This window comes from Alphaproteobacteria bacterium (assembly GCA_019635875.1).
Classification (GTDB): Bacteria; Pseudomonadota; Alphaproteobacteria; order Reyranellales; family Reyranellaceae; genus JAFAZJ01.
Genome location: JAHBYP010000002.1, coordinates 1 through 111,365, shown reverse-complemented (window position 1 = coordinate 111,365; position 111,365 = coordinate 1). Strand labels below are relative to the sequence as shown.

The 111,365-nt window shown below is 68.4% G+C and carries 116 protein-coding genes and 1 tRNA gene (1 of these 117 running past the window's edge); 66 read left to right on the top strand and 51 right to left on the bottom strand.

The window, feature by feature from the left end:
* The 9 genes from KF889_06605 to KF889_06565 form a co-directional block, all read right to left on the bottom strand.
* A protein-coding gene (locus KF889_06605) for an ABC transporter ATP-binding protein (protein MBX3499098.1) crosses the window boundary here: on the bottom strand, window positions 1-906 show its 5' portion. The gene continues 96 nt to the left of window position 1, outside the view; 906 of the gene's 1,002 nt are visible here — the first part of the coding sequence; its start codon is at window positions 904-906; its stop codon lies off the left edge, out of view.
* Window positions 903-1,793 carry an ABC transporter permease gene (locus KF889_06600; protein MBX3499097.1) on the bottom strand — a complete coding sequence of 297 codons (891 nt, stop codon included), beginning with the start codon at window positions 1,791-1,793 and terminating at the stop codon, window positions 903-905. The genes KF889_06605 and KF889_06600 overlap by 4 nt, the downstream gene beginning before the upstream one ends.
* Before the next feature lie 2 nt (window positions 1,794-1,795).
* The gene (locus KF889_06595) at window positions 1,796-2,737 is read right to left on the bottom strand and encodes an ABC transporter permease (GenBank protein ID MBX3499096.1); all 942 of its coding nucleotides are present in this window, start codon (window positions 2,735-2,737) and stop codon (window positions 1,796-1,798) included.
* 68 nt (window positions 2,738-2,805) lie between these two features.
* Window positions 2,806-4,413 (bottom strand): ABC transporter substrate-binding protein, encoded by a 1,608-nt coding sequence (locus KF889_06590; GenBank protein MBX3499095.1) that lies wholly within the window; start codon window positions 4,411-4,413, stop codon window positions 2,806-2,808.
* 130 nt (window positions 4,414-4,543) lie between these two features.
* Window positions 4,544-5,677 carry a glutamate 5-kinase gene (locus KF889_06585; GenBank protein MBX3499094.1) on the bottom strand — a complete coding sequence of 378 codons (1,134 nt, stop codon included), beginning with the start codon at window positions 5,675-5,677 and terminating at the stop codon, window positions 4,544-4,546.
* A gap of 121 nt (window positions 5,678-5,798) precedes the next feature.
* Window positions 5,799-6,806, bottom strand: a complete 1,008-nt coding sequence (gene obgE / locus KF889_06580; GenBank protein MBX3499093.1) for a GTPase ObgE — start codon at window positions 6,804-6,806, stop codon at window positions 5,799-5,801.
* Between the two features lie 114 nt (window positions 6,807-6,920).
* Window positions 6,921-7,190 (bottom strand): 50S ribosomal protein L27, encoded by a 270-nt coding sequence (gene rpmA, locus KF889_06575; GenBank protein MBX3499092.1) that lies wholly within the window; start codon window positions 7,188-7,190, stop codon window positions 6,921-6,923.
* A 21-nt stretch (window positions 7,191-7,211) separates the two neighbouring features.
* A complete protein-coding gene (gene rplU, locus KF889_06570) occupies window positions 7,212-7,523 on the bottom strand; it encodes a 50S ribosomal protein L21 (GenBank protein MBX3499091.1) in 312 nt (103 codons plus the stop codon).
* A 168-nt stretch (window positions 7,524-7,691) separates the two neighbouring features.
* The gene (locus KF889_06565) at window positions 7,692-8,159 is read right to left on the bottom strand and encodes a hypothetical protein (GenBank protein ID MBX3499090.1); all 468 of its coding nucleotides are present in this window, start codon (window positions 8,157-8,159) and stop codon (window positions 7,692-7,694) included.
* 195 nt (window positions 8,160-8,354) lie between these two features.
* Here KF889_06565 and KF889_06560 point away from each other — a divergent pair.
* Window positions 8,355-8,444: transfer RNA gene (locus KF889_06560), tRNA-Ser, on the top strand.
* Between the two features lie 138 nt (window positions 8,445-8,582).
* Here KF889_06560 and KF889_06555 read toward each other — a convergent pair.
* The 5 genes from KF889_06555 to KF889_06535 all read right to left on the bottom strand — a co-directional run bounded on the left by KF889_06555 (window position 8,583) and on the right by KF889_06535 (window position 12,484).
* A complete protein-coding gene (locus KF889_06555; GenBank protein ID MBX3499089.1) occupies window positions 8,583-9,164 on the bottom strand; it encodes an HPF/RaiA family ribosome-associated protein in 582 nt (193 codons plus the stop codon).
* 273 nt (window positions 9,165-9,437) lie between these two features.
* Window positions 9,438-10,127, bottom strand: a complete 690-nt coding sequence (locus KF889_06550) for a helix-turn-helix domain-containing protein (protein ID MBX3499088.1) — start codon at window positions 10,125-10,127, stop codon at window positions 9,438-9,440.
* A 124-nt stretch (window positions 10,128-10,251) separates the two neighbouring features.
* Window positions 10,252-10,623 carry a response regulator gene (locus tag KF889_06545; GenBank protein ID MBX3499087.1) on the bottom strand — a complete coding sequence of 124 codons (372 nt, stop codon included), beginning with the start codon at window positions 10,621-10,623 and terminating at the stop codon, window positions 10,252-10,254.
* A gap of 96 nt (window positions 10,624-10,719) precedes the next feature.
* Window positions 10,720-11,334, bottom strand: a complete 615-nt coding sequence (locus KF889_06540; protein MBX3499086.1) for a response regulator — start codon at window positions 11,332-11,334, stop codon at window positions 10,720-10,722.
* Window positions 11,324-12,484 carry a PAS domain S-box protein gene (locus KF889_06535; protein ID MBX3499085.1) on the bottom strand — a complete coding sequence of 387 codons (1,161 nt, stop codon included), beginning with the start codon at window positions 12,482-12,484 and terminating at the stop codon, window positions 11,324-11,326. The genes KF889_06540 and KF889_06535 overlap by 11 nt, the downstream gene beginning before the upstream one ends.
* A gap of 130 nt (window positions 12,485-12,614) precedes the next feature.
* Here KF889_06535 and KF889_06530 point away from each other — a divergent pair, with 130 nt between their 5' ends.
* Window positions 12,615-12,980, top strand: a complete 366-nt coding sequence (locus tag KF889_06530; GenBank protein ID MBX3499084.1) for a hypothetical protein — start codon at window positions 12,615-12,617, stop codon at window positions 12,978-12,980.
* An 18-nt stretch (window positions 12,981-12,998) separates the two neighbouring features.
* Here KF889_06530 and KF889_06525 read toward each other — a convergent pair whose 3' ends face one another.
* Complete coding sequence (locus KF889_06525) at window positions 12,999-15,692, bottom strand: bifunctional acetate--CoA ligase family protein/GNAT family N-acetyltransferase (protein MBX3499083.1); 2,694 nt, start codon at window positions 15,690-15,692, stop codon at window positions 12,999-13,001.
* Between the two features lie 267 nt (window positions 15,693-15,959).
* On the opposite strand from KF889_06525, the gene KF889_06520 reads away from it, so the two are divergent.
* Complete coding sequence (locus KF889_06520; GenBank protein ID MBX3499082.1) at window positions 15,960-16,148, top strand: hypothetical protein; 189 nt, start codon at window positions 15,960-15,962, stop codon at window positions 16,146-16,148.
* A 68-nt stretch (window positions 16,149-16,216) separates the two neighbouring features.
* Here the strand turns inward: KF889_06520 and KF889_06515 are convergent, their stop codons facing one another.
* From KF889_06515 to ftsH, 3 genes are all read right to left on the bottom strand, one after another.
* A complete protein-coding gene (locus tag KF889_06515) occupies window positions 16,217-17,038 on the bottom strand; it encodes a universal stress protein (GenBank protein MBX3499081.1) in 822 nt (273 codons plus the stop codon).
* A gap of 86 nt (window positions 17,039-17,124) precedes the next feature.
* Entirely contained in the window at window positions 17,125-18,108 is a 984-nt protein-coding gene (locus KF889_06510; protein MBX3499080.1) for a zinc-dependent alcohol dehydrogenase family protein, read from the bottom strand.
* Between the two features lie 2 nt (window positions 18,109-18,110).
* Window positions 18,111-19,928 carry an ATP-dependent zinc metalloprotease FtsH gene (gene ftsH, locus KF889_06505; protein MBX3499079.1) on the bottom strand — a complete coding sequence of 606 codons (1,818 nt, stop codon included), beginning with the start codon at window positions 19,926-19,928 and terminating at the stop codon, window positions 18,111-18,113.
* Window positions 19,929-20,089: 161 nt separating this feature from the next.
* Between ftsH and KF889_06500 the strand changes: the two genes are divergently transcribed.
* The 4 genes from KF889_06500 (at window position 20,090) to KF889_06485 (ending at window position 23,477) form a co-directional block, all read left to right on the top strand.
* Window positions 20,090-21,670 (top strand): AAA family ATPase, encoded by a 1,581-nt coding sequence (locus KF889_06500; protein MBX3499078.1) that lies wholly within the window; start codon window positions 20,090-20,092, stop codon window positions 21,668-21,670.
* Window positions 21,671-21,739: 69 nt separating this feature from the next.
* Window positions 21,740-22,159, top strand: coding sequence for a hypothetical protein (locus tag KF889_06495; protein ID MBX3499077.1), 420 nt, complete (start codon window positions 21,740-21,742; stop codon window positions 22,157-22,159).
* A 2-nt stretch (window positions 22,160-22,161) separates the two neighbouring features.
* Complete coding sequence (locus tag KF889_06490; protein ID MBX3499076.1) at window positions 22,162-23,034, top strand: Crp/Fnr family transcriptional regulator; 873 nt, start codon at window positions 22,162-22,164, stop codon at window positions 23,032-23,034.
* A 101-nt stretch (window positions 23,035-23,135) separates the two neighbouring features.
* A complete protein-coding gene (locus KF889_06485) occupies window positions 23,136-23,477 on the top strand; it encodes a hypothetical protein (GenBank protein MBX3499075.1) in 342 nt (113 codons plus the stop codon).
* Between the two features lie 22 nt (window positions 23,478-23,499).
* Here KF889_06485 and KF889_06480 read toward each other — a convergent pair whose 3' ends face one another.
* Complete coding sequence (locus KF889_06480; GenBank protein ID MBX3499074.1) at window positions 23,500-23,889, bottom strand: translational machinery protein; 390 nt, start codon at window positions 23,887-23,889, stop codon at window positions 23,500-23,502.
* A 144-nt stretch (window positions 23,890-24,033) separates the two neighbouring features.
* Here KF889_06480 and KF889_06475 point away from each other — a divergent pair, with 144 nt between their 5' ends.
* Together KF889_06475 and KF889_06470 are read left to right on the top strand one after the other, a co-directional pair.
* The gene (locus tag KF889_06475; protein MBX3499073.1) at window positions 24,034-24,522 is read left to right on the top strand and encodes an Hsp20/alpha crystallin family protein; all 489 of its coding nucleotides are present in this window, start codon (window positions 24,034-24,036) and stop codon (window positions 24,520-24,522) included.
* Window positions 24,523-24,589: 67 nt separating this feature from the next.
* Entirely contained in the window at window positions 24,590-25,957 is a 1,368-nt protein-coding gene (locus KF889_06470; GenBank protein ID MBX3499072.1) for an MBL fold metallo-hydrolase, read from the top strand.
* A gap of 17 nt (window positions 25,958-25,974) precedes the next feature.
* Here KF889_06470 and KF889_06465 read toward each other — a convergent pair whose 3' ends face one another.
* The gene (locus tag KF889_06465) at window positions 25,975-26,265 is read right to left on the bottom strand and encodes a hypothetical protein (protein ID MBX3499071.1); all 291 of its coding nucleotides are present in this window, start codon (window positions 26,263-26,265) and stop codon (window positions 25,975-25,977) included.
* A gap of 142 nt (window positions 26,266-26,407) precedes the next feature.
* Here KF889_06465 and KF889_06460 point away from each other — a divergent pair, with 142 nt between their 5' ends.
* The 3 genes from KF889_06460 to KF889_06450 are packed head-to-tail and all read left to right on the top strand — an operon-like array spanning window position 26,408 to window position 29,013.
* Window positions 26,408-27,130, top strand: a complete 723-nt coding sequence (locus tag KF889_06460) for a sulfite exporter TauE/SafE family protein (protein MBX3499070.1) — start codon at window positions 26,408-26,410, stop codon at window positions 27,128-27,130.
* Between the two features lie 35 nt (window positions 27,131-27,165).
* On the top strand, window positions 27,166-27,924 hold the full coding sequence (locus KF889_06455) for a CPBP family intramembrane metalloprotease (protein MBX3499069.1): 759 nt from the start codon (window positions 27,166-27,168) through the stop codon (window positions 27,922-27,924).
* A 33-nt stretch (window positions 27,925-27,957) separates the two neighbouring features.
* The gene (locus KF889_06450) at window positions 27,958-29,013 is read left to right on the top strand and encodes an EamA family transporter (protein MBX3499068.1); all 1,056 of its coding nucleotides are present in this window, start codon (window positions 27,958-27,960) and stop codon (window positions 29,011-29,013) included.
* Here the strand turns inward: KF889_06450 and KF889_06445 are convergent, their stop codons facing one another.
* Entirely contained in the window at window positions 29,014-29,811 is a 798-nt protein-coding gene (locus KF889_06445; GenBank protein MBX3499067.1) for a DUF2189 domain-containing protein, read from the bottom strand.
* 125 nt (window positions 29,812-29,936) lie between these two features.
* Between KF889_06445 and ccoN the strand changes: the two genes are divergently transcribed.
* The 10 genes from ccoN (at window position 29,937) to KF889_06395 (ending at window position 38,232) form a co-directional block, all read left to right on the top strand.
* Entirely contained in the window at window positions 29,937-31,457 is a 1,521-nt protein-coding gene (gene ccoN / locus KF889_06440) for a cytochrome-c oxidase, cbb3-type subunit I (GenBank protein MBX3499066.1), read from the top strand.
* A gap of 14 nt (window positions 31,458-31,471) precedes the next feature.
* Complete coding sequence (gene ccoO, locus KF889_06435) at window positions 31,472-32,194, top strand: cytochrome-c oxidase, cbb3-type subunit II (GenBank protein ID MBX3499065.1); 723 nt, start codon at window positions 31,472-31,474, stop codon at window positions 32,192-32,194.
* A gap of 11 nt (window positions 32,195-32,205) precedes the next feature.
* A complete protein-coding gene (locus KF889_06430) occupies window positions 32,206-32,382 on the top strand; it encodes a cbb3-type cytochrome c oxidase subunit 3 (protein MBX3499064.1) in 177 nt (58 codons plus the stop codon).
* A complete protein-coding gene (gene ccoP / locus KF889_06425; GenBank protein MBX3499063.1) occupies window positions 32,372-33,229 on the top strand; it encodes a cytochrome-c oxidase, cbb3-type subunit III in 858 nt (285 codons plus the stop codon). Before KF889_06430 ends, ccoP begins: the two co-directional genes overlap by 11 nt.
* Before the next feature lie 15 nt (window positions 33,230-33,244).
* Complete coding sequence (gene ccoG, locus KF889_06420) at window positions 33,245-34,708, top strand: cytochrome c oxidase accessory protein CcoG (GenBank protein ID MBX3499062.1); 1,464 nt, start codon at window positions 33,245-33,247, stop codon at window positions 34,706-34,708.
* A gap of 196 nt (window positions 34,709-34,904) precedes the next feature.
* Window positions 34,905-35,333, top strand: a complete 429-nt coding sequence (locus tag KF889_06415) for a FixH family protein (protein ID MBX3499061.1) — start codon at window positions 34,905-34,907, stop codon at window positions 35,331-35,333.
* Window positions 35,330-37,678, top strand: coding sequence for a cadmium-translocating P-type ATPase (cadA, locus tag KF889_06410; GenBank protein MBX3499060.1), 2,349 nt, complete (start codon window positions 35,330-35,332; stop codon window positions 37,676-37,678). The genes KF889_06415 and cadA overlap by 4 nt, the downstream gene beginning before the upstream one ends.
* A complete protein-coding gene (ccoS, locus tag KF889_06405) occupies window positions 37,678-37,845 on the top strand; it encodes a cbb3-type cytochrome oxidase assembly protein CcoS (protein MBX3499059.1) in 168 nt (55 codons plus the stop codon). The genes cadA and ccoS overlap by 1 nt, the downstream gene beginning before the upstream one ends.
* Window positions 37,829-38,017, top strand: coding sequence for a hypothetical protein (locus KF889_06400; protein MBX3499058.1), 189 nt, complete (start codon window positions 37,829-37,831; stop codon window positions 38,015-38,017). The genes ccoS and KF889_06400 overlap by 17 nt, the downstream gene beginning before the upstream one ends.
* Window positions 38,014-38,232 (top strand): hypothetical protein, encoded by a 219-nt coding sequence (locus tag KF889_06395; GenBank protein MBX3499057.1) that lies wholly within the window; start codon window positions 38,014-38,016, stop codon window positions 38,230-38,232. Before KF889_06400 ends, KF889_06395 begins: the two co-directional genes overlap by 4 nt.
* 158 nt (window positions 38,233-38,390) lie before the next feature.
* Here KF889_06395 and KF889_06390 read toward each other — a convergent pair whose 3' ends face one another.
* Window positions 38,391-38,543 carry a hypothetical protein gene (locus KF889_06390; GenBank protein MBX3499056.1) on the bottom strand — a complete coding sequence of 51 codons (153 nt, stop codon included), beginning with the start codon at window positions 38,541-38,543 and terminating at the stop codon, window positions 38,391-38,393.
* Between the two features lie 161 nt (window positions 38,544-38,704).
* Here KF889_06390 and KF889_06385 point away from each other — a divergent pair, with 161 nt between their 5' ends.
* Window positions 38,705-39,127, top strand: a complete 423-nt coding sequence (locus tag KF889_06385) for a hypothetical protein (GenBank protein MBX3499055.1) — start codon at window positions 38,705-38,707, stop codon at window positions 39,125-39,127.
* A 378-nt stretch (window positions 39,128-39,505) separates the two neighbouring features.
* On the opposite strand, the gene KF889_06380 is transcribed toward KF889_06385, so the two are convergent.
* Both KF889_06380 and KF889_06375 read right to left on the bottom strand, forming a co-directional pair.
* Complete coding sequence (locus tag KF889_06380; protein MBX3499054.1) at window positions 39,506-41,110, bottom strand: GMC family oxidoreductase; 1,605 nt, start codon at window positions 41,108-41,110, stop codon at window positions 39,506-39,508.
* Window positions 41,111-41,276: 166 nt separating this feature from the next.
* A complete protein-coding gene (locus KF889_06375) occupies window positions 41,277-41,732 on the bottom strand; it encodes a hypothetical protein (GenBank protein ID MBX3499053.1) in 456 nt (151 codons plus the stop codon).
* A gap of 175 nt (window positions 41,733-41,907) precedes the next feature.
* Between KF889_06375 and KF889_06370 the strand changes: the two genes are divergently transcribed.
* From KF889_06370 to KF889_06345, 6 genes are all read left to right on the top strand, one after another.
* Window positions 41,908-42,609: a substrate-binding domain-containing protein gene (locus tag KF889_06370; GenBank protein ID MBX3499052.1), complete on the top strand. Its 702-nt coding sequence runs from the start codon at window positions 41,908-41,910 to the stop codon at window positions 42,607-42,609.
* A gap of 90 nt (window positions 42,610-42,699) precedes the next feature.
* Window positions 42,700-43,575 (top strand): glutathione-dependent disulfide-bond oxidoreductase, encoded by an 876-nt coding sequence (gene yghU, locus KF889_06365; protein ID MBX3499051.1) that lies wholly within the window; start codon window positions 42,700-42,702, stop codon window positions 43,573-43,575.
* 210 nt (window positions 43,576-43,785) lie between these two features.
* On the top strand, window positions 43,786-44,874 hold the full coding sequence (locus tag KF889_06360; GenBank protein MBX3499050.1) for a tricarboxylate transporter: 1,089 nt from the start codon (window positions 43,786-43,788) through the stop codon (window positions 44,872-44,874).
* A gap of 153 nt (window positions 44,875-45,027) precedes the next feature.
* Entirely contained in the window at window positions 45,028-47,031 is a 2,004-nt protein-coding gene (locus tag KF889_06355) for a tripartite tricarboxylate transporter permease (protein ID MBX3499049.1), read from the top strand.
* A gap of 309 nt (window positions 47,032-47,340) precedes the next feature.
* On the top strand, window positions 47,341-48,318 hold the full coding sequence (locus tag KF889_06350; GenBank protein ID MBX3499048.1) for an isopenicillin N synthase family oxygenase: 978 nt from the start codon (window positions 47,341-47,343) through the stop codon (window positions 48,316-48,318).
* A gap of 11 nt (window positions 48,319-48,329) precedes the next feature.
* The gene (locus tag KF889_06345) at window positions 48,330-48,710 is read left to right on the top strand and encodes a rhodanese-like domain-containing protein (protein ID MBX3499047.1); all 381 of its coding nucleotides are present in this window, start codon (window positions 48,330-48,332) and stop codon (window positions 48,708-48,710) included.
* 3 nt (window positions 48,711-48,713) lie between these two features.
* On the opposite strand, the gene KF889_06340 is transcribed toward KF889_06345, so the two are convergent.
* On the bottom strand, window positions 48,714-49,160 hold the full coding sequence (locus KF889_06340) for a MarR family transcriptional regulator (protein ID MBX3499046.1): 447 nt from the start codon (window positions 49,158-49,160) through the stop codon (window positions 48,714-48,716).
* Window positions 49,161-49,215: 55 nt separating this feature from the next.
* Here KF889_06340 and KF889_06335 point away from each other — a divergent pair, with 55 nt between their 5' ends.
* Together KF889_06335 and KF889_06330 are read left to right on the top strand one after the other, a co-directional pair.
* Window positions 49,216-49,893, top strand: a complete 678-nt coding sequence (locus KF889_06335; protein MBX3499045.1) for a glutathione S-transferase family protein — start codon at window positions 49,216-49,218, stop codon at window positions 49,891-49,893.
* An 18-nt stretch (window positions 49,894-49,911) separates the two neighbouring features.
* Window positions 49,912-50,625 carry a DUF1428 domain-containing protein gene (locus tag KF889_06330; protein ID MBX3499044.1) on the top strand — a complete coding sequence of 238 codons (714 nt, stop codon included), beginning with the start codon at window positions 49,912-49,914 and terminating at the stop codon, window positions 50,623-50,625.
* Here KF889_06330 and KF889_06325 read toward each other — a convergent pair.
* The 5 genes from KF889_06325 to KF889_06305 form a co-directional block, all read right to left on the bottom strand.
* On the bottom strand, window positions 50,622-51,173 hold the full coding sequence (locus tag KF889_06325; GenBank protein MBX3499043.1) for a TetR/AcrR family transcriptional regulator: 552 nt from the start codon (window positions 51,171-51,173) through the stop codon (window positions 50,622-50,624). The two genes, KF889_06330 and KF889_06325, sit on opposite strands and share 4 nt — an antisense overlap.
* Window positions 51,174-51,210: 37 nt before the next feature.
* Window positions 51,211-52,380: an aromatic ring-hydroxylating dioxygenase subunit alpha gene (locus KF889_06320; GenBank protein MBX3499042.1), complete on the bottom strand. Its 1,170-nt coding sequence runs from the start codon at window positions 52,378-52,380 to the stop codon at window positions 51,211-51,213.
* Between the two features lie 80 nt (window positions 52,381-52,460).
* Window positions 52,461-53,234 (bottom strand): ABC transporter ATP-binding protein, encoded by a 774-nt coding sequence (locus KF889_06315; GenBank protein ID MBX3499041.1) that lies wholly within the window; start codon window positions 53,232-53,234, stop codon window positions 52,461-52,463.
* Between the two features lie 196 nt (window positions 53,235-53,430).
* On the bottom strand, window positions 53,431-54,417 hold the full coding sequence (locus tag KF889_06310; GenBank protein ID MBX3499040.1) for an ABC transporter substrate-binding protein: 987 nt from the start codon (window positions 54,415-54,417) through the stop codon (window positions 53,431-53,433).
* 25 nt (window positions 54,418-54,442) lie between these two features.
* Window positions 54,443-55,207 carry an ABC transporter permease gene (locus KF889_06305; GenBank protein ID MBX3499039.1) on the bottom strand — a complete coding sequence of 255 codons (765 nt, stop codon included), beginning with the start codon at window positions 55,205-55,207 and terminating at the stop codon, window positions 54,443-54,445.
* A 54-nt stretch (window positions 55,208-55,261) separates the two neighbouring features.
* Between KF889_06305 and KF889_06300 the strand changes: the two genes are divergently transcribed.
* From KF889_06300 to KF889_06280, 5 genes are all read left to right on the top strand, one after another.
* A complete protein-coding gene (locus tag KF889_06300; protein MBX3499038.1) occupies window positions 55,262-56,080 on the top strand; it encodes a sugar phosphate isomerase/epimerase in 819 nt (272 codons plus the stop codon).
* Entirely contained in the window at window positions 56,077-57,507 is a 1,431-nt protein-coding gene (locus tag KF889_06295; GenBank protein ID MBX3499037.1) for a mandelate racemase, read from the top strand. Before KF889_06300 ends, KF889_06295 begins: the two co-directional genes overlap by 4 nt.
* Window positions 57,504-58,532 (top strand): NAD(P)-dependent oxidoreductase, encoded by a 1,029-nt coding sequence (locus tag KF889_06290; protein ID MBX3499036.1) that lies wholly within the window; start codon window positions 57,504-57,506, stop codon window positions 58,530-58,532. The genes KF889_06295 and KF889_06290 overlap by 4 nt, the downstream gene beginning before the upstream one ends.
* Window positions 58,519-59,388: a hypothetical protein gene (locus tag KF889_06285; GenBank protein MBX3499035.1), complete on the top strand. Its 870-nt coding sequence runs from the start codon at window positions 58,519-58,521 to the stop codon at window positions 59,386-59,388. Before KF889_06290 ends, KF889_06285 begins: the two co-directional genes overlap by 14 nt.
* 131 nt (window positions 59,389-59,519) lie before the next feature.
* The gene (locus KF889_06280) at window positions 59,520-60,596 is read left to right on the top strand and encodes a dihydrodipicolinate synthase family protein (protein MBX3499034.1); all 1,077 of its coding nucleotides are present in this window, start codon (window positions 59,520-59,522) and stop codon (window positions 60,594-60,596) included.
* 140 nt (window positions 60,597-60,736) lie between these two features.
* On the opposite strand, the gene KF889_06275 is transcribed toward KF889_06280, so the two are convergent.
* Window positions 60,737-61,885, bottom strand: coding sequence for an amidohydrolase family protein (locus KF889_06275; GenBank protein ID MBX3499033.1), 1,149 nt, complete (start codon window positions 61,883-61,885; stop codon window positions 60,737-60,739).
* Between the two features lie 121 nt (window positions 61,886-62,006).
* Here KF889_06275 and KF889_06270 point away from each other — a divergent pair, with 121 nt between their 5' ends.
* On the top strand, window positions 62,007-62,666 hold the full coding sequence (locus tag KF889_06270; GenBank protein MBX3499032.1) for a hypothetical protein: 660 nt from the start codon (window positions 62,007-62,009) through the stop codon (window positions 62,664-62,666).
* Here the strand turns inward: KF889_06270 and clpS are convergent.
* Window positions 62,644-62,949: an ATP-dependent Clp protease adapter ClpS gene (gene clpS / locus KF889_06265; protein MBX3499031.1), complete on the bottom strand. Its 306-nt coding sequence runs from the start codon at window positions 62,947-62,949 to the stop codon at window positions 62,644-62,646. The two genes, KF889_06270 and clpS, sit on opposite strands and share 23 nt — an antisense overlap.
* 185 nt (window positions 62,950-63,134) lie before the next feature.
* Here clpS and KF889_06260 point away from each other — a divergent pair, with 185 nt between their 5' ends.
* Together KF889_06260 and KF889_06255 are read left to right on the top strand one after the other, a co-directional pair.
* Window positions 63,135-63,986, top strand: coding sequence for a phytanoyl-CoA dioxygenase family protein (locus KF889_06260; GenBank protein ID MBX3499030.1), 852 nt, complete (start codon window positions 63,135-63,137; stop codon window positions 63,984-63,986).
* 4 nt (window positions 63,987-63,990) lie between these two features.
* A complete protein-coding gene (locus tag KF889_06255; GenBank protein MBX3499029.1) occupies window positions 63,991-64,644 on the top strand; it encodes a glutathione S-transferase family protein in 654 nt (217 codons plus the stop codon).
* Between the two features lie 76 nt (window positions 64,645-64,720).
* Here KF889_06255 and KF889_06250 read toward each other — a convergent pair whose 3' ends face one another.
* The 4 genes from KF889_06250 to KF889_06235 all read right to left on the bottom strand — a co-directional run bounded on the left by KF889_06250 (window position 64,721) and on the right by KF889_06235 (window position 67,540).
* Window positions 64,721-65,215 carry a BON domain-containing protein gene (locus KF889_06250; protein MBX3499028.1) on the bottom strand — a complete coding sequence of 165 codons (495 nt, stop codon included), beginning with the start codon at window positions 65,213-65,215 and terminating at the stop codon, window positions 64,721-64,723.
* Between the two features lie 62 nt (window positions 65,216-65,277).
* Window positions 65,278-66,351, bottom strand: coding sequence for an LLM class flavin-dependent oxidoreductase (locus KF889_06245; protein MBX3499027.1), 1,074 nt, complete (start codon window positions 66,349-66,351; stop codon window positions 65,278-65,280).
* Between the two features lie 152 nt (window positions 66,352-66,503).
* Window positions 66,504-67,085, bottom strand: a complete 582-nt coding sequence (locus tag KF889_06240) for a VOC family protein (GenBank protein MBX3499026.1) — start codon at window positions 67,083-67,085, stop codon at window positions 66,504-66,506.
* 47 nt (window positions 67,086-67,132) lie between these two features.
* Complete coding sequence (locus KF889_06235; GenBank protein MBX3499025.1) at window positions 67,133-67,540, bottom strand: DoxX family protein; 408 nt, start codon at window positions 67,538-67,540, stop codon at window positions 67,133-67,135.
* Window positions 67,541-67,728: 188 nt separating this feature from the next.
* On the opposite strand from KF889_06235, the gene KF889_06230 reads away from it, so the two are divergent.
* Entirely contained in the window at window positions 67,729-68,448 is a 720-nt protein-coding gene (locus tag KF889_06230; GenBank protein ID MBX3499024.1) for a ribonuclease activity regulator RraA, read from the top strand.
* A gap of 72 nt (window positions 68,449-68,520) precedes the next feature.
* Here KF889_06230 and KF889_06225 read toward each other — a convergent pair whose 3' ends face one another.
* The 3 genes from KF889_06225 to KF889_06215 all read right to left on the bottom strand — a co-directional run bounded on the left by KF889_06225 (window position 68,521) and on the right by KF889_06215 (window position 71,563).
* Entirely contained in the window at window positions 68,521-69,216 is a 696-nt protein-coding gene (locus KF889_06225) for a substrate-binding domain-containing protein (GenBank protein MBX3499023.1), read from the bottom strand.
* Complete coding sequence (locus KF889_06220) at window positions 69,213-70,184, bottom strand: tripartite tricarboxylate transporter substrate binding protein (GenBank protein ID MBX3499022.1); 972 nt, start codon at window positions 70,182-70,184, stop codon at window positions 69,213-69,215. Before KF889_06220 ends, KF889_06225 begins: the two co-directional genes overlap by 4 nt.
* 101 nt (window positions 70,185-70,285) lie before the next feature.
* Window positions 70,286-71,563, bottom strand: a complete 1,278-nt coding sequence (locus KF889_06215) for an LLM class flavin-dependent oxidoreductase (protein ID MBX3499021.1) — start codon at window positions 71,561-71,563, stop codon at window positions 70,286-70,288.
* Window positions 71,564-71,651: 88 nt separating this feature from the next.
* Here KF889_06215 and KF889_06210 point away from each other — a divergent pair, with 88 nt between their 5' ends.
* Together KF889_06210 and KF889_06205 are read left to right on the top strand one after the other, a co-directional pair.
* On the top strand, window positions 71,652-72,377 hold the full coding sequence (locus KF889_06210; GenBank protein ID MBX3499020.1) for an ABC transporter substrate-binding protein: 726 nt from the start codon (window positions 71,652-71,654) through the stop codon (window positions 72,375-72,377).
* Window positions 72,378-72,429: 52 nt separating this feature from the next.
* The gene (locus KF889_06205) at window positions 72,430-72,747 is read left to right on the top strand and encodes a hypothetical protein (protein MBX3499019.1); all 318 of its coding nucleotides are present in this window, start codon (window positions 72,430-72,432) and stop codon (window positions 72,745-72,747) included.
* Between the two features lie 7 nt (window positions 72,748-72,754).
* Here KF889_06205 and KF889_06200 read toward each other — a convergent pair whose 3' ends face one another.
* Entirely contained in the window at window positions 72,755-74,248 is a 1,494-nt protein-coding gene (locus KF889_06200; protein MBX3499018.1) for a DHA2 family efflux MFS transporter permease subunit, read from the bottom strand.
* Between the two features lie 149 nt (window positions 74,249-74,397).
* Between KF889_06200 and KF889_06195 the strand changes: the two genes are divergently transcribed.
* The 4 genes from KF889_06195 to KF889_06180 all read left to right on the top strand — a co-directional run bounded on the left by KF889_06195 (window position 74,398) and on the right by KF889_06180 (window position 78,429).
* Window positions 74,398-75,402 (top strand): LLM class flavin-dependent oxidoreductase, encoded by a 1,005-nt coding sequence (locus KF889_06195; protein ID MBX3499017.1) that lies wholly within the window; start codon window positions 74,398-74,400, stop codon window positions 75,400-75,402.
* Window positions 75,403-75,493: 91 nt separating this feature from the next.
* The gene (locus tag KF889_06190; GenBank protein MBX3499016.1) at window positions 75,494-76,183 is read left to right on the top strand and encodes a hypothetical protein; all 690 of its coding nucleotides are present in this window, start codon (window positions 75,494-75,496) and stop codon (window positions 76,181-76,183) included.
* 72 nt (window positions 76,184-76,255) lie between these two features.
* The gene (locus tag KF889_06185; protein ID MBX3499015.1) at window positions 76,256-76,999 is read left to right on the top strand and encodes a hypothetical protein; all 744 of its coding nucleotides are present in this window, start codon (window positions 76,256-76,258) and stop codon (window positions 76,997-76,999) included.
* A 101-nt stretch (window positions 77,000-77,100) separates the two neighbouring features.
* A complete protein-coding gene (locus tag KF889_06180; protein MBX3499014.1) occupies window positions 77,101-78,429 on the top strand; it encodes an LLM class flavin-dependent oxidoreductase in 1,329 nt (442 codons plus the stop codon).
* Window positions 78,430-78,520: 91 nt separating this feature from the next.
* Here the strand turns inward: KF889_06180 and KF889_06175 are convergent, their stop codons facing one another.
* Both KF889_06175 and KF889_06170 read right to left on the bottom strand, forming a co-directional pair.
* Complete coding sequence (locus KF889_06175; GenBank protein ID MBX3499013.1) at window positions 78,521-79,822, bottom strand: methyltransferase domain-containing protein; 1,302 nt, start codon at window positions 79,820-79,822, stop codon at window positions 78,521-78,523.
* Window positions 79,819-80,310: a TIR domain-containing protein gene (locus KF889_06170; GenBank protein MBX3499012.1), complete on the bottom strand. Its 492-nt coding sequence runs from the start codon at window positions 80,308-80,310 to the stop codon at window positions 79,819-79,821. Before KF889_06170 ends, KF889_06175 begins: the two co-directional genes overlap by 4 nt.
* 160 nt (window positions 80,311-80,470) lie before the next feature.
* On the opposite strand from KF889_06170, the gene KF889_06165 reads away from it, so the two are divergent.
* Entirely contained in the window at window positions 80,471-81,004 is a 534-nt protein-coding gene (locus KF889_06165; protein ID MBX3499011.1) for a M23 family metallopeptidase, read from the top strand.
* A 32-nt stretch (window positions 81,005-81,036) separates the two neighbouring features.
* Entirely contained in the window at window positions 81,037-81,660 is a 624-nt protein-coding gene (locus tag KF889_06160) for a hypothetical protein (GenBank protein ID MBX3499010.1), read from the top strand.
* 76 nt (window positions 81,661-81,736) lie between these two features.
* On the opposite strand, the gene dinB is transcribed toward KF889_06160, so the two are convergent.
* Window positions 81,737-82,978 carry a DNA polymerase IV gene (gene dinB / locus KF889_06155; protein ID MBX3499009.1) on the bottom strand — a complete coding sequence of 414 codons (1,242 nt, stop codon included), beginning with the start codon at window positions 82,976-82,978 and terminating at the stop codon, window positions 81,737-81,739.
* Window positions 82,979-83,151: 173 nt separating this feature from the next.
* Between dinB and KF889_06150 the strand changes: the two genes are divergently transcribed.
* The 3 genes from KF889_06150 (at window position 83,152) to KF889_06140 (ending at window position 86,070) form a co-directional block, all read left to right on the top strand.
* Entirely contained in the window at window positions 83,152-83,502 is a 351-nt protein-coding gene (locus KF889_06150) for a hypothetical protein (GenBank protein ID MBX3499008.1), read from the top strand.
* A gap of 31 nt (window positions 83,503-83,533) precedes the next feature.
* Window positions 83,534-84,835, top strand: coding sequence for an RNA polymerase sigma factor (locus KF889_06145; GenBank protein ID MBX3499007.1), 1,302 nt, complete (start codon window positions 83,534-83,536; stop codon window positions 84,833-84,835).
* Between the two features lie 194 nt (window positions 84,836-85,029).
* On the top strand, window positions 85,030-86,070 hold the full coding sequence (locus tag KF889_06140; GenBank protein MBX3499006.1) for an aromatic ring-hydroxylating dioxygenase subunit alpha: 1,041 nt from the start codon (window positions 85,030-85,032) through the stop codon (window positions 86,068-86,070).
* Between the two features lie 123 nt (window positions 86,071-86,193).
* On the opposite strand, the gene KF889_06135 is transcribed toward KF889_06140, so the two are convergent.
* Together KF889_06135 and KF889_06130 are read right to left on the bottom strand one after the other, a co-directional pair.
* Entirely contained in the window at window positions 86,194-86,871 is a 678-nt protein-coding gene (locus tag KF889_06135; protein ID MBX3499005.1) for a 3-oxoacid CoA-transferase subunit B, read from the bottom strand.
* 5 nt (window positions 86,872-86,876) lie between these two features.
* Window positions 86,877-87,548, bottom strand: a complete 672-nt coding sequence (locus tag KF889_06130) for a 3-oxoacid CoA-transferase subunit A (protein ID MBX3499004.1) — start codon at window positions 87,546-87,548, stop codon at window positions 86,877-86,879.
* A gap of 200 nt (window positions 87,549-87,748) precedes the next feature.
* On the opposite strand from KF889_06130, the gene KF889_06125 reads away from it, so the two are divergent.
* Window positions 87,749-88,939 (top strand): MFS transporter, encoded by a 1,191-nt coding sequence (locus KF889_06125; protein ID MBX3499003.1) that lies wholly within the window; start codon window positions 87,749-87,751, stop codon window positions 88,937-88,939.
* Here KF889_06125 and KF889_06120 read toward each other — a convergent pair.
* From KF889_06120 to KF889_06105, 4 genes are all read right to left on the bottom strand, one after another.
* A complete protein-coding gene (locus KF889_06120) occupies window positions 88,902-90,518 on the bottom strand; it encodes a GMC family oxidoreductase N-terminal domain-containing protein (GenBank protein MBX3499002.1) in 1,617 nt (538 codons plus the stop codon). The two genes, KF889_06125 and KF889_06120, sit on opposite strands and share 38 nt — an antisense overlap.
* Before the next feature lie 107 nt (window positions 90,519-90,625).
* Window positions 90,626-91,588 (bottom strand): hypothetical protein, encoded by a 963-nt coding sequence (locus KF889_06115; GenBank protein MBX3499001.1) that lies wholly within the window; start codon window positions 91,586-91,588, stop codon window positions 90,626-90,628.
* A gap of 86 nt (window positions 91,589-91,674) precedes the next feature.
* Entirely contained in the window at window positions 91,675-93,378 is a 1,704-nt protein-coding gene (locus KF889_06110; GenBank protein ID MBX3499000.1) for a GMC family oxidoreductase N-terminal domain-containing protein, read from the bottom strand.
* Window positions 93,379-93,506: 128 nt separating this feature from the next.
* Complete coding sequence (locus KF889_06105) at window positions 93,507-93,857, bottom strand: hypothetical protein (protein ID MBX3498999.1); 351 nt, start codon at window positions 93,855-93,857, stop codon at window positions 93,507-93,509.
* Between the two features lie 264 nt (window positions 93,858-94,121).
* Between KF889_06105 and KF889_06100 the strand changes: the two genes are divergently transcribed.
* The 14 genes from KF889_06100 (at window position 94,122) to KF889_06035 (ending at window position 108,607) form a co-directional block, all read left to right on the top strand.
* A complete protein-coding gene (locus KF889_06100) occupies window positions 94,122-95,381 on the top strand; it encodes a CinA family nicotinamide mononucleotide deamidase-related protein (protein MBX3498998.1) in 1,260 nt (419 codons plus the stop codon).
* 228 nt (window positions 95,382-95,609) lie between these two features.
* The gene (locus KF889_06095) at window positions 95,610-97,211 is read left to right on the top strand and encodes an NAD(P)/FAD-dependent oxidoreductase (protein ID MBX3498997.1); all 1,602 of its coding nucleotides are present in this window, start codon (window positions 95,610-95,612) and stop codon (window positions 97,209-97,211) included.
* 352 nt (window positions 97,212-97,563) lie between these two features.
* Window positions 97,564-98,370, top strand: coding sequence for a hypothetical protein (locus KF889_06090; protein MBX3498996.1), 807 nt, complete (start codon window positions 97,564-97,566; stop codon window positions 98,368-98,370).
* 147 nt (window positions 98,371-98,517) lie between these two features.
* Window positions 98,518-98,976 carry a (2Fe-2S)-binding protein gene (locus tag KF889_06085; protein MBX3498995.1) on the top strand — a complete coding sequence of 153 codons (459 nt, stop codon included), beginning with the start codon at window positions 98,518-98,520 and terminating at the stop codon, window positions 98,974-98,976.
* 11 nt (window positions 98,977-98,987) lie between these two features.
* The gene (locus KF889_06080; protein MBX3498994.1) at window positions 98,988-101,156 is read left to right on the top strand and encodes a xanthine dehydrogenase family protein molybdopterin-binding subunit; all 2,169 of its coding nucleotides are present in this window, start codon (window positions 98,988-98,990) and stop codon (window positions 101,154-101,156) included.
* A gap of 18 nt (window positions 101,157-101,174) precedes the next feature.
* Window positions 101,175-101,459, top strand: a complete 285-nt coding sequence (locus KF889_06075; protein ID MBX3498993.1) for a cytochrome C — start codon at window positions 101,175-101,177, stop codon at window positions 101,457-101,459.
* A 173-nt stretch (window positions 101,460-101,632) separates the two neighbouring features.
* Window positions 101,633-102,853 (top strand): FAD-dependent oxidoreductase, encoded by a 1,221-nt coding sequence (locus KF889_06070; GenBank protein MBX3498992.1) that lies wholly within the window; start codon window positions 101,633-101,635, stop codon window positions 102,851-102,853.
* Window positions 102,854-102,865: 12 nt separating this feature from the next.
* Window positions 102,866-103,279 (top strand): sulfur oxidation c-type cytochrome SoxX, encoded by a 414-nt coding sequence (soxX, locus tag KF889_06065; GenBank protein ID MBX3498991.1) that lies wholly within the window; start codon window positions 102,866-102,868, stop codon window positions 103,277-103,279.
* Between the two features lie 10 nt (window positions 103,280-103,289).
* Complete coding sequence (locus KF889_06060) at window positions 103,290-103,739, top strand: SoxY-related AACIE arm protein (protein MBX3498990.1); 450 nt, start codon at window positions 103,290-103,292, stop codon at window positions 103,737-103,739.
* Window positions 103,739-104,059, top strand: a complete 321-nt coding sequence (soxZ, locus tag KF889_06055) for a thiosulfate oxidation carrier complex protein SoxZ (protein MBX3498989.1) — start codon at window positions 103,739-103,741, stop codon at window positions 104,057-104,059. The genes KF889_06060 and soxZ overlap by 1 nt, the downstream gene beginning before the upstream one ends.
* The gene (soxA, locus tag KF889_06050) at window positions 104,056-104,832 is read left to right on the top strand and encodes a sulfur oxidation c-type cytochrome SoxA (protein ID MBX3498988.1); all 777 of its coding nucleotides are present in this window, start codon (window positions 104,056-104,058) and stop codon (window positions 104,830-104,832) included. Before soxZ ends, soxA begins: the two co-directional genes overlap by 4 nt.
* Window positions 104,833-104,917: 85 nt before the next feature.
* Window positions 104,918-106,057, top strand: coding sequence for an amidohydrolase (locus KF889_06045; GenBank protein ID MBX3498987.1), 1,140 nt, complete (start codon window positions 104,918-104,920; stop codon window positions 106,055-106,057).
* Between the two features lie 24 nt (window positions 106,058-106,081).
* Entirely contained in the window at window positions 106,082-107,044 is a 963-nt protein-coding gene (locus KF889_06040) for a 2-hydroxyacid dehydrogenase (GenBank protein MBX3498986.1), read from the top strand.
* A gap of 216 nt (window positions 107,045-107,260) precedes the next feature.
* Window positions 107,261-108,607, top strand: coding sequence for a sodium-dependent transporter (locus KF889_06035; protein MBX3498985.1), 1,347 nt, complete (start codon window positions 107,261-107,263; stop codon window positions 108,605-108,607).
* A gap of 171 nt (window positions 108,608-108,778) precedes the next feature.
* On the opposite strand, the gene KF889_06030 is transcribed toward KF889_06035, so the two are convergent.
* The gene (locus tag KF889_06030; protein MBX3498984.1) at window positions 108,779-109,945 is read right to left on the bottom strand and encodes an FAD-dependent monooxygenase; all 1,167 of its coding nucleotides are present in this window, start codon (window positions 109,943-109,945) and stop codon (window positions 108,779-108,781) included.
* Between the two features lie 850 nt (window positions 109,946-110,795).
* Window positions 110,796-111,365: hypothetical protein (locus KF889_06025; GenBank protein MBX3498983.1), on the bottom strand; the 570-nt coding region annotated here is incomplete at its 5' end.

Sequence of the window (111,365 nt, the reverse complement as noted above, 5' to 3'; positions counted from 1 at the left end):
CTCGGTGGCGAAGTCGCAGCGCGGCGCGAAGGCACAGCCCTGGATTGGCCGGTCGAGCCGCGGCACCATGCCCGGAATCTCCTTCAGGCGCGGGCGGCGACCGGCGGTCTCGGCGTCGATGTCGAGCCTGGGGATCGCGCGCATCAGGCCGTGCGTATAGGGATGCAGCGGCCTGGCGAAGAGCTCCTCGACCGGCGCCTCCTCGACCTTGCGGCCGGCATACATCACGACGACGCGCTGCGTCGTCTCGGCGACGACTCCCAGGTCGTGCGTGATCATGACGATGGCGGTGCCGAGCTTCTCCTTGAGCTCCAGCATCAGGTCGAGGATCTGCGCCTGGATGGTGACGTCGAGCGCCGTGGTCGGCTCGTCGGCGATCAGCACCCGCGGATCGCAGGAGAGCGCGATGGCGATCATGACGCGCTGGCGCATGCCGCCGGAGAGCTGGTGCGGGTACTCGTCGAGCCGTCGCCGGGAATCGGCGATGCCGACGAGGTCGAGCATCTCCTGGGCCCGCGCCCGCGCCTGCTGCCTGCTGGCGCCGGTGTGGCGCCAGACATTCTCGGCGATCTGCGTGCCGACGGTCAGCACCGGGTTCAGGCTGGTCATCGGCTCCTGGAAGATCATCGAGATGCTCTTGCCGCGGATCTCGCGCATCTGCTCTTCGCTCAGATGCGTGAGCTCGCGGCCCTCGAACTCGACCGAGCCATGGGCGATGCGCGCGGTTTCTGGCGGGATCAGGCGCATGATGGAAAGTGCTGTCACCGACTTGCCGCAGCCGGATTCGCCGACGATGCCCAGGGTCTCGCCGGCGGCCAGATCGAACGACACGCCGTCTACGGCGCGGATGACCCCGTCGCGCGTATGGAAATGCGTGGCGAGATCGCGGACCGAGAGGATGCTCACATGCGCCTCGCCAGTCGCGGATCGAGCCGGTCGCGCAGGCCGTCGCCCAGCAGGTTCACCGCCAGCACGGTGAGCGCCAGGAAGGCGCCGGGGATGAAGATGCACCACGGCGCGCGCAGGAAGAAGCTGCGGCCCTGGGCGATGATGTTGCCCCAGCTCGGGATCTCCAGCGGCACGCCGGCGCCGAGGAACGACAGGCTAGCTTCGATCAGCATGCCGGCGGCACAGATGAACGTGCCCTGCACGATCAGGGGCGCCAGCGTGTTGGGCAGGATGTGGCGTACCAGCAGCTTGAAGCCCCTGGTGCCGCCGGCGATGGCGCTTTCGATGTAGGGCTGGGCGCGGATCGAGAGCACCACCGAGCGCACGACGCGCACCACGCGCGGCACCTCGGGGATGACGATGGCGATGATGACGATGGCCAGGCCGGGCCGCGTCAGCGTGATCAGGGCGATCGCCAGCAGGATGGACGGGATCGCCATGATGCCGTCCATGATGCGCATGACGAAGGCGTCGACGCGGCGGAAATAGCCGCAGACGATGCCCAGCGCCAGGCCGATCACGGCGGAGATCGCGGCCACGGTGATGCCGACGATCAGCGAGACGCGTGCGCCGTGCAGCGTGCGGGCGAAGTTGTCGCGGCCGTACTGGTCGGTGCCGAACCAGAATTTCTCCGAGGGCGGGCGCAGGCGGTTGATCGTGTTCTGCTTCAGCGGATCCGGGCTGATCCACGGCGCGATGATCGCGAGCGTCACCAGGATAGACAGCAGCAGGGCACCGGCGAAGATCGTCGGGTTGCGCCGGATCGGCGTCCAGATGCGCTGCGCCAGCGAGGACGTCGGTTCGATGCTGGACGCCAGCGCGGCGTCGGAGGGAACGGCGACCATGCTCAGTACCGGATACGCGGGTCGAGGAAGGCGTAGGAAATGTCGATCATCAGGTTGACTAGCACCTTGGCGGCGGCGAAGACCATGATCAGGCCCTGCACGATCGGGTAGTCGTGCTTGAGCACGGCATCGACGGTGAGGCGGCCCAGGCCAGGGATGTTGAACACCGTCTCGGTGATCACCACGCCGGAGATCAGCAGCGCGATGCCGATGCCGATCACGGTGACGATGGGCACGGCGGCATTCTTCAGCGCGTGCAGCAGCAGCACGCGCTTGGTCGCGAGACCCTTGGAGTTGGCGGTGCGGATGTAGTCCTGCGACAGCACCTCGAGCATCGAGGCGCGGGTGATGCGCGCGATCAGTGCCATGTAGGTCACGCCCAGCGCGATCGAGGGCAGGATCAGGCCCTCAACGAACGGCCAGAAGCCCTCGCCGATCGGACGATAGCCCTGCACCGGCAGCAGCTGCAGCTTCACCGCGAAGATCCAGATCAGGATGTAGGCGGCGAGGAATCCGGGGATGGCGAAGCCCAGAACCGCGAAGACCATCACCGCACGGTCGGCCAGCCTGCGCGCCTGCCAGGCGGCGATCACGCCCACCGGGATGGCCAGCGACACGGCGACGAAAAGGGTCGAAAGCGTCAGCGCCAGGGTGGGCTCGACGCGCTGCGCGATCAGGCGGGTCACCGGCAGGTCGGAGAAGATCGAGACGCCGAGGTCGCCTTGCGCCAGGCGCCAGATCCACAGCCCGAACTGCTCGTAGATCGGCAGGTGCAGGCCGAGCTTGATGCGCACCGCCTCGAGGTCGGCGGCGGTGGCGTCGTCGCCGGCGATGATCGCCGCCGGATCGCCCGGCGCAAGGCGCAGCAGGAAGAAGACGAAGACGGTGACGACCGCCATGACCGGCAGGGTCGCGAACAGGCGGCGGATGATGTACGCGGTCATGATTGGTCTAGTGGAAGCCTCTCACCCCAACCCTCTCCCCGCCTTCGCAGGGAGAGGGAGGCAGGAAACTACTTCTTCTTGATGCCCCAGAGCACCGCGAGCCCGGTGTTGGGCACGATGCCCTCGATGCGGTCGGCGCGGTAGGCCAGCGGCGTGCTCCACTGGCCGAAGGGGATGTAGACGACCTGCTCGATGGCGCGCGTCTGCAGCTCCTTGGCGATCCGCTTCTTCTCGTCTTCGGTCTGGGCGAAGGCGAAGGCGTTGCGCAGCTCCTCGATCTTCGCGTCGCACGGCCAGCCGAACAGGCCCTTGTCGCAGGCCGCGCCCAGCCAGGTGTGCAGCACCGGGTTGGAGGCGCCGACGCCGCCGGTCGTGGTGATGAAGATGTTCCAGCCGCCCTGCGCCGGCGGGTCCTTCTTGGCGCGGCGCGACACCACCGAGCCCCAGTCCATCGACTGCACATCGAGGTTGATGCCGGCCTCGCGCATCGCCTGGATCAGCACCTGGGTGGCCGGCGTGATGGTGTTGTGGTCGGTGGTCGCGAGGATTGTGATCGGCTCGCCCTTGTAGCCGGCCTCCTTCAGCAGCTGCAACGCCTTCTTGGGATTGTACTCTTTGAGCATGGCGCTGCCGCCATCGTTGCTGAGCGGCGAGCCGCAGGTGATCAGCCCGTGGCAGACGCGGTAGTACTCGGCGTCGCCGATGATCGCACGCAGGAAGTCCTCCTGGTTGATCAGGTGCAGCATCGCCTGGCGTGCCTTGACGTTGTTGAACGGCGGATGCAGGTGGTTGAGCCGGATCATGCCGTGCGTGCTGTCGAGATCGCCGGTCTTCGTCAGCTTCACGCCCTTGGCCTTCTGCAGGATGGGCAGGAAGTCGATGCCGGGGTTCTCGTAGAAATCGACCTCGCCGTTGATCAGCGCCGACATCGCGGTCTGCGAATCGGCGATCCACACCAGTTCGATGCGGTCGACGCCGGCGATTTTGCTGCCGGAGAAGGACGAGGGCGGCTCGTTGCCCGGACGCGGCACGTAGTGCGGATTCTTGACGTAGACCGCCTTGCTGCCCGGCACCCACTGGTCGCGCAGCATCATGTACGGGCCGGAGCCGACCGATTCCTTCACCTGGGTGTTGTGGTCGGTCTGCGCCTCCTTCTCGCGCATGATCACAGGCACCGAGGAGTTGGTCTTGCCCAGCGACTCCAGCACCATGCCGTAGGGCTTCTTCAGCATCATCTTGAAGGTCTTGTCGTCGACCGCCTCGAGCTTGTCGACGAAGGAGAACAGGCGCAGCCCGACGCCGTCCTTCCTGCCCCAGCGCTGCAGCGAGGCGATGACGTCCTTGGTCGTCACCGCCGAGCCGTCGCTGAACTTCAGCCCGTCGCGCAGGGTGAAGGTGTAGGTGAGCTTGTCGGCGCTGATCTCGTACTTGCCCACCATCTGCGGCTTGGGCTGCATGTTGACGTCGTTGCCGAACAGCGTGTCGTAGACCAGCATGCCGTGGATATTGGCGATGGTCTGCGTCGTCCAGATCGGGTCGATGACGCGCACGTCGGCGTGCATCACCGCCTTCAGCACCTTTTCCTGAGCCAGGGCGGCGCCGGATGGCGCGGCCAGTGCGAGCGCGGCGCTCGCCAGGGCGGCGCGCGCGATACGCGATGTGAAAATCGTCCTCATGGTCCACTCCCCAACGCGGGCGGCACGCCGTTGTGCCGGCCGCATGCGGGGGGCAGTATGGCGAGCCTCAAGGGGCGCTGTCCATGGACAGCGCCCCGCGAACGACTCGCAAGGGCTATGCCGAAACGCCTTATTCCATCGCCAGATCGTCGCGGTGGATCAGCTCGTCGGCGCCGCGCCAGCCCAACGCCTTCTCGATCTCCGCGCTTTTGCGGCCGGCGATGCGCCGTGCGTCCTCGGCGGCATAGGCCACCAGGCCGCGCGCCAAGGTGCGGCCGGCGCGGTCGCGCACCAGCACCGGAGCGCCGGCGACGAAGTCGCCCTCGACCGAGACCACGCCGGCGGGCAGCAGGCTCTTGCCCGCGCCCAGCGCTTTGGCCGCGCCGTCATCGACCGTGAGCGTGCCGGCGGGCTTGAGCGTGCCGCCGATCCAGCGCTTGCGCGCGGTCTGCGGCGTGGCGGCGGGCAGGAACCAGGTGCAGCGCGCGGCACCGTCGAGCAGGGCGGCGAGCGGATTGAGCCGGCCGCCATCGACGATCGCCATGCGGCAGCCGGCGGCCATGGCGATGCGCGCGGCGATCAGCTTGGTCACCATGCCGCCATTGCTGAGCTCGCTGTTGGCGACGCCGGCCATCGCCTCGATCTCCGGCGTGATGCGGCGCACCTCGGCGATGAACTCGGCCTTGGGGTCGCGCCGCGGATCGGCGCTGTAGAGGCCGTCGATGTCGGAGAACAGCACCAGCGTGTCGGCGCTGGTCATCTCGGCCACGCGCGCGGCCAGGCGATCGTTGTCGCCGAAGCGGATCTCGGCGGTGGCCACCGTGTCGTTCTCGTTGATCACCGGCACGGCGCGTTGCTCGAGCAGCACCGTCGTCGTGTGACGCGCGTTCAGGTAGCGCTCGCGCGCCTCGCTGTCCTCCAGCGTGAGCAGCAGCTGCCCGGCGACGATGTCGTGGCGCGCCAGCGTCTGCTGCCAGGCCTGCGCCAGGCCGATCTGGCCCACGGCGGCGGCGGCCTGCTTCTGCTCCAGGCGCAGCGCGCCGCGTGGCAGGCCGAGCCGCGCGCGGCCGAGGCGAATGGCGCCCGACGACACGACGACGACCTCGGCGCCCAATTTGCGCAGGCGCGCAATGTCGTCGGCCAGGGCGTCGAGCCACTCGCGGCGCACTACCCCGCTCGTCTCATCGACGATCAGCGACGAGCCGATCTTCAGCACGACGCGTCTGGCGCCGGCCAGAAGCTTGTCGCCGCTGCGGGCGGTCATGCCGCCCTCGCTGTCGTCCTGAGCGCAGCGAAGGACCTCGCGGTATCGCGGCTGCACGCGAGCGCCGTGTCCGTTCGCGCCGCCGCGCGGTCCTTCGCTGCGCTCAGGACGACGGGGAAGCTCATGCCGCGGCCTTGCGGCGCTGCTCGTCGGCGAGCTTGCGCAGGGTGCGCAGCACCTCGGGGATGCCGGCGCCCGATGCGCCGGAGATGGCGAACACGCTCTTGCGCGCGGCTTTCGCCAGCTGGGCGCGCTTGGTCTCGATCTCGTCCGGCGTCAGCGCGTCGATCTTGTTGAGCGCCACGATCTCCTTCTTGCGCGCGAGGTTGCCGCCATAGGCGCGCAGTTCCGCCCGTACCGTGCGATAGGCGCCGGCGACGTCGTCCTGCGTGCCGTCGACCAGGTGCAGCAGGCCGGCGCAGCGCTCGACATGGCCGAGGAAGCGGGTGCCCAGCCCGGCGCCCTCGCTGGCGCCCTCGATCAGGCCGGGGATGTCGGCGAGCACGAACTCGGCATCGTCGCTGCGCACCACGCCGAGATTGGGATGCAGCGTGGTGAAGGGATAGTCGGCGATCTTGGGCTTGGCGCGCGTCACGGCGGCGAGGAAGGTGCTCTTTCCGGCATTGGGCAGGCCGACGAGCCCGGCGTCGGCGATCAGCTTCAGCCGCAGCCAGATCCACATTTCCTGGAACTCGCCGCCCGGCCCGGCGCGGCGCGGGGCGCGGTTGACCGAGGATTTGTATCGCGTGTTGCCGGCGCCGCCGGCGCCGCCCTCGAGCAGCACGACGCGCTGGCCGATCTCGGTGAGGTCGGCCAGCACCGTCTCCTTGTCCTCGCTCAGCACCTGCGTGCCGCGCGGCAGGCGCAGCACCAGGTCCTTGCCGCCGGCGCCGGTGCGGTTCTCGCCCATTCCGTGGTGGCCGCGCTCGGCCTTGAAATGCTGCTGGTAGCGGTAGTCGATCAGCGTGTTCAGCCCGTCGACGCATTCCAGGACGATATCGCCGCCCTTGCCGCCGTCGCCGCCATCGGGACCGCCATACTCGATGAACTTCTCGCGCCGGAAGCTCACCGATCCGGGCCCGCCGGCGCCGGAACGGACGAACACCTTGGCTTCGTCGAGGAATTTCATCGCGGGGTTGGTCCACTGTACCTGTCATCCCGCGCGCAGCGAGGGATGACAGTCAAACGAAAGAAGGGGAACGTCGCCGTTCCCCTCCGCATGCACGCCTGGTTCGGGGAACGCCTATTCGGCGGCCACCGGCACCGGCTCGACGCTGACGAACACCTTGCCGCCCTTGCGGGTGGCGAACTTCACCTTGCCGTCGGCGGTGGCGAATAGCGTGTGGTCGCGGCCGACGCCGACATTGGCGCCCGCGGCCATCCTGGTGCCGCGCTGGCGCACCAGCACGTTGCCCGACAGCACGGCCTGGCCGCCGAAACGCTTCACGCCGAGCCGCTTGCTCTCGGAGTCGCGGCCGTTGCGGGATGAACCGCCTGCCTTATGGTGAGCCATACCTTCTACTCCTGCCGTCGCTCAGGCGACGATGCTGTCGATGCGCAGCTGGGTCATCTCCTGGCGATGACCGTTCTTGCGGCGCGAATTCTTGCGCCGGCGCTTCTTGAACACCAGCACGGTGGGATTGCGGGTCTGCGCGACGATCGAGGCCGTGACCTTGGCCCCCGACACCGTCGGCGCGCCGATCTTCAGGCCGCCGCCGGCATCGATCGCCAGCACGTCGGTCAGCTCGACCGAAGCGCCCGCCTCGCCGGCCAGGCGGTCGACCGTGACGACCTCGTTGGCGGCGACGCGGTACTGCTTGCCGCCGGTGCGAATCACCGCATACATCGAAACACCCTGGGCCCGGAAAAACATGGAGGACGGGCCGCCGGCCCGCCCTCTGTCAAGGCGGCGCAATATACTGACGCGCGACCCTGAGTCAATGTGAACCGCAGCGCCCAGGCCCGCCGCCCGGCGCTCAGGCCGGAAGTAAGCAGAATCAAGGGCTTGGGTACCCTAGCGGGTGCCGTTGACCCGTCCGGTCCGGGTCTGCGTGCGGGTCGGGGTGGCGGCTGTGCGTGGGGCCGTCCCGATCGAGATCGAGGGCGTCGTTTCATTGCGGTTGTGATTCAGGGTATGCCGCGCCTGGGCACGGGCAATTCCGAACATGCGCGACAGCGCGTTGGGGCCGTTGGTATTGATGCGGCCGGTCGACGAGATGTGGCTGGCCGAGTTGCCGCCGAAGCCGCCGCGTCCGACTCCATTGCCTTGTCCCTGGCCGCCGCCATGACCGCCACCGTGGCCGCCAGCGGTGCCTACACCCTGGCCACCGCCATTGCCGGCGCCGACACCGTTGCCCGCGCCGCTGGCGCCACCACCACCGCCGCCGCCACCGCCTCTGCTGAAGGCGGGCTGGGCAAGCGCCAAGGCGCCGACAAGGGCCACTGCGCCGGCGAGCAGACGGGCGGATGGCCTGCACATCATGGGTTGCCTCCAGTCGCGGGCGTGCCTGCGCCGCTGGCCTAAGAGCTTGGCCCTCAATATGGCGAAAGCGCGGCCACGGCGACGACCACAGGGATGTCACTTCGTCGGGCGCCGCGCTTGCCCGGTCACGACCCCGTCGCTATACAGGCGCCCGCGCCGGGCGACCCACGGCGCGCCCCGCCTGCAGGGGCCCGCGGAGAGGTGCCAGAGTGGTCGATCGGGGCGGTCTCGAAAACCGTTGTGCGCGCGAGCGTACCGTGGGTTCGAATCCCACCCTCTCCGCCATTTCTCTGTCAGGTCGGCGCCCACTTTCGAGGTGTGGTGCAGCGCCTCGTCGGCTGTCCGTCACGGTACCACGATCAACAGGGGACGCTTGGCTGCGAGGCCTGCGCCGGGCTGGCGAAGCGGATAGCCGATCGGTCGTCAGTCGGGCTTGTCGATGAACTGCAGAGAGCTGATTGGACGAACCGTGCTCGCTTGCGGCCCTTTCTCGCTTTCACCGTATTGCACGACCAGTTCCACGCTATCGCCCTTCGTCAGTTGGTCAAACCCGACGGCGACGACGCTGTTCCGGTGGAAGTAGATGAGACGTTGATCCGTGGTGGCGATCTGGCCGTACCCCTCATTGGGATAGATCTCGGCGATACGGCCCTGAAGCGGCGACTCGCGGGCTTTCGGTTGGCCGCGAAGTCTCTGCTTCCACTTCTTGAGTTGCCGCTCCATGGCGTCGAAGGCGTCGCGCACGGTGACATGAACGTCCTCGTGCGCGTTCACGTCGCCGGGCTTCTTGTTGACTGCCAGTTCAGTACCGGGGACGCGCACCTCGATACGGACCTCGTGAAGATTCCCCTTGCGGTGGCGCAGGTGCGAAGCGTCGACAAACACGTGGCAGCTTGTGATTCCGTTGAAGAGCTTCTCGAGACGCTCGACTCTTTCGCGAACATCGGTCTCCACCGCATCCGAACGCTGCATGTTGGTGAAGATGAGCTGCAGAGGTGTTTGCATGGCCATGCTCTCCTGAGTTCCGCTCCGTGGACACCAGTGGCAGACGGTCCTTTCGATGAGTCCGATCCCTGTGTGGCTCTGCCCTTGCCGGCCTGCCACAGCAACTCACCCGCCATCGTACGGCCGGGGCCGGCGCGCTGCAGGAACCCGACGAAGTTGGAGCGGTAACAGGAGGACGATTCGCGACGGGACAAGTTCCCTCGATCCGTCCGATTCGGTTCGAGCGGAGAAGGTGGGCTCGCGGTCGCCGTGCCTCCAAGTGCATGCCGCCGGTTACGCCGCCTCGAGCGCTTCCAGCCGGGTGCGGTCGCTGAGGTGGATCGAGCGGCCGCAGGTGGCGAGGCGGATCAGGCCGTCGCGCGCCATCTGGGTCAGCGTGCGCGACACGGTCTCGATCGTCAGGCCGAGATGGTCGGCGATGTCGGCGCGCTGCATCGGCAGATCGAAGCGATCGTCGTCGGCGATGCGGCTGGCGAGATCGAGCAGGAAGCTGGCGACCTTCTCGCGCGCTGACTTGCGGCCCAGCAGCACCATGTGGTCGTGGGCGCGACCGAGGCTGGCGAGCATGGAGGACATGAGCTGGCCGCTGAGCTCAGGGTTGTCGTGGGCGAGGCGATCGAGACGGCCGCTGCGGTAGGGGATCGCCACGACGTCGTCGACGGCCTCGGCGGTGAAGCGATGCTCGCCGCCGTTCTCCAGGCCGAAGATGTCGCCGGCGAGGTGGAAGGCCTCGATCTGGCGCCGTCCGTCGCTCAGCACCTTGCAGACGCGGACCGTGCCGGAGACGACCTTGTAGAAGAACTCCGCCGACTCGCCCTCGGCGTAGAGTTCCTCACCCTTGCTGAAGCTGCGACGCGGTCCGCCGACTGCGGCGTCGGCGTGCTGCGTCAGCGACCGCGGCTCGCGCGGCGCGAGCATGACCGGAGGGAAGGGGCGGGCGGCGGTGGCGGTGACGGTCTGCATAGGGGCGATCCTCAAGACGCGTGCGATGGCCCTTGAGTACCGTTGGCCCTAGCCGCCCACCATTCAGGTCTAAACCTAAGGGAATCTACGTAGATCGCCGCCTCGCGGCGGAGGCCGGCCGGGCTCAGCGCGCCAGCGCCGTGCGGATCGCCTCGCCCAGGGCGCCGTTGGACAACGGCTTCTCCAGCACCACGTCGATGCCGGCGCGCGCGGCATGCTCGCGCAGGCCGCTATAGGCGCGACCGGTGATCATGATGACCGGGGCGCGCACCCCGCGCTGGCGCAGAGCCCTCACCAGCTGCAGCCCGTCCATGTCGGGCATGCGGTAGTCGATCACCAGGCAGCCGTAGCCCGACAGATCGGCGTCGCTCAGCAGCGCCTGGGCGCTGTCGTGCAGGCGCACGGAAAGGCCCTCGAACTCGAGCGCGAACTTCAGGGCGTGACGCACCGCCGCGTCGTCGTCGACGACGGCAACGATGTGCGACGGCTGGCCCATGGTCATTTCGCTCCGATCCCGGACGGGGATCGTGATTGCATATACCCGTTCCGGGGCGGTGCCCTTGATGCAGCGCAAGCCGTCGATCGGGGACGATCAATCCTGGGCGTCGTCGAGCAGCGCCATGCGAACCAGCGCCGACAGGCTGTCGGCCTGCATCTTGGTCATCAAGTTGGCGCGATAGATCTCGACGGTGCGCGCGCTGATGCCCAGGTCGTAGGCGATCACCTTGTTGGGCTTGCCGGCGACCAGCCCGTCGAGCACCTGCCGCTCGCGCTCGGACAGCTGGTCGAGCCGCGCGCGAATCTCGGTGCGCTGCTGGCTGCGCTCTCGCGTAGTGCTTCGCTGGGCGAGCGCCGTTCGGATGGCCGACAGCAGGACCTCGTCGTCGAACGGCTTCTCGATAAAGTCGACGGCGCCGGCCTTCATCGCCTCGACCGCCAGGGCGACGTCGCCGTGGCCCGTCATGACCACGACCGGCATGGCGACGCGCTGCGCCCGCAGGCGCCGCTGCAGCTCCAGGCCGTCGATCTCCGGCATGCGGATGTCGGTGACGATGCAGCCGTCCTCCGCGTCGGGCAGGGCCTTCAGGAAAGCCGCGGCGGATTCGTGAACCCGCACCGCCAGGCCGGCCGTGCTCAGCAGGAAGGCGAGCGACTGGCGCACATCGACGTCGTCGTCGATCACGTGCACGATCTGGCTATTGGGCAAGCGCGTCCTCCTCCGCCTCGTTGGCCGCGCGCAGGGTGAAACGGAAGATCGTGCCGCCGCCGGGTCGCGGATCGACCCAGATCCTGCCGCCGTGTGCCTCGACGATGGTACGACAGATCGACAATCCCAGCCCCATGCCCTTGCGCTTGGTGGTGACGAAGGGCTGGAACAGGTGACGCGCCACCTCCGGTGCCAGCCCGCCGCCGGTATCGGCGACGCTGACCTGCACCATACCCTCGCCGCTGTCGCGCGTCTCGATGGCGAGCTGGCGCGGCCCGTCGACTTCGCTCATCACGTCGACGGCGTTGCGGATCAGGTTGACCAGCACCTGCTGGACCTGGATGCGGTCGGCGATCACCGCGTCGACGGCGGGGTCGAGGCGGAAGTCGACGACGATACCGTTCTCCTTGGCGCCGATCAGGCCCAGGGTGCCGGCGTCCTCGATCAGCTTGGACAGGCTCTCGACGTGACGCTCGCTGTCGCCGCGGGCGACGAACTCGCGCAGCCGGCGGATGATGTCGCCGGCGCGCAGCGCCTGGTCCGCCGCCTTGCTCACGGCGTCGCGCAGCATGGGCGCGGAGGGATCCCCGATGCGCTCCAGCAGCCTCTGGCAGCCCCTGAGATAGTTGCTGATCGCCGTCAGCGGCTGGTTGATCTCGTGCGCCAGCGTCGAGGCCATCTCGCCCAGAGCGGTGAAGCGCGACATGTGAGTGACTTCCGACTGCAGTTCCTTCAGCCGGCTCTCGGTGAGCTGCTGGTCGGTGAGATCCCGGATGAAGCCGGTGAAGTAGTGCCGGTCGCCGGTGCGCAGCTCGCCGATAGTGAGATGCATCGGGAAGGTGGTACCGTCCTTGCGCTGGCCGGTGACGATGCGGCCGATGCCGATGATGTGGCGTTCGCCGGTGACGAGATAGCGCTTCAGATACTCGTCGTGCTGCTCGCGATGCGGAGAGGGCATGAACAGCGAGATATTCTGGCCGGCCACTTCCGCCGCCGAGTAGCCGAACAGCCGCTCGGCCGTGGTGCTGAGCGATTCGATGCGGCCGCGCTCGTCGATGATGATCATCGCGTCGGGCACGGTCTGCAGGATGGAACGCAGCCGCGCTTCAGCGGCTTCGAGCGCCAGTTCGATCGGGATGGTGTTCGGCATCGGATGCGGGTGGGTGTGCTGACGTGAAATTTAGCACGGATGCGGCGGGGGCGACGCGCCTTGACGAAGATCAATGCCGTGCCGGACGGGCGCGGCAGACTGCCTTCGCATCGATCTGAGGAAGAACAGCATGGCCCTGAAGCGCATTCGCCTGGAGCTGGCCCGCACACCGGAATTCCCGGGCGGCAATCCCGCCTGCGGCTACGAGTTCACCGCACCGCTCACCCGCCAGGGCCTGCTCGACAGCGCCGGCTGGCAGCGCGACAAGGCGAAGTGCACGGTGCGGCGGTTCTGGCACGGAACGCCCGACGAGCGCGGCGCTCTGCTGCATCATCGCAGCGGCTGGGTGTTCTCCTATGCCCCGGGCGAGGACGACGACGAGCCGATCTTCCGGTTCGACAAGCACCGCTTCAAGCTCGGCGAGTATGTGTCGATCACCGAGCACGACGGCGTGCAGCGCCCGTTCCGCGTGGTTGACGTGCGGCCGACCGTCTGATCGGCCAGCGCAGCGCGTTCACGGTAGCGAGCACAACGGCGCGCGTATCCGCACCAGGCTCGAATCGTCGGGATGTGGAACGGCCCGAAGCTGCAGCGCGCCGCACAGGCCGCGCATGGCGTGATTGTCCTTCAGCACGTCGCCTTCGAGCGTGCCGATGCCGCGCTGGCGCGCCACGCCGATCAGCGCCTGCATCAACGCGCTGCCGATGCCGCGGCGCTTGAGATCGGAACGAACCAGGATGGCGAACTCCGCCGTCACCCGATCCGGATCGGCATGGAAGCGCGCCACTGCGGCGAGGCCGTCATCGGCTTCCACGACAAGCGCCATTTCGCGGTCGTAGTCGATCTGGCAGAGCGCCGCGGCGGAGCGGTGCGAGAGCGTGCGGATCGGATGGAAGAAGCGGAAGCGCCGGTCCTCGGGACTGGTTCGCTCGATCAGGCGCAGCAGCGCGGGTTCATCCTCGGGCCGGATCGGCCGCAGCGGCAACTGCTCGCCGTCGCGCAGGCTGAGCATTCCCTCGAGTTCCTTGGGATAGGGGCAGATCGCCAGTCGATCGGCGCCACGCAGGGCGGCACGCTCGATCCTGATGCGCGCGTCGAGAGCGAGCGCGCCCTGCGCGTCGGCGAGCAGCGGATTGATGTCGAGCTCGACAATCTCGGCATGGTCGGCCGCCAGCTCGGCGAGACGCACCAGCACGTCGGCGAGCGCCCCGATGTCGCAGCCCGGCCGGTCGCGATAGCCGGCCAGCAGCTTCGCCACCCGCGTCCGCGCGATCAGCCGGCGTGCCAGCACGTCGTTGAGCGGCGGCAGCTCCAGCGACCTGTCGCGCAGCACCTCGACCGCCGTGCCGCCGCCACCGAACAGCACGACCGGGCCGAAGGTCGGATCGACCGCGATACCGGCGATCAGCTCGATGGCGTGCGGGCGCGACACCATCTCCTGCACGAGGAAGCCCTCGACTGGGGTGCCGGGCACTGCGCGGTCGACACGATCCAGCATCGCCTGGGCAGCCGCGCACACCGCGTCGCGGCCGTTCAGGTTCAGCGCGACGCCGCCGACGTCGGATTTGTGCACGATCGCGGCGGCATGGATCTTCAGGGCCACCGGCGCGGCGAAGCGCGCGGCGATGTCGCCGGCCTCGTCAACCGACCCGGCGATCTCGGCGCGCGGCGTGGCGATGCCGTAGGCGGCCAGCGCCTGCGCCGCGTCGAGCGCATTGAGCCAGGGACGGCCCGCATCCAGTGCCCGGCCGATGATGCGGTGCACGGCGGCTTGGTCGGCCGGCTTGCCAGCGGCATGTGCCGCCGGCGTCTCCATCAGCAGTGCCTGGTTGTCGCGATAGGCGATCATGTGCATGAAGGCGCGTACCGCGCGCTCGGGCGTGTCGTAGTGCGCGACGCCGGCCGCGACCAGGCGTTCGCGTCCTTCGCGGGCCGTGGCTTCGCCCAGCCAGCTGGTCAGCACGGCCTTGCGCGGCCCCGACGTCGCGCAATTCCCGTCGATCGCGCGTATGACGCCTGCCGCGGCCTCTCCTGGCGAGACGATCGCCGTGGGGCAATGGGCGATGAGAACCGCGTCCGTCCCCGGATCCCGTAGCAGCGCCGCCGTGGCCTGCTCGTAGCGCCTGCTGTTGGCGTCACCAATGATGTCGATTGGGTTGGCGCGGCTCCAGGTGACCGGCAGGACGGCGTCGAGAGCCGCGATCGTCGCCGCCGACAGGCTCGCCAGGCTGCCGCCGGCGGCGATCAGCGTGTCGGTGGCCATGACGCCCGGTCCGCCGCCGTTGGTGACGATGGCCAGCCGGTTGCCGGCGGGGGTGTCGAGCCCGGAGAGTGTCGCGACGGCGTCGAACAGTTCCTCGATCTCGACCACACGCAGCATGCCGGCGCGCCGGAAAGCCGCATCATAGACGTCGTCGGCGCCGGCCAGTGCGCCGGTATGGGATGCCGCGGCCTTCGCCGCCTGTGGCGCGCGGCCGGCCTTGACGACGATCACTGGCTTCACGCGCGCCGCGCGCCGCGCCGCCGACATGAACTTGCGCGCGTGGGTGGCCGCCTCGATGTAGAGCACGATCGAGCCTGTCGCCGGGTCGGCGCCATAGTGATCGAGCAGGTCGCCGAAATCGACGTCGAGCATGCCGCCCATCGACACCACGGCGGAGAAGCCGATGCCACGCGGCCTGGCCCAGTCGAGGACCGCCACGGCGATGCCGCCAGACTGGGTGAGGAAGGCAATCCGGCCCGCGAGCGGCGCTTCGCGCGCAAAGGTGGCGTTGAGCCCGATGCCCGGTACGGCAAGTCCCAGGCAATTGGGCCCGAGCACCCGCAGGAGGTGCGGCCGCGCCGCGTCGAGCACCGCCTGGCGGCGCCGCAGGCCCTCGTCATGCCCGCCTTCGCCGAAGTTCGCCGTCAGCACGATGGCGGCGCGAGTGCCGATCGCGCCCAAGTCGGCGACGATCGCCGGCACCGAGTCCGGCGGTGTCGCGATCACCGCGAGATCGGGGACCGTTGGCAGGTCGCGCACGCCACGGTACGCCATTGCGCCGGCGACGTGCGCCTCGCGCGGGTGCACGGGCATGATCGATCCCGCGAATCCGCCATGCACGAGATTGGTCATCAACGCGTGGCCCACCGAGGCGGGCCTGTTGCTGGCGCCGATCACGGCGAGTGAGCGCGGCGCGAGCAGGGCGGGAAGATTGCGTACCGACATGCGACACTTCACTCAGCGATAATCGTAGGGATCCGAGGCCTCCGGGGCCTCTTCGATGACAGTCGAGGGCGGCGACCTTCGAACTTCCCGGCAGCGGCCGCAGGCGGGCCATGGGCACCGCCTCGCCAGAGCCGGACGATGTGCAGGACACGGTCCCCCGATGAAGCGGCCGTACCTTGGCGACGCAGAGCAGTGCGCGCCTTGATGCAGATCAGCGCGCCAGGGGCTTGGCGTCCGCATGATGCTGCGCCATCCAGGGAGCGCGCCATGCTGAAGCCCGAAAACATCGAGGAGATCTTCCTGGCGTTCATCGGGGCGGGCGATCTCGTGCCAAGTCCCAAGCTGCTTGCTGCTCTCGCCGAAGAGAGTGGCAAGACCGAGACTGAGATGCGCACCTGGTACAGGCGCTTCGCGCGGTCGGTCGCCGACTCTGCCGCCGACCCCTTCGAGCACTGAGGCGACATCACAACGGCAGAGGGCCGCCGGCATCGTCGGCGGCCCTCGGCTTGCGTCACGGGCAGTAATCAGTGCGCCATCAGCACCGGCACGGTCATCGAAGACAGGATGGTCCTGCTGGCACCGCCGAGGACAAACTCGCGGAAGCGCGAGTGGCCGTAGACCCCCATCACGATCAGGTCGATGTCGAGGTCGAGCACGCGCGAGAGGATGACGTTGCCGGCGTCGAGGCCGCCGGAGGCTTCACGCTGCACCTCGACCTTCACGCCGTGGCGAGCCAGCCAGCGTGCGGCATCAGTGCCGGGCGCCTCTCCGTGCTCGGGATTGCCCTCTCCGTCGATCACCAGCAGGGTGACCTTCTTGGCCCGGGTCAGCAGGGGCAATGCGCCGGTCGCGGCATGCGCCGCCTGGGCGCTGGCGTTCCAGGCCAGTAGCACGTTGGTGCCGATCGGCTTGGTGTAGCCGATATGCGGCACCACAATCACGGGGCGACCCGTCGCGATGGCTGCCGACTCAGGCAGATCGGGATCTGCAGCGTCGTCGCTCTGCTGGCCGACCACGGCCAGGTCGGCGTACCGCAACGCCGTCGTGAAGACGCCGATGGGATTGTCGACGCGTTCAATGAACTCGCCGGCCAAGCCCGCTGCCTTCGTCTCGCGCTCGAACAGCGCCTTGGCCTGTGTGAGATGGGCGGTGTTGGCCTGCTCCAGCAGCGTGAGCAGATTGCCCGACGGAGGCGCCATCATGTCGACCGGGAGCTGCGGAACGGGCACTGCGGCCATGCCCGCGATGTGTGCGTCGAAGCGGCGCGCGAGGTCGGCGGCGAGCTTGACGCGGGCGGCGCTGGCCGGCTTGTCGTTGCAGTGAACCAGAATGGTCTTGTAGGTCATATCTTCCTCCTTCGCGCACTCTTGTCCCATGGGTGAAACGCGCGACGTTTGATGCCGGTCAATCGACCGGAGAAAAAGTCGCGTTCTCAGGGCACGAGGACCGCCGCCCCGCGCAGATTGCCGCCGCGCAGATCCGCCAGCGCCCGGTTTGCCTCGGCGAGGTCATAGCGTATCGCCTCGATTCGAACCGGAACCTGCGGTGCGATACGCAGGAAGTCCTCGGCGTCGCGGCGGGTGAGGTTGGCGACCGAGACGAGCTCGCGCTCGCCCCACAGCGCGGCATAGGGAAACGACGGGATATCGCTCATGTGGATTCCGCCGCAGACCACGCGGCCGCCCGGCCGCACCGCCTGGAGCGCCAGGGGCACGAGAAAGCCCGATGGCGCGAAGATGATCGCCGCGTCCAGGGGGTCCGGCGGCGGTCGGGTCGAGGGGCCTGCCCAGACGGCGCCGTGCTCGTATGCGAAGCGCTCGGCCTCGAGGTCGCCCTCGCGCACGAAGGCATAGACCTGGCGGCCTTGCCAGCGTGCCACCTGGGCGACGATGTGCGCCGCCGCGCCGAAGCCGTAGATGCCCAGCCTGCGGCCGTCGCCCGCCCGCACCAGCGATCGCCAGCCGATGAGACCGGCGCACAGCAGCGGGGCGGCGTGCAGGTCGTCGTAGGCGTCGGGCAGGGCAAAGCAGAAGCGCGCATCGGCCACCACGCGATCGGCATAGCCGCCATCGATCTGGTAGCCGGTGAAGCGCGCGTCCGCGCAAAGATTCTCGCATCCGGCGAGGCAATGCCCGCAGGTACCGCAAGACCAGCCCAACCAGGGGATGCCGATTCGAGTACCGGCGGCCGGCTGCTCGACGCCCTCGCCCCGCTCGAGCACCCGGGCGACGATCTCGTGGCCCGGCACCAGCGGCAGCTTGGGCTCGGAAAGCTCGCCGTCCACGACGTGCAGATCGGTGCGGCAGACGGCACAGGCCATGACCCGCGCCAGGATCTGGCCCGGTCCCGGTCGGGGATCGGCCACGAGCCGCTGGCACAGCTTCTGTCCCGCCCGCTCGAGGACCATGGCGCGCATGGTCAGGCGGCCGCCTTCGGCCGGGCGACGAGACGGGCCAGCGGCTCGAGCTCGGCCGGGCCCATGGTCTCGCGCTCCAGCAGCGTCTCGACCGTGGAGTCGAGCAGCGCGGCATGCGCGGCGAGAACGGTGCGGGCGCGATCCAGCGCATTGCCGATGATGCGTTGAACGGCGGCATCAATGCGCGCCGCGGTGGCTTCGCTGTACCAGCGCGGCACGGGCATGGTCTGCAGCGGCGACAGCAGCGGCGCGGCCTCGATGTCGTAGGCCACGACGCCGAGCTCCGGCACCATGCCGAAGCGCGCGACCATGCTGCGGGCGATGTCGGTGGCCTTGCGCAGATCGTCGGCGGCGCCGGTCGACACCGAGGCGAATCGCAGCATCTCGGCGGCGCGGCCGCCGAGCAGCACGGCAAGCTTGGTCTCGAGCTCGCTCTGGTCCATCAGGAAGCGATCCTCCGTGGGCCGCTGGATGGTATAGCCCAGCGCGCCGATGCCGCGGGGAATGATCGAGATCTTTTGCACCGCGTCCGTGCCCGGCAGCGTCATGGCAACCAGCGCGTGGCCGACCTCGTGCACCGCGATGGTGCGGCGCTCCTGCGGATTGAGGATGCGGTTGCGCTTCTCCAGGCCGGCGACGATACGCTCGATCGCCCGCGTGAAGTCGTCGAGCGTCACGTCGGTCGCGTCGCGCCGCGTCGCCAGCAGCGCCGCCTCGTTGACGAGGTTGGCGAGGTCGGCCCCGGTGAAGCCCGGGGTGAGCGCGGCGATCTGCGCTAGATCGAGATCGGCGGCCAGGCGGATCTTGCGCACATGCACCTTGAGCACCTCGATACGCCCCTTCTTGTCCGGGCGGTCGACGAGGACCTGGCGGTCGAAGCGGCCGGCGCGGAGCAGCGCTGGATCGAGGATCTCCGGCCGGTTGGTGGCCGCCAGCAGAACGATGCCCGATCGCGAATCGAAGCCGTCGAGCTCGGACAGGAGCTGGTTCAGCGTCTGCTCCTTCTCGTCGTGGCCACCCAGGGCGAAGCTGCCGCGGGCGCGGCCCAGCGCGTCGAGCTCGTCGATGAAGATGATGCAGGGCGCATGGGCGCGGGCCTGCTCGAACAGATCGCGCACCCGCGCCGCGCCGACGCCGACGAACATCTCGACGAACTCGGCGCCGGAGATCGAGAAGAACGGCACACCGGCCTCGCCCGCCAACGCGCGCGCCAGCAGGGTCTTGCCGGTGCCGGGCGGGCCGACCAGCAGGATGCCGCGCGGCAGGCGCGCGCCGAGACGGCTGTTGCGCTTGGGATCCTTGAGGAAGTCGACGATCTCCTTGAGCTCGTCCTTGGCCTCGTCGACGCCGGCGACGTCGCTGAAATCCACCCCGGTGCTCTTCTCGATGTAGACGCGCGCCTTGCTCTTGCCGATCGCCAGCAGCCCGCCGCTGCCCTGCATCCGGCGCATCACCATGATCCAGATGAAGGCGAACAGCGCCGTCGGCAGGACCCAGGACAGGATGCTCCTGAGCCAGCCAGAATCCGGCTCGGCGCGATAGCGCACCTTGTAGCGGTCGAGGAAAGCGGCCACGTCGATCGGCAGCCTCTCGGCGACGAACTCCGGCTTCTCGTTGGGGGCCGGATTGGCGATGGTGCCGCGCACGGATGTGTCGCCCACGACCACCTCGGCGACGCGGCCGGCCTCGAGCAGGGTCAGAAATTCGCTGAAGGCGATGTGATCGACGCGCAGCTGGCGTTGCCAGTAGTCGCGCACGAACAGCATGGCCAAGACCATGGCCACGGCCAGCCAGAACCCCAGATGTTGATCCTTGCGCATGCGCGGCCCCTGATCCGGCGAATGGCGCAGGATGCCTGCCGGCGACGCCGTCCGGCATGAGATGGATCAATCGCCACGCCATTGTCTTGATCTGGCTCAATGATCGGCCGGCCGCCGCGGATAGCGTGCGGCCCAGCCTCCGCGAGTTCGAGGAGTCGCGCATGCTCGCCGTGCAGGGAAATCCTCACCCGTCGACCGCGCACGTCGTCGAGGACCAGGACGAAGTGCTGGTCTTCCTCGCGAATCCGTCGACCCATGCGGGCACGACCGGCGTCACGCGCATCGACACGCATGGCGCCATCGTCTTTCTCGCCGGCGAGCACGCCTACAAGGTCAAGCGGGCCGTGAAGTTCCCGTTCATGGATCTCTCGACCCTGGCCAGGCGACGGGAGGCCTGCGAGGCGGAACTGCGGATCAATCGCCCGAACGCGCCGGAGATCTATCTCGACACCATCCCGATCGTACGCCGGGACGGAGCGTTGTTCCTGGGCGGGCCGGGCGACGTGGTGGAATGGGCTGTGCACATGCGGCGTTTCGACGAAAGCCGCACCCTGGACCGCATCGCCGAGCGGGGCGGCCTGACGCAGGACATGCTCGAACGGATGGCCGACGCGGTGGTCGACTCGCAGGCGCGCGCCGAGCGGCGCTCGGGCATCGACGTCGCCGCCGATCTGCGCGCGATCATCGACGGCAATACCGAGAGCCTCGCCGAGTCGCCGGAGCTGTTTGCGCCGCACCGCGTCAGCGCCCTGGGCCGCCGGTCGCGTGATGCCATCATTCGCCTCGCGCCCGCGCTGGCGGAGCGGGCGCAGGCGGGGCTGGTGCGCCGCTGCCACGGCGATCTGCATCTGCGCAACATGGTGATGCTGGGTGAACGGCCGGCCCTGTTCGACGCGCTGGAGTTCAGCGAGGCGCTGGCAACCATCGACGTGCTCTACGACGTGGCGTTCCTGCTGATGGACCTGATCGAGCGCGATCTGGGCTACGAGGCGAGCTTCTTCTTCAACCGCTACCTGACGGGTTGGGGCGACGAGCGCCAGCTGAGCGGTCTGGCGGCCCTGCCGCTGTTCATCAGTGTGCGCGCCGCGATCCGCGCCAAGGTGCTCGCCGCGGGCCTGGCGCACCTCGACGACGCCGGGCGCAAGGCCGCATGCGAGGCCGCCGGACGCTACCTCGCGCTGGCCGGGCGCGCGCTGGTGCCGGCCGAGCCACGGCTGGTCGCCGTTGGCGGATTGTCCGGTACGGGCAAGAGCACGGTGTCGGCGCGTCTGGCGGCGGAGATCGGCTGCCTGCCGGGCGCGGTCCATCTGCGCAGCGATGTCGTACGCAAGCGTCTGTGGGGCGTGAACGAGTTCGATCGCCTGCCCGGTGCGGCCTACGATGCGCAGGCCAGCGACAGGGTCTACACGACGCTTCGCCGGCAGGCTGCGCTCGCGCTCGCCGCGGGTTACAGCGTGGTCGTCGATGCCGTGCACCAGCGCCCGGAGGAGCGCGATGCGCTGCGCGCGCTGGCGGCGCGGCTGGGCGCCGGCTTCGCCGGCCTGTGGCTCGACGCGCCTGTCGATACGCTGGTTGCGCGCGTCGAGCGGCGCGCGCGCGACGCCTCGGACGCCAGGGCCGACACCGTGGCGCTGCAGGTCGGCCGCGCGAGCGGCGACATCGACTGGTGCCGCATCGATGCCGCCGGCGACCGGGTCGCCGTGCTCGAGCGCGCCCGCCTCGCGCTGCGTGCCGCAGCCTGACACAGATCAATGCCGGGCCGCGATCCCGGTGCGAGCATTTCCTGTTCTTTCACATGGGGGTGCGAAACCATGCTGTGTCGCATATCGCTTCGTCTCGGACCCACGCCGCAGGAGCCGCAGGGCCGCAGCGACTACGGATACGAGATCACGGCGCCCCTCGATCGCGAAGGCTACCTCGATGCCAGCGAACTGCGGGCACGGCACGGTCATTGCCGTGTCGCACGATTCGCGCCGGGCGAGCCGCATCGCTATGGGCAGCTGGTGTACCGTTCCGGTCGCAAGGGGCGCGGCATGTGGGCGATCGACTACGACATCAGCCCCTGCGGTGACGACGAGGACGCTTGCGGCCTCGACGAGCACTGCTTCGAGGTCGGCGAGCTCGTGCGCCTGCGTGACAGCCACGGCGCGTTCCAGTCATTCAGGGTCGTTCGCGTCGTGCCGCTCATCGGCAAGGATCCGCGCACCGGCGAACGCCCGTCAGCCGCCTAGACATGGGTGGACACAGCGCGGCATTTGGCCACCGCTCATTTGATCCAGATCAAACGCCAGCTGTTCGCGGAAGGCAAACTGGCTTTCGAAGGGCCGTGGAGGCCGTCGGAAGAAGGGCCGGACGCGTGGCGCAGCTGCAAGGACTACGACGATACTGCGAGATCCCGGACCGTCGCGCCCAGGCGCTGCCGCCGCACTGCGCCGTGTGCCAGGCGCGCGATCAGGCCATATGCGGCGTTCTGGACCAACACGACCTGAGGGACTTCGCCGCCTTGTCGAGCCATGTCCGGTTCAGCGCCGGCCAGACGATCTGCGACGAGGGCGCGCCGGCCGACTGGGTCTTCAGCCTCACGAGCGGCGTGATCGGTTTGCACAAGGGGCTGCCCGATGGCAGGCGCCAGACCACCGGCTTCCTGTTTGCCGGCGATTTCGTCGGGCTGGCCTCGCGGACCGTCAACACCTGCGGCGCCGAGGCCATCACCGACGTCGAGGCCTGCCGCTTCGCGCGGTCCCGCTTCGAAGCCCATCTTGAGGAGCATCCGGAGTTGCGCACGCGCCTGCTGCGCATGACGGTGGACGAGCTGTCGTCGGCGCACGCCCAGATGCTGCTGCTGGGCCGCAAGACGGCGCGCGAGCGGGTCGCCAGCTTCCTCCTGCAGCTCGCCGACCGCGCCACGGTGCGCCGTGTGCCGGCCAATCCCGTCCAGCTGCCGATGAAGCGGGCGGCCATCGCCGACTATCTGGGCCTCACCATCGAGACGGTCAGTCGCACTCTCACCAGTCTTGTGCGGCTTGGCGTGATCGAGATGGCGAGTGTCGGCGTGGTGCGCATCCTTGCCATGGCGACCCTGCGCGAGATCGCCGACGGTCGATAGTCCCGACGGCGCTTGATTCCGGTCAAGGCGGGACAGCCCACCCACCCCTAATGATGCGCGAGCACTGCATCGAGGGGGGCATGGTGATATTTCGCCGACTGATGCTGATCGCGCTCTCGCTTGGTCTGCCCTTCGCCGCCATGGCACAGGGAGCGCCGCTGGCTACGGCTTTCGGACGCACGCATGACGACGTCGCGCAGTGCCTGATGCGGCAGATGCCGCCGGGCTTTCGTGCCTGGCCAAAGGTGTCGCCACCTCCCAGGCGGGACGCCATCGTGAACATGTACATACGCGGCCATGGCCAGGGCGAGGATCCGATCGGCGTCTTCCATGTGCAGCCGACCGCCAATGACGGCCTCGCGATCTCATTTGTGCAAACCAACGGCGTTCGCGGCGAGTACGATCGAATCGCGCGGATCGCGGCCCAGCGCTGTGCGCGGTGAGCCGTCGCCGCCGGACGAGGCCTCAGGTCGGCAGCATCCGGTCGACGGCGACGGCGCGCTTGCGCGCCAACCGCACCAGCTCGCCGTCGGTCGGATGATCCAGTGCCTCGACGTGGACAATGCGTGGCGCCTGGGCGGGGTGACGCTCATGGACATAGGTCACGAACGCGGTCTTCGCCGTGCCCGGCCCGACCACCATCCACTCCTTCGCCCCCTGCAGCGCGCCGATTACCGCCTCGAAGAATTCGTGGTCGTCGGGCGCGCGATTGCCGGTGCGCGTCCCCGCGCGATGGTGCAGGTGTCGGTGCGGTGCGTGCGAGTGGATGCGTGTCCGCTCGGCGTCGGCCGGCGTGAAGTGGAACACCTTGGCCTCAAGGTGATCGATCCAGACGATCGCGTGGTAATGCGACATCGATTCTGCTCCATGCAACACGATCATCAAGCATCGACTTGCGATGCCGCGCCTTGATCGGCGTCAAGGCGGGCCGGATGGAGTGCTCCTAGCCTCAGCAAATCGGCGACTTCCGCCGATCCAGTCCCATGAGGGAGATCTACGATGGCCAATATTGCTCCGAAGACCCCCGCCACCGCTCCGGCGCGTCCGTTCGGCGCGTTCGGCGATATCGATCGTCTCTTCAGCCGCATGAGCCAGGGCTGGCCGTTCAGCTGGTCGCCCGAGCCGGCGACGGGCGAGCCGCGGGCGCTGCGCGCCTTCGAGCACATGCCGAATGTCGAGGTGAAGGAGAACGACAGGCACTACACGCTGACGGTGGAATTGCCCGGCCTCGACGAGAAGGACGTCAAGGTAACGGTCAACGACGACGTGGTGAGCATCACCGGCGAGAAGAAGGTCGAGCGCACCGACGAGAAGACCCACTATACCGAGCGCAGCTACGGCAGCTTCACCCGGTCCTTCTCCCTGCCGGCCGACGCCGACCGCAACGGCATCACCGCGTCCTTTGCCAAGGGCCTGCTGACGCTGACGATCGGCAAGGCGACCAACCCGGCGCCGCGCGGCAAGCAGATCGAGATCAAGCAGGCCTGATCCGGCGCGCCGCGCCCCTCGTGGAAGGTGGCGCGGCGGTCCGGCCCGGCCTAGTCGACAGGGACTCATGGCGACACTGACCTTGACCTGTCTGGGCGCCGCGGGAACCGTCACCGGGTCGCGTCACCTGCTGGACGGAGGGCGCCGGCGCGTCTTGATCGACTGCGGCCTGTTTCAGGGCCTCAAGCAACTGCGGCTGAAGAACTGGGCGCCGTTTGCCGTACCGCCGGAAACGATCGACGGCGTGGTCCTGACGCACGCCCATCTCGACCATTCGGGCTATCTGCCGAAATTGGTGCGCGAGGGTTTTCGTGGCCCGGTCTACTGCACGCACGCCACGGCCGAACTGTGCCGGCTGCTGCTGCTCGACAGCGCGAAGATCCAGGAAAGCGATGCCGCCTTCGCCAACAAGCATGGCTTCTCGAAGCACAGGCCGGCGCTGCCGCTCTACGATCAGGCGGACGCCGAGCGCGCGCTCGAGCGGCTGGTGCCGATCGACTTCGCGGTGCCGATCGACCTGGGATTCGGTGCCCGGCTCATGCTGCGCCGCGCCGGCCACATCCTGGGGGCGGCGACGGCCGAGATCGAGTGGGGGCACCGCCGCATTGCGTTCTCCGGCGACCTCGGACGCTATGGCGACCCGCTGATGGCCGATCCGGCGCCGATCGGCGAATGCGAAGAGCTGGTGGTCGAATCGACCTATGGCGATCGGCTGCATGCGCGCATCGATCCGGCAGAGGCCTTGCTGGCGATCGTCGAGCGCACCGTGGGGCGCGGCGGCACAATGCTGATTCCGGCCTTCGCGGTCGGCCGTGCGCAGGAGTTGCTCCACCTGTTCTGGAAGCTCAAGCGGGCCGGACGCATCCCGCTTGTGCCGATCTACCTCGACAGCCCGATGGCGACAGACGCCGGCGACATCCTGCAGCGACACCCCGAAGACCACCGCCTGTCGCCGGGCGATTGCCGCAAGGCCATGGCGGTGGCGCGCTACGTCCAGACCGTGGAGGAGTCGCGCGCGCTCAGCCACAGCGCGATTCCCAAGGTCGTGATCTCCGCCAGCGGCATGCTCACCGGCGGACGAGTCCTGCACCACCTGCGCGCCTTTGGCCCCGACCCGCGCACCACCGTCCTGTTCGCGGGCTTCCAGGCCGCGGGCACGCGCGGGGCGGCGCTGCTGGCGGGCGCGATGGAAGTGAAGATGTACGGTCAGCTCGTTCCAATCCGCGCCGAGATCGACGAGCTGCCGATGCTGTCGGCGCACGCCGACGCGGGCGAGATCATGCGATGGCTCGGTGGCTTTCGCCGGCCACCGCGCCGCACCTTCATCGTCCATGGCGAGGAGCAGGCTTCGGCCGCCCTCGCCGCGCGCATCAGGCAGGAGCTGGGCTGGCGCTGCGTCGTGCCGAACGAAGGCCAAGCTCAGCCGCTGAACTGAGGTCAGGATGCCGGTGATCAGCTGAGCAGGCCACGCAGGCGCAGCCAGGCGCGCAGCACGGGCTCGATCTCGTCGCGAAGCAATCCCCAGCCGGTGACGATCTCGCTCCGCTCGTCGGACAACAGCAGATAGGCGCGCCACTCGCCGGTCGGCCTCGTGCCGGTTGGCAGTCGCGGCGGGTCGGCCGCCAAGTCATGGCCCATCGGCGCGAACGCGTAGATCAGGTGAAACACGAAGGAGCCGCCCTTGCCGTTCGACCATTCGTCGGCCTCGCGGATCACGATCGTCCTCGGCATATAGGCGTCCACGCGCCTCTCCGTTCTTCCCCGAACGGCGCGATCGAGGGATTCCGGCGCGAACGTTCTTGATTGCATGCAGATAACGCGCAGGTGCCGCGATGCGATTGACCTGGATCAATGAGGCGCCGGCTCGCTTCGCTTCAACTGTGCCATGCACGAGCGCGACCATGGCTGGGATCTTGCCGCGTTGCTGGCTGGCCTGCCGCCGGAGACGGCCCTCTACGTCGCATTGCTCGTTACTGGATTGGTCGGCGGTGCGACACACTGCTTGGGGATGTGCGGTCCCTTCGTCCTGTCGCGCGCGCTCGGCGTCGCGAGTCTGCTCGGTGCGCAGCAGAACAGCCTATGGGCGCGACTGCGCGTGGCCCTGCTGCCGGGCTATCACCTGGGCCGTATGCTCACATATGCCGGCTTTGGCGCAGTGGCCGGCGGCGCGGCGGAAGGCTTCGCCCGGGTCAGCGAGCTCGATTGGTCGCGCGGGCTCTTCGTCGGCGCCGCCGCGCTCCTGCTGGTGCTGGGGATGATCGGCGGACCCGCGCGCCTGCATCTGCCGGGCGGCGAATGGCTTGCCCGACGTGTGACCCGTCTGGCGCCGGCACCCGGTTTCCTCGGCGACCTGACGATGGGTCTCGGCCTGGGCTTCCTGCCATGCGGCCTGGTCCTGGCCGCGCTCACCGCTTCGGTCAGCGCCGGCGGCGCGCTCCAAGGCGCGCTGGCCATGGCCAGCTTCGCGCTGGGGACGGCGCTGCCGCTGTCGCTGCTCAGCGGCGCCAGCGCGGTGGTCGCTCGCCGCTGGCGCGAGCGCCTGCGCCGCCTGACCTGGCCGCTGCTGGCGCTCAACCTCGCCGCACTCGGCGTTTGGCTGGCGCATTGAGTTCCAGGCTGACGGTCCACCGGCATGCGCGGGCCATGGGCGCGGCACTGGTGCTGTTCCTGCTGTGGATGGCTGCGACATGGCTGCTGGAAGGGCGGCCGCGCACCTTGCTGCGGCCCGATGCCGTTGTGGATCGGCTGATCTATGCGGCAGTCGCGAACCTGCTGATCGGAACCCTCTGCACGGCCATCGTGCTGGCGATCGCGGTGCGCTCGGGTACTGGCAGCCTCGACGATGCCGGGTACGGCGCAAGTTCACCATCATTTTCGTGGCTGGCACTCGGCGCGGCAGCCGGGATTCTGGCCTTTGCAGCGCGCGGTGCGCCGTCATGGGACCCGATCGTGATCGCCAACGTGTTTGCTCAGGTCCTGCCCGTCTCCATCGCCGAAGCGCTGGTGTGCTGGTCGCTCATCGGCGGGCTCCTCAGGCCCGCGCTCGGTGCACCGCAATGGCGTGCCGGCGCCGTGGCGGGAATCGTCGCGAGCGCCTTCTTCGGGCTCTACCACTTCGGCCACAGTCCGCCTTTCGACTCGGTCATCATGGTTGCCTTCCTGTCGGCCGTCGGCCTGCTGACCAGCGTCGTCTTCCTCGTGTCGCGGGACATCTACGCGACGATCATCTTCCACAACTTCCTTGCGACGATTGGCGTGGCTGACTCCCTTGCCACCAGTGGCCAGCTTCACCGGATGGCGTCGCCTCAGGGACCACTTCTGGCGCTGGCTGCCCTCGCGCTCCTGCTGCTGATCGCCCTCGATGTGCTGCTGATCAGGCGGGTCGGTCGTGACCGCGATTGACGGACGCCTTCGGGCTCGCCACATCGCTGTGTCATGAACCGCGCCGCTATCGTCTACGCCCTGGTCGCCGCGGCCCTGTTCGGCATCTCGACTCCGGCGACCAAGCTGCTCCTGGGCAGTGTCGATCCGTTCATCCTCGCCGGCCTGCTCTATGGTGGGGCAGGTGGCGGCGTTGCCGTGCTGCGTGTGCTGCGCAATCGCCGCCGTGGCAGTGCGAAGGCGACGGAGGCCAGCCTCTCTCGACGGGACCTGCCCTGGCTCGCGGGTGCGATCGGGGCGGGTGGCGTCCTGGGGCCGATCCTGCTGATGCTGGGATTGTCGCGCACCGAGGCGGCTGCGGCATCGCTGCTGCTGACCCTAGAGGGCGTGGCCACCGCGCTGATCGCCTGGTTCATCTTCCGCGAGCATTTCGACCGCCGCATTGCGCTCGGCATGGGCTGTCTTGTGGCCGGCGCGCTGGTGCTGTCGTGGAGCGGCGAGCCGTCGCTGTCGAACGCCTGGGGACCGCTGGCGATCGTTGGCGCGTGCCTGGCATGGGGTATCGACAACAACCTGACCCGCAAGGTTTCACTGTCCGATCCATTGCGCATCGTCGAGCTCAAGGGACTCGTGGCCGGGCCGATGAACGTCGCGGTGGGGCTGGCGGCTGGCGGCTCCCTGCCGGCGGTCGAGCTGTCCGCGATGGCTGGAATCGTCGGCTTCCTCGGCTATGGAATCAGCCTGGCGCTGTTTGTCGTCGCCTTGCGCCATCTCGGTGCGGCGCGCACGGGTGCGTACTTCTCGACCGCGCCATTCCTCGGTGCCATCGCGTCGCTGGCCGTCCTGGGCGAGAGCCTGTCGCTGCAGCTTCTTGCCGCCGGTGTGCTGATGGGTGTCGGCGTGTGGCTGCACGTGACCGAGCATCATGTGCACGAGCACGTGCACGAGCCGATGGAGCACGACCATGCCCATGTTCACGACGAGCACCATCGGCACGAGCACATTCCCGGCGACCCGCCGGGAGAGCCGCACGCACATGCGCACCGACACGCGCGCTTGCGGCACTCACATGAGCACGCTCCCGACATGCATCATCAACACCGACACTAGCTAGCCAGCGGGTCGGTTGCCACGCGGCACCAGTTCGCGATAGGCGTGCCAGGTGGCGTGCGCCAGCACCGGAACGATGATCGCGAGGCCGATGAAGGCCGTGGCGATGCCGATGCCGGCGAAGACTACGATCAGCGCCGCCCACAGGCCCATGGCGTGGATGTTCTCGTTGACCGTGTTGATACTGCGCGCGATCGCGACGGGCACCGAGACGTCGCGGTCGACGATCAACGGCAGCGACACGGCGCTGATGTAGAAGCTGAGAAGCGCCAGCCCGCCGCCCACGATGGTGCCGACGACCAGCAGCGCCAGGCCGCGACCCGAGCCGAGGATCAGCGGCACCAGGCCCTCCAGGCCCGGGTTGGCGCCGTGCAGGAAGAGCGCCGACAGCAGCAACGCCAACCGGATCCAGACGATGTGCAGGAACAGCAGCACGCCGCCCATCAGCAGGATCTGGCCCGACGAGCGCCAGGCGAACAGCGCCGCCCACAGCGAGACGGGCTGGCCGGCCTCAAGGCGACGGCTGACGTCGTAGAGGCCGCTGACGATCATGGGCGCCAGCATGAAGAAGCCGCCGGTCGCCGGCAGCAACAGCTCGGCCTTGCCGCCCAGGACCAGGCCGAAGCAGACCGCGTAGCTCAGCGCCACGGCGCCCAGACCATAGGCAAGGCCGACGGTGGGTGCGCGGCGGAAGTCCTGCCAGCCCTTCTCGAGCCAGCGCCAGACCGCCTCGGGCGGCGCGCCGCGGATCGCGCGCGCGGCTGGTGGGGCCTCCTCGGCCACGGTCGGGTCCGACATGGGCGTCTCCTCGTATGGCCGGCAACCTGCGGCGGCTCCTTCGCCCGCGCCTTGATCCGGATCAATGAGCCCGACGCCCCGGCATGCGAGTGAGCGGCGTCCGACCCGCCGAGGAAGACGCGCCGATGTCCGTTGCCGAAGCACCCAGCGCCCCGCATTCCGCCCTGACCACCGCGCGACCCGGCACCGCCGTGCGGGGCCTCGTTCGCGTGGCGGGCGAGGAGGACCAGGTCGAGAACGTCATCCGAGCCTTCGTCATTGCGACCTGCTTCTGGGGCGTTGCGGCTTTTGCGGTCGGCGTGCTGATTGCCCTGCAGCTGGCGATCCCGCAGCTCAACCTCGACCTGGAGTGGACGACCTTCGGCCGGCTGCGCCCGCTGCACACCTCGGCGGCGATCTTCGCCTTCGGCGGCACGGCGCTGATCGGCTCCTCGCTCTACATCGTGCAGCGCACCTGCCACACCAGGCTGTTCGGCGGTGAGCCGGCCGGCTGGTTCATCTTCTGGGGCTACCAGCTTTTCATCGTGATGGCCGCCACCGGCTATCTGATGGGCGTCACCCAGAGCAAGGAGTACGCCGAGCCCGAATGGTACGTCGACCTGCTGCTGACCGTGGTCTGGGTGGTCTACCTGATCGTCTTCCTGGGCACCCTCATGAAGCGGCGCGAGCGCCACATCTACGTCGCCAACTGGTTCCTGCTGTCCTTCATCGTCACCGTGGCGATGCTGCACATCGTCAACAACGCCGCCGTGCCGGTGTCGGTCTTCGGCGCCAAGAGCTACATCGTCTGGGCCGGCGTGCAGGATGCGATGACGCAGTGGTGGTACGGCCATAACGCCGTCGGCTTCTTCCTCACCGCCGGCTTCCTGGGCATGATGTACTACTTCATCCCCAAGGCGGCGAACCGGCCGGTCTATTCCTACCGGCTGTCGATCATCCATTTCTGGGCCCTGATCTTCCTCTACATCTGGGCCGGCCCGCACCACCTGCACTACACCGCGCTGCCCGACTGGGCGCAGTCGCTCGGCATGGTGTTCTCGGTGATGCTGTGGATGCCGTCCTGGGGCGGCATGATCAACGGCCTCATGACGCTGTCAGGCGCCTGGGACAAGCTGCGCACCGATCCTTCGCTGCGTTTCACGGTCACCTCGGTCGGCTTCTACGGCATGTCGACCTTCGAGGGGCCGATGATGTCGATCAAGCAGGTCAACGGGCTCAGCCATTACACCGACTGGACCATCGGTCACGTGCATTCCGGAGCGCTGGGCTGGAACGCCTTCATCACCTTCGGTGTGCTGTACTACCTCGTGCCCGTCCTGTGGGGCCGCAAGGAAATCTACTCGCGCGCCCTGGTCGCCTGGCACTTCTGGACGGCGACGCTCGGCATCGTGCTCTACATCACCGCGATGTGGGTCAGCGGCATCATGCAGGGCCTGATGTGGCGTGCCTACGACGAGCTCGGCTTCCTACAGTATTCGTTCATCGAGACGGTCGAGGCGATGAAGCCCTTCTACTTCATCCGCGCGCTGGGCGGCGTGCTGTTCCTCACCGGCGCCCTGATCATGATCTACAACCTCTGGCGCACCGTCACCTCGGGCGAGAAGGCGGAGAAGCCCGTCCGTCTCGCCGTGGCCGCCGCGGCCTGAAGGGGGAGGCGACGATGCGTTTCAACCACGGCCTGATCGAGCGCAACTCGGTCCTGCTGCTCGTGCTGTCGTTCCTGACGGTGACCATCGGCGGCATCGCCGAGATCGTGCCGCTGTTCACCGTCGAGACCACCATCGAGCGGGTGAAGGGCGTGCGGCCCTACACGCCGCTCGAGCTCGCCGGCCGCAACATCTACATCCGCGAGGGCTGCTATCTCTGCCACAGCCAGCAGATCCGCCCGTTCCGCGACGAGTACGAGCGCTACGGCCACTACAGCCTGGCGGCCGAGAGCATGTACGACCATCCGTTCCAGTGGGGCTCCAAGCGCACCGGGCCGGATCTCGCACGCGTCGGCGGCCGCTACTCGCACGAGTGGCACATGGCGCATCTCATCGCGCCGCGCTCGGTGGTGCCGGAATCGATCATGCCCGGCTACCCGTTCCTGATGCGCCGGTTGAAAGCCGGCGACATCGTCAGGCACCTCAAGACGAACCGCGCGGTCGGCGTGCCCTATACCGAGGAAATGCTGGCCAACGCCCGCGCCGACCTCGAGGCGCAGGCCAATCCCGACGCCGACACCGCGGGGCTGCTCAAGCGCTACCCCAAGGCCGTCGTCGGCAATTTCGATGGCAACATCGCCCACCTCACCGAGATGGACGCGCTGATCGCCTACCTGCAGATGCTCGGCACGCTGGTGCGCTTCTCTGACGTCAAGCCCGAGCATCTCAAGCAGTGACGGAGGCAGCCATGCTTGCCGACTACGTTCCTTATCTGCGCTCGCTGTGGACGGTGTGGTTCTTCGCCGTATTCGCCCTCGTGGTGATCTCCGCGCTGCTGCCCAAACGCCGCGCCCAGTACGAGGAGACCGCGCGCATCCCGCTCAACGACGATCCGGCCGAAGGAGCCGCGCGCCATGGCCGCTGAATTCGAACGCGATCCTGTCACCGGCCGGTCGACGACCGGTCACGAATGGGACGGCATCAAGGAACTCAACACGCCGCTGCCGAGCTGGTGGCTCTACACCTTCTACGCCACGATCCTCTTCGCCGTCGTCTGGAGCGTGCTCTATCCGTCGATCCCGGGGATCGACGGCCTGCTGAAGCACACGAATCGCCAGGATCTCGTCGAGACCGTGAAGGCGGCGACCGAGGCGCAGGCGCCGATGGTCGACCGCATCCGCGCGCTCTCGATCGAGGAGGTGCGCAAGGATCCGCAGCTGCTGGCCTTCGCCCGCACCGGCGGCCGCGCCGCCTTCAACAACAACTGCGCCGCCTGCCACCAGACGGGCGGCGCCGGCGCGCGCGGCTTTCCCAACCTCGCCGACGACGAATGGATCTGGGGCGGCACGCTGGCCGATATCGAGCAAACCATCCGCTACGGCATCCGCGGCGAGCACGACAAGTCGCGCCTCTCGATGATGCCGCGCTTCGGCGCCGACGGCATGCTGAGCCCGGCGCAGATCGACGATGTGGTCGAGCACGTGCTGGCGCTGTCGCGCCAGCCGCACGATGCGGCCAGAGCCGCGCGCGGCGCGCCGCTCTTCGTCGAGCAATGCGCCGCCTGCCACCAGAACGACGGCTCGGGCAACCGCGAGCTCGGCGCGCCGGCGCTCAACGACCAGATCTGGCTCTATGGCGGCACGCGCGCGGCGATCCGCGACAGCGTCTTCGCCGCCCGCGCCGGCGCCATGCCGCACTGGGAGGGCCGCCTTGACGAGGCGACCATCAAGATGCTGACGCTGTACGTGCACGGCCTGGGCGGCGGCAAGTAGGCCGGGGCCGTGGCCATGAAGAGCCTGTCGTCCCGCGAACGCGAGGCCGCGCCGACCAACCAGTCGGCGCCCGGCCCGCTTTACGCCGACAGGGTGAAGGTCTATCCCAAGCGCATCAGCGGCACGTGGCGGCGCGTGAAGTGGGCGATCCTGGTCGCCTGCCTCAGCGTCTACTACGGCGGCGCCTGGCTGCGCTGGGATCGCGGGCCCGGTGCGCCCGACCAGGCGCTGCTGATCGACATGTCGGGGCCGCGCGCCTACTTCTTCGACATCGAGATCTGGCCGCAGGAGGTCTACTACATCACCGGCCTGCTGGTGCTGGCCGCGGTCGGGCTGTTCTTCGTCACCAGCCTGTTCGGGCGCGTCTGGTGCGGCTACGCCTGCCCGCAGACGGTGTGGACCGACCTCTTCATGCTGGTCGAGCGCTGGATCCAGGGCGACCGCAGCGCGCGCATCCGTCTCGACAAGGCGTCGTGGGGCGTGCGCAAGATCGCGCTGAAGGGCGCCACGCACGCGGCCTGGCTGCTGATCGCCGCCGCCACCGGCGGCGCCTGGGTGCTGTACTTCGACGACGCGCCCACCGTGGTGCGCGAATTCTTCCGCGGCGAATCGACGACGGGCGTCTATTTCTTCGTCGGCCTGTTCACCGCCACGACCTATGTGCTGGCCGGCTGGGCGCGCGAGCAGGTCTGCACCTACATGTGCCCATGGCCGCGCTTCCAGGCGGCGATGCTCGACGAGCACAGCGCCGCCGTGACCTATCGCGCCTGGCGCGGCGAGCAGCGCGGGCCGATCCGCAAGGGTGTCGCGCCGGCGCCCGGCACTGGCGACTGCATCGACTGCAAGGCCTGCGTCTACGTCTGTCCCACCGGCATCGACATCCGCGACGGCCTGCAGATCCAGTGCATTGGCTGCGGCCTGTGCATCGACGCCTGCAACGAGATCATGGGCAAGGTCGATCGCGCGCCCAACCTGATCGCCTGGACCAGCGTCGCCTACGAGGCCGAGCGCGCTCAGGGCAGGCCGGGCCGCTACCGCTTCGTGCGCCCGCGGACCATCCTCTACGCCGCGCTGCTGGCGGTCGTCGCGACGGTCATGGTCGTGGCGCTGGCGCTGCGCACGACCGTCGAGGTCAACGTGCTGCGCGATCGCATGCCGCAATTCGTGCTGTTGGCCGACGGCTCGGTGCGCAACGGCTACACCGTGAAGATCCTCAACAAGGAGCGCCGGGCGGCGAGCTTCCGCATCGAGGCCACGGGCTTCGCCGGGCTGGTGCTGCGGCCGGCCCAGGGCGAGGCGCAGAACGGCGCGCTCACGGTGCAGGCGAAGCCCGACTCGGTCGAGACCGTGCCGCTGTTCCTCAAGGCGCCGCGCGCGGCGTCCGGCCCGGCCAGCCGCGGCGTGACCTTCCGCGTGCTCGACGCCCAGGGCCGGCTCGTGGCGCGCCGCGACACCGTCTTCATCGGCCCGGCGCGCTGAGGAGCAGGTGATGAACGTTGCCAGTTCGCGCATACCTTCCCCCGGAGGGGGAAGGTGGCACGCCGAAGGCGTGACGGATGGGGGATGCCTCAACGACATTGGCGACCGTCTTCGACATCCCCCATCCGGCGCTTCGCGTCACCTTCCCACTCCGGGGGAGGGTAGGAAGCGCTCGATCATCCCCTGGCTGTTTCCGATGGGGCTGGGGCTGGTGATCGTGGTCAATATGGTGCTGCTGCTCTTCGCGCTGCGCACCTTCCCCGGCCTCGTGGTGAAGAATTCCTACGAGCGTGGCCGCGGCTATGGCGCGGAGATCGCGCGCACGGAGGCGCAGGACGCGCTGGGCTGGACGCTCGACGTGCGCCACGACGTCGGCGCCGGCCGCATCGTGGTGCGCTTCGCCGATGCGCGGGGCCGGGCGATCGAAGGCCTTAAGGTCGATGCCATTGCCGACCGGCCGGTCGGACGGCTGGCGACCGTGGCGCTGCCGCTTGCGCCTGCGGGCGCGACGCAGTTCGCCGGCAGCTTCGCACCGGAGGCGCGCGGCGCCTGGGATGTCACGGTGACGGCGCGCGATCCGGCCGGCCACGTCTTTCGCGCCACCCGCCGCGTGATCGTGCGATGAGCCTGGCGCTCGACCTGCCTGGCGCCGCGCGCGCAACCGACGATGCGCTGTGCGTGCATTGCGGCGGCCGCACGCCGGCGGGCGAGCGCTTCTGCTGCGCCGGCTGCGCCGCGGCCTACGATCTCGTCGGCCGGCTCGGACTGGACCAGTACTATGCCCTGCGTCCACAGCGGCCGGACGGCGAGCGGCCGGCGCTGGCCGGGACCACCGATCCGACGCCCTATGTGCGCGAGGCCGACGGCGCCTGCAGCCTCGACCTGGCGGTCGACGGGCTGCGCTGCGCCGCTTGCCTGTGGCTGATCGAGCATGCGCTGGCGCGCGATCAGCGCGTCACCGAGGCCCGGCTCAACGCCACGACGCGGCGGCTGCGCATCGGCTGGCGCGGCCCGGCCGCGCTGGGCGCGGGCTTCGCCGATCTGGTCGCTGGCCTGGGCTATCGCGTCGCCCCCTTCACGCCGCAGGCGGCGCGCCGGCTGGGCGACGAGGAGGAGCGCGATCTGCTGCGGCGCATGGCGGTGGCCGGCTTCGCCGCCGCCAACATCATGCTGCTCAGCGTCTCGGTGTGGTCCGGCGCGCTGGGCGCCACGCGCGACCTGCTGCACTACGTCTCGGCCTCGATCGCCATTCCGGCGATGGCCTATGCGCTGCGGCCCTTCGTCGTCTCGGCCTGGGCGGCGTTGCGGCAGGGACGCGGCAGCATGGATCTGCCGGTGGTCGTCGGCGTGGCCCTGACCCTGGGCATCAGCCTGGCCGAGACCATGCGCTCGGGCCCGCACGCCTATTTCGAATCGGCCACCATGCTGGTGTTCTTCCTGCTGATCGGCCGCTACGCCGAGCGTCGCGCGCGCGGCCGCGCCCGCTCCGCCGCGGCGCATCTGCTCAGCCTGGCCGGCTCGGTGGCGACCATCGAGCGCGCCGACGGCACGCTGAGCCACGTCACGCCGGCCGAGCTGAAGGCCGGCGACGTGCTGAGCGTCGCGTCGGGCGAACGCCTGGCCGCCGACGGCATCGTGCTCGACGCGCCGGCGCTGATCGACAACAGCTTCGTCAGCGGCGAGAGCCGGCCGCTCACCCTGGAGCCCGGCGCGCTGGCGCATGGCGGGGCGATGAATGTCGGCGCGCCGCTCAGACTCGCCGTCACCGCCGTGGGCGAGGACACCCTGTTGTCGCGCATCGCGCGGCTGCTCGAGGCGGCGGAGCAGGGGCGCTCGCGCTTCGTCGCGCTGGCCGACCGCGTGGCGCGGCTCTACACGCCCGTCGTCCATCTGCTGGCGCTCGCCACCTTCCTCGCCTGGTGGCTGCTGGGCGACGAAGGCGCGCGCATGGCGCTGGTGACCGCCGTCTCGGTGCTGATCGTCACCTGCCCCTGCGCACTGGCGCTGGCGCAGCCGACGGTGGCGACGGTGGCGATCGGCAGGCTGGCGCGGCTGGGCGTGCTCACTGTCTCGCCCACGGCGCTGGAGCGGCTGGGCGATATCGACCTCGTGGTCTTCGACAAGACCGGCACGCTGACTTGCGGCAAGCCGGTGCTGCTCGACGATCCGGCGCGGTCCGACGACGCGCTGCGGCAGGCGGCGCGGCTGGCGGTCGCCTCGCGCCATCCGCTGGCGCGCGCGCTGGTCGCGGCGGCGCCTGATGCCAGGCCGTTGCCCGGCACGCAGGAGCATCCGGGCGAGGGCCTGAGGTGCGGCGCGCTGCGCCTGGGCTCGCGGCGCTTCTGCGGCGTGGCCGAGGACGCCGAGTCCGACGCGATGGAACTGTGGCTGGCGCGGCCGAACGAGGCGCCGGTGCGCTTCGCCTTCGACGACGTGCTGCGCGGTGATGCCGCCGCCTGCGTGGCGGCGCTGAAGGCGCGCGGGCTCGAGGTGATGCTGCTGTCGGGCGATCGCGCGCCGGCGGTGCGCCGCATCGCCGAAGCGGTCGGCATCGAGCGCTGGCAGGCCGGCCTGTCGCCCGACGCCAAGCTGGCGCGCATCGCCCAGCTGGTCGCCGCCGGCCGCAAGCCGCTGATGGTCGGCGACGGCATCAACGACGCGCCGGCGCTGGCGGCGGCGCGCGCCTCGATGTCGCCGGGCGAGGCGGCCGACGTCGCCTCGGCGGCCTCCGACGCGATCTTCCAGGGCGAGGCGCTGATGCCCGTGGTCGAGACGCTCGACCTGGCGAAAGGCGCCGCCCGCTTGATGCAGCGCAATGTGGCGCTGGCCATCCTCTACAACACTGTCGCCGTGCCGGTCGCGATGGCCGGGCTGCTGACGCCGCCGCTCGCGGCGCTGGCGATGTCGAGCTCCTCCGTGCTGGTGATCGCCAACGCGCTTCGCCTGCGGACGACGAAGCGAGGCGCGTGATGGACATCCTGTTCTGGCTGCTGCCGATCGCGCTGCTGCTGGGCTGTCTCGGGCTGGGCGCCTTCCTGTGGTCGCTGCAGAGCGGCCAGTTCGACGACCCTGACGGCGACAGCGCGCGCATCCTGTTCGACGAACCGCGTGGAGGGAACAATGGACGACGTGTCTGAATGGGTCTTCGCCATCCTGGCGACCGCGATGGCGCTGATCGGCCTGGTGCTGTGGGCCAGGGCGATCGACTTCCCGATGGGCTTCTTCGGCTTCGGCCTGGTGGTCTTCGGCGTCGCCTTCGACTTCTTCCTGGTGAAGCGGCATTTCGACCGCGGCGAGGCCGGCCGATGAGCGCCTACCAGATCGCCGCGAAGCACGCCCAGGCGGCGCTCGCCGAGGCGCAGGCCAGGTCGATCGGCGCCGATGTCGTGGGCCGCGCGCTGGTCGCCGAGGCGATCCGCGCCTTCCGCAGCGTCGGCCGCTCCAACGCCGACATCGCCGCCGAGCTCACCGCCAGCGCCGAGAACCTCGACGACGACGAACCGATGGCCTTCATGCGGCCATAGCCCTCGTTACCGCCGACGCAAACCCTGTCATTCCGAGCGCAGCGAGGAATCCGGGCAATCAGCCTGGGTTCCTCGCTGCGCTCGGAATGACAGAGAAACGCGAACGCGCACCGCCATCGTCGCCGACGGTGGTGCGCCGCGATCGACGAGGGCTGCGTCTACTCGGCCATCTGCACCTGGAGGCGCGCCGTGGACGGCAGGCGGCCATCGCGGAACTTCACGTAATCGGCGCGCAGCCAGATCACCGCGGCGGCGAAGACGAGGAAGCTGCCGATCACCAGGGCAAGGTAGGCATACTCTCCAGCGGACATCGAACGGAACCTCTCGGTTGACGTCCGCAAGATGCGCCCGCCGCGCCGCGCCGGCCTTGATGTCGATCAATTTTGCGGCGGATTGCGCCGATTGATCCGGCGCAAGGCGGCGGCGCGCCGCGCGGACGAGACTGCCGCCATCGCCGTTCGGGAGAATCCCGGTGAACCTCCGCCCCATCGCCGTCTGGCTCATGATCATGGCCGCCGAATCCGTGAGCGGCCTGCTGCGCGAGCTCTTCCTCGAGGTGGCGTTCGGCGACCGGGTCACGCACCAGGTCGGCGTCGCCGTCGGCTCGCTGCTGGTGATCGCCATCACCGTCGCCAGCATTCGCTGGATGCGGGTGGAAACCACGCGCTGGTTGCTGGGCATTGGCGCGCTGTGGGCGGCGCTGACCTTCACCTTCGACGCCGCCGTCAGCCGCGCCTTCATCGACGGCAGCTTCGAGCGGGTCTTCGCCGACTACGACCCGCGCCGAGGCGGGCTGATGCTGGTGGGGATGGCGGTGCTGGCGCTGGCGCCGCTGGTCACGGCGCGGGTGATGGGGGTTCGGGATGAGAGCTTGAGGTACGCGGGCGAACGGTGAGAACACCAAGAATCGCCGATGGCAGATCAGTTCCCGACTCCCTCCCGGCAGACGGCTCGATCCATGGTTCGAGTTTATCGGCTTTTATATCTGTGATCGGCTATACTTGGGTAAAATAGCTATACAGCAGGTTTGAGCGGGGTAGGTGGTCGCTTGGACACGCGCGTTGCGCAGTGTCGGCGATCCATTGCTTGTCGTGCTGTCGGCTCCATTGTGACATCAGCGCGTAAGCACTTCCTTAGCCATGCTTACAAGCTGCCTGAGGAGAGACACGAGTATTGAGGACGATGATAAGGTGAATGTCGGGCTTGCCTCCGAGGATCGGTTGCATCGGCAGGCGTGACGATAGGGCGAAGCCCTAAGCCGCTGCCAGAATGCTCAATCAAACAACGTCGCCAATCTTTGCTTCATCTGATCCGCCACGTACAGCGCCAGCGCCTGGATCGTCGATGTCGGGTTCACGCCGCCGCCCGTGACCCAGATGCTGCCGTCGACGATGAACAGGTTCTTCACGTCGTGGCACCGCCCCCACGCATTCACCACCGAGCGCTCGGGGTCGTCGCCCATGCGGCACGTGCCCAGCAGGTGGCCCGGGCTGTTCAGCACCGTGCGTGACGCATAAAGCCGCGTCGCGCCGGCGGTGGTCAGGATCTCCTCCGCGCTCGCGATGCCGTGCTCCATCATGCGGCGCGTGTTGTCGCTCAGCGTGTAGTCGATGCGCGGCGCGGGGATGCCGTGGCTGTCCTTCAGCACGGGGTCGAGCGTGACGCGGTTGTGCGCCTCGGGCAGGTCCTCGCAGGCCACGCCGATCGCCACGCGGTGGTTCAGCAGGCCGCGATAGACGCGGTGATGATCGCGTCCCCAGGGCAGGCGGCCGCTGGCAGCGCTGGTGATCGCCTCGGTCGCCGGGCCGGTGCCGCGGCCGAACTGCAGCGTGTAGCCGCGCACGAAGTCGCGGCTGGCGTCAGTCTCGTAGAACTGCTTGCTCCACAGCGAGGTGATCGGCGCACGTCCGCCGTCGAGCTCGTCCGCGACATAGCCGGAGACGATCGGCCAGGGATGCAGCATCAGGTTGCGGCCGACCAGGCCGCTGGAGTTGGCGAGCCCGTTGGGAAAGCGCGTGGAGGCCGAGTTCAGCAGCAGGCGCGGCGTGCCGATGCCGTTGCAGGCCAGGATCACGACCTCGGCCGGCTGGAAGCGCTCCTTGCCCTCGGCATCGTAGTAGATCGCGCCTGATGCCATGCCGTGCTCGTCGGTGGTGATCTCCCGCACGCGGCAGCGCGTGCGCAGCTCGACGCCCGAGCGGATCGCCAGCGGCCAGTAGGTGATGTCGGTGCTGGCCTTGGCGCCCTGGGCGCAGCCCGGCGTGCAGTGGCCGAGGTTGATGCACTGGGCGCGGCCCTCGTAGGGCTGCGTGGCGATGGTGGTGTCGGAGGGCCACCAGTGCCAGCGCAGCCGGTTCATCGCCTTCGCATAGTGCGTGGCGGTGCGGCCCAACGGCAGCGGCGGCATCGGCGGATGGCGCGGCGGCACGCCGGGATCGCCGGCCAGCCCCGAGACGCCCATCATGCGGTCGTTCTCGTCGTAGAACTTCTCCAGCGCCCAGTAGTCGATCGGCCAGTCGTCGGCCACGCCGTCGAGCGAGCGCACCCTGAAGTCCGAGGGATGCATGCGCGGCCAGTGCGCCGTGTAGATCACCGTGCCGCCGCCGACGCCGTTGAAGTTGGCGACTTTCATCACCGAATTGTCGTCGTTGACCGGATAGTCGGTGTCACGCCCCCGCCGGTTGGGGCTGATGTCGAAATCGCCGAAGCGCCGCGCCTCCCAGTCGCGGCCATGGGCGGGGAGGTCGGTCGACTTCACCCAGTCGCCCTGCTCGAGGCAGAGGATGCGCATCTTCGTCTCGGCGAGACTCCATGCCACGGCGGCGCCCGAGGCACCTGAGCCGATGATCAGGACATCGACGCGCTCGTTGTCGGCCATCACCTTGCGCTCCGGACTTCCCTTCCCCCGGAGGGGGAAGGTGCCCGCAGGGCGGAAGGGGGATGTCGAAGCCGGACACCGATGCTGTTGAGGCATCCCCCTTCCGTCGCTCCGCGCCACCTTCCCCCTCCGGGGGAAGGGAAGGTCAGGTCAAACCAGTGCAACATCACCGATCCTTACGCCAGAACGGCGCGCGCCGGCGCACGGGGTCGAGCAGCGACCAGTCGCCCTGTTCCAGCACATGGCCCTTGGGGAAGGGCGCGCGCGGCTCCATGCCGAGCGAGATCAGCACGCGATCGTCGCGGTAGTAGCACTGCAGTACCGCGCGGGCGAGGGCGGCGCCAGCGGCGCCACCGCTGGCGATGTAGTCGCTCAGCAGCGCCTCGCGGCTGTCGACGTCCATGGCGACAAAGTTGCCGCCGGCCTTGGCGCCGATCGCCGCCACCGCCTCGCGCACATGCGCGAGATCGCGGCCCAGCGACTTCACGATGTCCGCCATGATCGCCGGATCGTCGGCACCGGGCACGCCGAGCGCGGCATCGGCCGGAACCATCGTGCCGGCGATGTCGCGCAAGGCGCGGGTCTCCGCGTCGGAGAAGGCAGCGTCTACCGTGTCACCCATTGGAACTCCCCAAGGCCCGCTGTCGTATCCTAATCTCCCTGTCATTCCGAGCGCAGCGAGGAATCCAGGACGTCTTCCTGGGACCGCCGGCGTCCCGCCGGCTCATGGAGATGCCGGCGAGACGCCAGCGGTCCCAATGAGATTCCTTGCTGCGCTCGGAATGACAGGAGAAGCCATGACTCGTGACCTCAAGGTCTTCAGCAGCATCGCGGTGCGTGGGGTGCTCGAGGCGCTGGTGCCGGGCTTCGAGGCGCAAAACGGCGTGCGCCTCGACATCGCCTGGAACACCGCGCCCGCCCTGGTGAAGCGCCTGCAGGCCGGCGAGCGCGCCGACGTGCTGATCCTCAATCGCGCCGGCATGGACACAATGGCCCGCGCGGGCCGCGTGCTCGCGGGCTCCGAAGTCACGCTGGCGAGCTCGGCCACGGCGCTGGCGATCCGTGCCGGCGCGCCGCGGCCCGACATCTCGACGGTCGAGGCGCTGAAGCGCACGCTGCTGGCGGCGCGCGCGATCGCCTACACCGACCCGGCGGCCGGCGGCGCCAGCGGCATCTATTTCGCGCAGCTGATCGAGCGGCTCGGTATCGCCGTGGAAATCAATGCCAAGACGACATTCCCGCCGGCCGCCGGGCTTGTCGGTCACCTGCTGGTGAGCGGCGCGGTCGATCTCGCCGTGCAGCAGAAGCCCGAGCTGCTGGAGGTCGCAGGCGTCGAGATCCTCGGCACCTTGCCCGGCGAGCTGCACATGGTCACGACCTTCGTCGCCGGCATCGAGGCGGCAAGTGAGCGGGTTGCCACGGCGAAAGCGCTGATCGATCGGCTCGCCGCGCCCTCCACGGCGGCACTTTTTCGTGAGCGGGGGCTGGATCCCGCGTGATGAGCGCGCCTGCGGCGTGCTCAAGGATTCCTGTCTTGAACGACCCATCCTGCGGTGGCAGCGTCGCCGCAACCTCGAGGAGTCCCCCACATGAGCAGCGAATACACCCCACCCAAGGTCTGGGCCTGGAACAAGGAGAACGGCGGGCAGTTCGCCAACATCAACCGGCCGATCGCCGGCGCCACGCATGACAAGGAGCTGCCGGTCGGCAAGCATCCGCTGCAGCTCTATTCGCTGGGCACGCCCAATGGCCAGAAGGTCACCATCATGCTCGAGGAGCTGCTGGCGCTCGGGCACAAGGGCGCCGAGTACGACGCCTGGCTGATCCGGATCGGCCAGGGCGAGCAGTTCGGCAGCGGCTTTGTCGCCATCAATCCCAACTCCAAGATCCCGGCGCTGCTCGATCGCTCCGGGCCCAAGCCGATCCGCGTCTTCGAGAGCGGCGCGATCCTGGTCTACCTCGCCGAGAAATTCGGCAACGCGCTGCTGCCGACCGAGACGGCCGCGCGCGCGGAGTGCCTGTCGTGGCTGTTCTGGCAGATGGGCAGCGCGCCCTATCTCGGCGGCGGCTTCGGGCATTTCTACGCCTATGCGCCGATCAAGATCGAATACGCCATCGACCGCTTCGCCATGGAGGCGAAGCGCCAGCTCGACGTGCTCGACCGAAGGCTGGCCGAGAGTCGGTACCTCGGCGGCAACGACTACACCATCGCCGACATCGCGGTCTGGCCGTGGTACGGCGCCCTGGCCAAGGGCGCGATCTACGGCGCCGGCGAGTTCCTGGCAGTGCACGAATACAAGAACGTCGTCCGCTGGGCCGACGAGATCGCCCAGCGCCCGGCCGTGAAGCGCGGCCGCATCGTCAACCGTCTGCAGGGCGACCCGGCCGCCCAGCTGCACGAGCGCCACGACGCCAGCGACTTCGACACCCGGACCCAGGACAAGCTCGCCGCGGCGGCGAGCTAGGGCCTGTCCTCGACTCGGGATTCACAAGTGGAATCCTGTGTGATTCACGGACGGTCAGCCGGAAGGGAGCTGACCAATCCGGCGGAACAATCCCGGAAGAGCCGAAGCTAATTTGCTTGACTGTATTATAGCTGAGCAAGATGGTCGTGCACTGGGCGACAGGGATACGATCAAACAATCCAAAGGCAAACAATCCAAAGGGAGGAGCCCATGCACCGTCGAGCCACACTCAAGCTGCTGGCGACCGTGCCCTTCGCGATCCCTGCGCTCGCCGCGCCGGCGAGCGCGCAGGGCTTCGCCGGCAAGACGATCGAGCTCGTGATCCCGTTCAGTACCGGCGGCGGGTCCGACATATGGGCGCGCTTCCTCGCGCCCTTCCTGTCACGCCACCTGCCCGGAAATCCGACCGTGGTCGTGAAGAACGAGCCCGGCGGCGGCTCCATCACCGGCGCCAACCGCTTCGCTGCCTCGGCGCGGCCGGACGGGCTGACGATCATGGGCACGTCGGGCTCGACTCAGTTCCCCTTCCTGCTCGGCGACGCGCGGGTGAAGTACGACTACAAGGACTGGCGCATGGTCCTGGTCGGCCCGACAGGCGGCGTCGCCTATATCAGCTCCAAGTTCGGCGTGAAGTCGGTTGCTGACCTTCCGAAGATCAAAGGCACGCAGCTCGTCTACGGCAGCCAGGGCGCCACCTCCCTCGATCTGGTGCCACTGCTCGGCTTCCGCATGCTCGGCCTCGACGTCCGCCACGTGTTCGGCATGAAGGGCCGCGGCGAGGGACGCCTCGCGTTCGAGCGCGGCGAGGCGACCATCGACTACCAGACCTCGTCGGCGTACCTGAAGACCTCGGTGCCGCTGGTCAAGGAGGGCAAGGCGGTGCCGCTCTTCTCGTGGGGCGCGCTCGACGACAAAGGCAATCTGGTGCGCGATCCGACCTTCCCGGACCTCCCGCACATCGCCGAGGCGATCGAGATCGTGCAGGGCAAGAAGCCATCGGGCCCGGAGTGGGATGCATTCCAGGCGTTCCTCTATGCCGGCTTCGCCGCTCAGAAGCCGATGGTGCTGCCGAAGGGCACGCCCGACAACATCGTCGAGGCCTACCGCGCAGCGGTGCGCAAGATCGTGAAGGATCCCGAGTATCTCGCCAAGCGCAATGCCGCGATCGGTGAATACGAGCAGCTCACCGACGATGCCGGCGAGAAGCTCTACAAGATCGCCACCACCATCTCGCCCGATGCGCGGAAGCTCGTGCGCGATCTCCTGGTCAACGAGTACAAAGTGAAGTTCGGCGACTGAGCCAGCGCAGCGCACTCCCCGCCAGGCGGCGATCGACGGTCGCCGCCGGAAGGGCGTGCCGTTCGCCTTGCACATGACCGGACGCCGCCCGCTTTCTCCGCGTCAACGCTCGATTGGGCTGACATGCGCGCGAGCGCATCCGGGGGCATCGCCATGATCGAGTCGCTAGGGACCGCGCTCGCCAATCTCCTCACTGTCGAGCATCTCGCCTACATGATGCTGGGCGTTGCCGTTGGCCTGATGGTCGGGATTCTGCCCGGCCTCGGCGGCATCGCCGGCATGGCGCTGCTGATCCCCTTCATCCACGGCATGGACCCGGTCAGTGCGCTTGCCATGCTGGTTGGCCTGGTGGCCGTTATTCCGACCGGCGACACGTTCACCTCGGTGCTGATGGGGATTCCCGGCTCATCGGCTAGTCAGGCCACCGTTCTCGACGGCTTCCCGATGGCCAGGCGCGGGGAGGCCGCGCGTGCGCTGAGCGCCGCGTTCTCGGCCTCGCTGCTCGGCGGCGTGTTCGGTGCCGTAACGCTCACCGGCTTCGTCGTGATTGCGAAGCCGGTCATCCTCGCCTTCAGCACCGCCGAGCTGTTCATGCTGGCGATTCTCGGCCTGTCGGTGGTGGGCGTGCTCGCTGGCCGCTCGATCCCGCGCGGCATTGCGGCATGCGGGCTTGGCCTCCTGGTCGGGGCGATCGGCGCAGCGCCGGCGACGGGCGAGATGCGGCTCACGCTCGGCGTCGAGTATCTGCAGGACGGCGTTCCGCTGGTGATCGTCGGCCTCGGCCTTTTTGCGATTCCAGAGCTCGTCGACCTCATGCGTCGCGCCCGCCCGATTGCCGGCGATGCGCGGCTCGGCAGCGGCTGGCTGGCAGGGCTCGGCGACACGCTGCGCCACTGGTTCTTGGTCATCCGCTGCTCGGCACTCGGCACCATCATCGGCGCGATCCCGGGCCTCGGCGGCGGCGTCGTCGACTGGATCGCCTACGGTCATGCCGTGCAGTCGACGCGCAAGGATCCGCAGTTCGGTCAAGGTGACGTCAGAGGCGTGATCGCACCCGAATCGGCCAACAATGCGCTGCAGGGCGGCGCCTTGATGCCGACGCTGCTGTTCGGCATTCCCGGCTCGGGCAGCATGGCCGTGTTCCTGGGTGGCATGGCGCTGATCGGCCTGCAACCGGGCCCGTCGCTGGTGTCGACCGAACTGCATCTCACCTACACCATCGCCTGGACGCTGGCGCTGGCGAGCGTCATCGGCGCCGGCATCTGCTTCCTGCTGGCGGCGCCGATCGCGCGGCTCACGCTGGTGCCGTTCCATTACGTGGCACCGGCGATGATCATGGCGATCTCGTTTGCGGCATTCCAGGCGCGGCGCAGCCTTATCGATCTGGCGCTGCTGTTCGCAATCGGAATGCTCGGGATCTACATGCGCCGCTTCGGATGGGCGCGGCCGGCGTTCCTGGTAGGGTTCGTGCTCGCGAGCCAGTCAGAGACCTATCTCTACCAGGCAGTGCAGTTCTATGGCTGGGGATTTGTCACCCGCCCCGGCGTGGTGATCATCTGCATCCTGGCCGCCATCTCGATCTGGACCGCGACGCGCCAGCGGGTATCGGAGGACGGCGCCATATCGCCGTCCGCCGGCAAGACTAAGACCGAGGGCCGCTCGATACCCTACCCTGCCAATCGGCTCCCACAGATCGCCTTTACCGCGCTCGTCCTCGCCTTCATCGCTTACGCTCTCTACGATGCCAACCGGCAATCGCTGCTCGGGGGCGTGTTTCCGGGCGGCATGGCGGCCGTTACGCTACCGTTTGCCGCCTATCTCATCTGGGCGCTGTGGAAGGGCCCGCGCGAAGGCTCGGCCAACGCCGACCTCGAGCAGACTGCGGCCTACGATCCTGCGTCCGTGCCCTCGGCATGGCCGTCGGTCGCTTGGCTCGGCTCGCTCCTAGTCATGACAGCGCTGCTCGGGTTCATCATCGCACTGACGCTGTTCATGCTCGCCTATCTTCTCCTGCGGGCTCGGACCGGGCCGCTTGCAGCGGTGATCTACACGGTGCTCGCTGTCGGCTTCCTGGCCACTCTCGGATATTTTCTGGTTCTCGACTTTCCGGCCGGCCTGCTGCAGAGCCACTATCGACTGCCCTGGCCGCTTCGGTGAGGCTGCCGGCGGTGGCAATCCGCACATGCCAACACCCTGGGGGAGGGTTGGAGAGAGGGTGCCCCACACCCTGTGCGCGACTTTTTCTTCGTCTCCTTGGCCTCAAGCCCATGACCTGACTGGCTTTTCGGCAACCGTCGACATCCCTAGGGGTGGAAGTGGCGGGCGGCGCGCTCTTGTGGTCCGATCGCTGTGCCACAACGATCGGACGCCCCATTGCAATCTCATTTGAACATAGCAAACCATAGCGATCCGCCCATCCCAGGGGCGGAAATGGCGCTGTCGGCGTTTTGCGCCTAGGCTGCGGCGATGGCGAGCACCGACACCATCCCCGTGGTCGATCTCGGCCCGTACCTGGCCGGCGAGCCCGGCGCGCAGGAGGCGGCGGCGCGGCGGATCCGCCACGCGCTGACCGAGATCGGCTTCTATTACATCGTCGGCCACGGCGTGCCGCGCGAGCAGATCCGCGCCGTGTTCGCCGAGGTGGCGCGCTTCCATGCGCAGCCACCAGAGAAAAAGATAGCAATCGCGATGGACCGGCACAGCACCGGCTACCTGCCGCTGAGGGGCGACACCTTGCGGACCTCGACGGTGCAGAAGGTGACCCGGCCCAACCTCAACGAGGCGCTGTTCGTCGCCCGCGACCTGCCGGCCGACCACCCCGACGTGCTGGCCGACCGGCGGTTTCGCGGCGCCAATCGCTGGCCGGCCGACCTGCCGGGCTTCCGCGAGACTATCGTTTGCTATGCCGACACCATGGAGCGCCTGGTGCAGCGCCTGGTGCCGCTCTATGCCCGCGCCCTCGAGCTGCCGGCGCGCTATTTCGACGAGCCGTTCCGCGACTGCCAGTACAAGCTGCGGCTGACGCACTATCCGCCGCAGCCGGCCGACGATCCGGACGATTTCGGTATCGCGCCGCACACCGACACCAGCTTTCTCACTCTGCTGGCGCCCAACGACGTGCCCGGCCTGTCGATCCGCACGCAAGGCGGGGAGTGGATCGAGGCGCCGGCGATCGAGGACGCCTTCGTGGTCAATGGCGGGCAGTTCCTGCAGCGCTGGACCAACGATCATTTCCTCGCCACGCCGCACCGCGCGATCAACCGCAGCGGGGCTGAGCGCTATGCCGTGGTGTTCTTCTGCGACGCCAATATCGACTGGCCGATTGCTGCCGTTCCGACCACCGTCGGACCCGACCGGCCGCCGAGGTATCCGACGACGTACTACACCGACTACATGACGGCCTATCAGCGGCAGAGCTACGACGTGCTGAGAGCGGCCGGGTAGAGGAGAGGGCGATGAAGACAGTGCAGCAAATGATAGCAGCGGCCGACGCCGTCGTGCCACGCATCAGCCCGGAGGAGGCCAAGGGCCTGGTCGGCCGGCCCGACGTGCTGTTCCTCGATGTGCGAGAGCCGGCCGAGGTCGCGACCTCGGGCAAGGTGGCGGGCGCGCTGGCCGTGCCGCGCGGCCTGGTCGAGTTCCGCGCCGATCCCGCCTCGCCGCTGCACGACGCCGCGTTCGACCGCGCCAAGACGGTGGTGGCCTATTGCGCCTCGGGCGGCCGCTCGGCGCTGGTCGGCCATACGCTGAAGGAGATGGGCTACGACAACGTGCGCAATCTCGGCGGCTTCAAGGGCTGGCTTGACGCCGGCGGCCAGGTCGATCCGCCGGCCTGAGCCTCAGGCAAGCGCGCGCAGCGCCGTGCGCAGGTCGCCGGGATCCCTGCCGGCGATCAGCCGGTCGAGCAGGCCGTGCTCGCGGCGCCAGATCGGCAGGGCGCGCTCGAGCAGCGCCAGCCCGGCGCGCGTCAGGCCGAGCCTGCGGCTGCGCCGGTCGGCCTTGTCCTCGGCCACCACGACCAGACCGCGGCGCTGCAGCGGCTTGAGCGCGGCGGTGAGCGTGGTGCGGTCCATCGCCAGCAGCGCGGCGACGTCGCCGATGCTCGCCGGCGCGGGACGGTTCAGCGACATCATCAGCGAGAACTGTCCATTGGTGAGATCGAGCGGCTTCAGCGCCGCGTCGAAGCGACGCGCCAGCGTCCGCGCCGTGCGCTGCGTTTGCAGGCACAGGCAGTGATCGCGAACGTGCTCGGTGGTGTCGTAGGAGATCGCCGGCGCCTTTGACATGCGAGAAGTATGTTGATATCAACCTATCTCGTCAAGAGCACCCGAGGAGCGTGTGATGCCCGTCGACCCCAACGCCGCCATCGAGATCAGCGCCTACAAATGGGTGCCCGAGTTCGCGCATGGGCTGGTGCGCGACCTGCGCGTTCGCTGGGCGCTGGAGGAGGCGGGGCTCGCCTATCGCGTGCGCCTGCTCGACGCCTTCAGCGAGCGGCCCAAGGAGTACCTCCGCGAGCAGCCCTTCGGCCAGGTGCCGATCCTCAACGACGGCGACATCCATCTGTTCGAGACCGGCGCCATCGTGCTGCACATCGCCGAGCGCAGCGAGGCGCTGATGCCGCGCGATCCGGCGGGACGGGCGCGCACCACCGCGTGGGTGATCGCCTCGCTCAACAGCATCGAGCCGATGATCATGGAACTGGCCGGTCTCGACTTCTTCCATCGCGACGCCGAGTGGGCCAAGGCGCGGCGTCCCGGCGCGGAGCAGAACGTGCGCACGCGACTTGGCCGCCTGTCGGCCTGGCTGGGCGAGCGCGACCATCTCGAGGAACGCTTCACCGCCGGCGACCTGATGATGACGACGATGCTGCGCATCCTGCGCCACACCGACATCGTCGCCGGCTTTCCAAATCTCGCGCGCTATCAGGCGCGCTGCGAGGCGCGGCCGGCCTTCCAGCGCGCGCTCGACGCGCAGATCGCCGCATTCAAGGCACACCAGCCAGCCGCCGCCGCTTGATCAGAGGAGGGTAGAGTCATGACCTACATCATGGGCTTCGTCGCCGCCGTCCCGGCCGACAAGAAGGAGGCCTATCGCCAGCACGCCGCGCAGGCGCTGCCGCTGTTCAAGGAGTACGGTGCGACGCGCCAGGTCGAGGCCTGGGGCGACGACGTGCCCGACGGCAAGCTCACCGACTTCAAGGGCGCGGTGAAAGCCAGGCCCGACGAGGTCGTGGTCTTCGCCTGGCTGGAGTATCCCGACAAGACTGTGCGCGACGCCGCGCACGAGAAGATGATGGCCGATCCGCGCATGCACGAACTGGGCGAGATGCCATTCGACGGCCAGCGCATGATCTATGGCGGCTTCGCGCCGATCTCCGACCAGGGCAGCGGCGGCAAGGCGGGCTATATCGACGGCAGCCTGATCCCGGTGCCCGCGGGCAAGAAGGACGCCTACCGGGCGATGGCGGCGAAGATGGGCGCGGTCTTCAAGGAGTACGGCGCCGTGCGTGTCGTCGACGCCTGGGGCGACGACGTGCCCGACGGCAAGGTCACCGACTTCAAGGGCGCGGTGAAGGCCACGTCCGACGAGCAGGTGGTCTACAGCTGGATCGAGTGGCCCTCGAAGCAGGCGCGCGACGCGGCCTGGAAGAAGGTCATGGAGGATCCGCGCATGAAGGCGATGGGCGATATGCCCTTCGACGGCAAGCGCATGATCTACGGCGGCTTCGCGCCGCTGCTCGACGCCTAGGACTCGATCAGGGCCCTGGCGCAGGCATCGATCAGCTGCGCGCGCTTGCGCGGCGAGCTGCCGATGCCGAGCAGGCCCTGGCCGAAGACGAAGGTGTAGAACAGCACGGCGCGCGCCTCGGCTTCCGCAGCCGGCAGGCCCAGCCCGCGGTAGAGCTGCTCCACGGTCCTCAGGCGCGCGTCGTCGACCTCGTGCACGGCCGCCGCCGCCGTGGGGTCGGCGCGCGCCCATTGGCGGATCGCCAGCTCGATCGCCATGCCTTCGGCATTGGCCCGCTCGCTGTATCGCTCGACCAGCCCGTGCAGGCGCTCAGCCGGCGTGTTGCCGAGCTCGACATGGCGCGCCAGCGAGTCGAGGCGGCCATCGCGCCAGGTCGCGAGGATCGCCTCGAGCAGGGCGCGGCGGTCCTTGTAGCGGCGATAGAAGCCGCCCTTGGTGACACCCAGCCGCGCCGCCAGGACCTCGACCCTGACCCCGTCGATGCCGCCGCGCGCCAGCTCGCCCAGCCCGGCCGCCACCCAGTCCTGCGATGCGTCTACGTCGCTCATCGCGCCCTTATCCCACAGGGCGCGACCTGATTGGAGGCTATTCAGCCGCCAGCTTGCGTTCCATCGCCTGGCGCAGCGAGCGGTGGTAGTGGATCAGGGCCGGCTCGTTCTGGCCGAACACGGTGTGGCTCTGCGCGCCGGACAGGAAGCCGGCCTGGATGCCCGTGCCGGTGGGGAAATCCTCCTCGCGCACGAAGCGCAGGGTGAGCTCGACATTGGCGTCCCAATGCCGCTTCTCCTCCTCGCCGGCCACCGGCCGCGGGATGTAGAAGGACAGCGTCACGACGCTGTGGTCAACGCGGTCCTCGCTGGGGAACATGCGCCACAGCTCGACGTGATCGCCGTTCATGACCAGCACCGCGTTGGGCAACATGGTGTAGACCGTCGCGGTGTTCCAGATCGCATCCCACTCGCTTCGCGGCTGCTCGCGCAGGCGGCCGATCTTCGAGCGCGCGATCGACCAGCGCAGGTGCGGGCCGAACGCCTTGAAATCGGTGGCGCCGGTGAACAGCGGCGCGATCGTCTTCCGGTGCAGGGCGGCGATGTGATAGCCCTCGTGGAAGGTGTCGATCGCCAGCTTCCAGTTCATCTTCTCGTGCAGCACCGTGCTCTGGTAGTGCGGCCAGTCAGCGAAGCCGTAGGCCTCCAGCTCGTCGGCCAGCTCGGCGCCCAGCCAGCGGTCGATGTCGAAGTCATTGGCCCCCGCCTCGTCGGGCGTGGCGATCACCCAGACCATGCCGTGCTTCTCGCTGAGCGGCAGCTCAGTCAGCGACGGCCGCTCGGCCTTGACGCCCGGGAAGCCACGCTCCTCCGGGATGTTGATCAGCCGACCGGCCAGGTCATAGCTCCAGGCGTGATACGGGCAGGCGAAGAGCCGCGCGCTGCCGCAGCCATCGACCACCTTGGCGCCGCGGTGCCGGCAGACATTGAGGAAGGCGCGCAGCCTGCCGTCGCGACCGCGCACCACCAGGATCGGCACGCCGCTGTGATTCTCGGCCTTGTAGTCGCCGGGCGTTGTCCATTCCGAGGAGAAGCCGATCAGCAGGGGTCGGCGGCGGAACAGCTCCTGCTGCTCGCGCCGCAGCAGCTCGGGGTCGGTGTAGGTCGACACCGGATTGCGGTAGGGCGCCTCGGCCATATAGGTCGTGCGCGTCTCGGCGAACGACAGCAGGCGCTCAAGCAGCGCGATCTGTTCCGGCTTGCGCATGGTGTCCTCGCGGGTTCCGGACGCTGATACGGTATCGTATCAGAAAGCCGGCGCGATGCAATACGGCACCGTATCAGACCCTACGGCGATCCTGCCGCCGTGGCCTGTGCACGGCCGGTCAAGGCGCGGAAGACCTCGAGGTTCAGCCGGCCGAACGCCTCCGAGGCACGCAGCTCGACGGTACGCGGGCGCGGCAGGTCGACGGCGATGTCGGCGGCGACGCGGCCGGGGCGCGGCGTGATCACCACGATGCGGTCCGACAGGAACACCGCCTCGGCGATCGAGTGGGTGACGAAGAGCACCGTCTTGCGCGCGCCGCCGGTTCCGCCGCTCGTCTCGCCCCAGATGCGCAAGAGCTCGAGCGCCATGTCGTCGCGCGTCATGGCGTCGAGCGCGCCGAAGGGCTCGTCCATCAGCAGCAGCGGCGGATCGAGCAGCAGCGCGCGGCAGAGCGCGGCGCGCTGCTGCATGCCACCGGAGAGCTCGCGCGGCAGCTTCTCGGCGAAGCCGGCCAGGCCGGCCATGTCGAGCAGATCCAGCGCGCGCTTGCGCAGCTTGCCGGCATCGCGGCCGGCGAGCTCGGCGGGCAGCAGCACGTTCTGCAGGATCGAGCGCCACTTCAGCAGGATCGGCGCCTGGAAGACCATGCCGATATCGGGGATCGGCCGCGTCACCGTTCTGCCGGTGACATTGACGACGCCCTGTGTCGCCGGTCGCAGGCCGGCGATGATGCGCAGGAGGGTGGATTTGCCGCAGCCCGAGGGGCCGACCAGCGAGACGAACTCGCCCGCACCCACGCGCAGGGAGATGCCGGCGAGAGCCTCGACGGGACCGCTCGCCGCCTCATAGGTCATGCCGACATGCTGCAGGCAGATCAACGAACCCGACATCACTCCTACCTTCCCCCGCCGGCGGGGGAAGGTGGCGCGAAGCGCCGGATGGGAGTGGCTGGCGCAACGACTCCCATCATCGAGACTGGACGCGATGCCGCCACCCCCTTCCGCCCTTCGGGCACCTTCCTCCGCCAGCGGGCGAAGGTAGAACAGAGCATCACTTCGGCATCTCGACCTTGGTGAAGAACGACGTGTTGTACACGTCCTTGCACTCGACCTTCTTGGGCAGGCCCATGTAGGTGTTCACCAGCTCGACCGAGTCGCACATCTTCTTCTCGTCGATCGCGCCGATGCCGCCCTTGGCGTAGCGCTCGGTCTTCATCAGGGCGATGCCCAGCAGCATGTTCGGCGTCATCAGCTCGACATCGACCTCGGGCACGCGCTTCTTGAAGATCTCCATCGCCGCCTTGGGATCGGCGATCACGTCGCGCCAGCCCTGGTACGAGGCCTCGAGGAAGTCCTTCAGCACCTTGGGCCGGTCCTTCATCGTCTTGGCGCTGGCCATGATCGACATCGAGTACATGTCGAAGCCGAAATCGGCCCAGTTCATCATCACCACGTTGCCCTTGCCGGCGGCCTTCTCGTAGAGCGGCAGGCCGGTCGAGTAGTCGCCGACGCCGTCCATGCGCTTCTCGGCGACGGCGGCGATCTTGGCGGCCGGCTCGATGTTGACCCACGCGACCTTGCTGGCGTCGATCTTGGTGAGCTTGGCGAAGGCCGGGAACATCTGGCGCTGGCTGTCGCCCGGCGGCGCGCCCAGCTTCTTGCCCTCGAGGTCCTTCGGCGTCTTCAGCGGGCTGCTGGCCAGGCTGAAGATGTTGAGCGGCGTCTTGTCGAACACCATGCCCACCACCTGCACCGTCGTGCCGCGGGCGCGCGAGGCGATCACCACGGCGGCGTCGGCCAGGCCGGCGTCGGCGCGGCCGGTATCGACCTTGGCGATCGAGTCGCCCGAGCCCTTGGAGTTCTCGAGCGTCACGTCGAGGCCCTTGGCCTTGTAGTAGCCCTTCTCCAGCGCCACCCAGTAGGCGGCGTGGTCGCCGACCGCGAACCAGTTCAGCGCGAAGGTGAACTTCTCCTGCGCCGACGCGGCGCCTGATATCGCCAGCAGCGCGGCCAGCGCGATCGATCCGATCCTCAGCATGTTCCCTCTCCGTCGTTGTGCCTGGTCATTCGACGCCTTCGGCCCACGGCGCCCACAGCCGCGCCGCCAGGACCACCAGACCATAGAGCGCCAGGCCGATCGCCGAAATCCAGATCAGCGAAGCGAACGCCACCGCCGTGTTCATGCTGCTCTGCGTATTGGCGATGACGTAGCCCAGCCCGGCCTGCGAGGCCACGAACTCGCCGACAATGGCGCCGACCACCGCGGCCGTCGCGGTGATCTTGAGCGCGCTCAGGATGTAGGGCAGCGCGTTGGGGATGCGGATCTTCAGGAAGATCTTCCATTTCGGCGCCGAGAAGACGCGGCCGAGATCGAGCATGTCGGTCTCGACCTGCGACAGGCCGACGGCGGTGTTGATGACCACCGGAAAGAAGCCGATCAGTGCGCCCATCACCATGGTGGGCATGATGCCGTAGCCGATCCAGATCAGCAGCAGCGGCGCGATCGCCACCTTGGGCAGCGTGTTGACGAAGACCAGGAAGGGCATCAGCGCGTTGGCGATCAGCGGCGACCAGGCGATGGCGGTGCCCAGCGCCACGCCGACGATGGCCGCCATGAAGAACGCGCCGATGATCTCCAGGCTGGTGACCCACAGGTGCGGCCACCACGAGAAGTCGGCGTGCCACAGGGAATCCCACACCAGCGCTGGCGGCGGCAGCAGGTAGGCGCGGATCTCCAATACGGTGACGGCGAGCTGCCACAGCGCCAGCAGCAGCGCGAACAACGCCACTGTCGGCCAGTACTGGCGCACGATCGCGTCCAGCCTCATCGCGTCGATCTCTCTGCTATCATGCGCCCGTCCGCGCGGAGGTGATGATATTCCGTGAAACTGTCGCTGTGCAACGAAGTGATCCGCGAGCTGCCCTTCGCACACCAATGCGCGCTGGCGCGGGCGCTGGGCTACGAAGGCCTCGAGGTCGCGCCGTTCACCTTCGGTGACGAGGCCTACGCCATGACCGCCGGCCAACGCGCCGACATCCGCAATGCCTGTCGCGACGCCGGCATCGCCGTCAGCGGCCTGCACTGGCTGCTCGCGGCTCCCGCGGGGCTGTCGATCACAACCTCGGATCGCACGGTCTGGCAGCGGAGCGTCGATGTCCTGCGCGCGCTGGTCGAACTGTGCGCGGAACTGGGCGGCGACTATCTCGTGCACGGATCGCCGGCGCAGCGTCGTGCGGGCAGCCCTGACGACGCCAGGCGCGCCGAGGAAGCCTGGCGCATCGCCGCGTCGGAGGCCGGACAGGCCGGCGTGACCTACTGCATCGAGCCGCTGGCGCGGCCGGACTGCAACCTCGTCAACACACTGGCCGAGGCCGCCGAGATCGTGCGCCGCAACGGCAATCCGGCGCTGCGCACCATGATCGACACGCTCGCGGCGTCGCGGGAGGAGCCCGAATCGCCGGCCGACGCGATCCGCCGCTGGATGCCGACGGGGTTGCTGGCGCATATCCAGCTCAACGACCGCAACCACCGCGGCCCGGGTCAGGGCAGCGACAAATTCGCGCCAGTGCTTCGCGCCCTGGACGACACCGGCTATACCGGCTGGGTCGCCATGGAGCCGTTCGTCTACGAGCCCGATGGGCCGACCTGCGCGGCGCGCATGATCGGCTACGTACGGGGGCTGATGGAGCAAGCGTCGTGAGAGTGAAGCTGGAGGCCGCCGACCGCTTTGAGCGCGATCATAGGCTGCGTCTGCCGTTCCGCTTCGGCGTGATCACCGTGACCGAAGGCACGCAGGCGATCCTGCGCGTGCGCATCGCGCTGGAGGACGGCCGCACCAGCGAAGGCGTCGCCGCCGAGGCGCTGGGCGCGAAGTGGTTCGAGAAGAGCCCGGCCTTCAGCGACGCGCAGAATCTCGATCAGCTGCGCCAGGCGCTGCAGATTGCCATCGAGCACTACCAGGCGCGCGGCTGGGACACGCCGTTCGGCCTCTATGCCAACTCCTATCGCCAGCAGATTGCGCGCGGCGAGTCGCTGGGCCTCAATCCGCTGGTCGCGTCTTACGGCCCCGCACTGCTGGACCGCGCGATCATCGACGCGGTGGGAAAGGCGGTCGGCCAGTCCTTCGCCAGCATGATCGCGGCCAATGTCCCCGGCATCGCCGCGACCGATCTCACGCCCGACATCGACCCCGGCCATCTCGCGCGCTTCCTCGCCGGGCTGAAGCCCGCCGACAGCATCGCGCTGCGCCACACCGTGGGCCTGGTCGATCCGCTGACCGCCGCCGACCGTCCGGCGTCGGAACGCGTCAATGACGGGCTGCCGGAGACGCTCGAGGAGGTCGTCGCCTATTACGGTGGCCGCTACTACAAGCTCAAGGTCGGCGGCAATGTCGCGGCCGACCTCGATCGCCTCACCCGCATCGCCGCGGTGCTCGACCGGGGCGCGGGCGACTACCGCGTCACCTTCGACGGCAACGAGCAGTACGACGATGTCGAGGGCATCGTCGAGCTGTGGCGCAAGGTCGAGGAGGCGCCGAAGCTCGCCAACATGGTCCAGCGCACGCTGTTCATGGAGCAGCCGATCAAGCGCCAGAGCGCGCTCAGCCGCTCGGTCGAGGCCCTGGCGAAGTATCGCCCGGTGATCATCGATGAATCCGACGGTGAGCTGTCGAGCTTTCCGCGCGCGCTCGAGCTGGGCTATGCCGGCGTGTCGAGCAAGAACTGCAAGGGTTTCTACAAGTCGATCCTCAACGCCGCGCGTGTGGCCAAGCTCGGTCCGGGCCACTTCATGTCGGCCGAGGATCTGACGACGCAGCCGGGTGTGAGCGTGCAGCAGGACCTGGCGCTGGTCTCGCTGCTGGGCATGACCCATGTCGAGCGCAACGCGCATCACTTCATCGACGGCATGTCGAGCGCGCCCGAGGCGGAGCAGAGCGCCTTTGTCGCCGCACACCCGCTTCTTTACGAGAAGCTGCCAGGCAGGCCCGCGCGACTGCGCGCCAGAGGCGGCATGATCGCGCTCGGCTCGCTGAACTGCGCCGGCTTCGCCGTCGGCGCCGATCTCGATTTCACCGCGCTGCGCCCGATGGCGCCGGCGCCTCGCGAGAAACTGAAGGCCGCCGCATGAGTACCCTGCCGAAGCGTTTCGAGACCGTCGAAGCGATGGAAGATTTCATGACCACGCCCTCGCCGCGGCTGATCGCCGACTTGGCGAAGGCGTCCGGCGACATCCTGGTGCTGGGCGTCGCCGGCAAGATGGGCCCGACGCTCGCTCGGCTTGCCAAGCGCGCGGCGCCCGATCGGCGCGTGGTCGGCGTGGCGCGCTTCAGTGAGAGAGGGGTGCGCGAGTCATTGGAGAAGGCCGGTGTCGAGGCGATCGCCGCCGACCTGCTCGACCGCGCCGCGCTGGAGACGCTGCCCAGGCTGCCCAACGTCGTGTTCATGGCCGGACGCAAGTTCGGCGCCACGGGCGACGTGCCGCTGACCTGGGCGATGAACGTGCAGGTGCCGGCGATGGTGGCGGAGGTGTTCAAGGACTCGCGCATCACCGTCTTCTCGACCGGCTGCGTCTATCCCTTCGTGCCGGTCGAGAGCGGCGGTGCCACCGAGGACACGCCGGCGGTGCCGCCGCCGGGCGACTACGCTTATTCCTGCGCCGGTCGCGAGCACATGTTCGCGTACTTCTCGGCGCGGCACGGCACGCCGGGCCGGCTGTTCCGCCTGAACTACGCCATCGACATGCGCTACGGCGTGCTGCACGACATCGGCCGCAAGGTGCGCGACGGCGAGATCATCGACCTGTCGATGGGCCACGCCAACGTGATCTGGCAGGGCGACGCCAACGAGGTGGCGCTGCGCTGCCTGGCGCATGCCACGACGCCGACCTCGCCGATCAACGTCACGGGCCCGGAAACCTTTGCGGTGGCCGAAGTCGCGGCCGAGTTCGGCAAGCTTCTGGGCAAGGCGCCGCTATTCACCGGCAAGCCGGCGGCGACCGGCTGGATCAACAATGCGGCACGCATGGTCGAGGAGTTCGGCCCGCCCAGCGTGCCGTTGCGGACCATGATCGAGTGGAATGCCGACTGGCTGTCGCGCGACATGGTCACGCACAACAAGCCGACGCACTACGAGGTGCGCGATGGCAAGTACTGACCTTCTCGACGTGCGGCCGCTTAAGGCCGAGCATGCCGAGGCGGTGTGGCCGCTGTCGATCGAGGCCGGGTGGAACCAGAACGTCGCCGACTGGCGATTCATGCTGGGCGCCGGCCGCGGCTTCGGCCTGATCGGGCCGGACGGCAGATGGCAGGCGAGCTCGCTGGTGCTGCCGCTGGGCCAGCGCCTGGCGTGGATCAGCATGGTGCTGGTGACGAGGGAAATCAGGCGCGGCGGCGTCGGCACCGGGCTGCTCAAGCGCTGTATTGCCGATGTGCGCGACATGGGTGCCGTCGCCGGACTCGACGCGACCGAGCTTGGCCGGCCGATCTATCTGCCGCTGGGTTTCCACGATCTCTATTCGATCCGTCGCTGGCACTTCGATGCCGTCAGGGGCGCGCCGGTGGCACCGCCTCAGGGCATCGAGATCCGCCCCGCGACCGTCGCCGACCTGTCGAAGCTCGCGACCTACGACCGGTCGCTGAGCGGTATGGAGCGTCCCACCATCATCGCGCATCTGCTGCTGCGCCAGCCCGGCCTCGCCTGGATCGCCCAGACGCCATCGGGCGCGATCACCGGCTATGCGCTGGGCCGCGAGGGTCGTGTCGCGACATCGATCGGCCCGGTGATCGCCGACAGCGAGCCGATCGCGCTGGCGTTGAAATCGAAGGTCGCGGCCTCGGCGGCGGGGCCGTTCATCATCGACGTGCCTGAGGTGCATCGAGACATGCGCGCCTGGATCGAAGGGCAGGGCGGGCAGACGCCGCGTGCTTATATGCGGATGACGCTGGGCACGGCGAAGGGGCTGCATGACCCGACCTATGTCTTCGCGCTGGCCGGGCCCGAGTTGGGTTGAGCACACGTCGTGGTCCTGGGCGGAGCGAAGGACCTCGCGGTGGCATGAGCGGACGCCGCGCCGATCTGTGACCGCGATGCCGCGAGGTCCTTCGCTTCGCTCAGGACGACGATGGAGTTAGGATCGCCGCCATGAGCCAAACCTCCCCCCTTCACTGGCGCGACCTGCCGGCGCCGGTCCTGTCGATCCTGCGCCAGGGCGCGGTGATCCCGGCCCATCCGCTGGCGCTCGACGCCGATCGCAGGTTCGACAGGCAATCGCAGCGTGCGATCAGCCGCTACTACGTCGACGCCGGCTCGGGCGGGCTGGCGGTCGGCGTGCATTCGACGCAGTTCGCGATCCGCGAGGTCGGGCTCTACAGGCCGGTGCTCGAGCTGGCGATCGAGACTGCGCGCGAGTGGACCGACCGGCCGCTGGTGATGATCGCCGGCGCCGTGGGTCGCACCGCGCAGGCGGTCGAGGAAGCGCGCACGGCGCGTGCCATGGGCTATCACGCGGTGCTGCTGTCGCTGGCGGCACTCAAGGGCGCCAGCGAGGACGAGCTCATCGAGCATTGCAGCGCGGTGGCGAAGGAGATGCCGCTGGTCGGCTTCTACCTGCAGACCACGGTCGGCGGCATCAAGCTGTCGCGCGGCTTCTGGAGCCGCTTCGCCGCCATCGACAACGTGGTCGCGATCAAGGTCGCGCCGTTCAACCGCTATCGCACTCTCGATGTCGCCTTCGGCATCGCCCAGGCGCAGGCCGAGGAGCGCGTCACGCTGTACACCGGCAACGACGACCACATCGTTGCCGACCTGGTGACGCCGCTGGTGGTGCGCACCGGCAATCGCGAGGTGACGCTGCGCTTCCGCGGCGGCCTGCTCGGCCACTGGAGCGTCTGGACGCGCGGTGCGGTCGAGCTGCTGGAAAAGCTGAAGCTTGCGGTATCGAGCGGCGCGGCCGTGACGCCGGAAATCCTGGCGCTGGATTCCTTCGTCACCGACTGCAACAGCGTCGTGTTCGACGTTGATCACGACTTCGCGGGCTGCATTCCCGGCTGCCACGAGATCCTGCGCCGCCAGGGGTTAATACGCACGACGCACTGCCTCGATCCGCACGAGACGCTGAGCCCCGGCCAGAGCGAAGGCATCGACCGCCTCTACGCGACGTACCCCGAGCTGCACGACGACGCCTTCGTCGCCGCCAATCTCTCGCGCTGGCGCGCCTAAGTTCTACCTTTCCCCCGGAGGGGGAAGGTGCCCGAAGGGCGGAAGGGGGATGTCGAAGACGAACGCAGGAGTCCGTATTCGACATCCCCCATCCGTCGGCGCTGCGCGCCGCCACCTTCCCCCTCAGGGGGAAGGTAGTATCAATTCAACCCGTACAGCCTTGCCACGTTCTCGCTGGTGATCTTCTTGCGAACCGCCGGCGAGAAGCCTGCCAGGTTCTCGTCGAGCACCTTCTTCGACTCGGGCCACAGGCAATCGGGGTGCGGGTAGTCGGCGCCCCAGATGATGTTGTCCTCGCCGATCATCGGCACGATCGGCTCGAGGTACTTGTCCTGCTGGTAGGTGACGTAGCCCTGGCGGCGGAAATAGTCGCTGGGCTTCATCCTGAAGCCGAGCGAACGGGCGCGGTCGTGATACTCGGTGTCGAGGCGGTCGAAGACGTAAGGAAGCCAGGTGCAGCCCGACTCGCCCAGCACGAAGTTGAACTCCGGATACTTCTCGCAGGCGCCCGATGCGAGCAGCGAGACCAGCACCTCCATGGTGTCGAGCTGGAACAGCGCCGAACGCACCAGGCGGTACTCGGTGAAATATTCCTTTTCCATCGCCGGATTGTCGGGCGCGCGCAGCGCCTTGAAGCCGGTCGAATGGAAGGAGATCGGGAACCTGCACTCCGCCGCGGCTTCCCACAGCGGATACCAGTCGTGGTGCCACAGCGGCAGCGACATGCGCTTGAAGGCGAGATCGCCGCCCTTGATGCCCATCTTGGCGCAGCGGCGCACCTCGGCTGCGGCGGCGATCGGATCGTGGTTGGGCACGATCGCCAGCGGGAAGACGCGCCTGGCGTCGGCGCGCCTGGCGAAGTCGGCGACCCAGTCGTTGTAGATGCCGTCGCACCATCCCCGCAGGCCGGGATCGGCGATCATCTCGTTGATCATCAGGCAGCCATAGACGATCTCGGCGTCGAGCCCGTCGCGATCGAGATCGGCGATGCGCAGTTCCGGCGTGGTCGGCCGCGGCTTGGCGCCCCGCCGGTAGTCCCAGCGGAAGCCGGCGGCGTGCATCTCGTCGACGTGGTGGAACGAGCCCTGCTGGTATTTCAGGAAGCCCGGCCCGACGCCGTTCCACATGCCCTTGTCCTGCGCCTCGACGAACCAGTGCAGGCCATCGTCGAGCTCCTCGCAGCGCGGCGCCAGCAGCTTCCACCTCTTGGGTGCGCTCTCCGACCACAGGTCGGGCGGGCAATAGGTGAGGTCGATGTGGTTGTCGCCGGAGATCAGCCTGTCGGTCATGGGTGCCTTGCCTCCCTGCTGGCGCGTGGACGCAAGGGTAGTACCGGGGGCAAGCTCGTCAATCCTCGATCCCGGCCGCCAGCCGCTGGGCGGTTCGGGGTCGGGGGAGGGAGGTACATCGATGGCCAGGGGTCTTCTTGTCGCCGCATTCGATTTCTCGACCGCGCACGCGGACGAGTTCCACGACTGGTACGACCTCGAGCACATTCCGGAACGGCAACGCGTGCCGGGCTTCGGGCTGTGCGAGCGCTGGCTGAATGTCGACGGATCACAGGTGGCCGTCGCGTCCTACGATCTCGACTCGCTGGCGGTCATGCGCAGTGCGCCATACAAGGCGATCGCCTACGAGAACCTTTCGGTGTGGTCCAAGCGCGTCACCGGCATGTGCAGGCGGCTGCTGCGCTTCGAGGGCGAGCAGGTCGCGCCCGGCGACTTGAAGGCACCGCAGGGCGCCGGCGGCTTCCTGCTCAACGCGATGAACGTGGCGCCCGAGCACGAGGCCGACTTCAACGCCTGGTACGACCAGGAGCATCTGCCGCTGCTCTCGAAAGTGCCCGGCACGCTCGCGGCGCGGCGCTATCGCAGCGGCCCCGACCCCGACGGCTCGCACCGCTACGTCGCGATCTATCACCTGAGCAACCCCGAGGTGACCGAAAGCGCGGCGTGGAAGGCGGCGGTCGACACCGAGTGGAGCGCGCGCGTGCGCCCGCATTTCCGCGACCGCCTGCGCATCCTGACGCGGCGTTACCGGCGCGGCGCTACTCCTCCGGCTCGGTCGTGAAGGTCAGCGGATGGCCGGCGCGGCGGCCCATGTCGGTGCCGGCGGTGGCCTTGGTCTCGGCGACGTCCCTGGTGAACACCGCCACGACGCAGACGCCGCGGCGATGCGCGGTCATCATCACGCGATAGGCCTGCTCCTCGGTCATCCGGAAGATCGCCTTCAGCACTTCGGTGACGAACTCGCGCGGCGTGTAGTCGTCATTGACCAGGATCACGCGATAGAGCTTCGGCCGTTCGGTCTTCGGCTCGATCCTGGTGGTCGGCTTGGTGTCGGTATCGCTCATACGGCCCTCCGACGCCCGAGGGTGTTGGTGCCGCCGATGTCATCGCGCAAACCAGTCCCGGCGGCAAGAGGGCAGCTTGCCGGCGGCCGGCACTGTGGCCTCGCGCGGCCGGCGGGCGCATTCTACGCGTCCAAGTGTCATTCCTCGCTGTGTTCGGACTGACAGCGAGGCCAAGGAGGACCGCGATGGGCACGGCACTGAGCAGGGCGGAAGTCGACGCCTACCGCGAGCGCGGCTACCACCTGAAGATCAAGGCGTTCTCGGCCGACGAGGCGGGCGAGCTCAACCGACGCTTCGAGGAGTCGGAGAAGCGGGCCGGCGCCTCGCTCAGCAGCGGCCTGCTCAATGTGAAGCCGCATCTTCTCTTCCCCTGGCTCGACGCCGTGGTGCGCGACGCACGGATCCTCGACGCGGTCGAGAGCATCCTCGGCCCGGACCTGCTGTGCTTCGGCGGCACCTTCTTCAACAAGGGACCGGGCGATGGCACCTACGTCTCCTGGCACCAGGATGCGACCTACTGGGGCTTGGCGAAGCCCGAAGTCGTGACAGCGTGGATCGCGCTTACGCCCAGCAACGAGCTGTCGGGCTGCATGCGCGTGGTGCCCGGCAGCCACCGCACGCAGCTCGAGCATCGCGATACCTTCGCGGAGAAGAACCTGCTGACGCGCGGCCAGGAGATCGAGGCCGAGGTCGACGAGAGCCGGGCCGTAGACTTCATCCTGGAGCCGGGCGAAGTCTCGCTGCATCACGTGCTGATCGTGCACGGCTCCGGCCCCAACCGCGCCGGCTGGTCGCGCCGCGGCTTCGCCGTGCGCTACATGCCGACCAGCCTGAAGCCGGCCGAGGGCCGCGGCAGCAGCGCCCTGCTGGTGCGCGGCACCGACCGGTTCAGGTATCACCTGGAGGAAGTGTCGCCGCAGGCGGACCTGCACCCCGACGCCGTCGCGCATCACAAGGCGATGGCCGAGTACAGCCTGAAGGGGCTGTACCAGACCGCCGACAAGCCGATCCCGGCGGCGCGGCTCAGTCGCGGCTAGGGCGATGACCATCACCATCACCGCCTTCGAGCGATCGCCCGATGGCGGCCGGGGACTGGCGCGCGACACGCGCGTTCGCTGGGCGCTCGAGGAAGTCGGCCAGCCTTACGAGGTACGGCTCGTTTCGTTTCGCGCGATGAAGGAGCCGGCGCATCTGGCGCTGCATCCCTTCGGCCAGATTCCGACCTATGAAGAGGGCGATCTCGCCCTGTTCGAGACCGGGGCGATCGTCTTCCATATCGCCGAGCGCCATGCCGGCCTGCTGCCCGAGGATGCCCATGCGCGGGCGCGGGCGATCACATGGATGTTCGCCGCGCTCAACTCGGTGGAGCCGCCGATCCTCGAGCTCGCGAACGCAAGACTCCTGGAGAGCGACAAGCCCTGGAGCAAGCAGCGTCTGCCTCTGGTCGAGGATCGCGTCCGCGACCGGCTGCATCAGCTTTCCGGTCGCCTGGGCGATGCCGAGTGGCTCGACGGTAGGTTCAGCGCGGGCGACCTGATGATGGTGTCGGTGCTGCTCAGGCTGAAGTCGTCGGGCATCCTGAACGGATTCACCAACCTGTCCGGCTATGTCGCCCGCGGCGAAGCGCGGCCCGCCTACAAGCGGGCCTTCGATGCCCAAGCGGCGATCAACACCCGCGAGCCACGGGTCGGTTGATTGAATTCGCTTGCGCGACGGGCGTTAGTTGGCATCCCTCTGTCGTCCCGAGCGCAGCGAGGGATCCAGTGCCAGCCTAAGCGCGCGGCGTGGAATCGCGAACGCGCAGGTTGTTGCGTATATCCCGCACTCCCGATACGCGATCGGCCAGATCCTCGGCGCGGCGCTTGTCCTGGCGGCTGGGGATCGTGCCGCTGAGGGAAACCTCGCCGTCCCGGACGCCGACCTCGATGCCGCTGGCGTCGAGCCAGGCATCCTCGGTCAGGCAATCGCAGACATCCTCGTGGATGCGCGCATCGGAGCGCTTGTAGCCTTTCGGGCCGACACCGCGATGCCGGCCCGCGGCGTCATTGTCCTCGTCCCAGTAGTCGCCGCGCTGCTCACTGCGCTCGTAGCCGCTCTCGTACGGGCTGCCGTAGAAGCTGGAATCGCCGTAACCCTGCGTTGCCTGGCGTTCCTCCATGCGATGGTGGCGCCCGACGCGCCGGCCGCCCATGCCCGAGCCGGCGTAGCCGGAATAGGCGTAGCGCATGTCCTGCTCATCCTGGCGCGAGGGCTGGTAGCGGGCCATGTCGAACCTCCGGAGATGAGATCGATCTCCGCTAACGCGAGGTCCGGTTCGAAGTTGCCCGATCAGGCCGCGAGTGCCCTGCGGATTCGCGCCCAGTCGTCGATCGCGGCTTCCTGGCCGGGCACGAGCTGAATGGTGAACTGGCTGTAGCCTGCGTCGCGCAGCCGGGCGATGCGCTCGACGATCTCGCGCTCGCCGGCGGTGAACGAGGTCGTCTTGATCAGATCGGCCGTGACAAAGCGCTGCTCCTCGGGTTTCACGAACATCAGATGGCCGCGATGGTTCTGCAGGTAGGGCGCGTCCTTCGGCTCGAAGCCGCGCGCCAGCTCGACATAGCCTTCGACCTCGGGCCGGCCCGACGTCGGCATGGCGATGCCGGGCTTCAGGCCGGAGATCGCCTCGTCGGCGGCGCGATGCAGCATGACGGCGGCGCGCGGGCCGGCCTGGGCCATGGCGCGCGGCGAATCGGCGGGCTCGCCGTCGGCCAGCACGCAGCCCAGCGCGAAGGCGGTGGCCTGGAGATCGCCGATGGCACGGCCGGCCGCGGTCCAGGCGTTGCGCATCGCCTGCACCTCGCGGATGCCGGTCTCGACATTGCCGACGAAGTCGATCCAGCCGGCGTCGAGCTTCGCCGTCAGCGCGCGCGTGCGCGGGCCGAAGGCGGAGAGGTGCAGCTTGATCGGATCTCTGGTGTTGAAGAGGGGAAGCTCCGGATTGAGGAAGCGGATCTTTTTGCGCTGCCCCTCCATCTCGAACTCGACGATCTCGCCGCGCAACAGTCCGTAGACCTGCGCGATGTAGACCTCCATGTCCCTGATCTTCATCGCGCCGAAGCCCATGGCGCGGCGCGCGGTGAAGCCGGTGCCGACGCCGAAGTCGATGCGGCCGGGCGCCAGCTGGTTGAGCGTGGCGATGGCGTTGGCGGTGACCGGCGCGATGCGGTTGGACGGCACCAGCACGCCGGTGCCGAGCCTGATCCGGCGCGTGTTGACCGCCGCCGCGCCCATGGCGACGAAGCAGTCCGCGCTCAGCATCTGCGTGTCGTAGAACCAGGCGTGCGAGAAGCCGAGCTCCTCGGCACGCTGCACGATCTTCCAGGAATCGGCCGCCGTGGGCAGCGCGATGCCGAACTGCATGGCGGGAGTCCTTTGCGATCTTACCTTCCCCTGGAGGGGGAAGGTGGCGCGGAGCGACGGAAGGGGGATGTCGAAGACGGACTCCTGCGTTCGTCTTCGACATCCCCCTTCCGCCCTGCGGGCACCTTCCCCCTCCGGGGGAAGGTATTTGACTATTCGGCCGGCACCGCTTCCTTGCCGAAGACCGGGTTCTTCTCGGAGTCGACCAGCGCTTCCTTGCCCTCGGTCGGCAGCACCTCGACGTAGTTCAGCGCGGCGTTGACGTCGCCGCCCCAGACCTCGTGCGGCAGCTCGTAAAGCAGCTCGACGCCGTAGCCGTTTGGGTCGCTGATGTAGAGGCTGTGCGTCATGCCGTGGTTGACGCGGCGGCCGAACTTGACGCCCTTCTCCTGGAGATACTCCAGGCGCTTCAGCCACGCCTCGCGCGTCGGGAAGCCGATGGCGACATGGTTGATGGCGAAGCCGCCGCCGAACATCGACCAGTTCTCGGGCGGCGGCGGCAGGTTCGGGTTCTCGACGATGGCGACGTCGTGGTGGTTGAGGTGGCTCTTGTTGTTGCCGGGCGCGCTGTAGAAACGCATCTTCGGCGGGTTGGGCCGCTTCTCTGTCGGCGTCAGTTCGCCGACCATCTCGAAGCCCACCACCTCGGTCCAGAAGCGGTGCGATTCCTCGAGGTTGCGGACGTTGAGGACGAGATGGTTGACGCCGGCGGGCGCCATGGATTTGTCGGTCATAGCGTACTCCCTAATGGATCCATGCTACCCCCGCCGGCGCGATGCGGCTAGGCCCCCCGGCGTCGCACAATCGCATCAATGCTCAACGGCCCGCCGCCGGCCGCCGCGAGGTAGAGGAAGGCGAAGCAGTACAGCGCCGCCAGCTCGCCGCCGTTGAGGATCGGGTAAAAATTGCGGCCGGCATGGGCCATGAAATAGGCTACGGCCGTCATGCCCGAGAGGATGAAGGCGCTGGGCCGGGTGAACAGGCCGATTACCAGAAGGATACCGAAGACCAGCTCGATGATCCCGGCAATGCCGCCGGGCGAGGTCAGCGGCACATTGGCGATCTGCGGTACGACGGGGAATTTCAGGATCTTGGCCGTGCCGTGCTGCAGGACCAGCAGGCCGGCCATGATGCGCAGCACGCTCAGCAGCTGCGGACGCCAGGGGGAAAGCGCCGTTTCCAGTTTCATTGTGGTTACTCCTGCAGGATGCCGCCGCGCGGCTGGGGCGGCAGCAGGTAAAGGGGGATGTGCAACCACACAAGACGTTACCAACGCGTCACTGAATCAACGCCCCGAACGTGTCCTCGTTGCCGGCTTGCAGCGACGCGCCCGATGCCGTTGACTGCGCCCGCTGTGCCTGGGAGGAGCAACAAGACATGGACAAACTGAGCTCGGATCTGCGTGAGGCGCTGGCCCGCGTCGGCACCTCGACCCTGACCGGCGTGCTCAATCGCCGCGGCCTGAAGTCGATGACCCTCTACGACGTGTGGCCGTTGCGGCCCGAGCAGCCGCGCCTCGTGGGCATCGCCTTCACCATGCGCTTCATCCCCTCGCGCGAGGACAAGGACGGCCCGAATTCGACCAGCCGCTCGATGGTGCAGCCGCAGGCGATGGAGGAATGCCCGCCGGGCCACGTGCTGATGATCGACTCCCGCGGCGATTCGCGCGCCGCCTCGGCCGGTGATCTCTATGTCGGACGGCTCAAGGCTCGCGGCTGCGCCGGCATCGTCACCGATGGCGGCCTGCGCGACACCGACGGCGTGGCCAAGACCGGCCTGCCGGCCTATCTGCGCCGCCCGTCCTCGCCGCCCAGCCCGATCGCGCATCGCCCGGTTGACCTCCAGCTGCCGATCGCCTGCGGCGGCATCGCGGTGTATCCCGGCGACATCGTTGTCGGCGACAGGGACGCGGTGCTGGTGATTCCTGCGGACATCGTCGAGGCGGTGGCCGACGAGGCGGTGAAGACCTACGAGTACGAGGAATTCGCCGAGGCCGAGGTGGCGCGCGGCCGTCCGCTCAAGGGCCTGTTTCCGGTCGCCGGCGATGAGGCCAAGCGCGACTACGAGGCGTGGAAGAAGGCGCGCGGCGGCAAGTAGCTTCTTCGGGCCGCGTCGCTCCAGCGACGCTTCTTGACGGCGCCGCTGGAGCGACGCGGCCCGAACTGCGTTTCAGACGAAGCCCATTTCGCCCCGACTCTCGCGACCGGACTCCGCGGTCAGCATCGCAACCAGGCGCCCGGCCGCCTCGGGCGCTCGCGCGTGGCGCGTGATCGCCGCGGCGTAGATCGTCGACAGGGCGCAACTCGGCGGCAACGATCCCACGAGGTCGAGGCCCGGCGTGGCGAGAATCTCGGTGACCTGCGTGCAGCCGATCGGACGCTCGCTCTTCGACGCGGCAAGCGCGCGCATCGCCGTTCTGCCGTCGGGTGCGGGGCGCAGTCGCGCGGCCAGCCGATCGGCGATGCCCAGGTCGCGCAGCACCTTGGCGAAGTGGATGCCGGCTGTCGCCTGTGTCGGGTCGGGAAGATGAATCTCGTCGGCGTCCAGAAGCGCGGCACGCAAGGAGTCGGCGCTGCCAATCGATGGCGCAGCATCGCGGCGGCGCACGGCGATCGCCGTCTCGACACCGCCGATGATTCTCGCCGAGTCGGGCACAAGGTGGCCGTCGCGTTCGAGCCTGACGATCAAGGCCGATGTGAGGATCAGCAGATCGGCGGGCGCGCCAGCCAGCAGCTTGTCGCGCATCGCGCCGACGGCGCCGAAGGTGCCGTCGATGCGATGGCCGGTTGCGGCCTCGAATGGCGCGCGCAGGGATTCGACAAGACCCTGCGCAGCGCCGCCGCTGAGGACGTGGATCGACGTCACTGCGCCTTGATGCCAGCGGTCTGGATAACCTTGGCCCACTTCTCGATGTCGTCCTTCAGGAACGTGCCGAAGGCGGCCGGCGACATGGTCATCGGCTCGGCGCCCTGCTTGGCCCAGGCGCTGCTGATCTCCGGCCGCGCGATCACCTTGCCGATCTCGGCGTTGAGCTTGTCGACCACGGCGGCAGGGGTGCCTGCCGGTGCCATGAGGCCCAGCCAGATCGTCGCCTCGTAGCCGAGCACCCCGTCCTCGCCCACGGTGGGCAGGTTGGGCATCACCTTGGAGCGTGCCTTGCCCGTGGTGCCCAGCGCGCGCAGCTTGCCGGCCTCGACATTGCCTGCCATCGCCGTGACGGCGTCGAGCATCATGTGCACATGGCCGCCCAGCACGGAGTTGCGCGCGTCGCCGCTGTTCCTGTGCGGCACGTGCAGGATGTCGGTGCCGCTCATCGATTTGAACAGCTCGCCGGCCATGTGATAGGGCGTGCCCGGCCCGGAGGAGGCGTAGCTCAACTTGCCGGGCTGCTTCCTGGCCAGCTCGAGGAACTCCTTCAATGTCTTCGCCTCGACCGAGGGATGCACCACCATAAGCAGGTCCGAGGAGTTCACCGGCGTGACGGGCGCCAGATCCTTCAGCAGCGCATACGGCTTGTTGGTCAGCAAGGTCTCGTTGGTGGTGTGGGTGTTGGACATCATCAGAAGCGTGTAGCCGTCGGGCGGTGACTTGGCGACGATGTCCGTGCCGATCACCGCGCCGGCGCCCGGCTTGTTCTCGATGACGAAGGGCTGCTTCAGCGTCTCGGCCAGCGCCGCGCCCAGCACGCGCGCGTAGACGTCCGCCGGGCCACCCGGTCCGAAGGGCACGACGATCTTCACCGCCTTGTCCGGCCATGCCTGCGCCAATGCCGGCAGCGGCAAGCCCGCCGCCGCCGACACGACCAGCAGGCCGCGCCTCGATATCGAGCCCATCTCACCCTCCCGTTTTCCTGTCATCCCGAGCGCAGCGAGGGATCTCGTAGCGATGCCTGGATCCCTCGCGTCGCTCGGGATGACACTCAGCCTGCCTCGCGTCAGTCGTCGGAGCCGACCTTCTCCTTCTTCTCGTCCATCGGCGGCAGCGAGCCGGGGCGGAAGCCGCCGGCCTGTTGCGCGCCGGCCATGTTCTTCATCGTGACCTCGAGCGCGGCTTGTGCCTTCTCGTTGCCCTTCACCGTGGCGCGGATCGATTCGGCACGGCCCTTCATCAGCTCGGCCTGGTGCGAAGCGAGGAACTCGGCGGAGACCTTCTGGTTCGCCGTGTAGCCGTTGAGCTCGGGGATGACGTAGCGCGCGAACAGCTCCCACGAGCGCAGGGTGGCCTCGCGGTTGGCCCAGTCGTGCGCGAAGCCCAGCACCGTGCCAAAGCCGCCGGTGACCTGCTGCAGGTTCCTGATCATCGCAACCAGCTGATCGGGCGTGCCCACGACCGAGGCGCCGGCGCCGCCACCGGAGGCGCCGCGTACCTGCGCCATCAGCTCGTAGCGGTCGGGCACGGCCACCGCGCCCATCTGGCCCAGCACGCGCACGCGGTACTCGTTGTGCCACCACCACAGGCCGTCGAGTGCCTCGCGCTCGGCATCCTTGGCCGACTCGGCGAGGTGGAAGGAGACCAGCACGCGCCAGTCCCTGCGGTCGACGGTCTTGCCATGCTTGGCGGCCGCCTCTTCGGCGAAGCTCCACTGGATGGGCAGCGCCGACAGGCCCTCCTGGGAGGTCGACGCGATCGACAGCACGCCCATGCCGTACTTGCCGGCGAGCTGCATGCCCGACGGGCTGATCGAGGAGGCCGCGGCCATCGGCAGCTTGTCCTGCAGCGGTAGCAGCTGGAGCTGACCCTCGTTGATCTGAAACCAGTCGCACTGGTAGCTGAAGCGCTCGCCGTCGAGCAGGCGCACGATCACGCCCAGCGCCTCGTCCTGGCGGTCGCGCAGCAGCACCTGGTCGATGCCGAAGGTGCGCGCGTCCGACGGCAGCGCGCCCGGCCCCGAGCCGAAGATGGCGCGGCCATGGCTCATGTGGTCGAGCTGCACCATGCGCTGCGCCACGTTGAACGGGTGGTGGTAGGGCAGCGAGACCACGCCGGTGCCGAGCTTGATGCGCTTGGTGCGCTGCGCGGCGGCGGCGAGGAACATCTCGGGCGAGCCGATCATCTCCCAGCCGCTGGAATGATGCTCGCCGCACCAGAACTCGTCGTAATTGTAGTGATCGAGATGCTCGACGAACTCCAGGTCGCGCTGGAACTGCAGGGTCGGGTGCTCGCCGACCGGGTGGTGTGGGGCCAGGAACGCGCCGAACTTCATCCGCTTCATAACTGATCTCCTCCTGATGCCCGCATTGACGGTTGAATCGGCGGCGGTTTCAAGGCTCCACTGCGGGCCTAGAAGGGGAAACACCGCCATGCCGCACGAACTCGCCGCCCAGCTCGCACCCACCGGGGCGCTGCGCGCCGCCATCAACATGGGCAATTTCCTGCTGGTCACGGGCCGCACGCCATCGGGCGACCCCGCCGGCGTCGCCCCCGACATGGCCGCCGCCATCGCCGAAAAGCTCGGCGTTCCGGTGAAGTACCTGCCCTACAAGACGCCGGGCGAGCTGGCCGACGCGGGCGGCACCGACACCTGGGACATCGGCCTGATCGGCGCCGAGCCGCAGCGGGCGCAGAAGATCTCCTTCACCGCCGCCTATGTCGAGATCGAGGCCACCTATCTGGTTCCCGCCGGCTCGCCGCTCAAGACCGTCGCCGAGGTCGACAGCAAGGGCGTGCGCATCGCCGTCAGCGCCCGCAGCGCCTACGACCTGTGGCTGGAGCGCAACATCAGGAACGCCACCCTGGTGCGCGCCGAGGGCCTCGACGGCGCCTTCAATCTCTTCGTCAACGACAGGCTCGAGGCGCTGTCGGGCCTCAAGCCGCGGCTCTTGAGCGACGTGCAGAAGATTCCCGGCGCGCGCATCCTCGACGGCAACTTCACCGCCGTGCAACAGGCGATCGGTACCGCCAAGACCAACGAGGCGGGCGCGGCGTTCCTGCGCAGCTTCGTCGAGGAGGCCAAGAAGTCGGGCTTCGTGCAGGGCCTGATCGAGAAGCACAAGGTGGTCGGTCTCTCGGTGGCGCCGCCGGGCTAGCCACACGCGGATTGCGCGGCTAGGTTGTATCCTCTCACTGTGGGAGGTGCGCATGGTCAAACCGGTTCTCGGCGGGCCGGGCCCCACCATCAAGCTGTTCCACTACGGCGCCGCAATTCACGGCTCGGTGCGCAAGAACAGCTTCTGGACGGATTTCGAATCGACCAGCAAGGACGACATCTCGCGCATCACCGGACAGCCGGCGATGTACTTCAAGGTTCGCAGCATGGTGCTGGTGAACCGCGACAAGATCGACTTCCACTTCACCAATGTCGCGACGGCGATGAAGCCGGGCCTTGGTGCCTTCGACGAGTACAAGAACAAGGCGGAGATTCCAGTCTCGTACCTGGAGACGATGCCGCTGCCCTGAAAGGACGTCAGCGCGTCGCGCCCCTGGGCGCGAACAGGAACGCCAGCGGCGCGGCGCAGATGGTGATCGCCGTCATCAGGTGGAAAGCGTTGATGTAGCCGATCATGCCGGCCTGACGCTGCACCTCGCTCGCCAGCCGTTCGTAGGTCGCGACGCTGCCCAGCCCGCCATAGGTCGAGGACCAGGGCAGCAGGGCGTCGACGCGCAGGACGGAAATGTAGCTGGTGAGGTTGACGCTGGCCTCGGCCACCGAGTGGGTGAAGACCAGCAGGGTCATCGAGATGAAGATGCTGCTGCCGAGCATGCGCACCAGAGCGAAGATCGCGCTGCCCTGGGTCATCAGGCTGCCGGGCAGGGTGGAGAAGGCGAGGACGGTCATCGGCGCGTACGACAGCCCGAAGCCCAGGCCGTGCAGCATGTTGGTGAACATCACGTCCGACGTGCTGAGGTTGATGTCGAGCATGCCCATCCAGACCGCCGCGATCGCCTGGATGGAGAGGCCGAGGAACAGGCACAGGCGCGGGCTCGCACGCGTGAGGGGGGTGACGATGAAGAACGAGCCGAAGTTGCCCAGACCGCGCGACGCCACCAGCAGGCCGATGATGCCCTCGGGATAGCCGCGCAGCTCCTGCAGCATCGGCGGAAACAGCACCATCGGCACGTATTGCAGCATGCCCATGATGACCGCCACGGTGGCGCCGACCACGAAGTTGCGGTCGGCGAAGGTCGCGGGATCGATCAGCGGCGTGCTCGTGGTCGCCATGTGGATGACGAACATGGCGAAGAACACGACGGCCAGCCCGCATTCGATGACGATCTCCGCCGAGTCGAACCAGTCGTTGCGCTGGCCGCGATCGAACATCAGCTGGAAGGCGGCGATGGCGATGCCGAGGAAGATGTAGCCGGTGAAATCCAGCGGCCGATGCATGCCCTTCTCGCGATCGCTGAGCGCGAAGGCCGCCAGCGTGCCGGCGACGATCCCCAGCGGCACGATGAGGAGGAAGGTCCAGCGCCAGGAGAACAGCTCGCTGACCATGCCGCCGAAGGTCGGCCCGAGGATCGGCCCGAGGACCCCGCCGATGCCCCACATCATGATGATGAAGGGGTGTTGGTGGCGCTCGAAGCTCGACAGCAGGATGGTCTGGCCCATGGGAAAGATCGGCGCGCCGAAGGCGCCCTGGATGACGCGCAGCACCAGCAGGCTTTCCAGCGTGCTGACCATGCCGCAGAGCATCGAGGCACCGGTGAAGCCGATCACCGAGGCGACCATCAGCACGCGCCAGCCGAGCTTGGCCGCCAGCCAGCCGGTCAGCGGCGTGGCCACGGCGGTGGCGACCAGGTTGAACGTCAGGATCCAGGAGATCTGGTCCTGGGTGGCCGCGAGCGCGCCCTTGAGCTGCGGCAGGATCACCGTCACCGAGGTGGCGGTCAGCCCGAACAGCACGGTCGTGAACTGCACCGACAGCAGGATCAGCCACTGTCGGCCGGTGATGGCGGCCATGTCAGCGCGCCACCGTCTCGCACATGCGCGTTTCCATCCCTCGTCCCTTGGCGGCTACACTGCGGCCACGGCCACGCGGGCGCAAAGGAATTGGCGCTGCGCCCCGGGCATCCCATATCTGCGCATAGCGCGTTGCAGAGGCAGGTCCCGTGATTGAGTTCTCCGTTCTCGACCTGTCGCCGATCCTGGCCGGCTCCGATGCCCGCCAGTCGCTGCACAACAGCCGCGACCTGGCGCAGCACGCCGAGAAGTGGGGCTACAAGCGCTACTGGCTGGCCGAGCACCACAACATGCCGGGCATCGCCAGCAGCGCCACGGCGGTGGCGATCGGCTACGTCGCGGAAGGCACCAGCACGATTCGCGTCGGCTCCGGCGGCATCATGCTGCCCAACCACGCGCCGCTGATGATCGCCGAGCAGTTCGGCACCCTGGAATCGCTCTATCCCGGCCGCATCGATCTCGGGCTGGGCCGCGCGCCGGGCACCGACCAGCGCACCGCCCAGGCGCTGCGCCGCTATTTCAACGCCGCCGACAACTTTCCGCAGGACGTGCAGGAGCTGCTGGCCTGGTTCCGGCCGGCCATTCCCAACCAGGCGGTGCGCGCCGTGCCGGGCGAGGGCCTCGACGTGCCGGTCTGGATCCTGGGCTCCAGCCTGTTCGGCGCCCAGGTCGCGGCCCATTTCGGCCTGCCCTTCGGCTTCGCCTCGCACTTCGCGCCCGACTACCTGATGGAGGCGCTGAAGATCTATCGCGCCGAGTTCAAGCCGTCGCAATACCTCCAGCAATCCTATGCCCTGGCCGGCGTCTCGACCTTCGCCGCCGACACCGACGAGGAGGCGCGCCGCCTGTTCACCTCGGCGCAGCAGCAGTTCATCAATCTGCGCCGCGGCACGCCCACGCCGCTGCAGCCGCCGATCGACGACATGGACGCGTACTGGACGCCGCGAGAAAAAGCCCAGGTGCTGCATGCCCAGCGCCGCGCCGTGGTCGGCGCGCCCGACACCGTGCACCGCGGGCTGGCGGCGTTCATCGAGGAAACCGGCGTCGACGAGGTCATGATCGCCAGCCAGATCTTCGATCACCGGGCACGCCTGCGTTCCTACGAGATCGTCGCCGGCCTCCGCGAGGGCATGGCGGCCGAGCGCGCCGCCTGATCCTGTCCCGTCGGGAACAGCGTCGTTCGACGCCCTTGGTATTGTCCGCGTCATCCCGTAAGAATGGATGGATCGGGAGAGCACGGCGATCATGGACGAAGCGGCATCGCCCTGGGGCGAGATCCAGCATGACGCGCTGGCGCGCGGCGAGCTGGTCTATGCCATGAACGAGGGCTGGGCGAGCCTGAGCGAAGGCACCGGCTTCGCCCTGGGCTGGATCGGCCTGCGCGCCTGGGATCGCGACTATGCCTTCAGCCTGCGCGAGAAGCCGGTGCGGATGCCGGTGGCCGACGGCGGCTTCACCGAGCTGTCGCGCGATCTGGCGCTGTGCCGGGCTGCCGGCGGGTTTTTGGCGCGCGTCGAGACCGTGCTGCGGCAGTACGCCGTGCCGCTCGACTCGCGGCGCTACATGCAGACCACCCGGCCGATCAACGCCGGCATCGTGCTGGGCCGCATCTGGCAGGGCGACGGTCTGTACTGCTTCGAGATCGCCCGCGAGGGCGGCAGCCACGCGCTGGCGGTGCAGCGCAGTCGCGGCACCTATCGCCTGTTCGACTGCCACCACGGCCACTTCGCGATCGAGGGATTGCGCGAGTTCGCCAGCTTCCTCGAGAGCTTCCTGCGCCTGGCCGACTATGGCCGCGTCTACACCAAGGGCACCACGGTGGCCGGCGCGGGCGCCGTGGCGTGGCGGCCGGCGCCCGACATGGCGGCGACGATCCGCGCGCCGATGCGGCCTGCCGAAGCCCTGTCCCCCGGGGAACAGCGTTCCGCTCCCTGATCGCGCATCGTCTCGCCGACAAGGGGCGAGGGGGGAGCGGTCATGGAATGGGACAAGCTTCAGAGGGAAGCGATGGCGCGGGGTGAACTGGTCTACGCCATGGACCAGGACGTGCCGAAGTTCGACGAGAGTGGGATGCCGCCCGAGTGGGTGGCGGCAGGCGAGGGTGGCCGCTGCGTCGGCTTCGCCCTGCGCTGGGTCGGCCTGCGCGCGTGGGGCAGGGACTATCATCATACCGTCATCAGCAACGGCGGGGTCTCCGGCCCGACCGCCAGCGGCGGCTTCGCCGAGGTACCGCGCGATCACGCGCTGAGCCGCAGCATCACCGCGGGCTTCCTGATCCGCGTCGAGACGGTGCTGAGGCAATACGAGGTGCCGGTCAATCGCGCACGCTACATCAAGGCGTCGTACGGCATCACCGCCGGCTTCGTCATGGACCGCGTCTTCGCCGGCGACGGGCTCTACTATTTCGAATTGCGCCGCAACGGCGGCGCGCACGCGATCGCCGTCCAGCGCACGGGCAATATTTTCCGCCTGTTCGATGCCAACGAAGGGCACTTCGTTCTCGACGGGCGGAAGCGCTTCTCCGAGTACATCGGGGAGTTCCTCCAGCGCACCAGCTATGCCAGCACGTATGTCGCAGGCACCTGGGTGGCCGGCGTAACTGCCATACCGCCTTACCCGAGCTATCCGCCCGTCCCGCTGTTGCGGCAGTCGACACCCGACCTGCGGCGCGATTCGCACAACGGGCCGTGGACACATCAATGGGGCAAGCCCGCCGAAGTCGACCTGCTGGGCCGCCGCGCCGTGCGGTAACGCCGGGGTGACTTATCCGGCGGTCAAGGAAAGTCGCTTTGAAAGCCGCCGGGCCGCCGGCTAAGTGACGGGCTACGTCCCGTCACTCCTGCCGGTGCCCGATGTCCCGTCAGCTTCGTCTCGGCGCCTTCATGCGCCCGGTCAGCATCCATACCGCGGCCTGGCGCTATCCCGGCGCCTTTCCCGACGCCAACTTCAACTTCAAGCACCTCAAGCGCTTCGCCCAGACCCTGGAGCGCGGCAAGTTCGACGCCTTCTTCATGGCCGACCATTTGGCGGTGCTGAACATGCCGATGGAGGCGCTCAAGCGCAGCGCCACGGTGACCTCGATCGATCCGCCGACCCTGCTGCCGGCGCTGGCCGCGGTCACCGAGCATATCGGCCTGATCGCCACCGGCTCGACCACCTTCGACGCGCCCTATCACCTGGCGCGTCGCTTCGCCTCGCTCGATCACCTTAGCGGCGGGCGCGCGGCGTGGAACATCGTCACCACGTCCAACCCCGACGCGGCGCTGAATTTCGGCCTCGACGACCACATGGAGCACGACGAGCGCTATCGCCGCGCGCGCGAGTTCTACGACGTGGTCACCGGGCTGTGGGACAGCTGGGCCGACGACGCCTTCATCCGCGACGTCGAGGCCGGCATCTATTTCGATCCGGCCAAGCTGCATGTGCTGAACCACAAGGGGAAGTACTACTCCGTGCGCGGCCCGCTCAATGTCGGCCGGCCGATCCAGGGCTGGCCGGTGATCGTGCAGGCCGGCGCCTCGGAAGCCGGCAAGCAGCTCGCCGCCGAGACCGCCGAGATGGTGTTCGCCGGCATCGGCCAGCTCGCCGACGGCAAGAAGCTCTACGCCGACATCAAGGGCCGCATGAAGGCGGTCGGCCGCGAGCCCGACCAGCTCAAGATCCTGCCCGGCGCCTTCGTCGTGGTCGGCGACACGGTCGAGGAAGCGAAGGCCAAGCGCGCCCATCTCGACAGCCTGGTGCACTACGACAGCGCCATCGCCTCGCTGTCCATCGCGCTGGGCACCGACGCCTCGAAGTTCGATCCCGATGGGCCGCTGCCGGAGATTCCGCCGAGCAATGCCAGCCAGAGCGGCCGCGAGCGCGCCATTGCGCTGGCCCAGCGCGACGGGCTCACGGTGCGCCAGCTGGCGCAGCGGCTGGGCGGCTTCGCCGGTCTCTCCTTCGTCGGCACGCCGCAGACCATCGCCGAGCAGATGGAGCAGTGGCTGATGGAGGAGGGCAGCGACGGCTTCAACGTGATGTTCCCGTACCTGCCCGAAGGCCTCGACGATTTCGTCGACCGCGTCGTGCCCGAGCTGCAGCGCCGCGGCCTGTTCCGCAAGGAGTACGAGGGCACCACCTTGCGCGAGAACCTGGGCCTCAGGCGCCCGCCCAACAGGTTCTTCAGCAATCAGGCGTAGGCACCGATTGTCATCCCGAGCGGAGCGAGGGATCCAGGCGGCTCCTCTGGATCCCTCGCTCCGCTCGGGATGACAAAGAGTTCGTGTCGGCTCAAGCCGGCTTGACGCCCACCGCGCAGTGCATGGGGTGGGCCATGAAAAGCAGGCCGGCCTGTTCGGCGGCGTCGCGCGTGGCGCGCCAGATCGGCATCTGATCCGCGCTGAGCAACGACAGCGCGTGGTCCTCGCGATAGCGCCAGATCGGGCCCTCGGGCCGGTCGAGCGTGATCAGCGAGGGAAATCCGGTGAGGGCGACCAGGCCCGCCTCGCGCATGCGGCGGTAGAGGCTGGCGTCGGCGACGCCCTTGGCGGCGACGGATTGCGGCGGCACGACGATCTTCTCCGCAATGTCCTGGGGCAGTTGCAGGTTCCACCATTGCGGCATGTCGAGCGCGCGCACGACGATGCCGATGCGGCCGCCGGGCTTCACCACACGCTTCATTTCGGCGATCGCGCGATCGGCGTCGCATTCCTCGAGCACGGTGACGGAGAAGGCGCAGTCGAAGCTGGCGTCGGGGAAGGGCAGCATCTCGGCGTCGCCGGGCACGAAGCGGATCGTGCCGTCGACGCCCTCGGCCCTGGCGAGCGTCGCGGCCTCACGCAGCAGGAAGGCGTTGGTATCCATCGCCGTGATCGGGTTGGCGCTGCCCAGGCGCTTCGCCAGCAGCCGGTCGAGCGAGCCGGCGCCGCAGCCGACGTCGAGGATCGCTTCGCCGGGCTTCGGCGCCATGATGTCGATCAGGGTGCGGAACATCGCCTGGTAGGTCGGCGCCCTCGCCCGATCCTCGAGCGCGGCGACGCCGCCCAAATGCGGGCCGCCGAGGGTGATCACGGTGAAGCGTCGAGTCAGTTCGGGCATCGCCGGCGCCCATTGCGACGGCGCGAGGAAGAACGGCAGCAACAGCAGTGCCGGACCGGAACCTTCGATGCGATAGGTGATCTCGGCGTGCATGCCCTCGGCCGCCGGCGGCGTCGGCACGCTGGCGGCGTGGCCGCGGAGGAAGCCGCTCATGCGGCCGACGATCTCGGCCGTGCGATCGGCGACGACATCGGCCCAGCCCGGCGCATCGTAGTCGGCGAGCACATGACGCTCGGCGCCAGCCAGCCGCTCGGCGGCGCGCGACGTGACGTCGGCGGTCAGGCCGCGGGCGCCCGAGATCATCAGCACGCGCTCGCCCACCCGCACGTACTGCGCCGGATCGAGCCGCGTCGGCACGCACAGCACGACGCCGGCCAGACGCTCGCCGTGCAACGACGCCAGCCCGGCGATGTCGCCGGGCATCTGCGTCGCGATGTGCGCACGCCCGATTCCGAGATGGTCGAGGAGGGCGAGCAGCCGCCCGGTGGGGCTCACGCCTTGTTGGCGCGCCGCGCGGCGTCCTCGATCCACCCGTTGAGGTTCATGCGGCCCATGTCGGTGACCCAGTCATAGGCCGGATACAGCTTCGACAGCGGCACCTTCACGCGGTCGTGGTCGACCTGGAAATCGGCTAGCGGGTTGGCGCCCTTCCTGTCGCGCGCGCCGCCCTGGTCGAGCATGCCGTTGATGTGGATCACGACCAGCCCGTTGCCGCGGTCGTAGCTCTTCTCGATCTCGCTCAGCACGTGGTCCTGCTCGGCTGTCTCGGCGCCGACCAGGACCACCGTCACCGTCGTGCCCTGCAGCTGCTGGTCGATCCAGGCGTCGAGCGCCTCGTCGCCGCCATCGAGGATCGCGTTCCACTCTTGCGGATCGGGGAAACCGGACTCGCTGGTGTCGCGCTCGATCCAGCTCTTGCGCACCTGGTCGGCCCGCCAGCGATCGCGCTCGCGATGGAAGCAGAAAAATGCGTGGCGCGGCATGCCTGTTCCTCCGGTAACAGCCGGTCGGCATCGTAGTCGGTATCTTCCGCCGGGCGTGGAGAGTTCTGTCGACTCTTCCGTTGACAAGAAAAGTGAGTAACCACATACTTTGGACTAAAGGGGAGCCCGTCGGGGGGTAGCTTTGTCCGGGAGGTTTCCGATGTTGTTTCCACTCAATGCCAGGCCATCGCAGGCCTACAACACGGGCGGACGGCGCTTTGGTGCCAACCGCTCCAGCGGCACCCGCAAGCATGCGGGCTGTGACCTGATCGCACCGGTCGGCACGCCGGTGCGCGCCGTCGAGGACGGCACCGTCAAAGCGTTCTACTATTTCTATCACGACACCTACGCGCTCGAGGTCGACCACGGCATCTTCACCGTGCGCTACGGCGAGATCTCGCGCCGGCTGCCGGCAGGCATCCGCGTCGGGGCCGAGGTCATGAAGGGTCAGCACATCGGCAGCATCGGCCGGCTCTCGGGCGGCAGCCACATGCTGCACTTCGAGATGTACGACAACTCGGCGACCGGGCCGCTCACCAACCGACGCAACCCGCCCTATCAGCGGCGCTCCGACCTGATCGATCCCACGCCCTATCTCGACGCCGCGCGCATGGATGCGGGCGAGCCGGCCACGTCGGTGCTGCCGCAGTTCATCACGCCCTGGAGCTACGCCCGCGTGTGCTTCCCGCCGTGATCGTCATGCCTGGAAAGGTGGCGGCGCGTGCTGTGCCGCGGCGTCGTCTGCCCGATGCGGCGTTCCTCGCCCTGGCCGTCATCGTCACGCTCTGCGCGATGGTCATCGGCCGCATTGCGGCGGCGGCGCCCTCTCCGATCGAGGCCGCCGACCTGCTGGACCTGAAGCCGGGCATGAGCCTGGCCGAGGTCGAGGCGGCGCTGGGGCGGCGCAGCGACGTGCGCGACGTCCGGCGCATCTCCCAGCTGACGCCGCAGGCGCGTCGCGACAAGGGCACCGAGACCTACGTGCGGCGCCTGATCGCCCGGCTCAGCGACGGCCGCACGCTTTCCGCCACCTTCGTCTCGCCCTTGAGCGGCGCGAAGGTGGTCGAGGTTTCGCTGAGCCAGTCGCCGCCGGCCAAGCCCGCCACGGCGATTCTCGATGAGACGACGGCGCGCTTCGGTCCGCCGGCCAGTCGCGACTTCCGCGGCGGGCAGCGTGACCTGATCGCCGGCTGGAACGGCAAGGCCGAGGAGCAGGCCGTCATCACGCCGCTGCCCGGTGCGACGGTGACGCTGAGGCTCGAGGTCGTGCACGACAGCAACGCGACATGGACGCTCTTCGCCCATGCGCTGTCGAAGGAGGACAACGAGAAGGTCCAGGCCTTCCGTTGAAGGGGGGACCGCCGATCCGCTACCCGGCATTCCATGCCGGGCCGGCGGATCGGCGGCGACCCGATCCGTCCCTCGACTACAGATCCCGTTCGGCGAGTTCGCGAAACGCGTCGGGAACCGAACGCTGCGGTCCGAGCGCGGCCGATCCGTAACCCACCGCGCCCTGTCCGAAGCGATGGCGGATCTTGTCGATCGCGCGATCGGCGGCATTGCGCGTCATGCCCCGCTTGGTGCCCGGGCGGCGATCCTCGTCGCGCAGCCCCAGCGCGAATTCCAGTTGCAGGCGGGAAACCTTCTCGAGATGCGACACGGAGATCGCCAGCAGTGAGATAATGCGTTCGTCGGGATGCTGCGCGAGGACGGCGTGCACCAGGTCCTCGGCGATCTCGGTGAGGCTCAACGTCGCCGAAATCGGCGCGTCGAGCGTGACGGCGCGGGTGACGGCGCGCAGATCGGCGAAGCGCACGCGCACGGTCACGGTTCGCCCGGCCAGGGACTTGGCGCGCAGGCGCGTGCCGATGCGGTCGGCGAGATGCGCCAGCGTGGGATGGATCACGCGCGCTTCGGCCGGCTTGCGGCCGAGCGCCGACTGTGCGCCGGCCGATCGCGCGCGATGCTGCGTCCTGATCGCGCGTGGATCGCGGTTCCACGCCAGCGCCGCGAGCTTTTCGCCCGCCGCCGGCCCGAGCAGCCGCTCGAGCGCGCGCGGCGATGTCTTGGCCAGCTGCCCGATGGTCGTCACGCCGATATCGGCCAGCCGCGCCTTGGTGGCCGGGCCCACGCCCCACATCAGCTCGACGGGCAGGTTGTGCAGGAAGTCGAGCTCGGCCTCGGGATCGACGACGAGCAGCCCGTCCGGCTTGGCGACCTGCGAGGCGATCTTGGCCAGGTGCTTGGTGCGCGCCACGCCGACCGAGATCGGCAGGCCGAGCTCCGTGCGCACGCGGTGGCGGATCTGACGGGCGATGTCCGACGGCGAGCCGAAGAGATGGGTGCAGCCCGCGACATCGGCGAACGCCTCGTCGATGGAGATCCGTTCGACGAGCGGCGTGAAGTCGCCGATCACCTTCATGGCCGCGTCGCCCAGCCGCTGGTACTCCTTGAAGTGGCCCTCGACGAAGACGAGTTGCGGGCACAGCTCGCGCGCGCGCCGACCCGGCATCGCGCTGTGCACGCCGAAGGCCTTGGCCTCGTAGGACGCCGCCAGCACGACCCCGCCACCGACGGCGATCGGCTTGCCGCGCAGCGACGGGTCGAGCAGCTGCTCGACCGAGGCGTAGAAGGCGTCCAGATCCGCATGGAGGATGGTGGCCGTCATCGTCCATCCCGACCAGTCATATGGAACAAATAGGGAACATTTGCCGCGAGCTGTCAAGCCACAGGCGATTTGTGCGAAGGCTCGTCGATCTGCCATGGGCTGGTTCGTCGACCTGAATAGCGAGACGGTTCCCGGCAATGGTGCCGGCTGCTCGCCTCAGGAGGAGTTCTCACATGCGCTTCATGTTCATCGTTACATCCGCCCACACCGGCGGGCCGACGCCGGAACTCATGGAGGCGATGAACAAGCTCGCCAACCGGGAGATCAAGGCCGGCCGCATGCTCGACAGTGGCGGGCTGATGCCGCTTGCCACCGGCGCGCAGGTGCGGATCGTCGACGGACAGCTCAGCGTCGTCGACGGCCCGTTCGTCGAGGCCAAGGAGGTCATCGGCGGTTACGCGATCTTCGAGTTGCCGGGCAAGGAGGAGGCCGTGGCCTCCGCGCGCGAGTTCATGCAACTCCACAAGGACTTCATGCCGGGATGGGAAGGCACGTGCGAGCTTCGCGCTTTCGCCGGCCCCTGAGGCGGGGATCGGCCCCACATCGTCGGCGGCCATGATGGCCGCCGACGCCCATCGCGCGATCCTCGCGGCGTGGCGGATCGAGCAGCCGCGGCTGATCACCAGCCTGGCGCGGATGCTGCGCGATGTGCCGCTGGCCGAGGAGATGACGCAGGAGGCCCTGCTGGCCGCGCTCGAGCAGTGGCCCACGACGGGTGTTCCCGAAAGGCCCGGCGCCTGGCTGATGACGACCGCCAGGCGTCGTGCCCTCGATCATCTGCGCCGCCGCCCGATGCTCGATCGCACGCACGAGATGCTCGTCCGGGACCTGGAGGAACAACAACGGGCCATGCCCGACTGGGATTCCGCCCTGGACGACGACATCGGCGACGAGATGCTGCGGCTCATCTTCACCGCCTGTCATCCGCTGCTGTCGCGCGAGGCGCGCACGGCCCTGGCGCTGCGCATGATCTGCGGCCTGACGACCGAGGAGATCGCCCGGGCGTTTCTGTTGCCGGTCGCGACGGTCGCCCAGCGCATCGTGCGCGCCAAACGGATCCTTTCGGAATCGGGTCTCGCCTATGAGACGCCGCGCGGCGGAGCGCTCTGCGAGCGGCTCTCCTCGGTGCTGGAGGTCGTCTACCTGATCTTCAACGAAGGCTACGCCGCGGCGCGCGGCGCGGACTGGCTGCGTCCCCAGCTCTGCAACGAGGCGCTGCGCATGGGCCGCGTGCTCGCCTCGATCGCGCCGCACGAGCCCGAGGCGCACGGGCTGCTCGCGCTGATGGAGCTGAACGCCTCGCGCAGCGCGGCGCGCACCGACGCGGCGGGCGAGCCGATACTCATGCTGGATCAGAACCGCGCGCTGTGGGACCAGTTCCAGATCCGGCGCGGCATGCAGGCGCTCGGGCGCGCCCGCGAGCTGGGCGGCGCGAGCGGCTTCTACACGCTGCAGGCGGCCATCATCGCCTGCCACGCCCTGGCGAGGACGGCGGGCGAGACCGACTGGTCGCGCATCGCCGGTCTCTATGCCGAGCTGGCGGGGCTCGTGCGCTCGCCCATCGTCGAGCTCAACCGCGCGGTCGCCGTCGGCATGGCCGAGGGTCCGCAAGCCGGCCTGTCGATCGTCGACCGGCTCATGCACGAGCCGGCGCTGAAGGCGTATCACCTGCTGCCGAGCGTTCGCGGCGATCTTCTTCGCAGGCTCGGTCGCCACGAGGAGGCGCGCGCCGCATTCGAAGCGGCTGCGGCGCTGGCGGGCAACAGGCGCGAACAGGATCTGCTGAGGCGGCGTGCCGCCGAGCTCACGCCGGAAGCGGCGGCACGATCAGTGGCTGGAAGTCCGGCGCCACGGTGAGGGACGCGCCGTGGTGAGGAAGCCGATCGCGGGTGTCGCCAACCCTTCTGCCGGGTGCGGGCGCCACCGCCTCGGGACGCCTTCGGGATGTGCGTGTGGCCCGATCGAGGGTAGAGTGTGATTGTGCATGCCTGCCTTGGCAACGATGCACCCAGTCAAGAACTCGCTCAACTCGTCGACCAAGGGAGTTCACGATGTTCATTCGTAACGCTTGGTACATCGCGGCCTGGGCGGATGAGCTCGGGCAGAAGCCGCTGGCGCGGCGGATCTGCGACGAGCCGATCGTTCTCTTCCGCGATCATCAGGGGCGGGCCGCCGCGCTGGTCGATCGCTGCTGCCACCGGGCGGCGCCGCTCTCCAGGGGTGAGCTGGTGCCTCAAGGCATCCAGTGCGGCTATCACGGCCTCGTCTTCGACGGCGAGGGCCGCTGCGTCGCGGTGCCGGGCCAGACCAGGATTTCCGACAATGCGCGCGTGCGCAGCTACCCTCTGGTCGAGAAGAACCAGTTCGTGTGGATCTGGATGGGCGATGCCGCCGCGGCCGACCCGAGCAAAATCGTCGACTTCCCCTATCACGACGACAAGGCGCATTGGCCCAACAAGCACGACTGCTATCCGATCAGGGCCAACTACATGCTGATGGTCGACAATCTGATGGACCTGACGCATCTCGGCTACCTGCATGCAAAGACGGTGGGCGGCAATCCGGCGGTGCACGTCAACGCCGAGATGCAGACGAGCCGCACCGCGACCGGCATCAAGTTCACGCGCTGGATGCGCGATTCGGTGCCGCCGCCGAGCTACGTAAAGGCCGCGGGCTTCAAGGGCCGCGTCGATCGCTGGCAGGAGTTCGAATGGGTGGCGCCGAGCTCGGTCCTGCAATGGACCGGCGCAGCCGAGGCCGGCACCGGCGCGTACGAAGGCAAACGAGAAGGCGGCTTCCAGTTCCGCCTGTTCCACGGGCTGACGCCGGAGACCGAGACCTCGTGCTTCTATTTCTGGTCCTGCGCCAACGGCTATCGCCAGAACGAGCCCGAGGCGACCGAGCAGCTCTATCGCGAGATCGCGCCCACCTTCGTCGAGGACAAGGATATGGTCGAGGCCCAGCAGGCGCGGCTCGACGAGCTCGGCGAGCAGGGCCTGGTCAACATCGTGTCCGACGGCAACCGCATGGTCATGCGCCGCTTCATCGAGGGCCTGCTGGCCCAGGAGAGTGGCGCGCTGGCGGCAGAGTAGGCGGCCAGAGCAGCGAGAGGAAAGGCAAAGTCGCCCTGTCGTGTCGAGCGCAGCGAGACACCCAGGGCAAGCCTGGATCCCTCGCTGCGCTGGGGATGACAGATTCGCTCGGCTTGCCGCACGTCACGCCGCAAGCGGCGGGACAACCAGTGGACGGAAGTCCGCCGCCAGCGTGAACGGCGCGCCGGTACGCGCGCGCAGCTGCTCGACGCTGATTTCGGCCAGCAGCTCTCGCACGACGAAGCCCGCATCGGTGACGTCGACCACGGCGATGTCGGTGAACACGCGGCGCACGCAGCGCACGGCGGTGAGCGGCAGGGCGCAGCGCTCGAGCAGGCGCGGCGCGCCGGCGCGCGTGTTGTGCTCCATGATCGCCCAGACCTCGCGCGCGCCGACGGCGAGGTCCATGGCGCCGCCGACCAACGGGCCCTTGTCGGGGATGCGCGAATCCCAGTTGGCGAAGTCGCCGTTCGAGGCGACCTCGAAGGCGCCGAGGATGGTGACGTCGATATGGCCGCCGCGGATCATGGCGAAGGACGCGGTCGAATCGACGATGGTGGCGCCGGATCGCAGGGTGATGGTGCGGCTGCCGGCGTCGACCAGGTCGGTGTCGGCGTCGCTGGGCGCGGCGGCCGGGCCGACGCCGATCACGCCGTTCTCGGACTGGAAGAAGACGTCGCGGCCGGCGGGCAGGTGGTCGGAGGCCAGCACCGGGATGCCGATGCCGAGATTGACCACGGTGCCGTCGGCGATGTCCTGCGCCGCGCGCCAGGCCATCTGGTTGCGATTGAGTCCGGGCATCGGCCTTACGCTCCCACCGCCACGACGCGATCGACGAAGACGCCGGAGAGCTGCACGCGCTCGGGCGTGATCGGCTCGTCCTGCGTCGTGCGCACCTCGGCCACCGCCAGCTTCGCCGCCGTCGCCATCGCCGGGCCGAAATTCATCTGGGCGTGGCGGAAGACGAGGTTGCCGAAGCGGTCGGCGATGTCGGCGCGCAACAGGGCGAGGTCGCCGCTGATCGCATGCTCCAGCACGCAGTCGCGCCCGTTGATGGTGCGCACTTCCTTGCCCTTCGCCAGGTCGGTGCCGTAGGCCACCGGTGTGAAGAAGGCCGGGATGCCGGCGCCGCCGGCGCGGATGCGCTCGGCGAAGGTGCCCTGCGGCACGCATTCGAACTCGATCCTGCCGTCCTTCAGCAGCTGCTCGAAGACCGAGAGCCCGGGCTCGCGGCCGCGGCCGGCGCTGGCGATCACCTTGCGCACCTGGCCGTTGGCGATCAGCTCGTGCGTCAGCGAGGCGCGGTGCGTGGCCGAGTTGACGACCAGCGTCAGCTCCTTCGCGCCATGCTCGCGCAGCGCGACCAGCAGCTTGTTGGCAAAGCCCGCGCCGCCGAAGCCGGAGACGAAGACCACCGCGCCGTCGCGCACGCCTTCCATCGCCGCCGCGCAGCTCGCCACCCGCTTGTCGATCGCCATCCGGTCGGTTTCCCCACGCTGTCGGCTGCACCGTAGTCCGCCGGCGCAGTCGCCATCAACGGCGCTTGCCGGTGGCCTCCTATGCTAGCGTGGCGGGATGGAAGAGCGGTTGATGGCGTTCCTGCGCGGGCCCGAGGCGACGTGCAGGGAATGAAGCGAGTGCCCGTCTTGCTGGGAGGGCCGGCGTCCCGCCGGCCTTCATGAGCCGGCGGGACGCCGGCGCCCCCAGGCTCTGGGCGGCGCTGCTGGCGACGACCCTGGTCAACCTGCCGATGGGCTCGCTCTACGCCTTCAGCGTGTTCCTCAAGCCGCTGGAGCGCTCGCTGGGCGTGGGCCGTTCCGAGCTGGCGATCGTCTTCGCCACGGCGACCATCAGCTTCGCCGTCGGCATGAACGTCGCGCCGCGGCTCTATCGCCTGGCCTCCGCGCCGGCGCTGGTCTTCGCGTATTGCGCGCTGAGCGCCGCCGGGCTCGGGCTGGCGTCGCTCGCCGACGGGCTGGTGCTGCTCACCATCGGCTACGGCGTGCTCTTCGGGCTGGGCGGCGGCGCGGCGTTCATCGCCCTGCAGCAGGTGGCGAACATGATGGTGACGGCGCGCAAGGGGCTGATGAACGGCTATGTGCTCAGCCTCTATCCGGCCGGCGCGGTGATCGCCGCACCGATCTTCGGCTGGGCGGTCGGGCATTGGGACGTGCGCGTGATCCTGGGCGGCCTGGGCGTCGTGGTCGCGATCGTCGCCGTGCTGGCGACCCTGCTGACCATCCACGCCCGCGCGCGGCTGGTGGAGCCCGAGGCGGCGCAGGCGGCGCGGCCGGCGGGACCGCGCGTCGGTGTGTTCTGGCGCCTGTGGTTCGTGTTCTTCCTCGCCGCCGCGGCGGGCCTCACCGTGCTGAGCCAGGCCGCCGGCATCATCACCGCCTACGGCGCCTCGCCCGAGATCGCGCTCATCGCCACCACGGCGATCCCGGCGGCGATCGCCGCCGCAAGGCTGAGCGGCGGCTGGCTGGTCGACCGCTTCGCCATTCCGCGCGTCATGGCCTCGGCGCACCTGATCGCGCTCTCGGGCGCCGTCGTGCTGTCGCTGCTGCCGCACCCGCTGGTCTCGACCGTGACGCTGGCGATGATCGGCGTCGGCTACGGCCTGATCTCCGGCTCGACCGCCGGCGCGATCGCGCTGTACTGGCCGAGCAGCGAGTACGGCCGTATCGCCGGCCTGCTCTATATCGGCTGGTGCGTCGCCGCCGTCACCCTGCCGGTGCTCGCCGGCCATCTCTACGACATCTCCGGCGGCTATCGAATCGCCGTGCTGGTCGCGGGCTGCGGCAACATCGCCGGCGCGGCGCTGGCTTTCTTCATGCCGGCAAGCCAGCGTCCTCGCGAATCATCATAGCGCCCTTCTCGCCGATCATGATGGTGGGCGCGTTGGTGTTGCCGGTGGTCAGGGTCGGCATGATCGAGGCGTCGATCACCCGCAACCCGCCGATGCCGCGCACCCGCAGCCGCGAGTCCACGACGGCGCGCGGATCCTCGCCCATGCGACAGGTGCCGACCGGGTGATAGAGCGTGTTGCCGGCGCGGCGCGCGTAGTCGGCGACGTCGGCATCGCTTTCGACCGAAGGGCCGGGAATGATCTCGCCGGCGCTGTGCTCAGCCATCGACGGCGCGGCGAAGATGCGGCGCGTGTGGCGGAAGCCCGCCGTCATCACCCGCAGATCCTCCGGCGCAGAGATGTAGTTGGGCCGGATCGCCGGCATGGCCATGGGATCGGTGCTCCTCGCCATGATCGTGCCGCGGCTGTCGGGCCGCACGACGCAGATCGCCACCGTCATGCCGGACTCGCGCTCGAGCTCGCCGATGCGCATGGGATCGGAGCTGGCGGGCGTGAACAGCAATTGCAGGTCGGGGCTCGCCAGCCCCTCGCGGCTGCGGCAGAAGACCTGCGCGCTGGTCACGCCCATGGTCAGCGCGCCGCGGCCGGTGACGATGTAGCGGAGGGTCTCGCCGACGACGCGCGCGCCGCGCGCCAGGTTGTTGAGCGACACCAGGTCCTTTACGCGATGCGAGATGCGGATCACGTAATGATCGATCAAATTGGCGCCGACGCCGGGCGCATCGAGCACCACGGGGGCGCCGATGCTCTTGAGGTGCTCGGCCGGGCCGATGCCGGAGATCTGCAGCAGATGCGGCGAATTCACCGCGCCGCCGCTGACGATGACCTCCCGTGCGGCGCGGATCTCGCGCTCGACGCCGTTCTGGCGCAAGGCGACGCCGACGCACCGGGTGCCCTCGAACAGCAGGCGCGTGGCGACGGCGTTGGTCTCGACGCGCAGATTGCCGCGTCCGCGCGCCTCGGCGAGGAAGGTGCGCGCGGTCGAGGCGCGGAAACGCCCGCGCCGGGTCATCTGCGAATAGCCGACGCCCTCCTGGCTCTGCCCGTTGAGGTCGGGATTGAAGGCGAAGCCGGCTTCCTGCGCCGCCTTCACGAAGAGATGCGTCAGCGGCAGGATGGTGCGGTAGTCCTCGACCTTCAGCGGCCCGCCCTTGCCGCGCACGGCGGCATCGCCCGGCTTGTAGTCCTCGGACTTCTTGAACAGCGGCAGCACGTCCTCGAACGACCAGCCGCGGCAGCCCATCTGCGCCCAGCCGTCGTAGTCGGTAGCGTTGCCGCGCACGTAGAGCATGCCGTTGATCGAGCTCGAGCCGCCCAGCACGCGGCCGCGCGGCCACTGGATCGGCCGGTTGCCGCTGACGGCTTCCGGCTCGCTCTCGTAGTTCCAGTTCATGCGCCCGTTGCGCAACAGCGTGCGCACGCCGGCGGGAATGTGGATGAACGGATACCAGTCGGTCGGCCCGGCCTCGAGCAGCACGACCTTGGCGCCGGTCTCGCTCAGTCGCGAGGCAACGACGCAACCCGCCGAGCCGGCGCCGACGACGACGAAATCTGACTCCATCTGTCCTGTCCTTGTCATCCTGAGCGAAGCGAAGGATCTCGCGCCATGGCGGTCACATACCTAGATCGCGACTGGTCGCACCACCGCGAGGTCCTTCGCTGCGCTCAGGACGACAGGGTTGCACATCAGGCGACCTTCTCCAGCTTCTGCAGCGAGCGCAGGAATTTCGGCATCTCCTGGCCGGGATGCGAGCTGGGCCAGTTGGTGTAGCTGACCTCGCCGACATAAATGTCGCCGCGCGAATCGACGGCCAGGCCGTGCGGCGAGAGGAACCGGCCGGTCTCCAGCCCCGGCCCGTGCTCGCCGCCCAGCCGCGCGATGGTCTTGCCTTGCTTGTCGACGATGGCCAGGCGCGGGCCGAGATTGGTGTGCCTGGAATTGACCGGCATGCCCGGTCCCAGCTCGCCGATGATGAACTGGGGCTGCGCGCCGCCGCAGCAGTACAGCGCACAGGGCCGGTGCATGTTGTTCCATTGCATCTCGTACCTGCCGTTGCCGTCGAACACCTGCACGCGATGGTTCTCGCGATCGGCGACATAGACCCAGCCGTCGTCGTCGGTGGCGATGTTGTGCGGGATGTTGAACTGGCCGGGATCGGTGCCGGTGGTGCCCCAGCACATCAGGTGGCGGCCGGCGGGATCGTACTTGTGGACGCAGGAATTGCCGTAGCCGTCGGAGACGTAGATCTCGCCCTTGGGCGACAGCGCCGTGTGGGTGCAGCGGTTGAACGGCGTGCCGCTGAGAAACGGCGCCGGCTGGTTGGGCACGCCGATGGTCAGCAGCACCTTGCCGTCGGTGGTCGCCTTGCGCACGGTGTGGTCGCCGTCGTCGGTGCAGTAGAGGACGTCGTCCTCGTCGATGTCGATGCCATGCGCGCGGCTGAACAGGCCCTCGCCCCAGGAGCGCAGGAAATTGCCGGCGCGGTCGAAGACGATCATCGGGTGGGCGCCGCGGTTGAAGACGTAGACATTGTCCTTGCTGTCGACCGCGACGGCGGCGACGTCGCGGAACTCCCAGCCGTCGGGCAGCTTCGCCCAGTTCTCGACCACGCGATAGCGATGCTCGCCCGAGCCCAGGATGACTGACATGGCTTCACTCCCGTTTCTGTCATCCCGAGCGCAGCGAGGGATCCAGGCAGCTTTCTGGATCCCTCGCTGCGCTCGGGATGACAGGATTAGTTCCCCGCCAGGATGGCGTCGGAGATCTTCTCCGCCGTCATCAGCGTGGGGAAGTTGGTGTTGGCGCAGGGCACGATGGGAAAGACCGAGGCGTCGACCACGCGCAGGCCCTGCACGCCGCGCACGCGTCCTGAAGTGTCGGTGACCGCCATCGGGTTGTCGTTGCGGCCCATGCGGCAGGTGCAGGAGGCGTGCCACACGCCGATCGCCGCCTGGCGCACGAAGGCCTCCAGCGCCTCGTCGTCGGTCATCACCTGCTCGAAGGTGAAGCCCTCGACCACGTATTTCTCGATCATGTACTTGCGCAGCGCCGCGGGGCCGTCGAGGAACCTGGCGATGATCGAGGTCAGCACCTTGTTCTTGGTGTTCACGACGCCGATCTTGCGCACGCGATCGGAGTAGGAGGCGGGGAAGGGGTTGTCGGTCACCGCCTTGAGCGGCTCGAGCATCTGCAGCGCCGCCATCTTCCTGAAGCCGGTCTTCAGCCGGTCGAGATCGCGCGTGTCGGACAGCAGGTTGAACTCGACAATCGGCTCGGCGCGCCAGTCGCGGCTCGCGAGCTTGACCTGGCCGGTCTCGGAGTAGGTGCGGTTGATGAAGGTCAGCAGCGAGGCGATCTGCTCGCCCACCGCGTGCCACGCCGATTTGCTGACCACGGCCACGAACATGTCGCCCTTGGGAATGCCCGGCAGGTCCGAGGAGTAGCGGATGCCGACCTGGATGTGGCGCCGCGTATGCTCGTTCATGCGCGCGTTGGGCCGGATGTAGGACGACAGCGAAATCGAGGGATGGTCCATCAGCCGCTGGCCGACGCCGGGCAGGGCGGAGACCACCTCGATGCCCATGTCCTTGAGATGCCCGACCGGCCCGATGCCCGCGCGCAGCAGATGCGCCGGCGAATGGATCGCGCCCGACGAAAGAATGACCTCGCGGCCGCGGAACTCGGTGTCCGAGCCGTTGACCGAGGCGGTGACGCCGACGCAGCGCGTGCCGTCGAAGATCAGCGACTTCACCTGCGTGTCGGTGGAGATGGTGAGGTTGGGCCGCTTGCGCGTGGTGGCGTCGAGATAACCCATGGCGGCCGAGACGCGCTGCTCCTCGGCGTTGGAATGCGTGACCGGGAAATAGCCGTCGACGAACTCGCCGTTCTGGTCGGGCAGGAATTTCATGCCCGAAAGCTTGCACGCTTCGCCCACTGCCTGCGCGTGCCGGGTCCAGTGCTCGACCGGGATGCGGCGCACCGGGATGCGGCCCTCCTTGCCGTGCCAGGGCCCGTCGAAATCGAGATCGCGCTCGACCTTCTTGAAGTACGGCAGCACGTCGTCCCAGCCCCAACCCTCGGCGCCGCGATTGACCCATTCGGCGTAGTCGGTCGGCGCGCCGCGATTGGCCATCTGGCCGTTGATCGAGGAGCCGCCGCCCAGCACGCGCGCCTGCTCGTACTTGCGCAAGGGCGGGCGGTTCTCGTGCGGATTGTTGTGGCTGACGATCTGGGTGTGGACCTTGAGCTCGGTCCAGTGGAAGCGCGGATCGAAGTACGCCGTGCCCGAGTAGGAGTCGCGGATCTCCGGCGGCTCGTTGCCCGGCGGCGTGTCCTGGCCGGCCTCGCACACCAGCACCTTGTTGCCGCTGCGCGCCGACAGCCGGTTGGCCAGCACCGAACCGGCCGAACCGCCGCCGACGATGATGTAGTCGTAGATCACGGGTGTCCCTCCCAATTGTCACCCCGACCCCACCTGTCATCCCGAGCGAAGCGAGGGATCTAGGTCTTTCTGGATTCCTCGCTCCGCTCGGAATGACAGGGTACGGTCGTCCGCCAGCGTGCGTCCTAGTCGATCGGCACGAAGATGCAGTGGCGGATCTTGCCCTCGATCGCCTTGGATTTGTGGCCCTGGCCGGTGACGTCCTCGACCAGGATCACCTCGCCGGCGGCAATGACCCGCGCCTCGCCGTCGCCCGCGGTGATCTCGACGCCGGCATCGAGGTTGATGATGTACTGCCGGCGCGGCGCGGGATGCCAGTCGAGGTCGTAGGTCGGCTGCACCTTGCGGAAGATGATGCCCGTGGCCGGCAGCCGCTTGGACACCTGGCCGCTCGGCGTGCTCTCGCCCCATTCCACCTCGATGTCGCGGAAATGCGAGATGCCCTGGGCGTCGACGTACAGATTATGGATGCGCACGACCTTGTCTCCGTCGCTTGTTGGCGTTCCGTCCCGGGTCGATCATAGCGTAGTCTCCCGGTCGCAGAGGTAGAGCGATCGGACAATGCAGTTCCCTTCTCCCCGCGCAGGCGGGGAGAAGGTGCCGAGCGCCAGCGAGGCGGATGAGGGGCTTCTCGTCCAACGACACGCCGTGTTGTTGTCGACGCACCGCGAAGCCCCTCATCCGCCCTTCGGGCACCTTCTCCCCGCCTTCGCGGGGGAGAAGGAAAGAAGGGGAGAGGCATGCGTATCGAGATTCTGTGCACCGGCGACGAGATCCTCACCGGCAAGACCGTCAACACCAACTACAGCCACATGGCGCGGCGCCTGGGCGAGGTCGGGCTCGACGTGGTGTGGGGCACGACGGTGGGCGACGACCGCGAGGCGCTGCTCAAGGCCTTTCGCGAGGCCGCCACGCGTGCCGACGCGGTGATCGTCAACGGCGGGCTGGGCCCCACGGTCGACGATCTCTCGCAGGAGGTCGCCGCGCAGGCCGCCGGTGTCGAGCTGGTGCTCGACCAGGAATGGCTCAAGCGCATGGAGGCGTTCTACACGCGGCGCAATCGCACGATGCCGCCCAACAACGTCAAGCAGGCGATGCTGCCGGCCGGTGCGGAGTTCATCGACAATCCGATCGGCACGGCCTGCGGCTTCGCCGTCAACATCGGCAGGACGCGCTTCTTCTTCACCCCCGGCGTGCCGCGCGAATTGAAGAGGATGCTCGACGAGCAGCTGATTCCGCGGCTGCTGAAGATGAGCGGTGTGGAAAGCGTCACGCGGCTCAAGCGCTTCCACTCCTTCGGCATCGGCGAGTCGCGCGCTGACCAGATGCTGCAGGGCATCGAGGCGCTGGCCAATGGCGTCGAGGTCAAGCTCGGCTTCCAGGCGCACTATCCGCAGCTCGAGACCAAGCTCGCCGCGCGCGGCACCAGCGCCGAGGCCTTGGCGCGCGCGCTGGCGCCGGTCGAGGCGGAGGTGCGCAAGCGGCTGGGCAATTTCATCATCGCCGAGGACGAGCAGACGCTGGAGAGCGTCGTGCTCGAGGCGCTGAAGAAGCGCGGCGGCTCGCTGTCGGTGGCCGAGATGTTCACCGGCGGCGAGATCGCCGCGCGGGTGTCGCCGATCGAAGGCGCGGAGTCAGTCTTCCGGCGCGGCGTGATCTCGCGCGACCTCGCCGAGCTGTCGCGCTCGGTCGGCGCCAACGCCTCGGAAATCTCGGCCGACAGCGCCGCGACCCTGGCCACGGCGCTGCGCCGCGGCAGCGGCGCCAGTCACGCGCTGGTGTCGCTGATCGACCTCGACCAGGGCGCCGACCGCATCGAGTTCGGCGGCACGATCTGCCTGGGCATCGCCGATGCCGACGCCACTGTCTCACGCACCGCGCGCCTGCAGGGCGGCCGCGAGTGGCTGCGCATCGGCGCCGCCGAGCTCGCGCTCGACTGCCTGCGCCGGCATCTGCTGGGGTTGCCCGTCGACGAACGCGTCGATTTCGAACGGCGGTAAGTCTTCCCTTCCCCCGGAGGGGGAAGGTGGCGCGCGCAGCGCGACGGAAGGGGGATGTCGAAGACGGACTCCCGCGTTCGTCTTCGACATCCCCCTTCCGCCCTTCGGGCACCTTCCCCCTCCGGGGGAAGGGAAGATTTCATGCATACCGGCCGCGACGATTGAGGCTCTTGGCGTGCGCCATCCCGTGCGGTAAACGGCCGTTCATATCGTGCGGGTTCCGGAAGGATGGGACGGATGGCGCAGGAGCGGTTCGACGCGGTGGTGATCGGCGCGGGCTTCGCCGGCATGTACATGCTGCACAGGCTGCGCCAGAAGGGCTTCAGCGCGCGCGTCTACGAGACCGGCAAGGGCGTCGGCGGCACCTGGTACTGGAACCGCTATCCCGGCGCGCGCTGCGACGTCGAGAGCATGCAGTATTCCTACCAGTTCGACGATGCGCTGCAGCAGGAGTGGGACTGGACCGAGCGCTACGCCACGCAGCCCGAGATCCTGCGCTACGCTAACCACGTCGCCGACCGCTACGACCTGCGCAAGGACATAAGCTTCGAGACCAGGGTGACGAAGGCCACCTTCGACGAGGCGTCGAGCAGCTGGACCGTCGAGACCGACAGGGGCGAGCGCGTGATCGCGACCTTCGTGATCACGGCGATGGGCTGCCTGTCCTCGGTCAACACGCCGAAGATCGAGGGTCTCGCCGACTTCAGGGGCCCGACCTATCACACCGGCAACTGGCCGCACGAGGGCGTCGACTTCACCGGCCGCACGGTGGGCATCATCGGCACCGGCTCCTCGGCGATCCAGTCGATCCCGATCATCGCCGGGCAGGCGAAGCATCTGACGGTGTTCCAGCGCACCGCCAACTACACCGTGCCGGCGCACAACCAGCCGCTCAGCGAGGACTACAAGCGCGCGATAAAGGCCGACTACCGGGGCATGCGCGAGCGCGCACGCCGGCTGCCGGCCAACATCGACCTGAAGTTCAACCCGGCCTCGGCGATCGAGACCAGCGAGAAGGAGCGGCGCAAGTCGTACGAGGAGCGCTGGGCCTATGGCGGCATCCCGTTCATGGGCGCCTTCGGCGACCTGCTGCTGAACGAGGACTCGAACCGGACCGCACAGGACTTCGTGCGCGGCAAGATCCGCGAGACGGTGACGGATCCGCAGGTTGCCGAGCTGCTGTCGCCGAGGAACATCATCGGTTGCAAGCGGCTGTGCGTCGACACCGGCTACTGGGCGACCTTCAACAAGCCTCATGTCCGCCTGGTCGACGTCAGCGCCGAGCCGATCGAGCGCATCACCGCCACCGGCCTGCGCCACAAGGGCACGGACTACGCCTTCGACGATCTCGTGCTGGCCACCGGCTTCGACGCCATGACCGGCGCGCTGCTGCGCATCGACTTCACCGGCCGCGGCGGCGTGAAGCTGAAGGATCGCTGGAACGAGGGGCCGAAGACCTATCTCGGCCTGACCATCGCCGGCTTCCCCAACCTCTTCACCATCACCGGACCGGGCTCGCCCTCGGTGCTGACCAACATGCTGCCCTCGATCGAGCAGCACGTCGAATGGATCGCCGATTGCCTCGAGTCTGTGCGCGCACGCGGCGCGACGGTGATCGAGGCGACCGAGGCGGCGCAGGAAGGCTGGGTGCAGCATGTCGGCAGCGCCGCCGGCGCGACGCTGCGCTCGACCTGCAGCTCGTGGTACGTCGGCGCCAACATCCCCGGCAAGCCGCGCGTCTTCATGCCCTACATCGGCGGCTTCCCGGCCTATCTCGAGCGCTGCGAGGCGGTGGTGAAGAATGGCTACGAAGGCTTCGCCGTCGCTTAGCACCTCTTATCCTTCCCCCGCTGGCGGGGGATGGTGCCCGAAGGGCGGATGGGGGTGGCTATAGCGGCCAGACGCGATCTCTCTTGCGCGGTCGCCTTCGTCTTCGACAGCCACCCCCATCCGGCGCTACGCGCCACCTTCCCCCGCCAGCGGGGGAAGGTATGAAGTCCACCATATGCATTGCCTTGCCTTCTCCCTCCGGGGGAAGGCCAAAGTCGACAATCATAAGAACGCGAAAAATTCCTTTGGTGGCAACGACTAACGACCGGAATCGACACGCGTAGAGGTGAAAATAGGAGACGGCGCGATCCGGGGTTACACCGGCAACAGTGTTCCAACTGGAGTCCGCCCTATGGCCCGCAATCACGTCATCACCCCCGACTTCTGGACCTGGGAAGCCGTCATCGACTGCGCGATGCCGACGCGCCTGCTGTTCATCGGCCTCTGGCACTACGCCGATTCCTACGGCGTGCAGCCCCTGCGGCCGCGCGCCATCCGCATGCAGGTGTTTCCCGGCGACGAGATCGCCGACGACACCGTGCGCGCCATGATCGAGGAGCTGGCGGCGCGCGGGCTGGTGCGGATCTACGAGGTCGAGGGCCTGGAGTACTTCGCCATCGTCGACTGGGCGATCCATCAGCGCATCGGCAAGCGTGCGCGGCGGCGCTATCCGCGCGATCCGTCGCTGCCCGAGCCGGTGCCGCCGCCGGAATCGGCACCTGCGCCGGTGCCGATGGACGCCGCCGAGCACGCCCCGCCCGCTTCGCCCGCCGATCTGCCCCCCGATCTGGCCGTCGCCGATCCGCCCCCCGATTCGTCCGTCGTCCCGTCCGTCGTCGAGGCGCCGCGCCTGGCGCCGATCGCCCAGCCCGAGCGCTGGCGGCGGATGATCAAGAACCTCCTGCGCCAGTACTGGCCGGGCCACCCGCTGATCGAGCTGATGGACGACGAGACGGCCGATCGCTGGACGGCGAAATGGATCGCGCAGGGCTGCGACTTCAAGCGCGACATCGTGCCTGTGGTGCGCGATTACTGTGCATTGAAGCCCTTCATCGGTCCGCCCGTGGGCTTCCAGGAGCTCGACGAGCACGTCGCGCAAAGCCGCGCGCTGCACGAGGGGCGGATCGTGCTGTGCAGGGCGGAGGCACCCCTGCCGTAGCGGCGATCACGATCGTTTGAAAATCGCCGTTGCACGATCACACCCCCGCGTGGCGCGAAATGCCCTAGGCTCCCGCTCTCGGAAGCTGACGGTTGTCCGCGTGTTCACGAGGGCAGGCCGGTTCGCATCATCAAGGGAGACGCACGCATGCCAGCCCTTACCGTCAACGGCAAAGTCCATCAGGTGAATGTCGATCCGCGCACGCCGCTCCTGTGGGTGCTGCGCGACACGATCGGGCTCACCGGCACCAAGTACGGCTGCGGCATCGCCCAATGCGGCGCCTGCACCGTGCACATCGACGGCGTGGCGGTCCGCTCCTGCCAGGTGCCGCTGAGCCAGGTCACCGGCAACAAGAAGATCGTCACCATCGAGGGCCTCGCCACCAACAACGTGCTGCACAAGGTGCAGAAGGCATGGCTGGCGCAGGACGTGCCGCAGTGCGGCTACTGCCAGAGCGGCATGATCATGGCCGCGGTGCAGCTCCTGAAGGACAAGCCCAAGCCGACCGACGCCGATATCGACGCGGCGATGACCAACATCTGCCGCTGCGGCACCTATCAGCAGGTGCGCGCGGCGATCCACGAAGCGGCCAAGGCCAAGGCGTGAGGGAGGCCGAGATGACCACGAAGACCACATCCCTCAAGCGCCGTACCGTGATGGCCAGCGCCGCGGCGATCGGCGGCGGCTTCACCTTCGGCTTCAACGTGCCGCAATTCGGCGCCCACGCCACCGTGACGGCACCTGAGATCAACGCCTGGGTGGTGATCCAGCCCGACGAGAAGGTGGTGATCCGCATCGCGCGCTCGGAGATGGGCCAGGGCACCCTGACCGGCCTCGCCCAGCTCGTTGCCGAGGAGCTGGAATGCGACTGGTCCAGGGTGACCACCGAGTATCCGACGCCGACGCAGAACCTGGCGCGCCAGCGCGTGTGGCGCAATTTCTCGACCGGCGGCAGCCGCGGCGTGCGCGAATCGAACCAGTACGTGCGCGAAGGCGGTGCCGCGGCGCGCGACATGCTGATCCGCGCGGCGGCGGCCGAGTGGAAGGTGAAGCCCGAGGAGTGCAGCGTCGAGAAGGGCGTGATCACCCACAAGGCGACCAACCGCAAGCTGACCTACGGCAAGGTCGCGGCCGCGGCGGCCAAGCTCGATCCGCCCAAGGAGATCAAGCTCAAGGATCCCAAGACCTGGAAGATCGCCGGCAAGCCGCTGAAGCGGCTCGACACCCTGGACAAGCTGACCGGCAAGCAGGTCTACGGCATCGATCTGCGCCTGCCCAACATGCTGACGGCGACGATCAAGGACGCGCCGGTGTTCGGCGCCAAGCTGGTGAGCTACGACGCCGACAAGGTCAAGTCGATGCCCGGCGTGAAGGGCGTGGTGAAGGTCGGCGACACGGCGGTGGCGGTGATCGCCGAGACCTACTGGACGGCGCGCAATGCGCTGGCCGCGCTGCCGGCGGTGTGGGAGGACACGCCCAACGCCCAGGTCTCGAGCGAGACCATCGCGGCCATGCTCAAGGAGGGCCTCGATGCGCAGGAGGCCTTCGTCGGCAACAAGGCGGGCGATGCCAAGGCGGCGATATCAGGTGCTGCGAAGAAGGTCGAGGCCGTCTACTCGTATCCCTACCAGCACCACGTCACCATGGAGCCGATGAACGCCACGGCGCTCTACACGCCCGAGAAGTGCGAGGTGTGGTGCCCGACGCAGAACGGCGAGGCGGCGCTCGCCGCTACGGCCGACGCCGCGGGCCTGCCGGCGGCGAAGTGCGAGGTCTACAAGATGCTGCTGGGCGGCGGCTTCGGCCGGCGCGGCCGCACCGACTACGTGCGCCAGGCCGTGCTGATCGCCAAGCAGATGCCCGGCGTGCCGATCAAGCTGGTGTGGTCGCGCGAAGAGGACATGACGCACTGCCAGTACCATCCGGTGACCATGTGCAAGATGGTCGGTGGCCTGGACGACAAGGGCAACCTGGTCGGCCTGCACGTGCGCATCTCCGGCCAGTCGATCCTGAGCTCGGTGCTGCCGCAGAACCTGGTCAGCGGCATGGACCCGGTGCAGTTCCAGGGCTTCGCCGCCTCGGGCGTCGAGGCGGCCTACGGCTACACCGTGCCGAACCTGCTGATCGACCACGCGATGCGCAATCCGCACGTGCCGCCGGGCTTCTGGCGCGGCGTGAACACCAACCAGAACGCGATCTACATGGAATCCTTCATGGACGAGCTGGCGCTCGCCGCCGGCCAGGATCCGCTGGAGTTCCGCCGCAAGCTGCTCAAGCCCAAATGGCTCGCGGTGCTCAACGCCGCCGCCGCCAAGGCGGGCTACGGCAAGCCGCTGCCCAAGGGTCACTTCCACGGCATCGCGCAGATCATGGGCTATGGCAGCTATGTCGCCGGCGTCGCGGAAGTGTCGGTGAGCGACTCGGGCGTGCTGAAGATCCACAAGATCACGGCGGCGACCGATTGCGGCCACGTCGTCAACCCGGCGCAGATCGAGCGCCAGGTCGCGGGCTCCTTCGTCTACGGCCTGTCGGCGGCGCTCTACGGCGAGATCACCATCAAGGACGGCGCCGTCGAGCAGACCAACTTCGACAGCTACAACGTGATGCGCATCGACGAGATGCCGAAGGTCGAGACGGTGCTGGTGCCGTCGGGCGGCTTCTGGGGCGGCGTCGGCGAGCCGACCATCGCCGTCGCCGCGCCGGCGGTGCTCAATGCCATCGCCAAGGCCACCGGCAAGCGCATCCGCAGCCTGCCGCTGATGCATCACGACCTGAAGAAGGCCTAGGTGCGCGGCGGACGCTGGATAGGCCTCGTCCTGATCGGACTGTCGGGCGGTGCGCTTGCCGCCTCGCCCGACGGTCCCTTCGGGGCGATGTCGTGCTCCGGCTGCCACGCGATCTCGACGGGCGTCGACACCGCCGTGCCGCGCCTGTTCGGCCGGCCGGCGGCGGAGATCGCCGCGGCGATGCGCGACTTCCAGAAAGGCGAGCGCACGCCGACGGTGATGGGCCGCATCGCCAAGGGCTACACCGACGCCGAGATCGACGCGCTCGCCGCCTGGTTCGCCCAGCACAAGGACGCGCCGTGATGCGACTCATCACTATCTTCCCCCGGAGGGGGAAGGTGCCCGAAGGGCGGAAGGGGGATGTCGAAGTCGGACTCCGGCGTTCGTCTTCGACATCCCCCATCCGTCGCGCTGACGCGCGCCACCTTCCCCCTCCGGGGGAAGGTAGAAGAAACTTTCTCAAGCTCGGTGCGGCGATGGTGGGCGCGCTCGCCGCGCCTCGCCTCGCCTCGGCGCAGGCGGCAGGCCGCGTCGTCGTCATCGGCGGCGGCTTCGCCGGCGCGACCTGCGCGCGCACCCTGAAGGCGCTCGAGCCGAAGCTCGCCGTGAGCCTCGTCGAGCCCGACCGCGTCTTCACCGCGTGCCCGTTCAGCAACGGCGTGATCGGCGGCCTGCGCGAGATCGCGCAGCAGCAATTCACGCATGACGGCGTCGAGCGCGCCGGCGTCACCATCGCGCGCGGCACGGCGATCGCCGTCGACGGCAGGGAAGTCGTGCTCGAGGGCGGCGCGCGCCTGGCCTTCGACCGGCTGGTGCTGGCGCCGGGCATCGACCTCAACTGGACCGGCCTGCCGGGCTACACCGAGGCGGCTTCCGAGACGATGCCGCATGCCTGGAAGGCCGGCGCGCAGACCGTGCTGCTGCGCCGCCAGCTCGAGGCGATGGAAGACGGCGGCGTCGTGGTGATGGCGGCGCCGGCCAATCCCTTCCGCTGCCCGCCCGGTCCCTACGAGCGCGCCAGCCTGATCGCGCATTACCTGAAGACGAGGAAGCCCAGGTCGAAGCTGCTGCTGCTCGACGCCAAGGACGCCTTCTCCAAGCAGCGGCTGTTCCAGGACGCCTGGGCCAGGCTCTATGCCGGCACGCTCGAGTGGGTGCCGCTGTCGAAGGGCGGCAAGGTGACATCGGTCGATCCGGCGACGATGACGCTGTCGACCGAGTTCGCCCAGCACAAGGCGGCGGTGGCCAACGTGATCCCGCCGCAGCGCGCCGGGCGCATCGCCGCGGCGGCGGGCGTGGCCGATCGCAGCTTCTGGTGCCCGGTCGAGCCGGTGTCGTTCGAGTCGAAGCTGCGACCGGGCATCCACGTAATCGGCGACGCGGCGATCATGGGCGCGATGCCCAAGTCGGCGTTCTCCGCCAACGCCCAGGCAAAGGTCTGCGCCGCCGCCATCGTCGCGCGGCTGGCCGGCCGCGAGCCGGTCGAGCCCAGGCTGATCAACACCTGCTACAGCCTGATCGCGCCGGACTACGGCATCACCGTCGCCGGCGTCTACCGGCCGACCAACGGCCAGCTCGCCGACATCCCGGGCGCCGGCGGCGTCAGCCCGCTCGAGGCGCCGGCCGAGTTCCGCGCGCGCGAGGCGCTCTACGCCGAGGGCTGGTTCCGCACCATCACCGCAGAGACCTTCGGGTGAGCGATGCGCGCGATGCCCGTGCTTCTCGCCCTGCTGCTGGCGGGGCCCGCCTCGGCGCAGGTGGTGGTGGGCGACGCGATCCCGCAATCGCTCACCGGCGAGCCGGGCGACGCGGCGCGGGGACGCGCCATCGTCGCCAGCCGCCAGGTCGGGCTGTGCCTGCTCTGCCACAGCGGCCCATTTCCGCAGGAGCGCTTCCAGGGCAACCTGGCGCCGAGCCTCTCGGGCGCCGGATCGCGCTGGTCGGAGGGGCAGCTGCGGCTGCGCATCGTCGATGCCGGCCGGCTCAATCCCGCCACGATCATGCCGCCCTACTATCGGACCGACGGGCTGGAACGCGTGGCCAGGGCGTTCGTTGGCAAGACGATCCTGTCGGCGGCGCAGGTCGAGGACGTCGTCGCCTACCTGGCGACGCTCAAGGAGTAGGATCGCTGTCATGAGCCCATCGACACGACGCGCCTTCGTGATCGGCTCGGCCATCGCCGCGATGCTGCCGCTCGGTGCGCGCGCCACGCCGGAGTCGATGCAGGCGGCGATCCGCGAGGTGACCAAGGGCGCCAGGGTCGGCACCGGCAGGGTGACGCTGGACGTGCCGCCGCTGGTCGAGAACGGCCACACCGTGCCGCTGTCGGTCACCGTCGACAGCCCGATGACGGCGGCCGAGCATGTCCGGGCGATCCATGTATTCAACGAGAGCAACCCGCAGCCGCACGTGCTGCACGCCACGCTCGGCCCGCGCGCCGGCCGCGGCTCGCTGTCGACGCGCATCAAGCTCAACGCCTCGCAGCGCATCGTCGCCATCGCCGAGCTGAGCGACGGCAGCTTCTGGAGCGGCGATGCCGAGGTCGTCGTCACGCTCGCGGCCTGCGTCGAGGAGATCGTGTGATGGCGAGCATCCTCGTCAACGTGCCGAAGACCGCCAGGCGCGGCGAGGTGATCGAGATCAAGACCCTGATCTCGCATCCCATGGAGACCGGCTTCCGCGCCGGCACCAACGGCCGGCTGATCCCGCGCGACATCATCACCCGCTTCGCCTGCGTGTATGACGGCGAGGAGGTCTTCGCGCTCGAGCTCACGCCGGCGATCGCCGCCAACCCGTACATCGCCTTCACCACGGTCGCGACGCAAAGCGGCACGCTGAAATTCCGCTGGAGCGGCGACAACGGCTTCATCGCCGAGGAGAGCGCGACGCTTATCGTGGAATGAAGCGGCTCCTCGCGATCGCCGCGTCGGGGGCCGCGGCCGTCTTCGTCGTCTCGTGGGCGCTGGCGCAGGGCGCCGACACGCGGCGCTCGGGCTACCAGGAGATGGGCGCCGCGCTGCGCGCCATGCAGGACGACGACACCGCCAATCCCGGCATGCTCTGGGTGATCGAAGGCAGGGCGCTGTGGAGCAAGCCAGAGGGCGCCGCCGGCAAGGCCTGCGCCGACTGCCACGCCGGCGAGAGCGCCATGGAAGGCGTCGCGGCGCGCTATCCGGCCTTCGATGCGGCGAGCGGCAGGCCGATCGACCTCGGCCAGCGCATCGCGCGCTGCCGCGTCGAGCGGCAGCAGGCCGAGCCGGTGGCGGCGGAGAGCCGCGCGCTGCTGGCGCTCTCCGCCTTCGTCGCCCGCCAGTCGCGCGGCCAGCCGATCGCGCCGCCGCAGGACGAGCGGCTGCGGCCCTTCATTGCGGCGGGCGAAACGCTGTGGCGCCAGCGCCAGGGCCAGCTCAACCTCTCCTGCGCGCAGTGCCACGATGACAACGCCGGCGGCCGGCTGGCCGGCGCCACCATCCCGCAGGCGCACCCCACCGGCTATCCGATCTACCGGCTGGAGTGGCAGGCGGTGGGCTCGCTGCAGCGCCGGCTGCGCAATTGCCTCGTCGGCATGCGCGCCGAGCCTTATGCCTACGACTCCGCCGAGTACGTGGCGCTGGAGCTCTATCTGATGAGCCGGGCCAAGGGCATGACCTTCGAGGCGCCGGGGGTGCGGCCGTGACGGTGGGGCATAGCTCCCGCGCGTCCATGCGCTGGCTTTCCGCCGCCGTCCGCGCGACGCTGGGCGGCGCGCGGAGGAAGCACCCATGAAGTACGACGTCATCTCGGCTGACGGCCATGTCGACCTGATCTGGCTGCCGCCCGACCTGTTCACCGCCAACGCCTCGGCGGCCTTCAAGGAGCGCATGCCCTACGTCGCCGACGGGCCGAAGGGGCCGTACTGGACCAGCAAGAACGGCGCGAATTTCGGCCTGGTCAACGGCATGGGCTCGGCCGGCCGCGAGTACGTGCCCGGCGTGATCCACCGCTCCGACCGCATGGCCTCGACCGGGCTGTACGACGACGGCAGGAAGGGCATCCGCCGCCTGACCGACCCGGCGCTGCGCCTGAAGGACCAGGACCGCGACGGCGTGCAGGCCGAGGTGATCTACGGCGTGCTGGGCTCGAGCGGCAGGCTCAACGATCCCGAGGCCGCGCTGGAGATGCTGCGCATCTACAACGACTGGCTGCACGATTTCTGCAAGGCCGCGCCCGAGCGGCTGATCGGCCTGGCCAACATCCCCAACTACAACATGCAGGAGTCGGTGGCCGAGGCGATGCGCTGCGCCAGGAAGGGCGTGCGCGGGCTCGACATCGCCAACCGGCCCGACATGGTGCCGCTGTGGGACGAGCACTGGGAGCCGCTGTGGAAGTTCGGCCACGAGACCGGCATCCCCTTGCACTTCCACACCATCGGCGGCCGTTCGCCCGACGTGACGAAGTTCCCGCCGCATGTGCAGCGCCGCATCTTCGCCGTGCACATCACCGGCTTCCAGATGCACATGTCGACGATGCTGATGGGGCTGATCTTCTCCGGCGCGCCGGCGCGCTATCCCAATTTGAAGATCGTCATCGGCGAGGCCGGGCTGGGCTGGATCCCCTATGTGCTGCAGCACATGGACCTGGAATGGGAGGACCAGTTCAAGGACCTCGACCTGAAGATGAAGCCCAGCGAGTACTGGCACCGGCAGTTCTACGCCACCTACCAGACCGATCCGGTGGGCATCGAGCTCCTGCACCATCTCGGCGAGGACAACGTGATGTGGGGCTCCGACTTCCCGCATCCCGACGGCATCTGGCCCGACAGCCAGGAGTTCCTCGACCGCGAGCTCGGCGGCGTGAGCCCCGGGCAGCGCCGCAAGGTCACGCGCGACAACGCGATGAAGCTCTATCGCCTGGCCAACTGACATCAACCACAGGGGAGAATGAGGATGGCACCGCGCATCGTGGTGGCCGCGCCGGGCGACACGTTGTCGATGGTCGACGACATCGCGCCCTCGGGCTACGAGATCGTCAAGGTGGCGCCGGGCTCGCCGCAATGCACCGAGGCGCTGAAGGGCGCCGACTACCTCGTCGGCTTCGTCGACATGCTGGTCAACGACGCGCTGTACCGGGGCGCGCCCAAGCTCAGGCTGATCCAGCTGCTCAGCGCCGGCTACGACCGCGCCGACCTCAAGGCGGCGCGCGCCGCCAAAATTCCGATCTCCAACAACGGCGGCGCCAATTCGGTGGCGGTGTCGGAGCACGCGATCCTCCTGATGCTCGCGGTCTCGCGCAAGCTGATCCAGCAGCATGCCAACGTCGCCGGCGGGCGCTGGCGCGGCAACTCGGTGCCGCGGGTCAACGAGCTGCGCGGCAAGACCTTGGGCATCATCGGCCTGGGCACCATCGGCAAGAAGACCGCGCGGCTGGCGCAGGCCTTCGGCGTGATCGTGCATTACTACGACATCGCGCGGCTGACCGAGGCCGAGGAGGATGCGCTGGGCGTGCGCTTCCGCCTGCTGCCGGAGATCATCACCAAATCCGACATCGTCTCGCTGCACGTCCCCCTGAACGACTCCACGCATCATCTGCTGGGCGCCGCCGAGATCGCGCGCATGAAGGCAAGCGCGATCATCGTCAACACCTCGCGCGGGCCGGTGATCGACGAGAAGGCGATGCACGCGGCGCTGGCGTCCGGCAGGCTCGCCGGCGCCGGGCTCGACGTCTTCGACGAGGAGCCGCCGCCGGCCGACAACCCGCTGTTCACGCTCGACAACGTCGTGCTCACCGCGCATCTCGCCGGCCCGACCTGGGAAAGCAACGAGGCGCGCCTGCGCAACGGCTTCGACAACGTCCAGCGCGTCGCGCGCGGCGAGAAGCCGCTGTGGGTGATCCCGGAGCTGGGGCTGTAGCATCTCTTCTGTCGTCCCCTGCTACATTTGGGATGACAGGTTGTCGATTTCCACCCCTACGCGCGCCGAACATTGTTCTACCTTCCCCCGGAGGGGGAAGGTGCCCGAAGGGCGGAAGGGGGATGTCGAAGACGAACGCATGAGTCGTTGAGGCATCCCCCATCCGTCGCGCTACGCGCGCCACCTTCCCCCTCCGGGGGAAGGTAAGAATTCGAGATGGCCGACAGATCCGAGCAGTGGTCCAGCCGCGCCGCCTTCGTCTTCGCCACCGTCGGCTCGGCGGTCGGCATCGGCAGCATCTGGAAGTTCCCCTACGAGGTCGGCAGCAACGGCGGCGGCATCTTCGTGCTGCTCTATCTGCTGGGCCTGGTGCTGATCGTCCTGCCGCTGCTGCTGGTCGAGATGGCGCTGGGACGACGCGGCGGCAGCGACGCCACCGAGAGCCTGCGCCGCGCGGCGGCCGAGGCGCGCGTCTCGACGCGCTGGTCGCTGGTCGGCGTGCTGGGCGTGCTCACCGCCTTCCTGATCCTGAGCTTCTACTCGGTGATCGGCGGCTGGATCCTCGCCTATCTCGCCGAGACCGCGACCGCCGGCCTGCCCGGCGCCGATGCCGCCGGGGTGCACGTGCGCTTCGAGGCGCTGCTCGGCTCGGCGCCGCGCATGGCGCTGTTCCACTTCCTCTTCATGGCGATCGCCGCCGCCATCGTCGCGCTGGGCGTGATCGGCGGCATCGAGACCGCCTGCCGCGTGCTGATGCCGGTGCTGATCGCGCTGTTGCTGGCGCTGGCGATCTACTCGGCCGTGGTCGGCGACCTCGGCGCCGCGGCGCGCTTCCTCTTCCAGCCCGACTGGAGCAAGGCGACGGCCAAGGCCGCGCTCGAGGCGCTGGGTCTGGGCTTCTTCTCGATCGGCGTCGGCATGGCGATCATGGTGACCTACGCCTCGCATGCCGGGCGCGACATCGACCTCTCCAGCGTGGCGATCGCCAGCATGATCGCCGACACGGCGATCTCGCTGCTCGCCGGCATCGCCATCTTCCCCATCGTCTTCGCCCACGGGCTCAGCCCCGAGGCCGGGCCCGGCCTGCTCTTCGTCACCCTGCCGCTGGCCTTCGCGTCGATGCCGCTGGGCGCGCTGATGGCCGGCGCCTTCTTCCTCTCGCTGTTCGTCGCCGCGCTGGCCTCGGCGCTGTCGATGCTGGAGATGCCGGTGTCGCTGCTCTGCCGCCGCTTCGACCTGGCGCGGCCGCTGGCGACCCTGCTCGCGGCGCTCGCCGCCTGGGCGCTGGGCCTGCTGACCGTCTTCTCCTTCAGCCTGTGGGCCGGCTGGAAGCCGATCGGCGGCGTGAGCGTCTACGAGCTGATCGACCAGCTCACCTCGAACCTCCTGCTGCCGCTGGGCGGGCTGGGCCTGGCGGTGCTCGGCGGCTGGATCGTGCCGGCCTCGCTGATCGAGACCGAGCTACGCCTGGGCGCGCGCCGCACCGCGCTGCTGCGCTTCGCGCTGCGCTATCCCGTGCCGCTGGGCATCCTCGCCGCGACCCTGGCGCCGCTGGTGTTGTGACGTGACATCTTCCGCGGGGGCATCCGGCCCTTGAATCTACCTTCCCCCGGAGGGGGAAAGGTGGCGCGCGAAGCGCGACGGATGGGGGATGCCTCAACGCGTTCGGAGTCCGTCTTCGACATCCCCCATCCGCCCTGCGGGCACCTTCCCCCTCCGGGGGAAGGTAAAGAGTCAGGCGGCCAGCGGTGCCGTCCAGGCGTTGTAGCCGTAGACCCAGTCGGTGTCGGTCTCGCCCTTGCCCCAGCGGTTCTGGCGCGAGGTCAGCTGCATGCGCGCGGTGCGCGCCTGGCGCGTCGCCTCGTAGCGCTTCAGCGCCGACGCCACACCCGCGCGCTCGACGCCCTCCAAACACCGCGCCAGGATCGCGGCGTCCTCGATCGCCATCGCCGCGCCCTGCGCCATGTAGGGCGTCATCGGGTGGCAGGCGTCGCCCAGCAGCGCGACATTGTCCTCGACCCAGCGCGCCATCGGCTCGCGATCGACCAGCGGCCGCTTGTGCACATCGGGCGCCGCGCCGACGATGCGCCGCACCTCGGGATGGAAATCGGCGAAGGCCTCGCGCACGACCGAGATGTCGCCCTCGGCGCTCCACGACTCGATCTCGAAGCCCGGCTCGGGCTGGCTGGTGACGAAGTAGACCTCGGAGCGGTCGGGCTTCACCGGATAGATCACGATGTGACGGTCCTCGCCCCACCACTTGGTGCAGTTGCCGACATCGAAGCCCGCGAGCAGCCGCGCCGGATAGACCGTGCGATAGGCGATGCGCCCGGTGAAGCGCGGCTCGTCGTCGCCGAACAGGGCGGCGCGCACGATCGAGTTCACCCCGTCGGCGCCGATCGCCGCGTCGGCCTCGACCACCGCACCATTGGCGAAGCGCAGACGCACGCCGTTGGAGGCGGCGGGCTCGATGCCGGTCAGGCGATGCTCCAGCCTGACGATCTCGTCCGGCACCGCGCCGGCCAGCGCCGCGTGCAGGTCGCCGCGATGCGCCAGCAGATAGGGCGCGCCGTACTTCGCCTCGGCCTCGGGCCCGAAGCGGATGTCGAAGAGCTGCTCGCCGCTTTGCCAGTCGCGGTTGTTCCACGAGCGCGGATAGAAGGTGTCGGCGCGCAGCCGCGCCTCCAGCCCCAGCCCGCGCAGCACGTGCATGGCGTTGCAGCCGATCTGGATGCCCGCGCCCAGCCGCGTGAACTGCCGCGCCTGCTCGTAGACCGTGACGTCGATGCCCTTCAGCCGCAGCGCCGCCGCGGCCGCGAGGCCGCCCATGCCGGCGCCGATGATGGCGATGTGGAGAGTCGGAGGTGACACCAAGACTTCCCTTCTCAGGAAACCGATCATTGGTACCAATCAGGAGCATTCAATGATCAGTCATCTGCAAAAACAGCCTAACGCCTCGTGGCTCTCCTCAATTCAAGTATCGCGTATGAACATGTAGACAGAAGCCAGTTTTGTATCATCGAAACACTCTGAGGTAATGCTTGGTGCCCACCTAATGAAGCCGCAAGGCCGTCAAACCTTTGGTTGTGCCAAGTTGCAATCATTGCGAGGTGCAACTTGCTGAGATCTAGGCTAACGAGGTCAGTTGTGATGGGATCGACTACTGACGCCGTTGCTTCGAAAGAACCAGTCATCGGTGATGTCGTACTCTCGCCGAACTCTCCATCGTCCCGCTGTTCGAATGGCGCACCAAGCTGAGTGACGGAGGCGTCCAGTCCCTTTTCCATCTCCCAAGCCGGAGCATCAATGTGCAGTGTGGATGTGCTGCATGCTTGCCGTCGTAGACTCCTGAAGTATCCGGACCTACCCATTCTGCGCGCAACACTTGAAGTTTCCGTTGCCCACGTGCCCCGAAGAAGAATGTAACGCCTGTACTATCAAACTCGGCTTTGCGCCTCTGGCGAACTGGCCGCCACCTCTCGTACCATGAAAGCCACCAACCAGGAGACCGACCTTCATACGCGGCGGCTTCTAAAGGTATTACTCGAGCCGCAGTGCCCAGATTACGCTGAGCTGTTTCGTCCCGGTCATCAATCCAGACAATCGACTGTTCCAAACTGTTGTCGCTATTCTCCAAGGCCAAGCGGGAGGGATCTAACCCCGCTAGCCGAGCAAGAAGTACCTTCACGGTTGCCCAGTGATTGCGTATCTCCTTTATCTCGTGCTGGATAACTTGGACCACGACTGAGGCCTATACACCGTATGCTCGCTCGACGACTTCCTGATGATGACGAGAAGCAACCGACGCCAAGCCGCCTTTGCGAATCTCTCGCCCAATCTCCGAGAGTGCATGGACAATCGGAACTCCCTTCAGAGTGCGTTGCAACAAAGCCTCTCCGTTGGGGAGGGGGACTTGCTCCGAATATCGAGCGCTCAGATTGAATTGTCCGCCTTGAACTCGTGGTGCAAATGCTCCAAGCAATGATTCGAACAGCTCGCTGGTGAAAATGCAGAGATATGCATCAAGAATCCTAGGGCGTGATTCTTGGACGGCGACGCTTGGTCTCCCGCCCAGTAGCCATCCGTAGCCCTGAACGATTACGCCGTCGCCGCGTCGATCAATGGCGAACTGATCCCTTAGTCCGAAGTAGGCGCTGACGATCTTCGTACTTTTTGCGCGCAGCCAACGGCGATCCTCACCAAGAGTCCACCAACGCTCGTTCTTTCCTCGACGACGCCGAAGTTGGTCCTTGTAATCGTTTAGATGCTTGAAGAATGTGGGTAGTGACCTTCTCAACTCCCGTTCGCTACTGATACCTTC

Coding starts and splice junctions, on each gene's coding strand:
- KF889_06600 (MBX3499097.1), bottom strand. CDS start 1,793: ATGGTCGCCGTTCCCTCCGACGCCGCGCTGGCGTCCAGCATCGAACCG.
- KF889_06595 (MBX3499096.1), bottom strand. CDS start 2,737: ATGACCGCGTACATCATCCGCCGCCTGTTCGCGACCCTGCCGGTCATG.
- KF889_06590 (MBX3499095.1), bottom strand. CDS start 4,413: ATGAGGACGATTTTCACATCGCGTATCGCGCGCGCCGCCCTGGCGAGC.
- KF889_06585 (MBX3499094.1), bottom strand. CDS start 5,677: ATGACCGCCCGCAGCGGCGACAAGCTTCTGGCCGGCGCCAGACGCGTC.
- obgE (MBX3499093.1), bottom strand. CDS start 6,806: ATGAAATTCCTCGACGAAGCCAAGGTGTTCGTCCGTTCCGGCGCCGGC.
- rpmA (MBX3499092.1), bottom strand. CDS start 7,190: ATGGCTCACCATAAGGCAGGCGGTTCATCCCGCAACGGCCGCGACTCC.
- rplU (MBX3499091.1), bottom strand. CDS start 7,523: ATGTATGCGGTGATTCGCACCGGCGGCAAGCAGTACCGCGTCGCCGCC.
- KF889_06565 (MBX3499090.1), bottom strand. CDS start 8,159: ATGATGTGCAGGCCATCCGCCCGTCTGCTCGCCGGCGCAGTGGCCCTT.
- KF889_06555 (MBX3499089.1), bottom strand. CDS start 9,164: ATGCAAACACCTCTGCAGCTCATCTTCACCAACATGCAGCGTTCGGAT.
- KF889_06550 (MBX3499088.1), bottom strand. CDS start 10,127: ATGCAGACCGTCACCGCCACCGCCGCCCGCCCCTTCCCTCCGGTCATG.
- KF889_06545 (MBX3499087.1), bottom strand. CDS start 10,623: ATGGGCCAGCCGTCGCACATCGTTGCCGTCGTCGACGACGACGCGGCG.
- KF889_06535 (MBX3499085.1), bottom strand. CDS start 12,484: ATGCCGAACACCATCCCGATCGAACTGGCGCTCGAAGCCGCTGAAGCG.
- KF889_06530 (MBX3499084.1), top strand. CDS start 12,615: ATGGCCCTGAAGCGCATTCGCCTGGAGCTGGCCCGCACACCGGAATTC.
- KF889_06525 (MBX3499083.1), bottom strand. CDS start 15,692: ATGTCGGTACGCAATCTTCCCGCCCTGCTCGCGCCGCGCTCACTCGCC.
- KF889_06520 (MBX3499082.1), top strand. CDS start 15,960: ATGCTGAAGCCCGAAAACATCGAGGAGATCTTCCTGGCGTTCATCGGG.
- KF889_06515 (MBX3499081.1), bottom strand. CDS start 17,038: ATGACCTACAAGACCATTCTGGTTCACTGCAACGACAAGCCGGCCAGC.
- KF889_06510 (MBX3499080.1), bottom strand. CDS start 18,108: ATGCGCGCCATGGTCCTCGAGCGGGCGGGACAGAAGCTGTGCCAGCGG.
- ftsH (MBX3499079.1), bottom strand. CDS start 19,928: ATGCGCAAGGATCAACATCTGGGGTTCTGGCTGGCCGTGGCCATGGTC.
- KF889_06500 (MBX3499078.1), top strand. CDS start 20,090: ATGCTCGCCGTGCAGGGAAATCCTCACCCGTCGACCGCGCACGTCGTC.
- KF889_06495 (MBX3499077.1), top strand. CDS start 21,740: ATGCTGTGTCGCATATCGCTTCGTCTCGGACCCACGCCGCAGGAGCCG.
- KF889_06490 (MBX3499076.1), top strand. CDS start 22,162: ATGGGTGGACACAGCGCGGCATTTGGCCACCGCTCATTTGATCCAGAT.
- KF889_06485 (MBX3499075.1), top strand. CDS start 23,136: ATGCTGATCGCGCTCTCGCTTGGTCTGCCCTTCGCCGCCATGGCACAG.
- KF889_06480 (MBX3499074.1), bottom strand. CDS start 23,889: ATGTCGCATTACCACGCGATCGTCTGGATCGATCACCTTGAGGCCAAG.
- KF889_06475 (MBX3499073.1), top strand. CDS start 24,034: ATGGCCAATATTGCTCCGAAGACCCCCGCCACCGCTCCGGCGCGTCCG.
- KF889_06470 (MBX3499072.1), top strand. CDS start 24,590: ATGGCGACACTGACCTTGACCTGTCTGGGCGCCGCGGGAACCGTCACC.
- KF889_06460 (MBX3499070.1), top strand. CDS start 26,408: ATGCACGAGCGCGACCATGGCTGGGATCTTGCCGCGTTGCTGGCTGGC.
- KF889_06455 (MBX3499069.1), top strand. CDS start 27,166: ATGGGCGCGGCACTGGTGCTGTTCCTGCTGTGGATGGCTGCGACATGG.
- KF889_06450 (MBX3499068.1), top strand. CDS start 27,958: ATGAACCGCGCCGCTATCGTCTACGCCCTGGTCGCCGCGGCCCTGTTC.
- KF889_06445 (MBX3499067.1), bottom strand. CDS start 29,811: ATGTCGGACCCGACCGTGGCCGAGGAGGCCCCACCAGCCGCGCGCGCG.
- ccoN (MBX3499066.1), top strand. CDS start 29,937: ATGTCCGTTGCCGAAGCACCCAGCGCCCCGCATTCCGCCCTGACCACC.
- ccoO (MBX3499065.1), top strand. CDS start 31,472: ATGCGTTTCAACCACGGCCTGATCGAGCGCAACTCGGTCCTGCTGCTC.
- KF889_06430 (MBX3499064.1), top strand. CDS start 32,206: ATGCTTGCCGACTACGTTCCTTATCTGCGCTCGCTGTGGACGGTGTGG.
- ccoP (MBX3499063.1), top strand. CDS start 32,372: ATGGCCGCTGAATTCGAACGCGATCCTGTCACCGGCCGGTCGACGACC.
- ccoG (MBX3499062.1), top strand. CDS start 33,245: ATGAAGAGCCTGTCGTCCCGCGAACGCGAGGCCGCGCCGACCAACCAG.
- KF889_06415 (MBX3499061.1), top strand. CDS start 34,905: ATGGGGCTGGGGCTGGTGATCGTGGTCAATATGGTGCTGCTGCTCTTC.
- cadA (MBX3499060.1), top strand. CDS start 35,330: ATGAGCCTGGCGCTCGACCTGCCTGGCGCCGCGCGCGCAACCGACGAT.
- ccoS (MBX3499059.1), top strand. CDS start 37,678: ATGGACATCCTGTTCTGGCTGCTGCCGATCGCGCTGCTGCTGGGCTGT.
- KF889_06400 (MBX3499058.1), top strand. CDS start 37,829: ATGGACGACGTGTCTGAATGGGTCTTCGCCATCCTGGCGACCGCGATG.
- KF889_06395 (MBX3499057.1), top strand. CDS start 38,014: ATGAGCGCCTACCAGATCGCCGCGAAGCACGCCCAGGCGGCGCTCGCC.
- KF889_06390 (MBX3499056.1), bottom strand. CDS start 38,543: ATGTCCGCTGGAGAGTATGCCTACCTTGCCCTGGTGATCGGCAGCTTC.
- KF889_06380 (MBX3499054.1), bottom strand. CDS start 41,110: ATGGCCGACAACGAGCGCGTCGATGTCCTGATCATCGGCTCAGGTGCC.
- KF889_06375 (MBX3499053.1), bottom strand. CDS start 41,732: ATGGGTGACACGGTAGACGCTGCCTTCTCCGACGCGGAGACCCGCGCC.
- KF889_06370 (MBX3499052.1), top strand. CDS start 41,908: ATGACTCGTGACCTCAAGGTCTTCAGCAGCATCGCGGTGCGTGGGGTG.
- yghU (MBX3499051.1), top strand. CDS start 42,700: ATGAGCAGCGAATACACCCCACCCAAGGTCTGGGCCTGGAACAAGGAG.
- KF889_06360 (MBX3499050.1), top strand. CDS start 43,786: ATGCACCGTCGAGCCACACTCAAGCTGCTGGCGACCGTGCCCTTCGCG.
- KF889_06355 (MBX3499049.1), top strand. CDS start 45,028: ATGATCGAGTCGCTAGGGACCGCGCTCGCCAATCTCCTCACTGTCGAG.
- KF889_06350 (MBX3499048.1), top strand. CDS start 47,341: ATGGCGAGCACCGACACCATCCCCGTGGTCGATCTCGGCCCGTACCTG.
- KF889_06345 (MBX3499047.1), top strand. CDS start 48,330: ATGAAGACAGTGCAGCAAATGATAGCAGCGGCCGACGCCGTCGTGCCA.
- KF889_06340 (MBX3499046.1), bottom strand. CDS start 49,160: ATGTCAAAGGCGCCGGCGATCTCCTACGACACCACCGAGCACGTTCGC.
- KF889_06335 (MBX3499045.1), top strand. CDS start 49,216: ATGCCCGTCGACCCCAACGCCGCCATCGAGATCAGCGCCTACAAATGG.
- KF889_06330 (MBX3499044.1), top strand. CDS start 49,912: ATGACCTACATCATGGGCTTCGTCGCCGCCGTCCCGGCCGACAAGAAG.
- KF889_06325 (MBX3499043.1), bottom strand. CDS start 51,173: ATGAGCGACGTAGACGCATCGCAGGACTGGGTGGCGGCCGGGCTGGGC.
- KF889_06320 (MBX3499042.1), bottom strand. CDS start 52,380: ATGCGCAAGCCGGAACAGATCGCGCTGCTTGAGCGCCTGCTGTCGTTC.
- KF889_06315 (MBX3499041.1), bottom strand. CDS start 53,234: ATGACCTATGAGGCGGCGAGCGGTCCCGTCGAGGCTCTCGCCGGCATC.
- KF889_06310 (MBX3499040.1), bottom strand. CDS start 54,417: ATGCTGAGGATCGGATCGATCGCGCTGGCCGCGCTGCTGGCGATATCA.
- KF889_06305 (MBX3499039.1), bottom strand. CDS start 55,207: ATGAGGCTGGACGCGATCGTGCGCCAGTACTGGCCGACAGTGGCGTTG.
- KF889_06290 (MBX3499036.1), top strand. CDS start 57,504: ATGAGTACCCTGCCGAAGCGTTTCGAGACCGTCGAAGCGATGGAAGAT.
- KF889_06285 (MBX3499035.1), top strand. CDS start 58,519: ATGGCAAGTACTGACCTTCTCGACGTGCGGCCGCTTAAGGCCGAGCAT.
- KF889_06280 (MBX3499034.1), top strand. CDS start 59,520: ATGAGCCAAACCTCCCCCCTTCACTGGCGCGACCTGCCGGCGCCGGTC.
- KF889_06275 (MBX3499033.1), bottom strand. CDS start 61,885: ATGACCGACAGGCTGATCTCCGGCGACAACCACATCGACCTCACCTAT.
- KF889_06270 (MBX3499032.1), top strand. CDS start 62,007: ATGGCCAGGGGTCTTCTTGTCGCCGCATTCGATTTCTCGACCGCGCAC.
- clpS (MBX3499031.1), bottom strand. CDS start 62,949: ATGAGCGATACCGACACCAAGCCGACCACCAGGATCGAGCCGAAGACC.
- KF889_06260 (MBX3499030.1), top strand. CDS start 63,135: ATGGGCACGGCACTGAGCAGGGCGGAAGTCGACGCCTACCGCGAGCGC.
- KF889_06255 (MBX3499029.1), top strand. CDS start 63,991: ATGACCATCACCATCACCGCCTTCGAGCGATCGCCCGATGGCGGCCGG.
- KF889_06250 (MBX3499028.1), bottom strand. CDS start 65,215: ATGGCCCGCTACCAGCCCTCGCGCCAGGATGAGCAGGACATGCGCTAC.
- KF889_06245 (MBX3499027.1), bottom strand. CDS start 66,351: ATGCAGTTCGGCATCGCGCTGCCCACGGCGGCCGATTCCTGGAAGATC.
- KF889_06240 (MBX3499026.1), bottom strand. CDS start 67,085: ATGACCGACAAATCCATGGCGCCCGCCGGCGTCAACCATCTCGTCCTC.
- KF889_06235 (MBX3499025.1), bottom strand. CDS start 67,540: ATGAAACTGGAAACGGCGCTTTCCCCCTGGCGTCCGCAGCTGCTGAGC.
- KF889_06230 (MBX3499024.1), top strand. CDS start 67,729: ATGGACAAACTGAGCTCGGATCTGCGTGAGGCGCTGGCCCGCGTCGGC.
- KF889_06220 (MBX3499022.1), bottom strand. CDS start 70,184: ATGGGCTCGATATCGAGGCGCGGCCTGCTGGTCGTGTCGGCGGCGGCG.
- KF889_06215 (MBX3499021.1), bottom strand. CDS start 71,563: ATGAAGCGGATGAAGTTCGGCGCGTTCCTGGCCCCACACCACCCGGTC.
- KF889_06210 (MBX3499020.1), top strand. CDS start 71,652: ATGCCGCACGAACTCGCCGCCCAGCTCGCACCCACCGGGGCGCTGCGC.
- KF889_06205 (MBX3499019.1), top strand. CDS start 72,430: ATGGTCAAACCGGTTCTCGGCGGGCCGGGCCCCACCATCAAGCTGTTC.
- KF889_06200 (MBX3499018.1), bottom strand. CDS start 74,248: ATGGCCGCCATCACCGGCCGACAGTGGCTGATCCTGCTGTCGGTGCAG.
- KF889_06190 (MBX3499016.1), top strand. CDS start 75,494: ATGGACGAAGCGGCATCGCCCTGGGGCGAGATCCAGCATGACGCGCTG.
- KF889_06185 (MBX3499015.1), top strand. CDS start 76,256: ATGGCGCGGGGTGAACTGGTCTACGCCATGGACCAGGACGTGCCGAAG.
- KF889_06180 (MBX3499014.1), top strand. CDS start 77,101: ATGTCCCGTCAGCTTCGTCTCGGCGCCTTCATGCGCCCGGTCAGCATC.
- KF889_06170 (MBX3499012.1), bottom strand. CDS start 80,310: ATGCCGCGCCACGCATTTTTCTGCTTCCATCGCGAGCGCGATCGCTGG.
- KF889_06165 (MBX3499011.1), top strand. CDS start 80,471: ATGTTGTTTCCACTCAATGCCAGGCCATCGCAGGCCTACAACACGGGC.
- dinB (MBX3499009.1), bottom strand. CDS start 82,978: ATGACGGCCACCATCCTCCATGCGGATCTGGACGCCTTCTACGCCTCG.
- KF889_06150 (MBX3499008.1), top strand. CDS start 83,152: ATGCGCTTCATGTTCATCGTTACATCCGCCCACACCGGCGGGCCGACG.
- KF889_06145 (MBX3499007.1), top strand. CDS start 83,534: ATGATGGCCGCCGACGCCCATCGCGCGATCCTCGCGGCGTGGCGGATC.
- KF889_06140 (MBX3499006.1), top strand. CDS start 85,030: ATGTTCATTCGTAACGCTTGGTACATCGCGGCCTGGGCGGATGAGCTC.
- KF889_06135 (MBX3499005.1), bottom strand. CDS start 86,871: ATGCCCGGACTCAATCGCAACCAGATGGCCTGGCGCGCGGCGCAGGAC.
- KF889_06130 (MBX3499004.1), bottom strand. CDS start 87,548: ATGGCGATCGACAAGCGGGTGGCGAGCTGCGCGGCGGCGATGGAAGGC.
- KF889_06125 (MBX3499003.1), top strand. CDS start 87,749: ATGAGCCGGCGGGACGCCGGCGCCCCCAGGCTCTGGGCGGCGCTGCTG.
- KF889_06120 (MBX3499002.1), bottom strand. CDS start 90,518: ATGACAAGGACAGGACAGATGGAGTCAGATTTCGTCGTCGTCGGCGCC.
- KF889_06115 (MBX3499001.1), bottom strand. CDS start 91,588: ATGTCAGTCATCCTGGGCTCGGGCGAGCATCGCTATCGCGTGGTCGAG.
- KF889_06100 (MBX3498998.1), top strand. CDS start 94,122: ATGCGTATCGAGATTCTGTGCACCGGCGACGAGATCCTCACCGGCAAG.
- KF889_06095 (MBX3498997.1), top strand. CDS start 95,610: ATGGGACGGATGGCGCAGGAGCGGTTCGACGCGGTGGTGATCGGCGCG.
- KF889_06090 (MBX3498996.1), top strand. CDS start 97,564: ATGGCCCGCAATCACGTCATCACCCCCGACTTCTGGACCTGGGAAGCC.
- KF889_06085 (MBX3498995.1), top strand. CDS start 98,518: ATGCCAGCCCTTACCGTCAACGGCAAAGTCCATCAGGTGAATGTCGAT.
- KF889_06080 (MBX3498994.1), top strand. CDS start 98,988: ATGACCACGAAGACCACATCCCTCAAGCGCCGTACCGTGATGGCCAGC.
- KF889_06070 (MBX3498992.1), top strand. CDS start 101,633: ATGGTGGGCGCGCTCGCCGCGCCTCGCCTCGCCTCGGCGCAGGCGGCA.
- soxX (MBX3498991.1), top strand. CDS start 102,866: ATGCCCGTGCTTCTCGCCCTGCTGCTGGCGGGGCCCGCCTCGGCGCAG.
- KF889_06060 (MBX3498990.1), top strand. CDS start 103,290: ATGAGCCCATCGACACGACGCGCCTTCGTGATCGGCTCGGCCATCGCC.
- soxZ (MBX3498989.1), top strand. CDS start 103,739: ATGGCGAGCATCCTCGTCAACGTGCCGAAGACCGCCAGGCGCGGCGAG.
- soxA (MBX3498988.1), top strand. CDS start 104,056: ATGAAGCGGCTCCTCGCGATCGCCGCGTCGGGGGCCGCGGCCGTCTTC.
- KF889_06045 (MBX3498987.1), top strand. CDS start 104,918: ATGAAGTACGACGTCATCTCGGCTGACGGCCATGTCGACCTGATCTGG.
- KF889_06040 (MBX3498986.1), top strand. CDS start 106,082: ATGGCACCGCGCATCGTGGTGGCCGCGCCGGGCGACACGTTGTCGATG.
- KF889_06035 (MBX3498985.1), top strand. CDS start 107,261: ATGGCCGACAGATCCGAGCAGTGGTCCAGCCGCGCCGCCTTCGTCTTC.
- KF889_06030 (MBX3498984.1), bottom strand. CDS start 109,945: ATGATCGGTTTCCTGAGAAGGGAAGTCTTGGTGTCACCTCCGACTCTC.